A 112,748-nucleotide genomic window follows, 5' to 3' on the forward strand; every position below is an offset into this window, starting at 1 on the left:
GCCGGGGGGCGGTCAGAACCGGCCGGTGGTCAGAACCAGGCACCGCTCAGAACCAGCCGCCGCTCAGAACCAGCCGCCGCTCAGAACCAGGCGTAGCTCGGCAGGGTGTGCAGACCGACGGACGCGCCGACCGCGCGGGCCAGCGGGTTCTCGGCGAGCTCGGCGCGGGTGCCGAAGAGGAGCGAGTCCGGGCCGCGCGCGGACTTGGCGGCGGCCAGACGCTGGTGCGCGTCGGCGATCCCGTGTTCGAAGGCCTGCTCCGCGCCGGCCGTGAGGTCGCCCGGCTCGAACTCACCCTCGGTGCCGACGCCGAGGGCCGCCAGCCGCTCCCGCAGCACCGCCTCCAGCGGCAGCACCGGGCAGAAGCCGAGCAGGAAGTCGAGGACGGCGAAGAACTCGACGGTGTCCATCGCCTCCTCCCGCCAGATCGGCCAGGCCGGTTCCGGCGCGGGCTCGGGCGTGCCGCGGCCCAGGTAGTCGCTGAGCGGCCGGATCCGGAAGCCGCGCCGGAAGGCGGTGTAGACCGCCTCCGCGCCGTCCTCGCCCCCGACGGGCTGGGTGCGGCCGGTCAGGCCGACGAGCGTGGTGTCCGCGCGCAGGACGCCGGTCACGCCGTCCGGGACACGGCCCTGCCAGCCTGGGCCGGTGATCAGGTGGTGCCCGCCCTCACCGCCGGTGCTGCCCGAGCCGACGAAGCCGACGTAGCTGGTGTCGAGGTCGTGCACGGCCACGACGTAGCCGCGCTCGGTGGCCGGGACGGTCAGCACCCACGGCTCCGCCCGCAGGTCCAGCCACGCCCAGGCGGACGGCGGCCCGTCGGGGCCGCTGGGCGCGGTCTCGTGGTGGAACACACCGAAGCCCACCCCGCCCTCGACGGCCTGGCGGTAGAGCACGTGGTAGTTCTCCAGCAGGGCGTAGCCCCAGATCCACCCCTCGGCGGCGGTACGGCGGATCTCCTCGACGGGCGGGAATGCCATGGACGCCCTCTTCTCCTCCCGAGCCGACCCCGTCCCGAGCCGGTCCTCTCCCGAGCGTGGTGGAGCAGAGCCCCTTGCGCCACCCGGACGCGCCGCAAGGGTGGCCCGCGCGCTCCCTGCCCGCGCGGACGGCCCACCGCACGCCCCTACCCCATCGACTGCCGCTCCGTCAGGCAAGAGCTATGTCAGGGAAAGGGCAGGAAAGCGAGCCCGCTGAGCTTGGACCGCCCGGCGTCCGCCCCACGGGTGGGACAGCCGTGAAGGATGCGGTGACGGGACAGACGTCCCCCGAGGAGCGTCGGGAACCGCCGCATCCCACGCCCCGGAGGGGTTCAGCCCCGGGCGGGCAGGACGCGGCCGGAGACCTCGCCGAAGCCGATGACGGAGCCGTCCGGGCCCGGGGCGGTCGCGGTGATGGTGACCTCGTCGCCGTCCTCCAGGAAGGAGCGGGTGGTGCCGTCCGGGAGGGCGACGGGGCGTTCGCCGTTCCAGGTGAGCTCGATCAGCGCGCCCTCGGTGCCACGGTCCGGACCGCTGACCGTGCCGGAGGCGAAAAGGTCGCCGGGGCGGACCGACGCGCCGTTGACCGTCATGTGGGTGAGCTGCTGCGCCGCCGTCCAGTACATCGCCGCGAACGGCGGGCGGGAGACCACGGTGCCGTTGAGGCGGACCTCCAGGGAGAGGTCGAGGCCCCAGGGCTCCTTGGCGTCGCGGTCGTCCAGGTACGGCAGGGGTTCGACGTCACGCGCGGGCGGGGCGACGCGGGCCTGCCGCAGGGCCTCCAGCGGGACCACCCAGGGCGAGACGGAGGTGGCGAAGGACTTGCCGAGGAACGGGCCGAGCGGCACGTACTCCCATGCCTGGATGTCGCGCGCGGACCAGTCGTTGACCAGGCAGACACCGAAGACGTGGTCGGCGAAGCCGTCGAGCGGCACCGAGTCGCCCAGCTCGGTCGGCGCGCCGACGACGAAGCCGACCTCGGCCTCGATGTCGAGACGGCGGCTCGGGCCGAAGTTCGGGACCGCGTCCGCGGGGGCCTTGCGCTGCCCCTGCGGGCGGACGACGGGCGTGCCGGAGACCACGACCGTGCCGGAGCGGCCGTGGTAACCGATCGGCAGGTGCTTCCAGTTGGGCGTCAGCGGCTCGCTGCCGGGGCGGAACAGGCGGCCCAGGTTGGCGGCGTGGTGCTCGGAGGCGTAGAAGTCGACGTAGTCGCCGACCTGGAACGGCAGGTGCAGCGACACGTCCTGACGTGGAGTCAACTCAGGCTCGACGGCGGACCGGAAGGCCGGGTCGGTCAGCCACTCGGTCAGCAGCGCGCGCACCTGCGTCCAGACCGGACGCCCGGCGCCCAGCAGCGGGTTGAGTGTGGTGGCGTCGAGCAGGTCGGTGAGCTCAGGGTCGACGCCGACAGTGTTGGCCACCGCCGCCACGTTCAGGACCTGCTCGCCGACGGCGACGCCGATCCGCGGGCGTGGGTCGTCCGGGGTGGTGAAGACGCCGTAGGGGAGGTTGTGGATCCCGAACAGCGAGTCGGCGGGCAGGTCCAGCCAGGAGGCGGTGGTCACGCGGTGCTCCACGAGGTGGTCGACAGCGGTCGTCGGACGGTGGCGAGTGTCGGGCACCCAGGGTGCCCGACGGTGGGTGGACGGGCGTCAGACGGTGGGCAGCAGCCCGAGGGCGGAGAGGTCCTCCAGCGGTTCCAGCACGCTGCACGTGCCGTAGGCGGTGAACGCACCACGTGCGGCCATGGACTGAGTGAGCGTCAGATCCGCAGCCACGGACGCGAGTCCGTCCGCGCCGTGGTCGCCCAGCACCTGCGACACCGCCTCGACGTCCGCGCCCTGCACCGCGAAGTGCGCGGCCAGCAGGATGTTGAGGAAGCCGTGGTGGGTGAAGCCCGTCGCCGGGTCGGTGTGCCGGACGGCATGGTGCAGCCCGGCCGTGCACTTGAACGCGACCTCGCGCGCCGCGCAGCCGGTGACAAACGCCGCCAGCTCCTCGACGCTCGGGAAGGCGGCCGAATCCAGGCCGCCGGTGCGGTACTTGGCCCGGTACGGCGACGCGGCGACGACGTCCAGGGTGAGTTCGAGACCCGGACCGCGCCGCAGCTCCACCGCGCCCGTGACGTGCTGACCGGGCAACTCCCGGTCCAGCGCGGCGCAGCCGCGTGCGGCGGACTCGGCCGGGGAGCCCTCCGCGTCGGGGCCGAGCTCCACGCCGAGCAGGCGCAGCGCGGGCCACTTCGCCAACTCCGCCATGGCGGCGGGCAACGCGGCCGGTCCGGCGCGGACGACCAGCACGACGTCCAGGGGCTCCTCCCCCGCCGCCGCGCCGACCTCGGCGATCCTGTCCGCGCCGAGCAGGAACGGCCCGACCAGCGGCGCGTACCAGGCCTTGCGGTGGGCGTGGTGCGCCGGGACCGCCTCCTTGACCGGGGCGTCGCCGGGAGGGAAGAGCGCGGCGTCGTCACAGAGGCCGGTGAAGAGCGGCGGGATCGCGTGTGCGGGCCTCACTCCGTCGTCCCCTCGTCCGAGTCACGCTGCCGGTCGTCCGCCGGGCCGCGTCCGCTCCAACTCCATGCGTAACGGCCGTCGTCGGTGGCGCGGGCGCCCTCGGCGAGCTCCAACGGACGGAAGGTGTCGACCATGACGGCGAGCTCGTCGAAGAACTCCGCGCCGATGCTGCGCTCGTACGCGCCCGGCTGCGGGCCGTGGGTATGGCCGCCCGGGTGCAGCGAGACGCTGCCCTGGCCGATGCCGGATCCCTTGCGGGCCTCGTAGTCGCCGCCGCAGTAGAACATGACCTCGTCGCTGTCCACGTTGGCGTGGTAATACGGCACCGGGATCGACAGCGGGTGGTAGTCCACCTTGCGCGGCACGAAGTTGCAGATGACGAAGTTGTTGCCCTCGAACACCTGGTGGGCCGGCGGCGGCTGGTGGATCCGGCCGGTGATCGGCTCGTAGTCGGCGATGTTGAACGCGTACGGGTAGAGGCAGCCGTCCCAGCCGACCACGTCGAAGGGGTGACTCGGCATCACCATCACGGTGCCGCCGACGCCGCCGCCCACGCGGTGCTTGACGTAGACCTCGACATCCCCGTCCGAACCGTCCTCGCCGTCCCCGCCGGAGCCGTCCTCGACCACCAGCGGGCCGACCGGGCCGCGCAGGTCGCGCTCGCAGAACGGCGCGTGCTCCAGCAGCTGGCCGTACTTGGAGAGGTAGCGCTTGGCCGGGGTGATGTGGCTGTTGGCCTCGATCGCGTACAGGCGCAGCGGCGCGTCACCGGTCGGCAGCCAACGGTGCGTGGTGGCGCGCGGGATGACGACGTAGTCGCCCTGGCGCACCTCGATGCTGCCGAAGACGCTCTCCATCACGCCCGCGCCGGACTCGACGTAGACGCACTCGTCCCCTATCCCGTTGCGGTACAGGGGGGACGGCAGCCCGGCGGCGACGTAGGCGATCCGGACGTCCGCGTTGGCCAGCACCACGCGCCGGTCGCGGACCGGGTCGGCCTGACGCCACGACGCGCCCGGGAAGAGCTCGTGCAGCTTGAAGTGGAACGGCTTGAGCGGGTGGTTCGGCTCCGGCTTGCCCTCGTCGGTCCGCCAGACCCGGCTGTCGACCATGGCCGAGGGGATCGCACGGTGGTAGAGCAGCGAGGAGTCGGAGGAGAAGCCCTCCTCCCCCATCAGCTCCTCGTAGTGGAGCGAACCGTCGGCTGCTCGGTGCTGCGTGTGCCGCTTCGGGGGGATCGCCCCCACGCTGCGGTAGTAGGCCACCTTCGTCGCCTCCCGGGCTGCTGTGCCTTCGGCCCCCGGACAGACCCCGTCCGGCGCCCTGACAGGACCAGTATTGACGATCAGCAGTACAGGGCCTAGCTTCGCTCGCTGACAAGATCCGGCGGTCGAGGTAGGCAATCTGCCAAGCTTGATCCGGAGAGGAAGGCCGCCAGATGGAAGTTCAGCGTAGAAAACCCGACCAGCTGGACGTGCTGCTGATCCGCGCGCTCAAGGACCATCCGCGTGCCGGGTTCCTGGAGCTGTCCCGGTTGACGGGCGTGTCGCGGGCGACGGTCCAGGCCCGGATCCAGCGGCTGGAGACGGACGGGGTGATCACCGGCCACGGCCCGGACGTCGACCTGGCCGCCGCCGGGTTCCCGGTGCTGGCCTTCGTCAACCTGGAGATCTCCCAGGGCAGCCTGGGGGAGCTGACGACCGAGCTGTCCAAGGTCCCCGGCGTCCTGGAGGCCCACGGCACCACCGGCTCCAGCGACGTCCAGTGCCGGGTCGCCGCGACCTCCCACGACGGGCTTCAGCAGACCCTGCTGGAGATCAGCCGGATCCCCTGCGTCTCCCGGTCCACCAGCGTGATCGCACTGTCCCAGGTGGTCCCGCCGCGCTACCTGCCGCTGCTGGAGGCGGAGGAACGCCCGCGCCCGAGCCGCGTCCCGACCGCGGTGCGGCAGAAGGACGAGGACTCGGGCGCGTAGCGCACCGCCTGGAGGGAGTAGTCCGGGCGATGACGTGCAGTGATGGCGTTCAGATGAGGCTCAGGAGAGGTGCGGGGGACGGCCGGCAGGCAGGTCGGCCGTCCCCCGGGGTCAGCCGTCAGCCGTTGCCGTTGGGGCGCAGGGTGACGCTGAGGATCGTGCGGTACTCGGCCGGCTGCGCGGCGCCGACCGTGTAGAGCGCGGCCGGGTCGGTGCCGTAGGTGTCGCCGACGCTCGGCAGCGGCTTCGGCGTCGAGTACCCGGCGAAGAGCATGGTCAGCGAGCCGTCGCGGTTCTGCACCACGGTCGGGTCGTAGACGCGGCCGGAGTAGTAGCCGGAGACGCCCAGCTGGCCGCCCTTGGCGTCCAGCTGCTGGAGCGCGGAGAAGGTGTAGTCGGTGCCGATCAGCTTCTGCGGCGCGGACCAGTGGATGCCGTCACGCGAGGACGCGTAGAAGATCTGGTTGAAGGCGTCGCTGTCGCCGTCCGCCGCGTACGCGCCGGAGAGGAAGAGGCCGTAGCTGCCGTCCCGGTTGGTGATGACGGTGCCGCGCGAGCCGACCCAGCGCAGCACGCTGTCGCTGTTGGAGGTCGGGTCGTTCAGGCCGCTGACCTGGCCCAGGTCGGTGAAGTGCAGGCCGTCCGTGGTGTAGGCGGCGCGGGTGACGGTGTAGTCCTCGTTGTTGCCGAAGAGCGTCTTGGGCTTGTTCTTGCCCTCGCCGGTCTTGGACAGCGTCGCGTAGGGGGCGATCGCCGCGCCGGGCGCGCCGACGTCGCTGCCCTTGGCGACGGAGCCGGTGCCGCCGGTGCAGCCGGTCAGGTCGGTGGCGTCCTCACCGGTGCAGGTGACCTGGACGATCCCGGCCGCGGTGCCGAGGCTGACGGTGATCGAGCCGTTCGTCAGCGGCAGCTGCGTGGTGTTGCCGACCGGCACGGTGGCGGCGGGCAGGGTGACCGCGGCCGTGGTGGTGGTCGGCGTGTAGTAGTTGACGATCTTCTCGGTGTAGAGGACGCCGACGCTGCCGCGCGGCGCGCCCGGCAGGTGCGGAACGGTGCTGATGATGCCGTCGGGCGCGATCAGGCCGTCGGTCTGCTGCGCGTCGGCCGGGATCACCGGGCTGGCGGTGACCGCGTCGCCCGCGTTGATCTGCACGCCGGCGCCGTCGCGGGTGGTGCACCCGGTGAAGGCGGTCGCGGTGGCGTTGTTGTCGTTGCAGTCGACGATGTGGCCGTCCACGTTGAAGTGGCCCGGCTGCTCGAAGTTCGCGGTGCTGCCGACGTTGACGGTGACACCGTCGCCGCCCGGCCCGGCCGGGACGGAGACGGCGGCGCTCGCGCTGGTGGCGCCGCCCATGCCGACCGGCTCGGCGGAGGGCAGCCCGGCCAGCGGGTCGCCACCCTTCGGGTGGAGCTGGTGCACGATCAGGTTGACGCCGAGGTTGTCCCCGCTCGGGCGGCTGAGCGTGTAGAGGTACTCGTGGCCGCCGACGTTCAGGGTGAAGGCGTGGCCCTGGCCGTCGTCGTCGGTGTTGCCGTCGGCGCACAGGCCCTGGTTCTGCTCCAGCGCCTCGCCGGTGTAGGTCCAGGTCTTCCCGTGGTCGTGGGAGACGGCGGAGACCACGGCCTCGTCGGTGTCCTTGGGCCGGTAGTCGAACAGGCCGGTCAGCGTGCGACCGCCGTCGCTGCTGGTCACGAAGGGGAAGTAGTACGGCTGCATCGGCAGCGTGGTGCCCTTGGGCTGACGCACCACCGTGCCGGTCTCCGGCGTCGCACCGCCGCTGCTGCAGTAGCCGGGGAGCGGGCCGGGCGTGCCGGTGACACCGCTCTGCGCCGGGACCGTGCCGTTGCCCGCGGCGGGGTCGACGGCCAGGTTCGGGTAGGTGACGCCGCCGACGGTGACCGTCCCGGTGCCGCCCGCCGCGTAGACCGGCAGCGAGGAGCTGTAGGACTGACCGGCCGTCGGGTCGCCCTGGGCGAGCGTCCACGGGCCGCCCTGGACGGTGTCGACGACGGGCGTGCCGACCGAGTAGCTCACCGGGCCGTGGTGACGGTGGTCCGAGTTGGCGGGCTGGGCGTCCGCGGCGAACGCCTGGCCGAGCAGCGCGGCGGTCGTGGCGAGCCCGACCACCGCGATGGCAGAGGCCGTCGTGATCCGACGACGAGGCATAAATGTCCCTTTCAGGGTGCTGGGAGTCGTGCGCGTCTGACGAGACGGCGTGATCCTGACCCATCGCGCGAGACACGCGGGAGGTGTCTCGGGGACTGTTCATCCACCGTTTGCGAACCGTCCGCCGCGCGGTCGCGCTGCTCGCGGCGACCTGGAGTCCCGGTCGAGCGGAGGCCCCGCCGGCTGTGGGGACGCTGAAGAAATGCTGTGCGCCGCGCGTGGCGACGCCGGGGTCAACGCCCGTGGGAACACGCCTCGGAACACTCGTGGGAACCTGGAGTTCACCGACGGAGGGGAACCATCATGACGTTGCGCCTCGGGCTGAGCCTGCCTCAGTTCAAGCAGTACACACCGGGCAAGGACGTCGCGGAGGTGGCGCGCGCCGCCGAGCGGATCGGTTACGACAGCGTCTGGGTGTTCGAACGACTGCTTGTGCCCGAGGAGCCCGTCCAGGGCCTCTTCGGCGTCCCCGGCCTGCCCTGGCCCGACACCTACCGTTCGACCGCCGAGCCGCTGATGACGATGGCGACGGCCGCCGCCGTCACCGAGCGGGTGCGGATCGGCAGCAGCGTGCTGGTCGCGTCGCTCCACGTACCGTTCCAGCTGGCCAAGCAGCTCGCGACGCTGGACGCCGCCAGCGACGGCCGGGTGCTGGCCGGTCTCGGCACGGGCTGGTCCCACGACGAGTACGCGGCGGCCTCGGTCGTGCCCTTCGCCGAACGCGGGCCGCAGCTCGACGAGTTGCTCGACGTCATGGCGGCGGTCTGGGGTCCGGATCCGGTGGGCTACGAGGGCCGGTGGACCACGATCACCCCGGCCGTGGTGGGGCCGAAGCCCGCCCGCCCGATCCCGGTGCTGCTCGCGGGCGCGAGCCGCCCCGCGCTTGCGCGCGTCGCCCGCCGCGGTGACGGCTGGCTGCCGGTCGGGGTGCCGTTCGACAAGCTGCCGGGCATCTGGGCCGGGATCCGCGAGGAGGCCGAGGCGCACGGGCGCGACACCTCCGGCATGGAGCTCATCGGGCGGGCCAACCTCCGGATCACGCCCGACGCCCTGCCCGAGGACGGCCGCCAGCAGTTCACCGGCAGCCGCGCCCAGATCCTGGCCGACGTGGCGGCGACGTCGGCGGCCGGCGTCCACGAACTCCTGCTGGACCTCCAGGGCAGCGCCAAGGACGCCCACCACCTGAGCGACCTGGCGGAGGAGTTCCACCAGGCCGTCCGCGCAGCGGGGTTGTGACGACCGAGGTGCGGCGGCGCGGGGCCCGTCAGCGGCCCTCGCGCCGCCGCAGCTCGGCGGCGATGCCGTCGACGGCCGCCTTCGCCTCGCGCAGTCCGGCCCCGGTCTGCTCCCGGTAGACCTTGATCGCCTGGATCAACTTGCCCGCGCGCACGGCGTCCTCGACGTCGACCAGGCGCGGGTCGCCGCCGAACCCGACGCGGTTCCCCTCGGCGTCGATGCCGAGATGGGCGAGGAGCACGTCGAGCTTCTGCTCGATCGTCTCCAACCGTTGTTCGACCGAAGGCCGGTCCGTCTTCTCAAGATCCATGCCCGCACGATATTCCGGACGCGGCGGCCCTGTCCCCCCTTACGCTGCCCTGCATGCTGCTCACTCGGCCCGACGGACTCGTCCTCGACACCGACCCGACCCGGATCGACCGTGACCGGGTGCACCACTGGCTGTCCACCGACGCGTACTGGGCGATCGGTCGAAGCCACGAAACGATGATGCGATCGCTCGATCACTCGCTCGTTTTCGGTGTCTACCGCGACGACGAGCAGGTGGCCTTCGCTCGAGTGGTCACCGACTACGCGGTCTTCGCCTGGCTCGCCGACGTCTACGTCGCCCGCGAGGTGCGCGGACGCGGCATCGGCACCTGGCTCGCCGAGTCGGTCGTCGCCGAGCTGGCGCCGTACCGGCTCAGGCGGCTGATGCTGGCCACCGATGACGCGCACGGCGTCTACGCCCGGGCGGGATTCGTCCCCGTCCCCGATCCGCAGCGCCTGATGTCCTTCGCTGCGCCGACTGCGCCGAGTCCGGACCCGACGGAGGGGGCGCTTCCGGGGTCTGCCTAGACTCGACGCCGTGACGAAGCTCTTCCTGATCCTCCACATCATCGCCGCGATCATCGCGATCGGTCCGGTCGCGATCGCCGCCAGCATGTTCCCGCCGGTCGCCCGCAAGGTGCTTGCCGCCCCCGACGAAGTCGAGCAGACCGCGACGCTGGGCGTGCTCAACCGGATATGCAAGGTCTACGCCCTGGTCGCCCTCGCCGTGCCGATGTTCGGCTTCGCGGCGGCGGGCGTGATGAAGGTCACCGGCCAGACCTGGGTGGTCGTTTCGATCGTCCTCACCGCGATCGCGGCCGTCGTCCTCGCGGCCCTGGTGCTGCCGCGCCAGACCGAGCTGCTGACCGGCAAGGGCGCCGGTGACCGCGCGGTCACCGTCAAGGACACCAAGCAGTTGGCGATGTTCACCGGGATCTTCAACCTGCTCTGGGTCGCCGTCACCATCATCATGATCGTCCGCCCCGGCTCCACGCTGGGACACTGAGGCATCAAAGCTGCGGAATCAACGCCGCCGGCAGGCCGTTGACATCGGTATGAACGACGACGCGGCCACCCCTGCCGACTCCCCGCTGGTGCCGTTGGTACCGCTGCTCCAGCTCCCCGGTCTGCCGACGCCGACGGGTGGCGACGTCCCCGTGTGCGGCCCGGACGGCTGCGCGGTCCCGCAGCGGGAGCAGCCGGACGAAGCGGCCAGGCTGGACCAGGACTGAGCGCACGACACGACGAAGGGCCCGTCGGGTGAAACGATCACCCGATGGGCCCTTTCGTTCATTCGATCACCGGAATTTCGATCACCGGAAGACGTCCGCCAGCGCGGTGAAGATCAGCGCCGTGGAGGTCGCGCCCGGGTCCTGGTGGCCGATGCTGCGCTCGCCCAGATAGGACGCGCGCCCCTTGCGGGCCTGGAGCGGCACCGTCGCCTTCGCGCCGTCCTCCGCCGCCTGCGCGGCCGCGCGGGCCGCGTCCGCGAAGCCGAGGCCCTTGCCCACCGCGTCGTCGAACGCCGTGACGGCCGGACCGAGGGCGTCGACCATCGTCTTGTCCCCAGCCGCAGCCGCGCCCAAGGCCCGGACGGCGTCGAGCCCGGACCGCAGCGCCAGCGCGAACTGGTCGGCGTCGGCCTCCGGCGTGGCCAACTGCTTGCCCATCGCCCGGAACGCGGAGCCGTAGAGCGGGCCGGACGCTCCACCCACGCTGGAGATCAGCGTCATGCCGACCTTCACCAGCGCCTGCCCGACCGTCTCCGGCGCGAAGTCGCCGCCCAGCGCGGCCTGTACGGCCGTGAACCCACGGTGCAGGTTGGCGCCGTGGTCCGCGTCGCCGATGGCGGCGTCGAGTTCGGTCAGCTCGTCCTTGCGCTCGGCGACGGCGGTGGCCACCGCCTCGATCCAGGCCCGGCACCGGGCCAGGTCCAGCATGTCGGGCTGCTGCGCCGGGCTGCCGTCGGCAGGGCGATCGTCCATGTTCAAACCGGCGTCCCTCTCCAGATCCTGACCGACGATGCTGACGATGCGTCAAACCTCAGCATCGAACGTAAACGTCATACGCCCCAGCGCAACGCGGGGGTGTTCACGGGCGCGTCCCACAGGTCGAGCAGCTCGTCGTCCGCGCGGCACAGCGTCACCATCGCGCCCGCCATGTCCAGGCTGGTCACGTAGTCGCCGACCAGGTTGCGCGCGATCGTGACCCCCCGAGCGTCCAACTGCTCTGCCACCTCACCGAAGAGGATGTAGAGCTCGGAGAGCGGCGTCCCGCCGAGCCCGCTCACCATCGCGATCACCTCGCACGGCTCCGAGCCGCCGGACTCGTCGCCGGTCCGGTCGAAGACCGGTTCGGCCAGGATCGCGTCGAGCGCCAGCGTCGCCACCTCCCGTGCCGAGGCCAGCTTCTGACGGCTCCGACCCGGTTCGCCGTGGATGCCGACGCCGATCTCCATCTCGTCGTCCGGGAGTTGGAAGCCCGGCTTGCCGTTGGCAGGGGTCGTGCACGCGGTCAGCGCGACCGCGAAGGAACGGGAGTTGGCGTTGACGCGCCGTGCGACGTCCGCCACCGAGCCGATCCCCGCCCCGCGTTCGGCCAGCGCGCCCGCGATCTTCTCGACCAGGACCGTCGCCCCCGTGCCGCGCCGCCCGGCGGTCCAGGTGGAGTCGCGCACCGCCACGTCGTCGTCGACCAGCACGGTCTCGACCCGGATCCCGGCGTCCTCGGTGGCCAGTTCGGCCGCCATCCGGAAGTTGAGGACGTCGCCGGTGTAGTTCTTCACGACGAACACCACGCCCGCGCCGCTGTCCACCGCCTGCGCGGCGGCCAGCATCTGACCCGGCACCGGCGACGTGAACACCTCCCCCGGGCAGGCCGCGTCCAGCATCCCCTGGCCCACGAACCCGCTGTGCAGCGGCTCGTGCCCGGATCCGCCGCCGGAGATCAGGGCCACCTTTCCCGGCTTGGTCCGGCTGGCCCGCGTGACGAAGGGCCCGTCCCCGCCCCCGCCCTCACCAGCGGTCACGACGCGCAGCGACGGATGCGCCGCAGCCAGACCGGCGAGTGTGTCCGCCAGAACGGACTCGGGGGTGTTGAGGAACTTCTTCACCGGATCCTCCTCGGTCGCCCACTGCGGTGCTTCGACAATGCTTCGACTTCGGCGAGCCCGAAACTAGCATCGCGGCATGACTGAGAGCAGCAACGCGCCCACCGATCGTGCTGATATGTCGAACGTAGATCCGGTCGAGTCGGTCGGACCGGTCGGGCGGGTCGAGCCGGTCGGGCGGGTCGAACCGGCGGGGGCGGCGGGGCTGGTGGGCCTGGTGCTGGTGTCCCACAGCGCGCGGCTCGCGGACGGCCTGCGGGAGCTGCTCGACCCGCTCGGCGGCGGCCTGGTCCGCGTGGTCCCCGCGGGCGGGACGGACGACGGCAGCCCCGACGGCACGCTGGGCACCAGTTACGACCGGATCGAGGCGGCGGTGGCCGCGGCCGACGGCGGGGCCGGCGTGCTGCTGCTGCCGGACCTGGGCAGCGCCGTACTGACCGCGCGCCTGGTCCTGGCCGAGCTGGGCCGCGACGACGTGGTGCTGGTCGACGCGCCGTTCGTCGAGGGCGGCGTCGCGGCCGTCGTCGCCGCGTCGACCGGCGCGTCGCTCGCGGACGTCACCGCAGCGGCGCGCGAGGCACGCACGGTCCCGAAGTTCTGACGGGCGCACCCCGCACACCTCCTGTACGCGTCCGGACAAGTCACCCACTCGACTGAACTGTGACAATGGATCCGCCGGGACGACCGGCGCCGCAGTGCTGAAGAAATGCGAGGAACCTCGTGGGCAGTCCCGTCGACAGACTGGTGGACCTTCTCGACCTCGAGCAGATCGAGGTCAACATCTTTCGCGGACGCAGCCCCGAGGAATCCCTGCAACGGGTCTTCGGCGGCCAGGTGGCCGGTCAGGCGCTGATCGCCGCCGGGCGCACCGTGGACCGTGAGCGCCCGGTGCACTCGTTGCACGCCTACTTCCTGCGCCCGGGCACGCCGGGCGTCCCGATCGTCTACCAGGTGGACCGCATCCGCGACGGCCGGTCCTTCACCACCCGGCGGGTGCTGGGCGTCCAGCAGGGCAAGACGATCTTCGCGCTGACCGCCGACTTCCACCTGCCGGAGGAGTCCCCCTTCGAGCACCAGGTCGCCATGCCGGACGTCCCGGCGCCCGAGTCGGTCCCGTCCGCACTGGAGGAGGTCGGCTCGGTCCTGGGCGAGCTGCCGCCGTTCATCAGCCGCCGCCAGCCGTTCGACCTGCGGTACGTCGAGCGGCTGCGCTGGACCGAGGACGAGGTCAAGGAGCTCGAACCGCGCAGCGCCGTCTGGCTCCGCACCAACGGCACCCTCCCGGACGACCCGCTGATCCACACCTGCGCGGTCACCTACGCCAGCGACATGACCCTGCTGGACTCGGTCCGCGTCCCGGTCGAGCCGCTGTGGGGCAAGCGCAACTTCGACATGGCCTCGCTGGACCACGCGATGTGGTTCCACCGCCCGTTCCGCGCCGACGAGTGGCTGCTCTACCAGCAGGAGTCCCCGATCGCGGTCGGCGGTCGCGGCCTCGCCCACGGGCAGATCTTCGACCGGAGCGGGCAGTTGGTCGTCTCGGTGATGCAGGAGGGCCTCTTCCGCCGCATCGGCTGACCCGAGACGTCGCCTTCGTCGCCTTCATCGGTTTTGTCGGCGCTTGTCGGCGCTTGTCGGTCGCGAGCAGATCACGGCCCGGGGACCGGCTGCGGCGGCCGTTCGGACGTGGGCGAAGATGCCCCGTGGCCACCGCACAGCAGTCCGATTCCCCTCCGCCCGAACGCACCCCCACTCCCGGCAGCACTCCCGGCACCACTCCTGGTGCCGCCCCCGGCGCCGAGCGGTCCGTCGCGCCGGGGCAACCGCCCGCGCCCGGCCGCCTGCGGCGGCTCGCGGGCAGCGCCCTCGCCGACATCACGCCGCTGCGCGAGCACCCGCACTACCGGCGGCTCTGGCTCGGGCAGTCCGTGTCCAGCGTCGGCCAACAGATGACGGCCTTGGCCGTCTCCGTCCAGGTCTACGCACTGACCCGGTCGCCCCTGGCCACCGGCCTGATCGGGCTCTGCTCGCTGCTCCCGCTGGTCGCGTTCGGCCTGTACGGCGGCGCGATCGCCGACCGGATGGACCGCCGCAAGCTGGGCCTGCTCGGTGCGAGCGGCGCGGCCGTGGTGTCGGTGTTCCTCGCCGTCCAGGCGCTGCTCGACCTGCACACGGTTGGACTGCTCTACGCGGCGGTCGCGCTCCAGGCCGTCTGCTTCGCGCTCAACGCGCCGGCCCGCTCGTCCATGATCCCGCGCCTGGTCCCGGCCGAGCAGCTCCCAGCGGCCAACGCGCTCGGCTCGGTCAGCATGAACCTGGGCCTGACGGTCGGGCCGATGCTGGGCGGCCTCGGCATCGGGCTCTGGGGCTACCAGGCCGCCTACCTGTTCGACGTCGCGGCATTCTCGGCGTCGCTGTACGCGATGTGGCGCCTGCCGTCCATGCTCCCGGACCGGGTCGAGCGGGGTGGCGCGGCCTCCGGCAAGCGCGCCTCCGTCCTGGACGGCCTGCGCTTCCTGCGCGAGCGGCCGAACCTGCGGATGACCTTCCTGGCCGACATCGCCGCCATGGTGTTCGGCATGCCGCGCGCCCTCTACCCCGCCCTCGCGCTGACCCTCTACGGCGGCGGCGCGGGCACCGTCGGCCTGCTCACCGCGGCCCCGGCGGTCGGCGCGCTGATCGGCGCGCTCTTCTCGGGCTGGGTCAGCCGCGTCCACCGCCACGGCCTGGCCACGTCCTGGGCGGTCGCCGCCTGGGGTCTCACCATCGCCGGGTTCGGTCTGGTCCACCAGCTCTGGCTGGGGCTTCTGCTGCTGGCGGGCGCGGGGGCGGCGGACACGGTCTCGATGATCTTCCGCAACACGATGATGCAGGAGGCCGCCCCGGACGACATGCGCGGCCGCCTCCAGGGCGTCTTCATCGTCGTGGTCGCCGGCGGCCCCCGCCTGGGCGACTTCGAGTCCGGCCTGGTCGCCCAGCTCACCTCCCCCACCATCTCCGCCACCTCCGGCGGCATCGCCTGCCTGGCCTCCCTCGTCCTCCTGCTGGCCCGCTACCCGTCCTTCCTCCGCTACGACTCCCGCACGCCGACGCCGTGACGCCATGACCCCGTGACCTGCACGCATCCCCCGGGAAACCCGTGCACAAGCACGGCCCCGGATCCTGTATTGTTCTTCCTGTGCCCGGGAGACCGGGGACAGACCGCAAAGCCGCAAGGCAGCGCAGTCACGGGACGTGGCGCAGCTTGGTAGCGCACTTGACTGGGGGTCAAGGGGTCGCAGGTTCAAATCCTGTCGTCCCGACAGAGATGTCGGAGCCCTCCGATCTGGACGAAAGACCAGATCGGAGGGCTTTTTGCTGCCCAACGACAGCCACCTCGCCGTCCAGCCGAAGGGTCCGGTCAAGTGCGCTACGCCCCTCCCCGGGGACCATTTGGGGACCAGCCTGTTCGGTGAGCGGTTTTTGACGATCGCTCAGAAGAGGCCAATCGGACATTCGAGGCTCTGACCAGCAGGAATCGGACGATCCCCATCCGATTCGGCAGCACAATTTGATGTGACGTGCATCATATAAAAAGGTAACCGTGCGTAATCGCCACTCGGCCACCTGGACCGGAGTGACCAAGTCAGTCCCCCTCACGCACGGCCCGACTGTCCCGCGCGCGTCCTGCGGCCGCATACGCCGCCTGGAGCCGTCCTCCGGGGACTGAGCTGCATAACCGTCACCCCAGTAGGCAGGCGGCGTTCCGAGGTGGGTCAGCGTGCGCTCTCCGAGGTGGAGCCGACCGTGCGGACGCGCACCACACTCTCCTCGTTCGTGTTCATCTTCGGCTTCTCCTGCCTGGGCCTCGGCCTTGGCGCGGACGCGACCCTCTCTTCACCACTTCTGCCGTCTCACAGGTCGAAGGACATGAGTCGGCAGGCAGCGACTCGGCCGGACTACGGGCGGGGCGGCTGGTCCCTGGACCCCAAGGGCTGACCAGCACAACCTGGCGGACACGAGGAAGACCATGCCATCGAGGAGGTCCCTCCGAAAATCTGATGGTCGGTCCGTTGCTGTGGTCGCTAGCGTCGGTGCATGCATATCGAGCGGACGGCGTGGGAGGAACTGCGGACGAGTCGGTCGGTGCGACCTGGTCGGGCCGGGGATACGCCGCCGCGCTGGCAGGTGTTCAGCTCCGCGCTTGAGCAGGCCGAACAGTTCTTCAAGGCTGCTGCCGCCGTGGGGCCCGAGACTCAGCCAGTGCTCGCCTTCTACGGCTTGAGCCAGGCTGGCCGCGCTATAGCCGCTGCGGCCAACGCTCTGGACGGCGTGGACAAGAAGGGTGGCCACCTCTGGCAGCTCAAGGGCCACGGGATCCACACCAGGGATGAGGCGGGGCTCCTGCCGGAAGTTGCTGCTGTCACGGACTCGCCCGGCACTTCTGGCAGCTTCGTCCGGCTCTCTGAGCTGCTGGGTTCCCCGGTCTGGGGAAAGGAGCGGGTGACGCTGCCCGAGCTGTGGGACTGCTTGCCGGACAACTGTCCGTCTCCGCTGGGAGCGGTGCCCGAGGCCCGGCGCATGCCGCTGGTCCTGAAAGGCCCATCATTTGATCGGCCTCGGAGCCAAGTGCGAGGAGGTAGGACCAAAACGACGGTGATCAGCGGGCATGTCGCCGACATTCCCCCGCATGTGGTCGCCGCCGCTGACGGGCTGCAGGCGCTCAAGGACTACATGACGGCCTTCCCGCACGTCCGCGGCTATACGTTCGAGACTCGGACGAGGGCTGACCTGACTCAGGGGCCGCCAGCCTTCTTTGTTCGTGACGACGGTGGAGCCGTGCTTTGGATGGAGTTCCCTGTCCCCGAGGACGTCGATTCCGCCGAGGGCCGTCTGCGGCAAGTGCTGAGCATCGCGCGCCGCTACAGGGGCAGTTCCTACCTCTTCCCCACGGTGGGTGGCTCGGATCTCGGGATTCACCCGCTCATGGCCTGGTGGGCCATCCTGCACACCCTCTCGACCATCGCGCGCTACCAGCCGGCTGAGTGGGCCGGGCACACCGACGTCGACCACAGTCGCTACGCGGTCCCGATCGAGCGGCTGCTCTCTGACGCGGTCCGGGTGGTTCCGGAGCTGATCGCCGAGACACTGCACGACGTCACCTGTTGACCGCTTGGCCAGCAACGGACTTACTCTCGGGCGGCAAGCCCACTAGGTCTCCGTCCAGCGACCAACTACTGCAGGAACTCCTTGAGTGGCACCACGGTCTCCTCGATGCCGGTGATCAGGTCGCTGATGGTCGGGAGGATCGGCTCTCCCTTCACAACCTGGGTGTCGTCGCTGAAGGCGATCTCGAAGGTGAAGGAAGGCTGCCCTGACGGGGCACCGGGTTCCCTGGCCGCCGCCATGACCCGGAAGACCTCCGATCCGTCGGTGAGTGGGTACTGTCGGTCAGCCGGGACTAGCGGCAGCGTGAACGGGTCGCCCGGCCAACCGGGCGGCGCGATCGAGGTGCTGACGCTTTGATGTGCGGCACCTACGGCAAGCAGCAGGTGGTGTTTGTCGGCGATGTCGAGCTTGTGGAGTCTCCAGAAGCGATCGTCGCCGCCGCCGAATGGCCGTAGCTGGCGCACGGCATCGAGAGCTTCCTTGGTCGCCCCGCGAAGGTCGCTGCGGTACTTCGCCATGAAGGTCTGCTCGTCACGCGTGATCGGGAAGTAGGTGCTCGTGCAGGGTGTACTGCCTCCGGCGCGCACCAGCTGCCAAGCCAGGTAGTCGAGGGCCGAGCGCGCGTCGTGCACGGCGTCGCCCAGCGCAAGGCTCAATTCTCGTGGCGGGGCCTCGCGGACTCTGACCCGGTACACCAGATCGCCCTGCTCTTCGGACTCCTCAACGGCGAAGGGCTCGGTGGCCACAAAGCCGGTGATGCCTTCCGAGAGCTGAGCAATGTGTTCATGGGCTCGTTGGAACTTCAACGACACGTCGGCTGCACGATCCACAGCATCATGGTCACTCCGCGCGCGAGGAGCGGCGAGTCCTCAGCCAGTCTCCTAGGGCTCCGTGGAGCCCAGAGATGCCAGTACTACAGGATAATTACGGTTATCCTGTGCCAGGCTGACGCGCCGTCCGAACCGGGCGGAAGCAGCCGCCAGCGGGGAGCACCGAGTGGGTTCGAAGGACAAGGCGATCCGGTTTCGGGCCATCGCCGTCGACGGCCGGCGCTCGACCGTCTGGAAGGTCTTCGCCGGCAACCGGTCGTCGGACATCTACCTGCTGACGCGCCCGCTCGGCGAGCAGGCCAAGACGAGCCTGCACGAATCCGGCAAGTGGCGGACCGCCTTCCTGAACCAGGAGCTCGCCGACCGGTTCCTGGAACCCGGCGCGGACCGCGCCTTCGACAAGTTCTCCGAGCCGACCGAGGAGGTCGCACCCGGCTGGGTCGAGGCCTACACCGTGGTGCTGCCCGACTCCGAGCTCCAGCCCTACGCCCAGGAGACGAGCAAGGGCGCCGTCGTCGACCTGCCCAGCCCCGGCCCCGGCGGCGCTGTCGTGGTCACGCTGCTGCTCGGCAGGGCGGACGCCGAGCCGCCCGCCCTGCAGCCCGGACAGCAGCCAGTCGGCTCCTTCGCGCTCTCCGACCAGCGCACCGCGCGGCTCGTCGCCGAGCCGTCGGTGATGCCGGATCACCTGCGCGAGGCCGTGGCCGGCACCCGGGTCCAGGCGCGCGAGGCCGCGCTCGCGCGGGGCTTGGACCTCGCGGTCGCGCACCCGGTGCACCCGCTCATCTGGGGCGACCCAGCCGGGAACAGGATGGTCGTCGAGACCGCGGCCTGGCCGGTCACGCCTTCTGACGGCGTCGCGCCGTGACTGGAGACGAGCTGGAGCTGCACAGGCCGGCTGCGCTGCCGGACCAGCTCCGGCGCGACCCGCGCGAGGACTGGCCCTCGGCCGCGCGGGACCTGTACCGATTCCTACTCAGCCTCTACGGCGAGAGCGACCCGCTGCCGCTCGCTGCGGCCGGGTGGATCGCGCACCACCGCTCGATGCACACCCAGACCAACTACGCCCGGCACTTCCGGGTATGGGAGCAGTACGTCCGCGAGTGCGCGGTGCACCCGCTGCAGGCGCGGCTGCCGCTGGCCGACGCCTTCGCGAAGCACCTGACCACCACACCCACGCTGGTGTGGCGCGGCGGTGAGCGCGTCGCGGCCGGGCCGCCACGCTCGGACACCGCGCAGGCCGCGGTGCTGTCCGGCTGCTCCTCGTTCTACTCCTACGCACACCGGGCGCAGGTGCCGCTCGCGGCGGGTAACCCGTTCGACGCGGTGCTGCGCCCGGTCATCGACCCGGACTTCTCGCCCACCGAGGGCCTGACTGACGCCGAGTTCGAGCAGCTGCTGGTCGCCGCCCGCGACCTACACCGCCCCCGGCGCACCGCGCACCGCAACTTCACGCTGCTGCTGGTGATGTATGCGCTGATGCTGCGGGTCGGCTCCGCGCTCGCCGCCCGGATCGAGGACCTCGGCTACGACCGGGGACACCACACCCTGAATGTGCGGCTCAAGGGCGGCACGCGGAAGAGGAAGCCGATCCCGCCGCTGGTCTGGGACGCGATCCAGACCCTCATCGGCGACCGCACCGAGGGCTTCGTCTTCACCACGTCGACCGGGAAGCCGCTGGACGAGCCCGCGGTTTGGAGGATGATCCGCTCCGTCGCACGCACCGCCGGCCTGCCCCAGGCCGACCGGATCCACCCGCACATGACGAAGCACCAGGCCGTCTCCGGCGCCCTCGAGAAGCAGATCTCGCTGGCCGACGTCCAGGACGGCGCGGACCACAAGGACCCACGCACCACCCGCCGGTACGACCGGCGTCGGCACCTGCTCGACCGCTCCCCGGCCTACACCCTCGCTGCTGGCCTCGCCGAGCGCCTCACCAAGGACGACTCGGTCGCGGGCAGCCCCCCGGCGGCTGCCGAAGGCTCATATTGAGTGTGGCGCCCGTCACACTCCTCTGACTAAATGTCAACAAATCTACTCGTCGACACGCCGCTCAACTCTCTCTCCTGTTGGAGAGTTGAGTCGACCGCACCCCTTCCGCGCCCTTCCCAACTCCCTTGCAGAGTTGCCGGGAGGACCAAAAGCCTGCATCTCCACGTGCCCGGAAGGCCGTAGGCTTTCACCAGCAGACGAAGTGTCTCCCACGGCGCATCTTCGGGTCCGCCACAGGGCTCCGGTCGGTGAACGGCCGGTAGGGGATGACCGACCCCCAGTCGGTCCTCACGAGGAGACGCTATGCGTCGCTGTGGGCACCGCTTCTGGAAGTGGGTGCTGGCCCGATGGGCCAGCCTCGCGACCGCGTCCGACTCCCCGAAGGGGAGGCTGGTCCGCTGGACCATCGGCACCGTGCTGACCGTCGTCAGCATCGCGGTGACGGTGTACAGCATCAGGGCCGGCCACTCCGTAGAGCAGCCGGCCCTTAGGCGGTGAGCACCGGAAGGTCCTGCGCGATTGGTTGTCGAGGCCGAGCGCAGGGCCTTCCCTCATGTTGTTCACCAGCACCGCCGCCGTCTCCAGCCGCGGGCGCCTGTCAACTCGCCAGCTTCACAAACTGGCGACTACCCGCTAAGCCTACGGCCAGCGCACTGCGGTGTGCATGCACTAGGTAGTGCGGAGCGCATCACAGCCTCCCTGCCACGTCGGATCGAGCAAGCCAAATTGTCTCTAACTGCGAGAGTCTTTGCAGGCAGGACCGCCAGCAGCCACGGTTTTTATGAGGATGGGCAGTCGGAACCCCAGCGCCCAACTTGGCTCTGGAGGATGATGCGGAACGTGGTTTCAACACTGTCTCTGCTGCATGCGGCCCCATCTGAGTTCACCATCGAGCGAGTCCGTGCCCTGGTGCGCCAGGTCGGCCCCGAAGCGCCGACCGTCGAGTACAAGGAGAAGATGGCCGACACCGTCGCCCGAGGAGTCGCGGCGCTCGCCAACACCTACGGCGGTCTCCTTCTGATCGGCGTCACCGACGACACCAGGCTCGTGAAGGGCGTCAAGGAGAAGACGATCGACTCGGTGGCCGACCACTGCCACGCCAAGATCGAGCCCCCTTGGGTCCCTGAGATCATCCCGGTGCCCTTGGGCCAGGGTTCGGACCTGTACGTGCTGGTCCTACGTATCGTCCCTGGCCTTCATCCGCGTCCCCTCCTGGTCGACGGCGTCGCCTACGTCCGCGACCACAGCACCACCCACGCCGCGAACTGGCACACGCTCAAGGAGCTGTTCGCGGAGACCGCCTCGGCACAGGAGCCAGCCTGGAATCTCCACGCCCCCGATCTTCCTCAGAGCCCCCAGGGCGGCCCCGACCCCACGGTCGACTTCGTCATCCGGACCGGCCTGAACTTCCCGGTCTCCGCTGAGGCGCTGTGGCGGCCTCTCTCGGAGCCCACCGTCGACGCGTTCACCGCCAGCCTCAACACGTCTCGGCTCAACAGCGTGCTCCGCGGCCTCAGCATGGGCCCGGCCTGGAACGGTGGCCTCAGTCCCTTCGAACGCTGGGGCTTCAACCGCTCGCGCGACGTGCAGCTTCGGTGGTCTGCAGTTCCTGAGCGCTGGCCAACGGACACCGAGCCCCCAGTTCAGGCCGTCGCACGCCTTCAGATTCCGGGCGCGTACGGACAGCACGACCAACGACTCAAGGTCGAGCTGGACGTCATCGCCAGGACCAGCGACATGACCGACGTGCTGCAGCGCGGTCTTCGCCACATCGAGCCAGCCCGCGAGCGGATCAGCGTTCACCGGCTAGCCGGGGTCGTCGACGCGATGGTGGAGGCGCTGGTTCACCCGAGCATTGTCGAGCCGTTGGCCGAACTCGCGGCCATCGACCCTTTGGCCGTCCCGCAGCCGAGGAACGTCCACATCCGCACAGGGCGCCAGGTCTCCGAAGTTCTCGACACCAGCGCGCTGACGCCCATCCCGAACGCCGGCGGGTCGCAGGGGGCTCACCTACTGGTGGACCCGGCACTCGACCTGGCCGACCCCACCGAGCGGTGGAGGCAGGTGACGCTCTGGATGGAGCAGGCCGCACTCGACGCTGGCCTGCTTGGCATGGAAGCCGTCCTCAAGGGACTCAATCCGCCAGCTGCGGAGGCGTAGACGGGGAGTCCCGAAGCCAGCAGTCCCGCACGTCGACGGAGTGGCAGCTAGGCTGGCGCTCCTTCAGATCAACTCGCCGGGAACAAGGGGGGCGGCCTATGGCCGGAAAAGTGAAAGCAGACGGGACACCTGTGCTGCGGCGGCGAACGGTCCCGGCGGTCGCGCGGGAGCTCCTGGTGTACTCCGGTAACGAGTGCGCCTGGGACGGATGCGGGCAGCGGCTGCTGACGCCGGAGAAGGGCTGGGTGGGCGTGGTGGCCCACATCATCGGGGCAGAGGTCGGCAGCGCGCGGCACGAGCATTGGGACGGCCAGGACCTGGACGCCCTGCGCGCCCCGGGCAACCTGTTCCTGTTGTGCGCCACCCACTCCGTCTTGATCGACAGCCCCGGCTCCCGCAATGAGTTCACGGTCGAGTATCTGCGAGCCCTCAAGTCTCGACACGAAGAGCCGTACCGGTACGGCGTCGACCAGCTGACGCAGCAGATGGAGGCGGAATTCCGTGATGCCGTCGCCTCCAACGACGGGAAGATCCGGCGGCCCACGACGATGCGGCGGTACTTCGGCTGGGCTGGCCAAGGCCTGTCCCCAGTTGAAGAGGCCGAAGAGATCGCCTTGTTCAACAAGCTCGTGGACGAGCTGGCCACCCTCACCCGGAAGGCCACGCAGGTTCTCTCCCTCGTGGTCAAGGACGACGAGCCGGACTGCGACCGGATCGAGCGGCGGCTGAACGTGACCCCGTGGGAACTCGAAAGCATCAGCGAGGAACTGAACGAGATCGAGGCCGCGTTCCTGGACCGCGCCGGACATGGAGACGGCCTTCCCCGCATCCGTCTGCGAGGCGGTGTCCTGAACGGCGTGCCCGAGATCTGGGAGCAATTGCGAGAGTTCGGCAAGGCGCAGAAGCTGAACCTTGACGTGATCTTCGTGGATCTCGACTTCTCCGTACTGGACTGACTGAAGGCTGCCCCGGGCGAGTCGCGGGCCCACCGCGCCCGGCGCGGCGACAACTTCGCCGGGGGCGACGGTCGGCCTGCGGTGCGGAGTGGATCGCCTCCCAGTCGATGCCCCGGTGAGCCGCCAGGGCCCCAACGTCGCCCTGGCGAAACCGCGTTACCTCGGAATGCGACCTGCAGGACTGCCAGCCACACCGCACCCACTGGGTCGGCGCCCCCACTTCGCCCGCGCCACGGAACCGGAATGCTCACCGTACGACGTACAACCTTCGGGGCTGCGGCTCAACGGTGAGCGGGTGCGTGGGGGTACTGGAGACGGCATCGGCACCGTCGTCGGGTGCGCCGCCGCCGTCTGGACGGCTGGCCTGGAGGTGCGCGCTGAGGGCGGCTCCCGCGTCGCGGATGGTGCGAAGGCTGGGGTGGAGGTAGCGCTCGGTGGTGGTGATGTGGCTGTGTCCGGCGATGGCTTTCAGGACGTGGATCTTGATGCCTGCGTCTGCCATCCAGGTGAGTCCGGTGTGGCGCAGGTCGTGGCGTCGAAGGTGCTCCAGGCCGAGGCGGGTGACGACTTCGTCCCAGTGGGTTGCGTCACGCAGGATTGCGGTGGTGATGCGTCCGCCCTTCGGGCCGCGGAAAAGTCGGGCGTCGGGATTGTTGCCGACGGCTGCGAGCCTTGATTTGACCAGGGGGCGGATCTCCTCGATCAGCGGGACGGTCCGGCGTCGCTTGCCCTTGGTGTTCTTGTCGATGACACCCCCGGGGGCAGGAGTGGTCTGACGGCAAACTTCCCACGTCCAGTCGACGGTATTAATGTCCCGGGCCCTTACCCCAGAGACTTCGCCGATCCGTGCGGCGGTGCAGGCTGCGAACCGGACGACGTCGCCCCACCCTCGGTACTGGTCGTAGGAGCGGGTGGCGAGGGCGTCTGCGAGGGTCTCCAAGACCGTCCAGTCGCGCAGGGCGAGGGATCGGGGGTCATCGAGTTCGTCCTCGGTCCGCTTGTACAGGCGCTGCCAGCCTGCCAGGCGGCAGGGGTTGTTCTCGATGAGGCCGTCCCTGACGGCCTGTTCCATGATGCGCACAAGTGCTGCGAGGGTGTTCTTGACCGAGGATCGGCCGACCTCGTCCGCGACCCAGTCACATAGGACGCGGTCGGTGATGCCGTTGGTGATCTCGATGACCTGGAGGTGGCCCATGGCTGGCAGGATGCGCAGTTTCCATCCGGCCCTATATGGGTCCATGGTCTTGGGCTCGAGGCCGCGCATGGCCAGGTCCCAGTTCTGCGTGCCGTACTCCTCCAAGGTGCACTTGAGGCGGTGTGGTGCCAGCCCTCGACGGGCGGCGGCCTCGAACTTGGCGATCCAGTCCCTAGCAGCCTCCTGGTCGGCAAAGGCCCTGGAGAGGGACTGGCGGCCGGTCAGTGGGTCGACCCAGCGCAGGCGTGCCCGGTACGGCGTGCCGCGGTCGGGGCGGAACTCGATGTCGCTGGAGAGGTCGACACCCAGCGGGATGCGAGGCTTCTGGTCGTCCATCAGGCCACCGACTTGGCGGGGTCGGTGCGCTTGGCCCACAGGTACGCCTCGACGTCGGTGGCGTTGTACCGGTAGAGCCTGGGGGCAACCTCGATGAACGGCGGCCCTTGGGGAGGCTGGACCCTGCGCCACCGCCGCAGCGTGGAGGCGTCAACTCCGAGCACGTCGGCGAGCTCGTCCGTGGTGTACCAGACGCCGTGAAGCAGGTCCGGCCCGCTGGCGGCGCTCTGGCTCCCGTCATGCGGCACGGGCTGCAGGGTGGAAGCTGACGCCTCATCGCCGTCGGGGTGTCGCGGGGCGGGGTGGAGCGGGAGGGCATGCGGGGCGTGGGGTGGGGGAAGCAGCCTCAGGTTTGCCATGATGGGGGTGAGCCTTCCGGGCGTGTCGCAGCGAACGGTTGGGTCGTCTCCGAGGCGGCCGGGTGCTTGCCGGCGCTGGCCGTCTCGGAGTGGTTCGTGTTCCCGTTCCGGGCGGGCCGGACCGGTGATGGGATTCGTACCGCGCGGCGTGAGGGTCGCAGTCCTCGTGCGGTGCGCGGTGCGTGCTTAAGTCGGCGTTGCCGCAGCGACCGCTCCGGTACGGGAGGGCTGCTGGAGCGGGCGGTACGGGGCGCGCTCAGTCCTGCGGCGCGCTGGAGTCGATGAAGACCAACGCGGGCGGCAACGACGGGGGCGTGACCCCGGCAGCGCGTAGCCGCCCGCGGATCTCCCGCAGGTGTACGTAGTCCAGGTGGGCCAGGCGCTCCATGTGGGTGGCCGCTTCGGCCATGCGTTCCCGCTGGTCCGGGTCGAGGGCCTCCGCAGCCTGGCGCCGCCTCTGTGCGGACTCGGACTGCGAGCGCGCGGCGGTGAAGACTGCCGTCCGGTGACGGCGGAATTCCTCGTGGAGCGCGCGCAGGGAATCGTCGGCCGGCGGCTGCGCATGTTCCTGCTCCTCGGCGCCGAACCACTGCACGGCATCCCACATGGGCAGTTGCTCGCTGCTGCCGATGCAGGCGCTGTCGCCGCCGTCGAGCGGGAACACCAGGTCGACCGGTGCCACTCCGAGGGACCGGGCAAGAACAAGCACCTCGGCGAGTTCCAGGGTGGATCTGCGCCCAGTCTCGATCTTGCTGATCGCGGCTCGGTCCATCTTCACGCCGCGCTCGGTGCAGGCGTCGGCGAGCACCTGTGCAGTGATTCCGAGGCGGGAGCGCTCCCTGCGGATGGCCGCCCCGGTTCGGACGACCAGCTCCTTCGACCACTCCACTGTTTCCATGAAGTGAGCATAGCCCAGCCAAATGTTTCTTACTAGTGCCATCAGCTCGCAGATGGGCCCATCTGGGCGCCGCAGTGGGACGCTGTGGCGTTGCTCTAGAAACATGGCGGGAATAGGGCGGCGACCGCCGTGATTGTGATCCGTGCACCGGTACTGGCGGGGAGGAGAGCGCGGTGGACGGACTGAGAGTGTTCCGGTTCGGGGAGGGTGGTGCCGAGCGGGTGCCCGGGCTTGCACTGCGCCGGGAGCGGGATCTGCAGCGTGCGGTCGAGATGAGCATGGCTGTCCTGTTGGGGGCTGACTTCGTGGCGTCGGAGTACGCGACGGGTGAGGTGCACCGGGGGCGCATCGACTCGCTGGGCCTGGACCGGGCGACGGGCGCGCCGGTGCTCGTGGAGTACAAGCGCGGTCGTGACCAGAACGTCGTCAACCAGGCGCTGTTCTACCTCTCGTGGTTGGAGGACCACCGAAGTGAGTTCGAGGCGCTGGTCGAGCGGCGTCTCGGGCTCGGTGCTGCGGCCGGGGTGGACTGGTCTTCGCCGCGGGTCGTATGCCTGGCTGCGGATTTCAGCCGGTTCGATCGTGAGGCGGTCCGCTACGTCGGGCGCCGGGTTGAGTTGGTGCGGTTCCACCGGTTCGAGGAGGGGCTGCTCGCGCTGGAGGACGTTGTGGTGGCCGGTCAGGGCCGCTCGGTGGAGCCACCGGTGGACCTGCCGGAGCCTGCGGCCGGGGCGGTACGGCGGCCTGCGGCGGGGCGTTCCTTCGCCGACAAGTTGGGGCGGGCTCCGGTGTCGCTGCTGACGCTGTTCTGGGAGCTGGACGAGTTGCTGCGTGGATGGTCCGGGGTGGAGCGGGAGTCCCTGTTGCACTACGTGGCCTACCGTCGGCAGGGCCGGAACTTCGCGTGCGTGACGGTGCTCCCGGGGATCCACACGCTCGCTGTGTACCTGACGCTGCCCGACCCGGTTTCCGTCGGGGAGGCCGACGGACTTGTGCGCGATGTGCGCGGCGTGGGCCACCTGGGGACCGGGACGGTGGAGGCCCGATTGACCTGCGGCGAGGACCTGGAGTCGGTCACGGGGTTGCTTCACCGCGCCTACGCCGGATAGCACCGCCGCCGCGGCACTCAGCCGTCGGAGGCAGGCCGGTCGACCCGGTACCGGATGCCGGCGGCCAGCCAGGCGGCCTGGTCGAGGGTGATGGCGCAGGCGGGCCAGGCATCTGCGATGCGGGCGTACGGGTCGATATCTCGGAGGCGGCTGAGCAGTCCGGGGATCGGCTGCTGGTCCGTCACTCCCCTGAGGAGCACGGTGATGCCGCCGGAGCAGGGAGCGATCTTGAAGCCGATTCCGGCCGTCGCGAGGGCTTGGGCCAGTTCGTCGGCCTGCGTCCCGGTCAGCTCGGGCGCCAGCTCGGCCATGCGTTCGACCTCGTGCATGCAGCCCACGCTACCGGCTGGGCTCGGAGCGCTGGTGAGCCCGACGTCCTTACCAGCTCACCGGGTGGTGATCCAGGCCGCGTTCAGGTCGTGGACGGTGGGCCAGCGCCGAGCCGGGTCCGGGTCGGTGGCCTTGCGAATCACGTCGAGTTGCTCGGTGGTCCCGCGCCAGGCGGCTTCGTGATCGCCGGCGTCGAGCAGGAGCCGGAGCATGCGGCCGAGCGCGTGGACGGTCGCGCGCTGGTCGATCCGGCCGCTGTGGCGTAGTTCTTCGGGTGCGAGGTAGCGGCTGGAGCCGGGAAGCCGGTCGCCGGGGACGTCGAAGGGTTCCGGTCGGTATTCGTCGAAGTCGATCAGGCGCATCTGGTGTGCGGTGAAGTCGTACATCGTGCAGCCGTCATAGAAGTCGACGGCGATCCATCCGGCGTCGCAGATCCTCTCGTGGGCGTCGAGGACCTGCTGGAGGGCGCCTTGGGCTTGGTGGAGGGGCAGGGCGCGGAAACGTGCCATCGGCTGGCTCGGGTCGGTGCGGTCGGGGCGGGTGCCGACGGTGGGGTGGTACAGGACCTCGCCGCTCTCCCAGGGGTAGATGTTGACCAGACCGTCAGCGCAGGTGAGCCCGTGGACCAGGGGGACGATGGCGGGATGTTGGACGTGCTGGTGGAGTTCCCGGACACGCTGCATCGACGTGTGGGCAGCCTCGGTGGTGGCGAGTTTGACGAACCAGCGCCCTTCGGGAGTTTCGATACCCGCGGACCAGCAGCCGGAGTCCTGGCGGTCGAAGACAGCGAAGACGTTGCCTGCTTCCTCCAGCAGGGTGGTCAGATGGGCATCGCTCTTGGCCTGGTGGAGCAGTCGGCAGTGGGGCATGGGGCGAGCGTGGCACAGGCCCGTCCGCGGCGTGGCGTTTTCGCCGTTGGTTCGCGCTTGCGTGGGGTCCAGAGCCGGGCACGGAAGTCCTTGGCCTGTCCGCACCCGGGAATCCGGGCCTTACCGTGCCGCCGGAGTGGACTGGGGAGACACGTCCGCGGCCCAGGTCGGGTGAGGTCAGTGGCGGAAGCCGCGGGCTGGGTCCCGAGCCTGGTCGGGGTAGAAGGGGGTGAACCAGTCCTTGGGAGCGAGGTTGGCCATACCCAGGGACTGGTTGATGGGGTTTTCGTCGTCCTCGATGCCGTCGAGTTGCTCGTCGAAGAGCATGAGCACGTCGTGGTCTTCGAACAGGGCATCGGAGCAGTACTCCCAGTCGTAGTCGCCGGGGTGGCGTGGGAGGCCTTTGACGGTCTGGTCGACGAGTTTGGGCCGGTTGCGGGTGAGCGTCTTCGCCTGTCGGATGCCGAGGTGGAGCGCCATTTCTTCGGCTGTGCAGCGCGGTCCGATGGTGACCTGGGCGGTGTAGTCGTCGGCGAGGTCGTCGAAGGCGCGTGCCATCTGACGCCGCCAGGCGTCGTTCTGGTGGAGCGTGCAAGGAGGCAGGGAGCCGAACAGGCCGCCTGCTCCGCGCCGCAGGGGCTCGTCGGCGAGGGCCGCCGTCTCCTGCCATGCCTGGTCGGCGAGTTGGCGCAGCGCCAGGGCGAGGACTGCGGTGGTGCGTGGCGTCAGGGCGTCGTCATCACCGCCGTCATCGTCATCCTCGGCATCGTCGTCCCAGGGATTGACGCTGCCGAAGCGGGCGCCGGTGCTCAGCCTGTGCCGGACTTTCTCGGTGGCTTCGCCGACGGCGGCGAAGGCCGTGTCGGTGATCTGCAGTTCGTCGGAGAAGGGCTTGGCAGCCAGCAGGACGCCGGCTTCGGCGAGGAGGTCTCCTGCGGGGCCGGGGACGACGCCGGGCCGCAGGAAGATGACGGCGAAGTAGTTATCGGTGAGCCGGTCGATGACGTCGGCGATCAGCGCGGCGGCGATCAGCGGCTCGTCCCACGGGGATTCGAGTTCGAGGTGGTCGATCACCAGCAGGTTGCCCGCGTTTTCCAGGAAGTCTTCGGTCTTCGAGGTGAACTCGTCGTCGGGCGTCATCAGTTGCCGTGCGACGAGGGCCAGCACCGACTCCTCGTCGGTCATGCGCTGGTACAGGTTGTCGGCGAGCCAGTACATGGCGCGGGTCGCGCGCAGGCGGCCGACGTTCCGGTCACCGTGGGCGACCCGGATGTTCCAGGTCTGCAGGCCTGCGTCAGAGTCGGCCAGCAGCTGGCAGGTGTGCTCGAAGACCAGGGCCAGTTCGGCTGCCTGGGTCAGTGGTGAGGTGGGGGGCTGCACCTGGTTCACGCCTGCCTCGCTGTGTCGGTCCCTGCTGGAGATGGTTTGGAGGGTAGCGGCTGGACAGCAGCCGCGGAGGGCTGCCGGTCACGTTCCCCCCGTTCGTGGGAATGGACGTCACCGACCCGATCGGATCGCCCGAGCAACGATCACTCCCCTCCTGCCCTGCCTGGAGCAGGCCCGAAGTCAGCGTGAACGGCGCGGAACCGCTGTCGTGGGCTGCTGCGCGGCTTGGGGCGACGCTGCGCTCGGAGGCTGGGCGAACCCCTCGGCGTTCTGCACGGTGGATCCCTGGCGGGCCGCGTGGACGCGCAGGACCGCTCCAGGCGCGGGCGGCAGGGCCGCTGGCGGGCTCCAGCGCGGTGCCGATCCGCGCAGGGGCGCCTGCACCCAGGCAGTGCCGGGGTACAGGAAGGGCTGCGGTGGCGAGTTGGATGGCGTGGGGTGCAGGCGGTCGGCCACGGTTCGAACCATAAGGCGGCAGCGACCTGTCAGCCACACCCGGTACCCCTGGGCGTCCTCACCCTACGAATGGGAAGACCAACCCGTCCATGAACGTAGAGCGATCTGTGGATCCCGCCGGTGGACATCCCGCTCGGCTACGGGCAGACCGACTGGCCCCCCTGCGCTGGTCATGGTGTCGGGCTACTCCCGGGTGGTCCGCCGAGCGGTGACTGAATTCAGACCGGGCATCGTACGGCTCCATCCCGCCCGTCGGCGGGTGTTCGCCTCACCGCAGCGTGGTCACTACTGTGGTGCGCGCGAAGGGCATATGCGCTCGCACAGGGGACTCCGCGGATCGGAGAGAGCCTGCCTTCGGCTGGCACGGCTGCGACGGCGGAGGATTGAGCAAGCCCCGTGAGGCACGACGAACACGGCGATCAGGCGGGCGGCAGCCCGATAGGCGGACACCTGGCTCTTTGGCGTGCCCGCCGGGCGGTCAGCGTCGAGGAACTCGCCGCGCGGACCATGATCTCCCCAAGTCGGCTCGCGGACCTCGAGGGCGGCCGTGACTGGGTGGACCGGCGCGGCGAGCTGGCCGTCCTGGCTGGGGCCATGCGGCTGGACGCCGGTGATCTGACCGGACAGCCCTACTCCCCGGCCGACGAGGAGCACGCCACCGTGCGGGCCGTCGCGTTCCAGCTGCGGCGAGAGCTCGCCGAGACTGGCCCGGCGCCTCCGATGGGGTCGGTGGAGGACCTCGATGCCCGAACCGCACGGATTCTGGCAGCCGAGGCCGCCGGGGACGAGCACGCGCTGGCGCTCGCGCTGCCGGGCCTGATCCGCCTTGGCGACGCCGTCGCCCAGACAGCCCCGACTGCCGCTCGGCAGCGGGCGGCCGAGCTGCGAGTGCGCGGGCACGTCGCGGCGGCCGGGCTGCTTCGGCGCGTCGGCTTCCGTGATCTGGCCTGGATGCTGCTGCACCGGGCCCGCCCTGGCGGGCCGGAGCCGGTCTCGGTCCTGGCCGAGGAAGCCCGGCTTCTGATCGACATGGGGCTGCCGGAGTTCGCGCTTTCCCGCACCGAGCGGGCCCGGGACATCGGCGGCGACCCCGACCTGCGGCTACTGGAGGCACTGGCGAACGCGGCAGCCGGACGGCGGGAGGCGGCCGACCGGTTGCTTCGACAGGCGCTCGGGCAGGCCCGGGACGCCCGGGCACGCTCGGCAGTGTCGGCGGCCTACGTCGTGGTCGCGACGGAGACGGCATCCGCGGACGAGGTGGTCGAGCACGCCCGGTCGGCGGATCTGGATGCCTTGGAGGCTGCCGGGAGGTCCCGGGTGCTGGTGACCGCCGCCTCCGCTCACGCGCGGCTCGGCCAGGAGGACATGGCGGCCGGCCTGCTGGTCCAGGCCGAGGCTCTGGCGCCGCTGCGGGTCCGCCTCGACCCGTTCGCCCGCGAGTTGCTGGCCGTCCTGCCCGCCCGCACCGGCGACCCGGCGGCAGCCGAGGCGGTGCGGCGGATCGCGCAGCGGGCCGGAGTGCGCTGACTTCGCCGCCCAGTTCGGGAAAGGCGCTCTGCCCGGCCCTCTGATCGCCCTACGCTACGGCTTGGTCACCAGAACTGCGAGGTGGGGCGCGATGAGCGAAGAGCAGGCCCAACAGATCGGCCAGCAGCTGCGGGCCGCCCGCCGCCAGCGCGGGATGAGCCTGCGGACGCTGGCCGGGTTGTCGGGGCTGTCGGCCGGCTTCCTGTCGATGGTGGAGAACGGCCAGCGGCACCTGGACCGCACCGGGCACATCACCGCGCTGGCCGAGGCTTTGCAGATCGCCCCCTCCGAACTGACCGGTCAGCCCTACGCTCCCGCCGACCCGTCCACCGCGAGCGCGCACGAGGCGATCCCGGCGCTTCGCCTGGCCCTGATGGGCATGAACGTGGGTCTTCCACCCGACCGGCACCCGCCGACCGGTCCGGTCAGCGTGCTGGCCGAGCGGGTCGCCGAGGCCAACCGGCTCTATCACGCCTGCGAGTACGGGCAGGTCGCGCAGATGCTTCCCGACCTGCTCCAGGACTTGCACGCGGCGGTGGACACGGCCACCGGTCCCCGGCGGCAGGTGCTGCTGCGGCTGCTGGCGGACGGCTACCACCCGGCCTGCACGCTGCTGCTGAAGAACCTCGGCTACACCGACCTGGCGTTCATCGCGGTCACCCGGGCGGCCGAGGCGATCGCCGAGCTGGACGACCCGATCTACCACGCGCTGTCGGGGTTCTTCCACACCCACGTGTTCATGGCCGCCGGCAGCCCGACCCAAGCCCTGGCCCGCGCCGGACAGGCCGCCGACCAGGTCGAGCGGCACCTGGCGGGTCCGGCCGCGCACGCCCTGCTGGGCGAGCTGCACCTGATCCAGGCGACCTGCCTGACCCAGGATGTCCGCCGCTCGGGCGCCGAGCGGACTGGCGAGATCAACCAGCACCTGGCGGAGGCCGCCGACCTGGCCGCCCGCACCGGCGAGACCAAAGCCTGGCACCTGAACTTCGGGCCGACCAACGTCGGCATCCACCAGGTGAGCCTGAACACCGACCTCGGCCTGCACGGGAAGGCCGTCGCGGAGGGCGGCGGCGTCCGCCCGCAGGTCCTGGCCGCCCCGGGCCGGGAGGCCGCCTTCCGCGCGGACCTGGGCCGTTCCCTCGCGCACCTGCGTGGCCGGGACGCCGACGCGGTCGCTTCCCTGCTGGCGGCCGAACACGTCGCGCCCCAGCGCATCCACGCCAACGCACTCGTCCGCGACACCGTCTCCGACCTGCTCGACCGTCAGCTGCCCTCGCACGCTGCCCGGGACCTTCGCGGGCTGGCCCACCGCATGGGTTTGCAGCTCTGACCATCGGGCACGTTCGTTCGTCCGTACGTGACTGAGGACGTTGACGAGTACGGGGACACGGCCTTCACCATCGGTGCCTTTCACCAAGTGCCTTGCTCTCGGGGGCTCTTCCGCCAGGAAGAGCCCCCGAGCCGTGTTCGGGGCACTGGGTTCACGGCCGTGAACACCGCAGCGTGTTCCTCCCCTTACCTTCGGTGATCTCAGGTTGCCGAGTCACCCCGGAAGGGAGGGGGCTGTGATGTCCGTCGACGCGATGAGCCACGTCTTCCAGGTCCTGTCGATCGCCGAGCACGTTCCGGTCGCCCGCCGGGAGACGCGGAAGGTCCTCACGGGCTGGGGGCTGGACGAGGCGCTGGTGGACACCGCCTGCCTGATCATCAGCGAGCTGGTCACGAACGTCGCCCTGCACGCGGCCCTACTCTCACCGACCGCCACGGTCGAACTGAGCACTGATGAAGCCGAGTTGACCGCGTCCGTCGCGGACGCCCACCCGTTCCGCCCCAAGGCCCTGCCCGCTCCGCATGGCTCGGGCGGCTGGGGGCTGGCTTTGGTCAAGGGTCTGGTCGAAGAGGCCCACGGCAGCCACGAGGTCGTGGACGACGCCTCCACCGGCGGCAAGGCGGTCGTCGTCCGCCTGCCGCTGGCCCCGGCCGCCGCCTGAAGCCCGACCCGCACCACGCACGACCGCTCCTGCGGATGCTGCCGGTCTGGCCGTGCCCTGCCCGCACACGACTGCGTGAAGGAGAGAACGAGATGCTCGAATCGGTCGCCCACCTGGAGAAGGTGGCCAAGCAGTGGAACGTCAACACTGAGGACGTGCTGCTGATCGCGCTGAACGCCTGCGGCGCCCGTTCGCCGCTGACCAAGCCCCGCATGCGCTTCCAGCTCCGCCTGGATTCCCGCCCCGCCGACCCGCTGTTCCTGATCCTCTCGCTGGGCCGGGAGGACTCACCTTTCGAGCTGGACGAGCACGAGCTGCGGCTGGGCGGGGTTAAGGTCGGCGAGATCGACGGCATCGAGGACGACGACGCCGTGCTCGGCTACTGGCGAAACGGGCACAGGATGCTCACCCTCAACTCCAACGCCCGCTCCCAGTGCACGGGTTGCGTGTTCTGCCCGAACACCCTGGAGGACGCCTCCGACCCGAAGATCAAGGCCCTCGACCTGGCCGGCTACCTCGGAGCGCTCGCCGCGAACTCCGACCTCGCGGACCTGTCTTCGGTGGAGACGGTGACGGTCTGCACCGGGTGCTTCCTCCACGAGCACCTCGCGCTCGACCACCTCGCGGAAGTCCGTAGGGCGATGGGCGCGAACGGATGCACCGGCACCCTGCACTTCCTGTCCTCGGTTCTGACCACCGCCACCGGCCTGGAGGCCGCCGCCGAGCTCGGCCCGTTCCACCTCACCCTGACCGCCGAGTGCTTCACCGAACGCAGGCAGATCCTCAAGGAGTCCAAGGCCAAGCTCACCCCCGAGGAGATGGTCACCGCCCTCGGCCACGCGAAGGACCGCGGGATCACCACCGACTTCACCTACATCGTCGGCCTTGACCCGATCGAGGCGGCCGTCGAGAACCTCAAGCACTTCGTCCCGGTCACCACGACGTTCCCCCGCTTCCAGACCTACCAGGCGCACAACCCATTCATGGACGTATACCGCACGCCCGGCTCGGGCACGATCGAGTGGCACCTGACGATGCGCCGCAGCATCGAGCAGCTGTTCACGGACACCGGGCTGAGGCCGGCGTGGTGGCAGAACTACCGCTCGCCGTGGTGCTTCACCTTCGCCGGTGAAGAGCTGACCGGGGCGAGGATCTGATGGCGGCCACCGAGACGGCACCCCCGGCGGGCCGCCGCGGCGACGGGCCGGTCCGGCAAGCGGGCATGATGATCCGCGAGGTCCAGGCATGGCGCCTGCCCCCGCAGGAGGCGGGCCTGCCCGACGGGCTGCCGAAGGAGATCGCCGCCGTCGCGATTCCCCCTGCCGGCCCCGAGTGGGCCGAGCACCGCGAACGGTTCGCGCTTCTCCTGGTCGCCGACGGCGGCCTGGGCTGGCACGGCCCGGTCAGCGAGCCAGTGATGCAAGTGATCCGCGACGACCACGCGGCCGGACTGATCGGGCACGACGCCGCCCAGCACCGCCGCCTGCCCTACAGGAAGGTCACCGGCCGCCACCGCACGGGCCCGCACGCCCGCCAGGCCGTCTCCGCGGTCGAGCTGGCTTGCTGGGACCTGGCCTCGGCCGCGTCCGGCAAAAGCGTGGTCGACCTGCTCGGCGGACAGGTCCGCCCTCGCGTGCCGGCCTACGCGTCCGCGCTGGGCCTGGACCCGGTCCTGCCGGGCGCCGTCGAGGCGGCCGGGTGGATCGCCGGGGCCGGGTTCTGGGGGCAGAAGTGGCCGCTGACCAAGCAGCTGATCCTGGCCGGGCCCCGGGCGGTCGCCGCCACGCTCGGGCGGCTGCGGGAGGCCGCGGGCGAGGGCCCGCTCATGGTCGACGGTTTGGGCCGCTGCCACCTGGACGAGGCCCTGCGGTTGCTGCCGGTCCTGTCGGACCTGGGCGTCCAGTGGGCGGAGGAACTGGTCCCGGCCGACTCCTTGGGCTGGCAGCGGCTGCGGCTCGCCCCGGCCGAGGTCCCGCTCGCGGCAGGGGAGCACGCGGTCGACGAGGCCGAGCAGACGAGGCTGCTGACCGGCGGGCAGGTGGACGTCTGGCAGGTCGACGTCGGCTGGGCCGGGGGCCTTTCGCGCTCCCTGCACACGATCGAGACGGCCGCGGACCTGGGAATCCCGACCTTCCCGCACGGCGCCCACCTGAACGCCGCCCTCGCGCTGGCCGCCGTCTGCTGCCGCGACAAGGTCCCGGCCCTCGAATACCACCTGACCGTCGAGCCGCTGCGGCAGCAGATCCACGAACACCCGCTGACGGTCGACAGCGGCTGGCTCTCGGCCCGCACGTCGCCGGGACTGGCCGGGCAGCTGCTGACGGTGAGCGACGATCCGCTCTGGTCGGTGGGCCAATGACCGGCCGTCAGATGAGGCCTCGGTTGACCGGGGCCGAGCGCGGTTCGCTCTGGGCCCCGGTCCGCGGGGTCTGCTTCGACCTGGGCGGCACCCTGGTGGTGACCGACACCGAGCCGACCACCGGGCAGGTCGCCCACGTCCTGGGCATCACCTTGCAGGAGGCCAGGGAGGTGATGGAGGCCGGAGCGAAGCGCCGCCGGATCGCCCCCGCCGACCTGGCGGCCCACCTCGCCCGCGACTTCGGCCGCCCGCACGTCTTCGAGCAGCTGCGCCGGGTGCTGGAGGGCGCCCGCACCCGGGCCGGGTCCGCACGGTTGTTCCCCGACGCCTTGGCGGTGCTCCAGCTGCTGCGGGCTAGGGGGTTCGCCCTGTTCGCGATGACCAACTCGCTCGGCTCCTCGATCCCCGCGCAGGAGCCCGGCTTCCATGCGCTGCTGGACGCGGTCGTCTACTCCGCCGACACCGGCTTCTGCAAGCCCGAGCGAGGGGCTTTCGGCGCGGTCGAGTCCCTGTCCGGCCTGGCGCCGCACCAGCTGCTGCACGTCGGTGACTCCGCCCGGGCGGACGCCGCAGGCGCCGTCTCGGCGGGCTGGCACGCGGCCTACCTGCACCGCCCCGAGGACACCCGGCTGCCGCAGATGGCCGAGCCGCCGGCCGTCACGATCCGCACCTTGCGCACGCTCCGCCACCTGCTGCCCGCCCGCAGCTGATCTCACGTCACCGAGGGGGAGGTCCACCGATGGACCAGAGCGCCAACACCACCAAGGACGTGCTCGCCACGTCAGTGCCGCTGTTCGACCCGTCCGCGATGCCGCTTCGCCAGTGGTGCAGCGGTAGCCGGGAGGACCCGCTGACCGGGCTGGTCGCCTTCCCGGACTTCCACACCTCCATCCCCCGCGCGCTGGCCGCCGAGCTGGAAGCGGGCGGCCTGGTCGCCCTGGCGATCGGTGACGTCGACGGGCTGAAGGAGCACGTCGAGCAGACGAACGCCACCGACGCGGCCAGCTTCGGGCACCTGGCCGGGAACCAGGTCATGGCCCGGCTCGGCGCCACCACCCGGACCTGGTTCCGCGACCAGTCGTGGGCGGCGGCCTGCGCGGCCACCTTCGGCGGCGACGAGGTCATCATCGCCGCCGCAGTCGAGGACCCGGCCGCCTTCCACCGGGCCCTGTGCGGCCTGCGCGACCGGCTCACCGAGGTGCTGCCCACCCGGGTGTCCTTCGCGCTCGCCGTCGCCGGTCCCGGCCACCTGCCCGCCGAACGGAAGGGCAACGCCTGGAAACACGAGTTCACCGACCACCTGCTGGCCGCCGTCGACCGCTGCCTGTTCGCCCACAAGGCCGCCCGCCGCACCGCCGGGACCGAGGGCGGCGTCATCGCCGTCACCGAGGCCCCCGGCACCGGGGCGGCCGACGCGCTGCAGCCGCTTCCCGGCCCGGACCAGGTCCTGCACGTGACGGCCCGCCCGGGCCGCCTCGGCGGACGGCCCGTCTTGCTGCTGCCCTGCCAGGGCCCGGCGGGCCTTCGCGGACGGCGCCTTCGGGTCTCCTTCCCCCAGGCGGGCCCCCGGACCCTGGTCGTCGTCTCCGCCGTCGGCCAGGCGGCCCTGCCTGTCGACGAGGGGGCCGATGCCGCGGGCGTCGCGCTCGTCCTGGGCGGCATCCGGGAGGCCGCTCAGCACAGCGTCCCTGACGACCTTTCCGCTGCCCTTGCGGCGGCCGGGGCCGACTGGGCGGTGCTGCCGGAACACGAACGCGCCCAGATGCTCCACCTGATCACCGAGTCCGCCGACCCCCAGGTCCGCGCCGACCGCATGGCCGCGGCCGTCGTCGCCTGCACCCGGAGCCCGAAGTGACCACATCCCTCACCGCCGCCGACCCCGCCGCCGAGGCGGCTGGCTTCCCGGACTGGGGACAGGCCGGCGCGAACGCCGTCGCCGCCGTCCCGGACGAGGCCGTCGACGCCTACTGGCGGGCCCTCAACTACCTGTCCGCCGCACAGCTCTACCTCGCGGACAACGCGCGCATGGCCCGGCCGCTGCGGCACGAGGACCTCAAGGCCAGCCCGCGCGGCCACTGGGGCGTCTGCCCGCCGGTGAACTATCTGCTCGCCCACCTCGGACCGCTCACCGCCCACCGTCCGCCCGGTTCGGAGCTGCTGGTGCTGCACGGCGCCGGACATGCCGGGCCGTCCGCGCTCGCGCACGCCTACCTCAACCAGAACCTGCCCCCGACCGGCAGCGGGACCTGGTCGATCGCCGCTCTGCGAACCCTGGTCGGAGGTTTCCCCGACCCCGGCCGGTTCGGCTCCGAGGTCACCCCGCTGATCCCGGGCGTCCGCCACACCGGCGGGCAGCTCGGCCCCGCGCTCTCCGTTGCCCAGGGCATGGCCCTGGACGCCCCGCACCGGCTGGTCGTCCCGTTGATCGGCGACGGCGAGCTGGAGACCGGAGCCACCGCGGCGGCCTGGCTCGCCCGCCGGGCCCTCCTCGGCACGGGCGAGCACGGGACGGTGCTGCCGGTCGTGCTGGCCAACGGCCTGCGGATGGGCGGCCCCTCCCTGCTGGCAGGCCTGACCGGCGAGGAGATCACGGCCTACTTCACCGGGCTCGGCTACCAGCCACTCATCGCCGACGGCAGCGACCTGCCAGCCTTCCGCCGCCTGCTCGCCGACGCACTCGCCTCCCTGCAGCCGCTCGCCGGGGCGGGCCCGCAGCCGGTGGTGGTGCTGACCATGCCCAAGGGAAAAACAGGGCCCGAACAGGTGGGCGGGCGGCAGATCGCCGGGACACCAGCGGTCCACAAGACGCCGCTGGCGAACCCGCTGGAGAACGACGACGAGTTCGCCGCGCTCGCTACCTGGCTCGCCTCCTACCGGCCGACCGAACTGCTGACCGCCCAGGGACGCCCGTCTGAGCTGGTCCGCCAGGCCCTGCCCGGCCCCGCCGCCGAGCCGCCCGCGGCGGGGCCCGCGGTGATCCGGCAGCGGCAATCCTGGTCGGACGTGAGCGCGGTCGTCCGGGCCCGTGCCGAGCATCCCGGCTTCCGGCTGTTCAGCCCCGACGAGATCGCCTCCAACCGGCTCAGCCTCTCCCCGGACGGGAGCACTCCCGACTGGGCGGTGGAGATCCTCAACGAGGAGATCTGCCACGCTTGGCTGCAGGGCTACACCGAGACCGGCCGGGACGCCCTGCTGGCGACCTACGAGGCGTTCGCCCCGGTCAACACCAGCCTGCTGGTCCAGCACCTCAAGCACCGCAACCTGCGCCACGCGGCCGGGCACGCGAACCTGCCGTCGGTGAACTACCTGATCACCTCGCTCGGCTGGCGCAACACCTACACCCACCAGAACCCGGGGCTGGCCTCGGCGATGCTCGAACTCGAAGACCCGTCGGTGCACATCTACGCCCCCGCCGACGCCACCCGGGCCGCCGCCGTCCTCGCCGCGATGCTCACCAGCCGCGACCGCGTCAACTTCCTGATCACCGACAAGCACAGCGGTGTGAGCTTCCCGCCCGGCCCGTTCCGCGACGAGCTCACCCGCGGGGCCGCCATCTGGCCGCACCTGTCCTTCGGCCGCGGCACCCCGGACCTGGTCCTGGCCTCCGCCGGGGACATCCCGGCCCGTCAACTCGCCGAGACCGCACGCGAGCTCCGCCGCATCCGGGCCGCCACTACGATCCGATACCTGCACATCAACGACCTCACCGTCCTGGGCCCGGCCGGGACCTGGCCGGCCGCCCTGACACGGCAGGCGTTCACCGACCTGTTCGGCGCCGACTGCCCCGTCCTGCTGGCCGTCCCCACCTTCCCCGGCGCCGTCCGCGCGCTGCTCGCGGCCCGTGGCGAGGCAGACCGCTTCCACGTGGTCGGCTACCGCGACCCCGGCCGCCCCACCAGCAACGGGGCCCTGCTCGAACACGCCGGCCTGTCCGTCCCGGTCCTGTCCGCCCGCGCGACCCGACTCATCGAGGAGCACCGCCGATGACCAGCACCATCCCGGTCCCGCCCGACCCGGACGCTCTGGCGGCGTTCGACCGCGACAGCTACCTCATCCTTCGGAACGCAATCAGCCCCGAACTCCGCAAGAGGCTCGCCGAGGCGAGCGTGCGGCTGCTGGCCACGGGCCGCACGGCTGGCCGGGACCGCAGCACCGACGGCAAGGACGGCTTCCGCGGCGTCGTCGCCATGGACGACACGTTCCTGCCGCTGGTCGCCAACCCGGCCGTCCTGCCCACCGTGGTCGGACTGCTCAGCCCGAACCTGCACCTGATGTCCAGCAACCTGATCTACATGCCGTCCATCCCGTCCGGCGGCACACGCACCATCCGCGTCCCCGAACGGCACGGCTGGCACCGCGACATGGCCTCCGCCACCCGCGACCTCGGCCCCGAGAAGGTCCCCCGGCTCGCGATCAAGGCCGCCTACTACCTCAGCGACATCACCCCCGACGCCGGGATCACCATGGTCCTGCCCGGCAGCGGCAACGACCCCGGCCCTGTCACCGTCCCCCAGGGCGCCATCGACCCGCCCCGCGCCATCACCCCCGACCTCGGACCCTGCGATGTCCTGCTGTTCGAGAACCGCACCTGGCACGCTGGCGGCCTCAACACCTCCGGTCACCCCCGCCTAGCCGTGATGATGCAATACGGCTACCGCTGGCTCGCCAGTCTCGACGACGCCGCCCCGCACCTGCGCGAACGCCCGGACCTCGACGACACCGAACGCCAACTGCTGGGCACCCCCGACCGCAACCCGGATGGCTCGGTCACCCACGAAGGCGCCGGAGCCTGGGCCCTCCAGCAGTGGTGGGACGACGTCAACTCCAATCCGCTGCATTCCTCCTGAAGAGCCACAAACTGACTCCGCGTCCGAGACAGACTGGTGACCATGACCGCCTACACGCCCGACGAACTGTTCGCCTCCACCGCCCCCTACTACGCGAAATACCGGCCCGGCTACGACCCGAAGCTCTACAACCTGCTCAAGGAGAAGTTCGAGCTCGACGGCACCCAGCGCGTTCTGGACCTCGGCACCGGCACCGGCGTCCTCGCCCTCCCACTCGCCCGACTGGTCGGCGAGGTCATCGCCGTCGACCCCGAGCCCGGCATGCTCACCGAGGGCCGCAAGCTCGCCAACGAGGCGGGCATCACCAACATCACCTGGCTCCAGGGCGACTCCACCACCCTCCACACCCTGGACCTCGCGCCCGTGCTGCTCACAGTGATGGGCGCCGCGTTCCACTGGACCGACCGCGACCAGCTTCTCAAGGACCTCGACCACCTCATCGCCCCCAGCGGGGCGGTCGTCCTCGCCTCAGGCGGGGCCCCCGGCGACGTCGAACCCGCCCCCTGGCTGGAGGTGATCACCGAGGTCCGCACCCGCTACCTCGGCCCCGAGCGACGGGCCGGCTCCAGCACCTACAGCCACCCCAAGGAACGCCACCAGGACGTCGTCGCCCGTTCCCCGTTCTCGAAGATCGAGATCGCCCGCTGGGACCGCACCCTCACCCGCACCCTGGACGAGGTCATTGGCCTGCAGTTCTCCTACAGCTACAGCAGCCCCGCCCAACTCGGCGGTCAAAAGGACGCATTCGAACGCGACTTGCGCGAAGCCCTCACCGCCTTCAACCCCGAAGGCCGCTTTGACGAGATCGTCCGCACCGAAGCGATCATCGCCAGCCGCCCCTGACCAACGCCAGGAAGCAGAGCGAATGGGATTGGGGGGCGGGGTGAGTCGAGCGCGAGGCGATTTCCACAGTCGCGTCCTGTCCTCGATCGTGCGCTCGGCGATCGAGTCGCTCCGCACCGAGTACCGAAAGGTGTCTCCCAAGGAACTGGCCAAGTACAAGGCCGGGTGACCGCTTGCCCACCTGCTCGTTTGACGTGGCATGACGTGCATCTGCCCTGCCCCCGCTCGTGACTTGTGCCCTGACTGCCTCGGCTGGGGATACCAGCGCGGCACGTCGGGCGAGGACCGGCCAAACTGTCCGCGCTGCCACGGCCACGGCGGGCAGCAGCCGCACGACCTGCAGTGCCCGATGTGGGAGCTGCACCCCGCGCAGTGATGGTCACCGTTCGGCAAAGCGTCGGTGGCCACGCATATGCCTGCGGCAAAGTGAGAGTCGCCCCGTCGCCCCTGGAATCCACACCCCGCGGCGGGGCACGGGCCCGGTGCTGCATGCGCGCCGGGGCCCACTCGCGTTCATGGCCGGACTGTGCCCACCGGGCAGTCGAAAAGGGGTACGGCAGCCCGACCAATAACCGCCGCACCCCCTTTGAGTCCGCGACCGACAGGGAGCAGGCACGGACACCCCGACCCCGCGACCGTCGAAGAGGTGACTGCTGGACGGTCGCGGGCAGATCCGAGGCCGGGCCTTGCGGTGCACACGCGAAGGCCCGGCGAGTCCGTCGTCCTGGAGCCAGAAAGCGGACTCGCGACCAGTGTCGACTCGGGGCTGAATGGATGCCGGGCGGACACGCGGCCATCACCCGAACGCTCAGCGGTAAGTGGGGCGTGACGGTCGAGCACAGATCCGTCACGCCCCATCTGGCTCGCGACCCTGCCCAAGCGCGAGCCTTGTCCACCCGACCCCAGAGGCGAACAGAAACGATTCTGCAAGATCAACTAGCAAGGCAGTCGCAGGCACGCCCGTGATCACCTGAACGGCGCAATCCGACACCCGCGCACAAGAACACAACCAGCGCCTGGCCCACGTCACGGACATCAGGTGCCCCGGTCAGACCAGCGGGTCTCCGCCCAGGCCGTACTTCTCCCGCCGACGCACCCCGCGATGCAGCATCTGGCACCGGCGACACAGTCCGCCGGTGTGGGGCATTTCGTCGATCGGTCGCGTTCGCGCGGCTGGCGCGAGGGGGCTGCCGCACAGGCTCCAGCTGTCCCCCTCGGGAACGATGTGCCAGGTGCGGACAGCCCGGAACTCGTACTCGGCTTTCAGTTCGTGGGTCATCAGGCTCACCTGCCCGGTTCTTGCCTTGAGCTTCCGCCACTGGCTGCGGACAGACTTGGGCCTTTCGATCCTGGTGTCCTGCTGATTGGACCCTCACAACAGCCCAAAGGGCCTCACTCCTGGGACCTACACCGCGCACGCTGAACGTCCGGTCGCCGCGGAGTGTTGGCGGGCGGATCCTGGAACAGCTCGTGCCCCACGCTCCACGAGGGTGACCATGAACCGCCGCCGATACGCCCTTCTTGCCGCGTCCGCCGTCCTCACTCTGCCGGTGGCGTGCTCCTCGTCGACCAACGCCCAGATGAGCACCTCGTCGCCGCCGACGGCCTCGGCCAGCCCGACCACCATGAGCGGGAACGCGATCGGCGTCGGCCAGACCGCGACGTTCCAGTCTCAGTTTGCGGGCGAGCAGGGCACCACGATGCGGCTCGCCGTGACCAAGGTGGCGTACGTGTCCAGCGTGATGGACCTCGGCACGCCGCAGCCTGCGACGCGGGGCGTGCTGGTCCGGGTGACCATGACGGCAACGAACATCGGCTCCAACCCGGGCGTGTTCGACTCCGCGAACTTCCAGTGGGTCTCCCCCAGCGGCCAGGTCATCCCGAACGTCGACACGGCGGGAAGCGCACCGGACGCCATCCCCACGGTCACACTGCAGCCCGGCCAGCACGCATCAGGCGTTGCCACGTACGACGTCTCCGCGAAGGGCGGCCGGCTGGAGTATGTGATCTACACGGGGCAGTCGCCGCTCATCACGATCGACCTGCCACCTTCCTGACCGACCCTGTCACACCCACCAGGTAGCGCGGCGAGCATGCGCCCGGATCGCTTCACCCAGCTCTTGCTCACCGCCGCCCGCTCGCTGCCGGACACCACGGCCGAGGGCGTGGACGGGCGCGCGCTGGTCGATCTGGCCGCCGTGTCGTAGTTCCTCGGGGGCAAGGTAGCGGCTGGACCCGGGGAGTCGGTCGCCCGGGACGGTGACAGCGTCGCGTCGGACTCGGTCTGCAGGAATAGGTCGCATCCGGTCATGGCGCGAGAATGGCAGAGCCCGCCCACGCTGGGTGGCGGTTCACCGGCTCTTCGCCTCGTTCGCGTGGCCGTGGCCGCACTGGCCCAACCAGCCTCCGTGGCTCTCCAGTCCGTGGCGGTCCAGGTTCTGCTGCGATGTCAGCGCTTCCTTCGGGCCGGACTCGTCCCGTGTCCGTCGTGGTGAACCGTCGGCGCGGCTGGCCCGGGGGCAGAGCACAGGGAGGTGAAGGTGCGGGCCGCATGGGTACGGAGGAGCATTCCGGGTGCCGGTGGGAGTGCTGCCGGAGGTGTCCAGCGCGGCGCATGACCGCGCAGCGGAACCTGCACCCAGGCCGTCCCCTCGCTCAGGGCCGGCGGCGTTGGAGGGTTGCTCGGCTCTGGGACGAGCCGGTTGGCCGCGGCACGGAGGAGTTGGGCGACGCGGGTGGTCCAGCGGTGGTTTTGGCGACGGCGTGGCGCCGCCGCCTCGGGGGCCTGGCTGGTGAGGCGCTGGCCGGGGAGCGGGTGGTGGATTGCGGGGCTGACCGTGGCGGGGACGTGGTGGGCGCCGAGATAGTCGGCCAGTTCGGTGGCGGCGGCCAGGGCCTGATCATGGGGTATGTCGAAGGGGAGGACGTACAGGCTGTGGCTGGGCAGGTAGTGGAAGCCGGAGCGTGTGATCAGCCGGTGGGTGTCGCCGTGGCCGGGGTCGGCGGTGGTGGCGGTGATGCCGAGCACCGGGTGGCGGGTGATCACGACCGTCGGGTCGCCGCGCAGCGGTTCCGGGCCGGGGGTCTGATCGGGCGGCCTGTCCGGGTCAGGGACGAGAGCGGGCATTGCGGCGACTTCGTAGCCTGCTTCGGTCAGGAGCCGGGCGCAGGTGGTGGCGACGTCGCTGCGTTGACCGGGGCTGACGTCGAGGAGGTGGAGGCGCTGGCCGCGCGGGCGGGTGAAGCCGAGCAGGACCAGGGCGTGGTCGGCGGCGGGGCTGGGCTGGTCGGGGGCGGCGGTGAGGTGGCCGTGGTCGTCAAGGCCAAGGGTGATCGTCAGGTCCGGGTTCGTGGTGGCTCCCGTGGTCAGCGGTGGCGGCAGTTCCGCGCGCCGGTGGGTGGCGATGTGGTGGTGGCTCACGCTTCGTCTTAGGCGGCCGGCCTGACTGCGGTCAGGGCAGGCGCAGGTCGCGGCCGGGGGGCGGATGATGGCTCGCCCGGACGGTGCGCGCGAGCCGTTCGAGGTTTCCTCCGAGGTGGCGCCAGCGGTGGGCAGTTCGGAGGCTGCTGGGCGGCTGGGTGCGAGTCTGGGTGCAGTTGTCTGCGGACGGACGGATGATCAGGGCGTGTGCGGGATCGATTGTTTGCCCCTGGGTAGGGCGGTCCGCCAGACCACAGCGGACCGGCGGGCGGACCAGCCCCGCCGCGTCCGCTGAGGGGAAGGTCGGCGCATGCTGCGCTCCGATGGACAGCGGACGGGCATACCGGGGGGCTCGTGCGGACGCTGTCTTCCCTGCTGCCTGCGGCCATTGTGGGGACGCGGATAGCGCTCTCCTCATCCGAACACCAGGAGTGCGCCGGCCTGCGGATGTCCGGCGCGCACTGTCTGCGCACCTCAAGACAGAATCGGCGGACAGGATTCCGGTTTGATGCCCCTCTGCCAGCGCACGGAGGACCGCCTCCCTGGCCATCCAGCCGGGCGTGACCCAGTGTTGGCGGACGGACGCGTTGTTTCCCCGTCCAGTCGTCCGGAGGGAGCATCGCTGCGTTGTCCGGGACGGACGGGGGATCTCGGAGTGTCAGTGCGACCGTACCTGCACGCGGCCGGTGCCGCGCGCGGACGGCCGTGCGTGCTGTGCACCGGCCACGAGTGCGGTTCGCCGCCAGATCCGACCGGTCCGGTCCTCGTGGAGGGCGGGGGTTTGCTCCCAGGCGGCAGCGGTGCCGAGCTGCTCCCAGCGGCGCAGATCGTCGTGGTAGCCGGGGAGTATGCGCCGGGCGATGAGCCGGGCGGCACGTGCTGGATCTGCGGGCACGGTGATGCCGTTGGCGGTGCGAGGAGGGTGGGCGAGTTCGACCGCCCACGACGGGACCAGAGCGGACACGACGTTGGGTGCGCGGCGGTGCGCGGCGAGGGGTCGGCGCAGGAGGAGGAGTTGCTGGTCGCTTGGGCCGCGTAGCACGTGGGCGCCGTCGCGTTGGACGAAGTCGTACAGGGCCTGCTCGGCGATGCCGTGGTCCAGGAGCCTTTCGATGACGTCGATGCGAATGCCGTGGTGGTCGAGGTCGAGGTGGGTGCTCGTCCACGCGCCAGGCAGGCGTTGTGCGATGGCGGTCGCCAGCGCCCCGAGCTGTGCGCCGGGGCCCGGCTGCCTCGGCGGTAGGAAGTCAGAGGGATGCATGGTCAGCGGCGCCTCCCCGGGCGAGGTGTCGACGCGGCGCGTGCTGGTCAACGGGCTGCGGGTTTGCGGCTGATGAACTGGGCGGCCGTGGCGGGGGCGGGTGGGGCTACTCGGGGCGGCCGGGCCAGGCGGGTGGGTGGGGGCGTGGTCGGCCGCCAGCGGTGGAATGCGGTTTCGCTGATGGGCTGGTGGAGGTTGGTGTCCCAGGGCAGGACGGGGCCGCGTAGGTCGTCCCTGTCGCGCCGGGTGCTGATGACCTCCAGGCCCTCGGGCCGGAGCACGTAGATCCATTCGATGTGGTCGGTGCCGCGGACGTCGTCGTCGGTGGCGAGCGGCTCCGGGGCGCCGCCGTCCCAGTCGTGGCAGTAGCACGAGCCCTCTCCGAGCTCGGCGAACATGCTCGCGAGGTCGGGGGTCGGGTCGATCAGTTCGTCGCCCAGGTACTCCCAGCCGCCTTCGTGGCTGAGCAGGTGGGCGGCCAGCGCATCCTGGTCGCCGGCGAAGCGGCACCGCTGCGCGGCGATCAGGACGGGGACCATGAAGTCGGGGTTGCCGTCGCTGTGGACGTATCGTCCTTCCCAGCCTCCGTCCGGACAGGGTCGGGCCACGAGGCTCCGTGTCGACAACGGTCAGCTCCTTCTTCCAGGATGATGCGGGGTCGAGGGTGCTTGCGGGTCAGCGGCGTGCTGCGCCTCGGCCGACTCCGGCCGCGTAGGAGGCGGCGGGCGCGGAGGCGAGGTCGCTGAACCGCACGCTCGGCACCGCTCCCCCAGCGCGCGAGGCGGCGAGCAGGCGGCTGGTCCGGGCCGCCGCCCGCTGGACCGGTGCCGCCTGCTGCGTGTGGCGGTGGGCCCACTGGTGGGCGGCGGTGTAGACGGGCGGCAGGTCACGGGCGGCTGCGGTGAGGGTGTAGGGGGCGCGGTACTGCGGTCCGGCGCGTTCGACCAGGCCGTCGTCCTGCATGCGGCGCAGTCGGAGCAGGGTGAGTTGCTCGGACTGGTCGAGCGCCTTCGCCAGCTCGGTCAGGTGCGTGTCCCCGTGCTGGGTCAGGAGTTGCACCATCGTGGTGGTGCCGGTGAGCGCGAGGCGGTGCAGTGCCTGTTCGACCCGCTCGGTGTTCGCCATCGGGGTGGCGGTGTCCTGATGCACGCCCGCCCACACGCACACGGCCGTGTACAGGGAGCCGAGGGCTTCTCCCTCGTCAGTGAGCCGCATCGGCGCGCGTTGGCTCGCACGGGATCGTTCGATCAGGCCCCGGTCGCGCAGTTGGCCCAGGCGCAGGTCCAACGACGATGTGGGGATGAACGGCAGCGCGTCTTCCAGTTCGTGACGCTGCATCGGACGGCCGGAGTACAGCAGGGTGCTGGTGATCCACATGGTCCAGCGCGGTGCGAGGGCGCGCAGGGTGTCTTCGACGCCGGACAGGTCGGCGGCGGTGGTCAGGACGGCAGGGGTCAACGGGTCTCCCAGGGGTTCGGGTGCGGTGCGAAGGGGTCAGCGGCCGGGTCGGCGTTCGCCCGGTGTGGTGCGGGTCGGGGCGACATGGTTGCTGCTGGGCTGCGGGGTTGCCTGGTCGGCGAGGCGGGCGGTCTGGTCGAGGCACACGAGGTGTTCGGTCATCGTGTGCGGGGCGGGGCCTGGCCGGAGCGTGGCGCCGTAGTGCTGCGCGAAGGCGGCCAGGGCGGGCAGCGGGTCGCTGTTCCGGTCGATCTCCTGGCGCAGGTGGTCGCTCCCGTGCAGGACGACGGTGTCGCCGCCGACGTAGGTGGCGACCGCGACCGGGGTGTCGCCGTCGAAGGCGTGGGCGTGCACGAGCAGGCGGCCGGAGCGGATGTCCTCGAAGATCTCCTGTGCCTTGGCGCTGACCTTGAGGACCTCTTCGCGGCTCAGCCACGGCATCGGGTAGTCCGCCCACTGCTGGTCGTCCTCGCTGAAGTCCTGCTCGGGGTCCAGGTGTGGTTCCGCGGTGACGGTGAACCCGGCCTCGCGCAGGGCGCGGACGGCCTTCGCGGCGTAGTGCTCCTCCTCGCCGTCGACGCGGATCAGTCGCACCGCCTGGCCTGCGGGGCGGAAGCCGCACGAGATCAGGACGGCACGGGCGAGCCCGGCGTCCGGCCCGTCGTGGTCCGCGTGGACGGCTCCGGTCACCCCCTGCGTCACCTGCACGCGCGTCGCGGACGGGGCCGCCTCAAACGCCGAGGGTCGGGCGGGTTCGACGGGGTGGCCGAGATCGAGGTCGAGGACGACCTCGTCGCCTGCCTCCGCGATCGTCGACGCGAGCGGGCCCGCCAGCTTGTGCTGGTGGTCACGTGGCATCCAGGCGGGAAAGGTCCATCGGCTGCGCCGGGTCGGGTCCTGCTGCAGCCCGTATCGCTCCAGCAGGAAGTCCCAGTGGTCGCGTCGGTCATCGGCGGGATCGGTCTCGACGATGACGCCGTGGTCAGGGGTGTCCAGGAAGCGGACCGTCAACAGCGCTCCAGGCTAAGGCGGGTGGGCAGGTCAGCGGGCTCGGCCGCGGGCTTGCGCAGGGGACGTGGTCGTGGTCCAGGCAAGGCGCACGGCAGACGCGGGGCCGATCGCCTGTGGTGTGGGGGCGGAAGGGCGGGGCCGGGGTCGGGCGAGGTCGGCAGGGGTGGGCACGCGGGTGACGGTGGCGTGGAGCCGGGCGAGGGTGGACAGTTCACCGGTCCAGCGCCGCACCGGGTCCGGCGAGACCATCGCCCTCGCCGCGGCGGTGACCACGGTCACGGGGGTGCCGCTGGAGAACCTGCCGTACCAGCCCAGATGCCTCCCGTGGCTGGCGCCGAGGTACCAGCGGCCGTCCTGCCCCACCTGTTCGGCCCACTCCGGTTCCAGTGGGCGTCGCTGCCAGGACGCGTGGGCGAACCCATCACGGGACGCCGCGGTCCAGGCATGGTCCGCACGGCCGGTTCGCCAGCCGCGGCCCCACAGGACGTCGAGCGGGCCGTCGTCCCCATAGGCGGGCTCGTCGAGGGTGGCGGCGTCCAGCTCCATGTCCGTCGGCAGGGTGCGGATCGCGTCGGCGAGCGCGTGGGTGACGGCGGTGACGATCTCGGTGGGGGTGTCGGTGCTGAAGTTGGCGCACCACAGGGGCGGGTCGAACGGGCTCGCGCCGTCGGCGGCGCTGCGGACCGCGATCTTCCACAGGGTGTCCCAGTCCTGCTCGGGCTCGTAGGCGATACGGACGCGTCCGCATCGGGTGCGCAGGCTCAGGTTGCCGAGGTCGTCACGCTCGCGGACGGGGTTGAGGTCGAGGATCGGCTGCAGACCCGGGTCGCCGATCGCGGTGCTCCCCGCCAGGTAGAGGGGGCTGACCAGCACCTCGTGGAGGTCATGGTCAGGCATGGGCTCCCCCGGGCTTCTCGACCGCATCCGTGCGCGAGGCGCCTGCGGCCTCCCCGGGATCCTGTGTGGTGGGGCGCAGGACGGGGTCGTTGTCGAGGATGTGGTTGACCAGGTGGGCGGCGAAGTGGGCCGGGGTGTTGCGGCTCAGGCTCAGGCACCACAGCATCCGGTCCGGGGCGGTGGCGGCGACCGCGAGCCATTTCGGGTCGCCGCTGCTGTCGCCGGGTCGGTCCGGGATCGCGTGCGCGGACACCGCCACGGTCCCGTCAGACGACAGCAGCGCGAACGTGAAGTCGTCCCCCGGGGCGGGGCTGCGCACCTCCCAGGCCTCCGGCTCGTAAGAGAGGGAGAGGTCGGCTTCGCCCTCCCCCACGCCGTAGATCAGCGCGTCGGGGTCGCGGACCAACTCGTGCTGCAGGGAGGCGATCAGCGCTGTCAGGAGTTCCGCCGGCGCGTGACCGGCGACGCGCGCGTGCCAGCGCTCAGCACCCTTGCGGCTGGCGCGGACGGAGGCCAGGACCATCGGCTCGCCCGACTCGCTTCCCTTCGGCTCGTAGCCGATTCCGATACGTCGGCACCGGCTGAGCAGGACGAGGGTGCCCTGGCTGCTGGTCACCGTCCATCCCCCGGCCACCGCCATCAGACCCAGCGCGCGGACGTGCTCGTCAGGGCCGCTGGCGGCGAGGTTCCGCGGCGCCAGCAACTGGAAGCCGCGCCCTGCTTCAGGCATCGGGGCGGCCGTCATCGCCCGCCCCCTGCCTGGGCGGCGTGCTCACCTGGGATAGGGCCGCTCGGGTTCGGGAGGGCGGTGGGTTGAATCAGGCAGGCAGGCACGGTGACGCTCCACTGGCGGGGGAGGAACAGAGGAAGGGGGGAGGCGGGTCAGCGGCGGCGCGCCAGCCGGGCCGACGGGCTCGTGGTCGCTGCCGGCGCCGGTGTGCCGCGCGGGGCCGGTTCGGTGCCGTGCCCGGCCTCGTGGCTCGGGTTGGGGACGGTTCCGGCGCGCTGGCAGGAGCGGCACAGTGATTCGACGCGCGCGTGCAGGTCGCTGATCCGGGCGGCGAGAATGTCGATCTCGACTCCCCGCTGTTGGAGGATCCCGGAGGACAGGTTCCGGACGTCGCGGTGGCCTGCGCCGTAGCGGGCCAGGTCGGTTGCCGCCCATGCGGCGCGGTTGCGGAAGAGTTCGACGAGGTCGACCAAACGCTCCGCTGCCGCGGCGGTCTGGCGGGCGAGCTCACCGTGGGCGGTACCACCGGGATGCAGGGAGACCAGTTCCATGACGCCCACATCGAGGGTCTGGCGGATGAGGTCGGCCCCGGGTGTGGCGTGCTGCGGCCCTGTGGGTGTGCTCACCTCGCTCCCCCGCATGGAACCGCGGCGCGGGGAAGGTCCACGGCCATGGTGGTGACGGTGCGGTCCGTGTCGGTGTGCTCGGTGGTGTGGAAGCCGTGGGCGCCAAGGGTGGTGTGGAGGTGCCGGGCGGTCGCGGGGGTGGTCGCCGTGACCTGGCGGAGTTGGTGGCGCTCGGCGTGACACAGGGCCAGACGCAGCAAGGTGCTGCCCAGTCCCCGCCGCTGCCAGGGGTCTTCGACCATCACGGCTAGGTCGGCTGTGGTGTCGTCCGCGGTGTGGCGTATCAGGTTGGCCATGGCGACCACGTGGCCGGGGTGGGCGGGCTCGGTGACCAGCCAGCACACGGCGCGGACCGGATGGTTCAGGCGGGTCCAGTCGTCGTCGGTGAGACGGGACTTGGCCGCGTGGTAGCGGCCGTGGCGGGTGACAAGGGAGCAGCGCCGGTGCAGGTTCTGGACCGCGTCCAGATCTGCCGGGACCGCGGTGCGCACGCGCACCAGGCTCTGGTCGGGCAGCAGCGCCAGGACGGCGGGCGGCCGGTTCCAGCGTCGTCGCCCCGGCCGCGCCCGGAACACGGGCGCGGGCGGGGACGGTTGGGCGGGGGCCAGGTGGTGCACCGGCGTGCTCTCCTTCATCACTCACGGGTTGGGACGGGGTGTTGGCGGTCAGTCGTGTCCGGTGCGCAGTTCGGCTTCGGTCTCGGCCAGGCGTCGGGCGGCGTTGCGGTAGTTGCGGCGGGCCATCTCCACGCCGATGAAGTCCCGGCCTTCGAGCAGGGCGGCGACCCCGGTGGAGCCGGATCCCGCGAACGGGTCCAGCACGGTCCCGCCCGGGACGCAGATCTTGACCAGGTCGCGCATCACCGAGACGGGCTTCTGGGTGATGTGGACGCGTTCGCGGCCCGACGGTTGGGAGGCGGAGTACAGGCCCGGGAGGTGGACCGGGTTGCGGGAGCCGTCGATGGCGCCCTTGCTGGCCCAGTACACGAACTCGCAGTTCTGGGTGAACCCGCCGGTCCTGGGCCGGGCTTGGGGCTTGTGCCACGGGACGATGCCGCGCCACAGCCAGCCGCCCGCCTGCAGGGCGTCCTCGGTCACCCCGGACTGGCGCCAGTCGGTGAAGACCAGCAGCATGCCCCCCTCCCGGCACACCCGGTAGGCCTCGGTGAGCAGCAGGGTCATCCAGAACCCGTAGGAGCGCTGGTCCTTGTTCTCGCCGGGGAAGTCGGGCAGGTCGTGCTTGGCGTCGCCGGAGGTGTACTTCTGCTTCGCGGTACGGGAGGTGCGTTCCTTCGCGGTGCGTCCGCCGGAGTTGTAGGGCGGGTCGGTGATGACAGCGTCGACGCTGTCGTCCGGGAGCTGAGCCAGGACGGACAGGGCGTCGCCTCGGTGCAGGGTGTAGGTCAAGGGCAGACCTCCAAGAGCCCGCCAGGGCGGGCGAATCGGTGGGCGAGGGTGGGCCGTGCGGCATCGCACGGCACGGGCGGAAGATTCCGGCACGGCGCGGCAATTCCCCTCACGGAAATGCGCGAGCGTCTTGTCGGAAGCCTCAGACCCTAAGCACACCCACTCCTGACGCGCAAACAATTCCATTTAATTTTCATTTTCTTGCCAGGCCCGGATCGGGCTGTCTATGGTCGACGACATCGCAGGCCGGGGCCATGAGACCCCGACTCGATGATCCGGTCTTCCGGGCACCCGGCCCGCACTCGACCTCTTCAGAAGGGCTCCCTGGTGGAATTCCGAAGATTACGCCCGCAGCCTTCGGCTGCCCTCCGCCACCTGACCGCACTCCGGCGGTGATTCGCACCCTTCCCTGGAACGGGCGCGGATTCCCGCCGGGGGTGCCGGGCCCGCCCTCGCCTTTGGGGTCGGGCCCGGCACGCGGCCCCGTCGCGAACCCGAGGGAGAACCGTGCCCCCAAGCACCCGCTCCAGTTCCACTTGTTCAACCCGCTTGCCCGCACCGCCCGTTGACGTGGGCCGCCTGTGAGGAAGGCCGTCGCCTCCTTCACCGCCGCTCTGCTGCTGTCCCCACTGGCGCTCGGCCTGTCCGTCGCCGTCATCTCCAGCAGCGCCACCGCCGCCACGGCATGCACCCCCGCCACCGGGCAGGTCGACCCGTCCGCGGTCGCCGCCGCCGTCAAGGCGGTCCTGGCCAAACTGCCCACCACGGTGCAGGTTCCAGGACTGGACGCCCCGGCCGTGCAGGTGCCAGGCGCCCAGGTCATCGTGGCCACCGGCATCACGCTCAAGGTCCCGGCCCGCGGCCAGGTCGTGGCGCTCGCGACCGCGTTGCAGGAGTCGGGGCTGCGCAACCTCGCCTACGGCGACCGTGATTCGCTGGGGCTGTTCCAGCAGCGTCCCTCGCAGGGCTGGGGCACCCCGGCGCAGATCATGGACCCGGTATACGCGTCCACCCAGTTCTACGAGCACCTGCTCAAGGTGCCCGGCTGGCAGGACCTCCCGGTCACCGTCGCCGCCCAGCAGGTGCAGCAGTCCGGCTTCCCGGACGCGTACGCGAAGTGGGAGCCGCTGGCCACCGCCCTGCAGCAGGCCCTCACCCCCACGCAGGCCTCCGGGCCCACACCCGGACCCGGCACGCCGAGCGGCACCACCGTGCCGAGCGGTGCCACTGGCTGCGGTGCGGGGGGCGGGGTGTCGTTCGGGCCGATCCCGCCCGGTACGGTGCCGGCGGGCTACCAGATCCCCGCCATCGCCTCCCCCACGGCGCGCACCGCGATCCGGTGGGCGATGGGCCAGCTCGGCACCCCCTACCAGTGGGGCGGCTCCTGCCAGAACGCCCACGGCGCCGATCCGATGGGCCGCTGCGACTGCTCCTCACTGGTCCAGCAGTCCTACAAGGCGGCCGGGATCCCGCTCCCGCGCACCACCTACGACCAGGTCAACCAGGGCACGCCCACCACGGTGGCCCACCTGGTCCCGGGCGACCTGCTGTTCACCGAGGGCCCGCCGTCCGCGCCCGGTCACGTCGGGATCTACATGGGCGACGGCTTGATCATCAACGCCCCGCACACCGGCGCGGTCGTCGACATCAACACCCTCGCATCGTGGCTGCCCCAGATCGTGGCGGCCCGTCACATCACCGGCTGACAACCGGGATCCGCCCCGGATTCCCCAGGCCGTCTCGTCGGTCGGACTTCCCTTCGCATGCATTGTCCCGCGTCCGCGTGCCCGCGGTCCATCCCCCGCCCGGATGACACCCCCTCCCTTTCCTCGCTCTTCCCGCTGCCTCACGTTCCTGATCCTGGAGTGCCCTTGTCGCTGCGTTCCCTCGCCCATCCGCTGGCCCAGGTCGCTTTCGACCCCGGCGTGCAGCCCGCCGCCGGGGGCCTGCCCGGACTGGACGTCCTGAAGAAGGTCGTCGACTCCGTCAACCTCTTCGGCATCATCGCGGTCGTCGGCGCGCTGTGCGTCTCCGGCGTGGTGTGGGCCTGGGGCCACCACTCCGGCTCCCACGGCGCCGAGGCCAAGGGCAAGCAGGGGGCGCTGGTCTCCGCCGGGTGCGCGCTGCTGCTCGGCGCGGCGAACGGGATCGTGCTGTTCGCCTCGACGCTCGGGGCGCAGGTCCACTGATGCCCCGACGCCCCCTGCTCTCCCTGCTGCCGCCCGGCCGCATGAGGTTGTTGGCTGCTGCCGCCGCCATCGCGGTCCTCGCAGCCCTCGGCGTGCTCGGCGCCCGCCTCACCCACGGCCAGGCCACCCCGCACCCCGTCGCCCATCCGTCCGTCTCCCCGACGATCGAGGCGGTTCCCGCCCCGGCTGGCCCGGTGTCGCGGGGGTCGGTGGCGGCGCCGCCGGTGACGACGGACCCGGTGGTGTTCGCCAAGGCGTTCACGCGGACGCTGTGGAGCTACGACACCCGCACCAACAGCCAGTCCCAGCAGTTGGACGGGCTGAGGGCGTGGGTGCGAGCGGATCCCGCCTACACCGACTGGGACTCGGTCGCCCAGCAGGTCCCCACCGCCGCGCTGTGGCAGGACCTCGCCGGCCAGCAGCAGCACGCCACCGCGCAGATCACCGAGGGCCACATCCCGTCCGCGTTCACCGCCGCGGTCGCCAAGGACCCCTCGCAGCTGACCGCCGCCTACGTCTACCCGGTCACCGTCACCGGCACCGTCCAGATCGCCTGGAAGGGCGGCTCGGGCAGCGAGCAGCGGGCGATCACCGTCGCTGTCCAGTGCCGCCCCGGCACCAGCTGCACCCTCGCGGCCATCGCCCCCACCACCAGCCCCTAACCGCGGGCAGAGAGGACACCTGCCTTCATGGGCTTCTGCGACATACCCGGCATGGGCGTGCTGTGCGGGCCGATCACCGACGGGCTCACCAGCTCGGTCACCGGCAGCATCGGCAACTGGATCGCGTCCAGCATCGGCGATCTGGCCACCAGCGGCGTCGACCTGGCCACCAAGGGCATCAACGCCACCACCGCCATCGACCTCAACTCCGACTGGTTCCGGCACAACTACGAGCTGCTGCTACCGATCGGGCTGACCGTCACCGTGCTGACGTTCATCCTCCAGCTCATCCGGGCCGCCTGGCGCAGGGACGGCAACGCCCTCGCCCAAGCCGTCACCGGGACGTTCTCCGGGGTGCTGTTCGCGTTCGCCGCGATCGCACTCACCTCCGTCGCCATCACAGTCACCGACGCGCTCTCCGACGGCCTGTTCCAGGCAGCCGGGACCTCCGTCGACGACTCGATCCGACGCCTGGTCAAGGTCAGCGAGATCAGCTCCACTTCCGGACTGGGCTGGGTGGTGGCAGCGGTGGTCGCGGCCGGATGCGCGATCGGCACGTTCCTGTACTGGGGCATGATGATGCTCCGCAAGGTCACCGTCCTGGTCCTGGTGGCGCTGGCCGTGTTCGCCGGAGCGGGCGGAGGCTGGGAGGCGGCGCAGCGCTGGCGGCGCGGCTGGATCGAAGCCACCGCCACCGTCGTCTTCTCCAAGCTGCTCATCACGATCGTCTTCCTGATCGGCGTCTCCGCCATCGGCCAGTCCAAGACGACCGACGGAGTCGGCGCGCTCTCGGACATGCTCGCCGGACTCACCGTCATGGCCCTGGTCCTGATGTGCCCGTTCGCGATCTACCGGTTCGTGCACTGGGCCGGAGACCCGCAGCACGCCGACCTGCACCAGTCGACCGCGATGGGACTGTCCAACGCCGCCGGCAAGGCCCAGAAGGCGTACGGCACCGCCCGCACCGCCGCGACCGGCGCCACCGGAGCGGGAGCCGCCGCGGCGGGCGCTGCCGCGGGCAGCGGCTCGGCGGCGGGAGACACCGCCGGAAACCTGCAAGGTCCCGAGGGCGAGAACGCCGAGCAGGAACCGTCCTCCGCCAAGGCCGCCTCGTTCCGGTTCAACTCCCGCACCGGCGCGGGCGGGGACGGCGGCCGGTCGCTCTACGCCGGCCGACCGGGCGACGGCGGCACCCCGCTGTTCACCCGCCCCGGCCACACCCCGGCCCCCGCCGCCGCAGACGGCGCGGAGCCAGGCAGCAGCCCTGCCAACGCCAGCGTCGCTTTGGGAACCGGAGAGGCTGACGCGGCGCCGCCCGGACGGCTCGTGGTGTTCCCGGGCCCCGCACCGCAGGGAAGCACCGGGTCGGCCACCGCCTCGACCGCACCACCTGGGGTGGCTCCGGTCCCAGCCGGACCCACTGCACCCGCAGGCCCGCCCCCGGCCTCGGTGCTGCCGCCGCCCGAGCCGCCGACTGGCCGCTGACCCCGCCGCGCCCGCCCCTGTCTCCGCCCTTGTCCGGCCCGGACCCGCGCTTAGGAAGCCTCTCTCGTGTCTGCACCCATCCTCGAATCGGCCGCCACGGTCAAGTTCCCGCACCGCCCCCGCCGCGGGGTCCTGCTCGGGCTGAGCGCGGCGCAGCTGCTGCTCGCCTCGCTGTCGCTGCTGCTCCTGCTCGCCGTGCTCACCACCGGCGGGGTGCCGGTCGCGCTCGAACTCACCCCGGTGTGGGCCGGTTTGGCCGCGCTGGTGCTCGTGCGGCGCGGCGGGCGCCCGCTCGCGGACTGGGCCCCCATCACCGGCCGCTACCTGCTGCGGCGCTGGCGCGGCCAGCTGGTCTGGCTCGCCCGGCCCGGCCGCCGCCCCGCCCGGCAGGGCCTGCTGCACCTGCCCGGCACCGCCGCGTCGCTGCGCGCCTTCACCTCCCCCGACGGCCATCTCGCCGCGGTCCACGATCCGCACCAGCAGACCCTGACCGCGGTCCTGCGCGTCACCTCCCGTGCGTTCGCCCTGCTCGACCCGGGCACCCAGGACGCCCACGTCACCGGCTGGGGCCGGGCGCTCGCGGCGCTGGCCCGCACCGGGCACGTCGCCCGCCTACAGGTCATCGAGCGCACCGTCCCCGACAGCGGCGACGCCCTGCACCGCTACTGGCAGCAGCACCAAGGCGGCGCCGCCCCGGACGCCTCCCGCCTCTACAGCGAACTGCTGGACGCCGCAGGCCCGGCAGCCGCACCGCACGAGGCGTACCTGTCGGTCGCCCTCGACATGAAGGCCGCCAAGCGCCTGGCGAACCAGGCCGGAGGCGGCCTGGCCGGGGCCCTCACCGTCCTTGCCCAGCTCGCCTCCGCGACCGAGCAGGCCGTACGCGGAGCGGGGCTCGCCCCGGCCGGATGGCTCACCTCGCAGCAGATCGCCGCCGTGGTCCGCACCGCCTACGACCCCACCGCCCTCCCGGCCTTGGACCGCTGGTCCACCAGTGGCCGCCCGCAGGCGGACCTGGCCGCCGCCGGGCCGGTGGTGGTGGTCGAGCACGAGGACCGGTTGCGCACCGACAGCGCCTGGCACGCCGTGTACTGGGTCGAGAACTGGCCCCGCACCGAGACCAGCCCCGGGTTCCTGCACCAGCTGGTCTTCGCCGCCGGCGTGCGCCGCACCCTCTCGCTCACCTACGAGCCGCAGGAGATGAACGCCGCCTTCCGCGACGTGCGCCGCCGCAAGGCCACCGTCATCGCGGACGCCGCCGAACGTGCCCGGCGCGGCCAGGTCGACTCCGAGGAGGACTCGGTCGAGTACGCCGACATCAAGGCCCGCGAGCGCCAGCTCATCGCCGGCCACGCCGATGTCGCCCTCACCGGCCTGCTCACCGTCTCCGCCGAGACCCGCCAGCAGCTCGACCACGCCTGCGCGCTGGTCGAAACCGCGGCGGTCACCGCCCAACTCGACCTGCGCCGCCTGGACTTCCAGCAGGCCGAAGCCTTCACCAAGGCCGCCCTGCCCCTCGCCCGCCCCTGACGCCGAAAGCAGACGTGATGTCCGACCCGGATCTGCTCCACTACGCCACCGCCGCTCTCGACGTGCACCACCACACCGCGCTCCCCGAACCCCTCCGCGCGGCAGACCGGGTCGAACTCGACGCCCTGCACGCCCACGCCACCGCGCTCTACGAGCTGCTGGACACCCACACCCACGGCACCCACGGCCCGAATCCGGTAGGCGGCGACCACCTGCACGCCGCCCGCACCCGCGCCTGGCAGCTCGCCGAGCACCTCCACGACGCCTTCCACACCGCCCCGCGCGACGACGGCACCACCCCCACACGGGAGCAGTGCGCGGCCCGACACCCCGAGGGCGCACCACGCCTGTCGATCTGCCGCCGCCACGTGGCCACCGCCGTCCGGGTCCGCCGCCATACCACCCCGGCCGAGCTGCGCGCCGCCTTCACCGGCCTGGTCCGCCACTAGCCACCCGTGACAAGGGAGTTGTTCCAGATGCGTGCCAGCGCCAGCCCGCTGTTCACCCCCCGCGCCGCCGACCGGCACGCGCGCCGCACCGCCCGCAAGGCCCTCGCCGAGGCCCGCCGCACCGCTCGCGACCAGCGCCCCAACCGGCGCGCAGACAAGCAGCGTGACGGCCAGGGCGAGCGGCTGCGGGCCGTCTACGCGACCTCCGGGCGGCCGGGTGCGGCGTCGGCGCGCGGCGGAAACGTGAAACTGGCCCCGCACCGGATGACCACCGCAATCGCCTCGGGCGCTTACCCGTTCCTCGCCGAAGGGGGCCTCGGCGCCCACGGCATCTACATCGGCCGCGACGTCCACGCCGAAGGCAGCTTCTGCTTCGACCCGTTCGAGCTCTACGGCAAGCTGGACGGCTTCACCAACCCGAACATCCTGCTCGCCGGGGTCATCGGCATGGGCAAGAGCGCGCTCGCGAAGTCCCTCGCCCTGCGGGCCATCGCGCACGGCTACCGCATCTACGTGCCCTGCGACCCCAAGGGCGAATGGACCCAGGTCTCCTCGGCCCTCGGCGGCCAGACCATCGCGCTCGGCCCCGGCCTGCCCGGCCGCCTCAACCCCCTCGACGCCCCCGCACGCCCTCACGGCTTCAACCCGCAGGACTGGGCGGGCGAGGTCCGCAAGCGCCGCCTCATGCTGGTCGGCTCCCTCGCCCGCACCGTGCTGGGCCGCGACCTGCACCCGATGGAGCACACCGCCCTCGACGTCGCCCTCGACCACACCACCGCCGACCAGCAGCGCACCCCGCTGCTCGGCGACATCGCCCAGCTCCTCGGCAACCAGGACGAGCTGAACCGCGCCGCGGGCGACCACACCGGCCAGCTCGGCTCGGCGGCCCGCGACCTCGCGCACGCCCTGCGCCGCCTCATCCACGGCGACCTCGCGGGCATGTTCGACGCACCCTCCACGGTCGCGTTCGACCCGACCGCGCCGATGCTCTCCATCGACCTGTCCCGCCTCGGCTCCGCCGGCGACGACACCGGCCTGGTGCTCGCCATGACCTGCGCGTCGGCGTGGATGGAGGCCGCCCTCGCCGACCCGACCGGAGGCAGGCGCTGGGTCGTCTACGACGAGGCCTGGCGCGTCCTGCGGCACACCGCCCTGCTGGAGCGCATGCAGTCCCAGTGGAAGCTCGCCCGCGGTCTCGGCATCGCGAACCTCATGGTGATCCACCGCCTCTCCGACCTGCTCGCCGCAGGCGACGCCGGATCCCGCGGACGGGCGCTCGCGGAGGGCCTGCTCACGGACTGCTCCACCCGGATCATCTACCGGCAGGAAGCCGACCAGCTCGCCGCCACCGCCCACCTCCTCGGCCTGACCGGCGTCGAGACCGCCGCCGTCTCCCAACTCCCGCGCGGGCGCGGCCTGTGGAAGGTCGCGGGCAGGTCATTCGTGACCCACCACGTCCTGCACCCCGCCGAGCTGCAGCTGTTCGACACCGACGCCCGGATGGGGCCGAAAATCCGCGATTTCGCGACGGCAACGACCACCCGCCCGGCCGCGCGCGGGGAGGCGGCATGAGCAGCACCGTGATGCCCGATCCGCGGATGACGCCCGGCCCGCACCCCGACCACCTGCGCCCGTGGGAGCAGGCCGACACCGGACCGGACACCCTGCCCGCGCACATGGCGGAGGCACGCGCCCAGTCAGAAGCGTTGCACCGGGCCGTCGCCGACGGCACCTGGATCGTGGACTGGCACTACGTCACCCACGAACACGGCTACCTGCTCGCCGGTGTCACCAACCCGACCTCCGGGGTCTCCCTGCACATCGTGCACGAGGACACCTCCGCGTCCGTTCAGAAGGTCTTCCCCTCCAGGGTCCGGGCCATGGCGGCGGCGCCCCGCTACATCGAGGGGTTCGAGCCGATGGCGGACGCGCCCGAGCGCTACCGCGAACACGCAGCCCGCGCCACTGCACGACGCGCGCGACCCGGGGACGACCACACGGTGACCGTGGGATACCGCGAGGACCTGGACGTGCTCGTCGCCTTCCCGCCCGACCGCCTGGCCGCGTTCTGGCTCTTCCACGCCGGATTCGTCCGCGACAACGCCCTGGACCTGTACCGGCCGCGTCGTGGCACCTCCCCGCAGACCGCCGAACGCCAGCTGCGGGACGCCTGCCGATACCTGGCGGTCTCCGGCTACAGCGTCACCCGCGTCTACAGCGACATCGAGCAGCAGGTGCTGGCCGACCAGCAGCCCGTGCCCGCGTGGTATCTGCCGTCACCGCCCCGCACCGCTGGCGATCCGAGCCCGCTGGCGGCCGATGTCGCCGCCGACCTGTCCAACCAGCACCTGGTCATGCTCGCGCACCACGAATCCCCCGAGGGCGACTTCGACTTCCTCGGCCGCTACCGCGCCGACAACCAGGCCGCGATCTTCTCCACCGCGCCCGGCGGCCGGTACACCGTCAGCCTCCACCCGGACCTGGACGCCGCCGAGGCCGCGTGGACCGCCCTGGGCCGCGCCGCCAAGCTCCCCGCAGCAGGCCCGCGCGCCGCTCGGGGACACGGTTCCCGTGCGGCACCGGCGATCCCGCCCTCCGCGCAGCCCCGGCTCTCGTCGGGCCGACGCCGGGGCATCCGATGACCCGCCCATCCGCACACGTTCGGAGTTCCGTCATCGTCGACATCCATCCCGAGCTCGCAGCGATTCCCGCGCCGAGCCAGGACGAACTCGACTCGCTGATCCGCAGCATCAGCGAAGTGGGGTTGCTCAGTCCGATCGTGCGTGACCCGCAGGGACGGATCCTGGACGGCCGGGCCCGTCTGGCGGCCTGTGAATCCCTCGGCATCGAGCCGGAGTACACGACCCGCCAGGAAGGCAACGCGGGTCACTACGCCGTCACGGTCAATTTGGAGCAGCGGTCCCTGACCCAGGGCCAGAAGGCCATGATCTACGCGAAGGCCGAGCTTTTCCCGGAAAATCCGGACGACTTTCGCGCTGAAACCGACTCCGGATTTTCCCAGGAAATCACCGGCCAGGACCTGAGCCGGCAGGCCGGGGTGTCCCCCTCGCGCATGAGCAATGCTTACACGGTGCTGGCTTGGGCGCCGGAACTGGCCGATCTCGTCGTCGCGGGCGGTGTGAGCCTGTCGGCCGCCTACCAGACCGCACGCGCCCGAAAGCTCGCCTCGAACTCGGACGAGAAGAAGCTCGAAGAACTTCATGCGCTGGAACCGGAGTTGGCGCAGCAGGTGGCAGACGGCGACCTCAGTCTCAACGCCGCGGTCACCGAGATGCGAGATCGGGCCGAGAAGTCCGCCGACGAGCGCCGCCGGGCCACCGCGCAGCTGTGCGGCCTGGTGCCCACTCTCGCCCAGCACAAGGGCGGCGAGTCTTTCGGGCTCTACGACACCACGTTCGCCTTGTCCGGACGGGAGATCAACCGGCAGGTGATCGCCTCGGCGATCACCGCGCTCAAGCAAATGGACGCCGTGTGGCAGAAGCGAGGATGGCAGTGAGGATCAACGACCCGTACCTGCAGCAGTTGATCGAGGACTGCTGCGCGGCCGTCACCGCGCCCGACGGGCGATTCGCCCAGGGCGACGCGATCGAGGAGCTGAGTCGGCGCCTTCACAGCACCGATCTCACTCCCGGCCAGCGCGCCCTACTCGAACAGCACCAAAGCCACGCCCTCGTGTCGAGCTTCGCCGACCAGCGCAACCCCCGGCGCTTGGCCAGCGGCTCCTGGTACCACCCGCAGTTCATGCTGAAGCTCGGGCAGGGCGAGCGGATCTGGATGGCCCTGGCTCTGCGCAACGACGTGTCCGACTGGCTGAACCTGTCCGCCAAGAACGCGGCGGGCGTCCTCGCGTCCGAAGGCCTCAAGCAGGCGTGGGGAAACAAGCGCATCGCCGCGTACGACAGCCTCCCGGGCATCCGTTACCTGGACGAGCTCGAGCGCGTCCACTTCGGCTACGTGGACACCGACGAGGACCCCACCACCTTGTTCTGACACGGCACGGCCCGCGTCCCGCCACTGCTTGGAGACCCGTGATCGAGTTCCACCCCGCCACCGCCGATGTCCCGCTCATGGACGACGCCGCCCTTGAGGCCCTGGTCCGCAGCATCCAGGCCGTCGGGCTGCTGCACCCGATCGTGCGGGACCGGCGGGGCCTCGTCCTGGACGGCCGCAGCCGCCTGCGGGCCTGCGAGATCGCCGGCATCAAGCCGCAGTTCACCACCTACGACGGCGACGACTGCGCGGCATACGTGCGGGCCGTCAACCGGCAGCGGCGCGGTCTGAGCAAGGGCCAACAGGCCGTGATCGCCGTCAAGTCGGCTGCGCTGTCCGGTCTCCCGCGGCGCACGAACAGCGAGATCAGCGTCGCAACCGGTGTCAGCCGCAGCCACATCAGCAAAGCCGCAACGGTCTGGCGCCACGACACCGTTCTTGCCGACCGGGTCATCGACGGCCGCATCAGCCTGACCGACGCCTACGACGTCGCCCGGCAGCAGCCCACCACCTGGCCAGGGCCCGAGCCGCGCCCGCTGCGGCTAGCCCCCCGCGCAGCCGGGCAGCCGGTTCCCGGTCACCGGGTAGCTACCGCGGCCGGTGTGGTCCGTGCCCTGTCGCACACGGGCGACCGCAGCGCGCCGACCCAGCGGCGGCGATTGAACAGCGCCGCCCGGACGCTGCTGCGCAGGTGGCTGTGAACAGCAGCGACAGGCCCGATCCCCCGCCCGCTCCGCACCCGCCCGCCGGAGCCACCAGCGCGGCGAGCGCCACCTCATCTATCCGACCGTGGAGGTCCGCTTGACTCCAGTCCCCGCGCCCAACCCCTCCGCCCCGCAGAGTCCCGGGCGGGGCGACGACGTGGACGTCGCGTTCGCCCGCGACCGCAGTCTCGGGCTCGTCGCCGCCACCAGTGACGACTCCGATACCGGGCTCGCCGCGACGGTGCTGCGACATTTCGGCTTCGCCCTCGACCCTGACAAGGGCATCTGGCGGCTCCCCGCACGAATGCTGTGGGTCGACCAGGTCCTGGCCGCGGCCCAGGCCAGCACCCTGCTCTCCGGTCTCGGCCACACCGTGGTCGCCGACGAGGAGACCCGCACCACCGCCCTGGCGCTCGCCGCCCAGCAGCCGCCGCCCACGTCGATCGTCGGCGCGACCTTGGTGCAGCTGCCCGCGCACCGCACCCCGGCACCCTCCGCGTCCGCCCCACAGCGTCGCTGACCCTCTCTCCCGTTCTGCCTGTCCTGGTCTGGAGGCCGCCATCCCCGAATCCCCCCAGCTCTCCTCTTCCTCCCCTGTCTCCTTGTTCGACGTCGCGGTCGCCCGCGACCCCCACTTCGGCGTGACCGCCCAGACCGGCGAGCACAGCCCGGCCAGCGAGACCATCGCGCAGGTCCTCACGGACTTCGGGTTCGCCCGGCGTACCCCGGACTCCCCGTGGGCGCTCGGCCCCGTCGAGGGCAGTGTCTTCCTGCACCTGCGCGAACTGGTCGCCCAACTGCGCCGGTTGGGTCTGCGGGTGAACGCGGACCCCGCCTTCGACTACCTCGCCGCCCAGAGCGACGACCCGTCCCAAGACCGGGCACTCGACGGTGCCGCGCGCGCCCTGGACGCCGTCGACCGTCCCCGGATCCACGCGGCGATCGGCTCCCACCCTGAACACGGCCCCGTCGTCCGGCTCCTGGACGGCCAGATGGCCGCCCGGCACCTGCTCCAGCAGGCCAGGTTCGCCCCGGTCCCCGGCAGCCGCCTGCACGCCTACACCGGACCCGCGGAGCAGCGCCTGGCCGCCTCCCGCGGCGTGCTGACCCAGTTGCGCGCCGCCGGACTGACCGTCGCGTCCGATCTCGCCTACGAGCCGCAGCCCGCCGCCGATGCGCGGCTCACCGAGGTCGCGGCCCGTGCCCGCGCCGCGCGGGCCACCTCACCCCACGCCCCCGGCGCCCGCACCCCCGCCGCGCTCCGGCCCGCCGTCGGCGCGGACCCGCGGCACGCCTGGTCCCGCGCCCGCTGACCCGAACCTTGAGGAAGGGAGCCACCTGATGGCAGTCAAGCTCATCTGGCCCGTCGAGCACTCCTGCGGCCACGTACAGGAGGTCGACCTGTCCGACCGTCCGGCCGACCGGCGTGCCGGGCACGCCCGCTGGCTGGCCCAGCGCCCGTGCCGCGACTGCTGGCAGACCGAGCACCGGCGCGACGCCGAGCAGACCGCGGCCTGGCTCGTCGCGCGCCGCGCCGAGGAGCGCGCTCAGGCGGCCGAGTGGGCCGAGCAGTTCCAGATGCCACCCCTGGACGGCCCGGAGCGGGCCCTGGCCTGGGGCGAAACGATTCGCCACAAGCTCGTCACGGCCGCCTACACCGTACTGGTCGAGGAACAGGGCATCGACGAGGAGGCGTGGGCCGCCGTCGAGGACCAGGTGAGGACCGTCACCCGCGCCGGCTGGTGGATCGACCAACGCGAGGCCGAGCCCGCCGACCTGTCCGAGCTCCTCGACGCCGCCACCGATGCCGACCGCGGCACCGAGAACCCCTTCTAGAAGGTGCCTCTGATGCCCCGTCACGCCGCACCCCGCACCGTCTCGCTCGCCGAACGGCTCACCGCGTCCTCGCACGCCGAGGCGAGCGAGATCCTGGATCGGGTCGCCGACCTCGACAGCGGCCCGCTGCAGGATCTCCTCGACCTGATGTGCGCCGCGGCCGTCTCCACGCGCCGCAACCGCCCCGCCTGGGACCGGTGCATGGACGCGGTCACCGCCGTGCAGGACCTTGCCGTCCTGATCGGCGACGCCTCCATCGCCCTCGCGGCGCTCCCCGCCCCGCAGCCCGCCGACGCGGCCCGTTGATCGGTTCGATCACACGCCTGTGGGATCCCGCCGAGGCCGTCGCCCACGCCCTTGCTCCCGGCGACGACCCGCAGCCGCGAGCGGTGGCAGGCTCCCCGGACGTCCTGCCCGCCCACTGCGGTGCTGGGCGGGCCGCTGACCTCGCCGGGGCGCTCGCCCAGCCCTTGCTGGACAGTGCCCGCCGACCGGCGCCGTCGGACCGGCTGGTGTGGTCGTGCACCGTCCAGCAAAGTCCAGGCGAGGCAGCGCTTACCGACGAGCAGTGGGCGCGGGTGGCCCTGCGGGTCCTCGCGGCAGCGGGTCTGCTCACCAGGACCGACCCGTCCACCGGGTGTCCGTGGGTGGCGATCCGCACCCGCGACCCGCACCGCCTGGTGGTCCTGGCCACCTTGATCCGCCCCGACGGCAGCCGACCGGACCTCGACCACACAGCGACCCGCGTCCGCGCCGTCCTGCAGCTGCTCACCTTCTCACCGCAGCTGACCCGCGCCGCCGCCCCCTCGGCGCCTCCTGCCTGGGCACGCACGGGCACCCGCCGCAGCCGCTGACCCAGCGCCGGGCCAACTTCCCTCTCCTTGACCGCTCTTGAAAGGTCTCCCCCTTCATGCACGTCCTCGTCGCCAGCACCGGCAACCCTGTCCTGGAAACCGCGCTGCTGGACTCCGGACACCAGGTGTCGCTGCTCGTCCCCACCCGGCAGGTCGACGCCCGCCGCGCCGACACCCCGCGCGCCACCACGGTGCTGGGCATCGACCGGTGGCACGACCCGGCCAGCGTCGACCAGGTCCTGGCGACCATCCCAGGCGGGGTCTTCGACCGGGTCGCCACCATCGACGAACAGGCCGTCGTCACCTGCGCCCGCCTGCGCGAACACCTCAACCTGCCAGGGCTCGGAGTGCAGGCGGCGCTCGCCCACACCGACAAGCACGTCGCCAAGACCGCGCTGGAGGCCGCGGGCGTGCCGGTGGCGCGGCACCGCGTGGTCCGCCACGGCCGCCAGGTCGCCGCCGTGGCCGAGGAGTTCGGGTGGCCGGTCGTGGTCAAGCCCGCCCGCGCCGCGGGCACCGTCAGCACCACCGTCGTGAACAGCCGCACGGACCTGGACGAGCTCCTGACAAGCGGGTTCTTCAACAAGACGGTCGACGACCCGACGGGCCGGTTCGGCGCGGGTGAGTTCCTGGTGCCGCTGCACCAGGCCAAGGGCGGCTTCCTCGTGGAGGAGTTCCTCGCGCCCGAGCAGGAGTGGTTCTGCGACCTCTACCTGCACGAGGGCGAGGTGGTCGCCGCGTTCCCCGGCCGCTACAGCGCGCCGCTGCTGGCCACCCTCGGCGGCGACCACCACGTCTCCCTCGTTCCGGCGTCCCACCCTGACGCCGTCGAGGTGATCAAGCTGGCCGCTCAGGCGTGCCGCGTGCTGGGGTCGGACACCGGCGTCGTGCACTGCGAGGTGATGCTCACCGAGCGCGGCTGGGTGTTCGGGGAGGCAGGTCACCGGCCCGGCGGCGGAGGCATCACCGCCCTGTACGCGCACCAGCACGGCGTCGACGTCCCGAGCGTCCTCGCGCAGTTCGCCGTCGGCGAGCGACCCGACATCCCCATGGAGCCCGACGCGGGGGTGCTGTCCCACCTGTGGCTGTGCCCGCCCGCAGGGGTGGTCACCCACGTCGCCGACCCGGAGCAGCTGCGCGGCCTGCCCGGGGTGGTGGAGGTCGACCTCCACCTGCGCACGGGAGAGCCGGTGCCGACGGGTTTCGGCACCATGTCGCTGGCCGGACACATCACCTTCGCGTCCGCCACGCTGGAGACCGCCTCCTTCGACGCCGCCCGCCTGCAGCACACCCTGGCCCTGCGCGTCGCCACCCGCGCCGCGGGCCCGGTGGAGGGGTGCGTGCGATGACCAGCCCTCACCTGATCTGGCACGAGGACACCGAAGCTCTCCCCCCGGTGGCGGAGCCCGAGCAGCCGTTCCACACCCCGGGCTGGGCGCGCGCCTGGGAGAAGGCTTGCCCGGAGCAGGTCCTGTCCCAACACCACCTGGTCGTCGAGCATCAGGGCGTGCGGCAGTACGCCCCGTTCCAGCTCACCGCGGCGTCGCCGTTCTGGGCCCGCATGGAGCACGACGCCGGCATGAGCGTCGCCTGGCCGGGGCCGATGCTGTTCGCCGGGAGCCTGTACGCCGAGTACGGCGGCGCGGCCACCTCAACCGACGCGTCGCTCGCCGCCACCGTGGACGCCGGACTCGGTCTGGCCCGCGAGCTCGGGGCCGCGGCGCTCCTCGTGCCGAACCTCACCCCGGTCCTCGCCGCACGGTTCCAGTGGGCGAGGCCCGCGGACGCGGTCGTCTTTACCGACCTGGCGTTCAGCACCAGGGCGCAGGGCGGCATCGAGGGCTTCGCGCATCGGGCGGGAAAGCGGCGGGTGATGCGCGATCTGCTGCGCCAGCACCGGCGCGGCACCGACGCAGGTCTCACCCTCCAGGTGCTCCACGGCCACGAGATGGACCCCTACATGGAGCGCTTCGCGGCCCTGGCCGGGGCGAGCGCCGAGCGGCACGGCACCGCGCTCTATACGGTGGACATGTTCGCGCACCTCGCCGCCGTGCCCGGCGCGGTGCTGCTGGCGGCCCTGCACGAGGGTCAACTCGCAGGCGGGTTCCTCGGGTTTGTCCACAAGGACCGCGTGCACCTGTGGGCAGCGGGGGTCGACCGCGCGCTCCAGCGTGACCTGCGCACCTACACCTGGTTGATCGCCGAGGCCCTCAGCTGGGCGGACGCCAACGGCGTCCAGACGGTGGACATCGGCCGCGGCAACACTGCGTGGAAGCGCCGGCACGGCTTCCTCGCGACCGAGCTGCACACTCTGGTCCACCTCACCTGTCCCGCACCGCAGTTCACCGCCCAGGTGACAGAACTCGGCTCCCGCATCCGCGACTTCGCCACCGCCGGTGCGCCCTGATGACCGACACCGAGGAGCGGGACTCGCCGCGGGGATGGCTGGAGGACCGGGAGCTCCGGGAGAAGCTGCGCGCGGCGACCGTCCTGATGCTGGACGCGATGGCCGACGTCATCGAGGACGAGGGCCTGACCCTGTCCGCCGTCTTGCAGAGCGGTGCCGAGTTCGCCTGCAGCCACGCCGATCTGCCCGACCGGTACGCGCCGCTCGTGGAGGCCGAGGCGGTCGGGTATCTCGCCCGGACCCTCGCCCGGGTGCCGCAATCGCTGTTCACCGGTCAGCTGATGGTCTACGTGCGGAAGATCGACTCCCTCGCGCAGCCGCAGCAGGTCAAGCTGCTGCGCCGCGCAGCCGCCGCCTACACCCGGCGCCTGCCGGCGAGCGCCGCCGCCCCCGAGCCCGCCGACGCGCCCACCGTCCCCTACGTGGTCGGCCGGTACCAGGGCGGACCCTACGTCGCGTTCGCCGCGCTCACCCGCCACCCCGCCGCACGCCGCCCGGCCCGCTGACACCGCCCCGAACGGCATGCCGCCGCCCTTGCAACGGTGCCTCACCGTCCGACCCGATTCTGGGAGCCCCTTGTTGTTCGTGATGAGGATCGCCGACACCGCCGACGGGCGGATCACCGCAGAAGGAGGCGATCCGCAGGCACACGCCCTGCTGCGCCACGCCGGGTTCGTCCCCCACCCCGACGGCAGCCTGCGCCAGATCCTGCCCGACCACCTGTCTCGCGCGGCACAACTGCGCACCGTCCGCGCTGCGGCCTCGCTGCTGGACGCGGCCGGACACGAGGTCTCCCTCGAACTCGACACCTCACCCCGCCTGCTGGAGCCCGCCCCGGTGGAGCGCGCCGCGGAACCGGTGCGGGGCCTGCTGCCGGCGCTGCGGGCCACCTTCGAGGAGGCCCTGGACCGCGCCGCCGCCGAGTCGGGAACCGCCGGGGCCCTCGGCCCGGACGCCCGGGAGCGCCTGGTCGAGCTGATGGCGCGGCAGGCGGCCGCGTTCGTGGCGCCCGAGGAGGTCCCCGCCCTGTTCGCGGTTCTCGCCCGGCTTCAGGTCCCGCGCATCGCGCGGCACCTGCCCCCGCCCGCACCCGCCGCCGAGCAGGTCCGGGGCCGCTCCGGGCGGCAGCGTTGACCGCCGGCCACCCGGCCCCGGGGCCGGAGGAGCGCGAGAGCGTCGAGCAGCCGATCGAGATCAGCCCTCGGGCGGGCGGTCCGGTCACCGCGCGCAGCCCGCAGCAGTGGAAGGGGTCGCACACCCTGTCCGCCGAGCTCCTGCAGGTGATCGGCTTCGTCCCGGTCACCGACCGGCGCACCACCGTGATGGTCCTACCCACCCACCTGCCGCACGCAGACCAGCGGCGCAAGGCGGCGACCGCCGCGGCGACACTGCGGGCGATCGGTCACCCCGTGCGCCTGGCCCGGCAACTGGAAGACCCGCAGGCCGAACCCGAGTTGAGCCTGCCGTTGCTCGGGCGGGCCCTGCGCGAGCGCTTCGCGCACCTGGGCGGCGACGCGCACAGCGACGAGGTGGCCCGCACGCTCCTGGAGCTGTCCGCGCCAGCCAACGGGATCCTCACCGTCGTCGCCGACGCCCTCCACGCGGCCGAATGGTGGTGGTCGGGAGCCGAGCACCCCGTCGACCACATGCCCGCGACCCAGCGCCTGACCCAGCTCGCCGACCAGCTTCGGGACATCGCGCAGGAAGTGTCCCGGCTGCGCGCGGACCTGGCGCTGATGGACCGGCACCGCGACATCACCAGCGAGTGGCCGCCACACCGCAACCCCGCTATCGCGGCCACCGCACAAGCCGCCCTGCACACAGCAGCCCGCCGCCCCGCCCGCCACCGGTGACCAACCTCGCCGCCTCCCTTCTTCTCCTTGGAAGGACACCGCTGTTGAGCAGCCCCTCCTCCCCGTCCGACCCTGTCGCCGCCGCCCCCATCTACTTGGCCGGGCCCGGCCAGGTACCGGTGCTGTCCGCCGCACTGCACGTCCACGGCTGGGAGCTTGAGGACCTGCGCCCGAAGCGGGCGTGGGTGATCGCGCACAGCCCGTGCCGCCGCGTGGAGGCCGCCTTCCAGGGCGGACGCGTCACCGACTGCTGGCGCATCACCGTCCGCCCCAAGCCCGGTGCTCCCGCGGCGTGGGAGGCGAGGTTCGCGGACACGACCCCCGGCGAGATCGTCGCCGCCCTGGTCCAGGTCCTCGCCGTCGACCTCCACCAAGGCCGCCAGGTGTGCGGAGGCGAGGAGACCGCCTCGACCACCACGACGTGGCGCCCGCTGCTCGCCGCCGGATGGCAGCCGCACGAGCAGCACGGCCGGACCCGGCTCACCTCGCCCGACACCACCGCCTACCTGGCCGCAGGACCCGCCGGCACGCCGACCACGGTCGGCGCCGGGGTCGATGTCACCGACACCTGGCTCGCGGACCTGTCCGCCGACACGCCGGTCCGCTACCTGCACTACCTCGCCCGCGCCCTCGCCGACCCACGCCCGGTCCTGCGCGACCGCACGGAGCTGCCCGCAGCGCACCTGCTCCACCTGCGCCTTCGCCCGGCAGCCACACTCCCCGGCCACCACCCCGCCTTCGACTACCTCGCCGCCCTCCTCAACCCCGACTACCGCCCGCCCCACCGCCCCCATCCCCACCGCTGAAAGAGGAACCGCCCTTGCGTATCTCCCGCACCCGCGCCGCCGTCATCGCCGCCACCCTCACCGCCGCGACCGCCCTCGGCGTCGTGCCCGCCAGCGCCGCCGCCAACTCGACCGTCTCCGGCTGCTTCGCCGCCGACTGGAACCCGGGCTGGCTCACCACCACCGTCTTCTGGCACAACCGCTGCTCCACCCGCCACAAGCTCGAAGTCATCTGGGACGGCCCCGGCTACTCCAACACCGTCCGCCTGGTCAATGGCTACGCCAAGGGCTCGACCTGGACCACCTCCGACAACGTCATCGCCGTCTACGACCTCGGCCGCGCCTAACCCCACCCCGCTCCCCAACTACCGCTCCCGCGAAGGGATCCCGCCGCCATGACCTGCAGAAGAACCCGTCCACTCCCGCCCCCATCCGCCGCTGCCCCGGCGCGCGCCCACGCGCCGCCGGGGCCCCGGACCCGTGGACCGCCCTTGCCCAACACCACCTCCGCCCCCGCCTCCTCTTCTTCTGCGTCGCCGGGCACCGACCTGGCCCTCGCCCTCCTCCTCGGCGCCACCGCCCTAATGGCCGCCTTCGGGACGCTCGCCTGGGCGCTCGGCAACGCCGCCACCTGGCTCACCCACACCGGCCCCGCCGCCGCGTTCGCCCCGATCACCGCCGTCCTGCACCCCGAGCAGCTGTGGCCGCACCTGCCCACCAGTTGGCTGCTGGCCGCCACCCGCATCACCCCCGCAGTCCTTCTCGGCGCCCTGGCCGCCCTGGTCCTTACGCTGTGGCTGCGCCACCGCTCCCGCCGCGCCGGCAAGGGACTCGCGGGCGCGAGCGAACTGTCCACGCTGCTGGCGAAGGACACCGCCGCCAAAGCGAAGGGCCTGCGGCCAAGCCTCGCCCTGGTCAAGCCCGCCCAACTCGACCCCGACGACACCGGGTTGCTGGTCGGCACCCTCCCCACCGGCCAGGACGTGCGCGCCTCCTGGGAGGACGTCCTCCTCGCGATCATGGCCCCGCGCTCCGGCAAGACCTCGGGGTTGGCGATCCCGGCGATCCTGCGTGCCCCCGGCGCGGTCCTGCTCACCTCCAACAAAGCAGGCGGCGACGCCTACACCGCCACCCTCGACGCCCGCGCCCGCCTCGGCCGCGTCTGGACGCTCGACCCGCAGCAGATCGCCCACGCGAAGCGCGAAATGTGGTGGGACGTGCTCGCGGACGCCCGCGACCTGGGCGGCGCCCGCCGCCTCGCCGGGCACTTCGTCGCCGCGTCCGTGGACGAGAACAACCAGGGCGACTTCTGGTCCACCGCCGCCGCCAACACCCTCACCGCCCTGTTCCTGGCCGCCGCACGGAACAACCGGCCGATCACCGACGTCCTCGCCTGGCTCGCCTCACCCTCGGACCGCACCCCGATCGACCTGCTGCGCGACGCCGGATTCCCCGCCGTGGCCTCCCAGTTGCAAGGAACCGTCGCAGGCGCCGTCGAGACCCGTGACGGCATCTACGAGACCGCCCGCCAGTACGCGGCCTGCCTGCTCGACCCCGACATCGCCGCCTGGGTCACCCCCCAGAACGACCTGCCGCAGTTCCGCCCCGAGCAGTTCGTCCACGCCAAGGACACCCTGTACCTGCTGTCCAAGGACGGCGGCGGCTCCGCGTCCGCGCTGATCGCCGCAGCCGCCGACGCCGTCATGCGCGCAGCCGTCCGCGCAGCCGAACTCGCCGGAGGACGCCTGGATCCGCCGCTGCTGGCGATCCTGGACGAGGCCGCCAACGTCTGCAAGATCTCCGACCTCCCCGACCTGTACTCCCACTTGGGGTCGCGCGGCGTCATCCCGATCACGATCCTGCAGTCCTACAGGCAGGGCGTGCGCGTGTGGGGCGAGTCCGGCATGGACGCCCTGTGGTCCGCCGCGACCGTCAAGGTCATCGGATCCGGCATCGACGACGCCGACTTCGCCGACCGCCTCTCCCGCCTGGTGGGCGAACACGATGTGGAGACCGTCTCCGTCTCCGTCAGCGACGGCTCCCGCTCCACCTCCACCTCCATGCGCCAGGAGCGGATCCTGGCCCCCGACCAGATCCGCGCCCTGCCCAAGGGCAAGGCCCTGCTGCTGGCCACCGGGATCCGCGCCGCCCTGCTCGACCTGCGCCCCTGGTACCGCGAACCGGACGCCGCACCACTGGCCAAGGCCTCCTCGGAGGCGACCGCCGCGATCACCACCCGGGCACTGGCCAAGGTCACCGGGGGTGAGGCGTGAGTCTGCACCTGGTCCCGGTCCGCTCCCGAACCGCCAAGGCGTTCGTCACCGAGCACCACCGCCACCACGCTCCCCCGCAAGGTCAGGTCTTCGCCGTCGGCGCCGCCGACCACACCGGCCAGCTGCGCGCGGTCGCGATCGTCGGCCGCCCCGTCGCCCGGCACCTCGACGACGGCACCACCTTGGAGGTCACCCGCACCTGCGCCGACGGCGTCCGCAACGCCAACTCCCTGCTCTACGCGGCAGCGTGGCGCGCGGCCAAAGCCCTCGGCTACCGGCGTTTGGTCACCTACACCCAGGCCGGGGAGTCCGGGGCGAGCCTGCGCGGAGCCGGATGGCACGTCCTGGCCCACCGCCGTCCCCGGCCCGGATGGAACAGCCCCACCCGGGCGCGCGCCGAGCTCGGCACCGAGCACACCGCCCGGACCCTGTGGCAGGCGCCGTGACCACCACGACGAACGCCGAGCCCGCGTTCCGGTGCCTGTCGCTCGGCGCAGGTGTCCAAAGTTCGCTCCTGCTGATCCTCGCGGCCCAAGGCCACCTTCCCAAGATCGACTATGCCCTGTTCAGCGACACCGGGTGGGAACCCCAAGCCGTGTACACCCACCTGGACCGGCTGGAGCGGGAAGTCGCCGCACCGGCGAGGATCAAGGTCTTCAAGGTGTCCTCCGGGAACATCCGCAACGACGCCCTCGACCCCGGCCACCGGTTCGCGAGCATGCCGCTGTTCATCAAGAACCCCGACGGCGGCAACGGCATGACGCGCCGTCAATGCACCGGCGAATACAAGATCAAACCACTGAAGGCGAAGGTCAGGGAGCTGCTCGGCTACCCGTATCCGGCGCGGATCCCGGCCGGGGTGTTCGTCGAGCAGTGGATCGGCATCAGCCGGGACGAATTCCACCGCGCCAAGGACGCAGACGTGCGCTACATGCGCAACCGCTTCCCGCTCCTGGACCTCGACCTCACCCGCGAGGACTGTTTGCGGATCCTCGCGGAGAACGGCTTCGAGAACACCCCGAAGTCCTCCTGCCTGGGGTGTCCGTTCCATTCCGACCGGCAGTGGCGCCAGATCCGCGACGAAAGCCCTGCGGAGTGGGCGGACGTCGTCGCGTTCGACGCCGCGATCCGCGCCGGCAGCGCCCGCGCGAACGCGACCGGCTCGCCGCTGCTCGGCAGCGCCTACCTGCACCGCTCCCGCGTCCCTCTCGACCAGGCCCCCATCGACCGTCCCTCGCGGGCCGAGCGGTGTGGGCAGCAGCCGGACGTCCTCCACCTCGCCGACGAAGAGAACCAGGAAAAGACGGGTTGCTCGCCCTGGGCCTGCCGCGGCGACGCCGCCTGACCCAACACCCCACCTCTGCCTCGACCTTCAAGGAGCCGACACCATCAGCAACCCGGACTTCCAGCCGTACGACAGCACCGGCCCCGCAGCCGGGCGGACCCACTCGTATGGCAACGACGGACCGCCGCGCGACGACGTGCTGCGCCTGGGGCACGAGCGTGTCCGAGGTCGCCGAGCGCGCCGCGGTGAACTTCCGGTGCCGGGCGCGTCCGTCACCGCGTGGACCGATGCCCTGGCCGACTGCCGCGACGCGGGGGAACTCGCCGCCCTCGTGCACCACGTCGGCTACGCCGATGTCGGTGCCCTGGCCCGCCTGCACCAGTTCCTCCTGGAGGCCGCCGAGCGCGCCCGGCACATCCCCCAGGCCGAGCACGTCGTCGCCGCGCTGGACGCCCAGGCGGACGCCCTCGACCAGCTCGGCGGATGGCTCGACGACATCGTCACCGACCTGGCAGACCAGGCATTCGACACGCCGCCGCCTGATCTCGAGGACGCCCGCACGCAGGCCGCCCAGTCCCTCTCCCCTGGCATCGAACAGCCCGGCCCGCACACGCCCTGCGGTGATGCCGCCCGCCCTGCGCCCGCCGCAGCGCCTGCACCCCAGCGCCGGGGTCCGCACTGACCAGGCGGCACTCCGCCCCGGACCTCACCCGCGCTGGCGAACCGTCCCGATGAGATCCCCGCCGTCACGGCCGCCGATCCTCCAGAAGCACGGTCGACGAAGGAGACACCGCAGATCACCCGCGAAGCCGACACCCTCATCCACATCTCACCGCGCCACCTGGCCGGCACCGAGGGCCCAACACCGGTCCTGGAAGCCCTCACCGAGGACGGCTGGCTGCGCCACGACGTCGCCCACCCCGACCAGACCTTCCTCGCCACCCCCGACCACCGCTTCCGACTCGGGCTCGGACAGCTCGACCCAGGAGCCTGGTGGCGCCTGGCCGCCGCCCGCGAACCCCTCGCGGCACCGCAGTGGCAGGCCGGCTTCTCCAGGGACACCCCGCCCGAGCTGATCTGCGCCGTCACCGAGCAACTGCGCTACCACGGACACCAGATCGACTGGACCGGCGAGGCCCATCCCGCCCTCGCCGACGACCCGCTCGACCAGCACGCGATCCTGGCCGTCCTCCTCGACGCCGGGTGGTGGATGCAGCATGGTGCCGGAGCCGGGATCGCTGAGGCGGAGTCCCCGGACCGCCTGGCCCGCGCCGCGCTGCGGCCCACCGCGGACCCTCTGGACCTGATGGGCCACCCCGCACTCGCCATCGAGGCCGGGCCCCGCGACGCCGGAATCCCGTACTGGCAGGCCCTGTTCACCACGACCACGCCCACCGCGGTCGCCCTCGCCTTCACCCAGGCGCTCACCGACCCGACGCCGCTGCCCCGGGATCCGGACTGGCTCGACGAACGCCTCCTTACCCACCTCACCTCCCAGCAGGTCGTTCAGCCTCACGCCGCCGCCCCGGCCCGGCCGGCCGTCGCGTCGCCGCAGGGGCGCCGGGGGCACAGGTGACCTGGCGCGATCCGCACAGGTTCTGGCCCCCGGAGGAGCTGGTGCCTCGCCTGTCCACGGCGGGCGACCTCAACTGGCCCGCCGACGGGCAGCGGCAGATGGGCCCGTGGAACCTCGACGAGCTGACCGCCCTGGCCCACCCGTGGCCGGTCGAGTGGCTGTTCCCGCCACGCAAGGGCGACCCGCCCCGGATCGTCAACCTCTTCGCCGGGGCCGGAGGCTGGGAACAGTCCCTGTCCCTGCTGGACGGTCAGTTCGACGTGGTGGGCGTCGAGATCGGCTTCGACGCGGCAGCCACCGCGGTCGCGGCCGGTCGCCGCCGGATCGTCGCCGACGTCCGCACCCTCGACCCCACACACCCAGCCCTGGCATGGGTGCAGGGCCTGATCGTGTCCGCGCCCTGCCAGGTGTGGACACCGGCCGGGAAGAGGCAAGGTCACCAGGCGCGCAACATCGAACTGCTCATGGACGTCTTCACCCTCGCGTTCGAGGCGACGTTCGGGCACTGGCACGACGCCGGACCCTGCGACGACCCCGACACCTGCGGGGTCTGCTCCGCCCCGGCCTGGGACGGGTTCGCCGGCTTCACCGGCTCGCTTCTGACCCTGGACGAGGCCCGCTCGCCCATCGCGCAGATGACGGACGAGCGGATCGGATTGATCGCCGAGACGCTGATCTGGTCCCTCGCGCTCACCGCGCGCTACGACCAGCTGGACTGGCTGGCGATGGAGCAGTCCAGCGCCCTGCCCGAAGAGGTCCTACAGGCGCTGGCAGAAGAACTGCTTTGCGCGGACTGGTGCGACGTGCGCTGGCAGACGCTGGACGCCGTCGACTTCGGCCTCGCCTCGCGGCGCAAGCGCACCTTCCTGACCGGCGGGCGGCACATGAAGATCGACCTCGCAGCGATGGTGCCGAGTTCGCCTGTAGAGCCGATGACCGCGGCCCGCGCGCTGGGCTGGCCCGCGGGTATCCGGGTCAACACCCGCGGCAACAGGAAGACCAGCGGCGGCAACGAGTGGCCCGCTGACAGGCCCGCCATCGCCATCACCTCGAAGATGCGCGGCTGGTACCCGGCGGACGACCCCACGCATCGCTTCCCCGTGCCGCAGGGCGCCCTGCTGGTCGGGATGCCCGCCACCTACCCCTGGACCGGGTCCCGGTCCAGCGCCTACCAGCAGCTGGGCGACCTGGTCACCCCGCCCGTCGGCGCCGCCGTCCTCGGCCCGCTGGTCGGCCGCCAGTGGGAGGCCGCGGTCGCCGACTACCTGGCCGACCTGTACGGACCGCACAGCCGGGCACTGGCCGCCACCACCGCCCAACCGGCCGCGCCCGTCCCGGTCCAGCGGCGCCGAGCGGCAGCCGCAGCCACATCAGCCGCCTCGCCAATGCTTCCCGGACTGGACGCCTGGTGCCCGGCCGCCTCCCCCATGCTGCCCGGCCTCGACCACTGGGCCCCCGTCAAGGCGCCTGCCGGCCAACGCCCGGCGCATCGTTCCCGCTGAACCTGGGCCCGCACGGCAATCCGTCGTTCTCCCCGTCCTTCTCACCTTGGAGGTCCGTTTCGATGCGTGTCGACCACGCTCTGGTCCTGTCCCGTCTCGACCCGCTCGGCCAAGGCTCCGTCACCGGCCGCCAGCAGACCCTGCACCTTCCCGATGCGAAGGTCACGGTGATCGCCGAGCTGTCCCAGTCGATCGTCGCGGAGCACTACCACGGCGTCCGCGTCCGTATCGTCTCCCTCGACCACGGGCCGTTGGATGCCAACTGGTTCGGCTTCACCGAACACGACACCTTCACCGGCGCAGAGAAGTCCCTGGCCCACAGCGGGCGCGCGCAGGCCATCGACTCCTACAACCAGGACCGGGCCTTCCAGCCCGGCCGGTTCCACCCCGAGCAACTGCGCGCCGCCGTCCGCACCTACATCACCGCCTGCACCGGCATCGACCCCACCCCGGGCTGCGCCCCGAACCGCCGCAACGGCCAGGACAGGGCCGCCGCACCGGGCGCGCGCCCTGTCGCCAAGTCCGCTGCGCGCCCGCGCCGATGACCACCCCGAACGGCGACGGAGGTCCCCCGGTCACACCCACCCCCACCCCCCGACCGCCGGCCCTGGCGTCAGGCCGGACCGGCTTCCCCTTCGAGGTCGCGGCCCGGCTGGACGGCTGGAGCGTCCACACCACGCCCACCGCAGAACTGCTGCGCGGCCCGCACGGGGTCGACCTGGCCATGACGCCGCTGACGCGCCGACCCGGCTGGCGCGTCCACCCCGTCTTCTCCCAGCCTGCTCTCGGCCGCGTCGCCGCCCGCCCGGCACTCCCGCCGGCGATCCACGTCGAAGACCGCGACCCCGCGCGCGCCGCCTCCCGGATCGCCCGCAGGCTCCTGCCGCACGCCGAACTGGCCGTCTACGTGCGGCGGCTGGACCTGCTGCTCGACGCCGTCACGCAGGCCGCGGCCCGCTCCCGACGGGCCCACGAGACCGATGGCCCCACCCAGCGCGCGGGGGGCGAGGGCTACGCCGCGGCGTGGCCGTACCTGGAGTACGTCCTCGACCATCTCGCCCCGGTGCTCGACCGCATCCGACTGCTCGGTCCCGAGGCGGCCATGCGCGATCCGCGGCTCTGGATGGCGTTCCCGGCCCTGCACGACATGCGTGACCTTCTGATGGCAGGTCGGGCATTGCGGCACCGCTTCGAGGCTGTCGACACTGCGCTCCTGCCCGACCACCCGCGCACCCCGGAGGTCCGCGAGCGGGCCCGCCTCAGGCGTGCCCAGGACGCCGTCCCGCTGCTGGACCGTCTCCATGCCGACGCCGAGGATTTCGCCCGCCTCGCCCGCGCCGTCGCCATCCCGAGCGAGCACACGCATTGCGGCCTGCACACACCCCACACGCTTGGCTGGGAGTGGCTCCTCGCCCAGGGACCGCAGGCCCCCTTCAGCGACCATCACGTCGCGGACCTGCTCAGCCGCCGGGCCCCGTTGACCGTGCTGGCCACCGCGCCCACCCCGCCCGGATGGGACGGCGGGCTACCCGGGACCGCGATCGTCGCCCGCACCGAGACCGGCGAGCATCTCGCCCTCCACGTGCGACCCGACCACTCGGGTGAGACCGCGCTGTGGCACGCCACAAACCGCACCCTCGACTCGGCCGCCCGCGTCCTCCACCAGCGTTTCGACGCCGACCATCACCTGCTCGCGGACCAAGCCCGCGACGCCGGCGCCCGGCTCGCCCGCCCCGGCCTGACCCCCCTCCCTGCCCGGCGCGCTCCCCGCCTCGTCATCACCGCCACGCCGCCCATCACGCGGTCGGGGAGGCGCCGTTGACCCCCACTCCGGATGACACCGGCCGGGTCGAGACGGGCCAACTGCCGGTGCGGCGCCTCGGCGACCAGTGGGTGCTCCTCGGCCGAACCGGCCATCTGCCGGTCACCGACCCCGGCACCGCACGGGAGTTGGACGCGCTCACCGCAGCGCTGGCCGCGGCCGACCGCGCCATCGCTGCGAAGCAGAACTCGAAGTCGCGGCGGTCGGCGCGATGACCGGCGCCCGCCAGAACGCCCCGGCTCAGCAGGTGGTGGAGGGGCCGGATCCGGTGGTGCTGGCCGAGCAGGCGCTGCTCGGCGCGCTGCTGCTCGACCCGCACCAGACCGGCCAGGTGCACCAGTGGCTGGCCGCCCGCCACTTCTACCGCGACGCCCACCGGGCGCTCTACCAGGCGCTGGTGGACCAGTACCGGGCCGGCCACCCGGCACTCGGCCACCAGCCCAGCAAGCAAGACGCGCTGGCATGGCTGACCGACGCCACCGCCGAGGCGCAACGGGCGGCGCGGGGAATCACCCCTTCCTACCCGCACACCCTGGCCGCCGCCTGCCCCCGAAGCGACCACGCCGCAGTGTACGGGCGGATGGTGGTCGAGGCCGCCCTGCAGCGCACCGTCGCGGAGCACGCCACCCGCATGCTCGAAAGCGCCCGCGCGGCGCTCCACTCCGGCGGTGAGACCCGGACCCTGCTCACCCACCTGGACATCCTCACCGACGTCCTGGACCAGCTCGCCCGCCTCACCGGCACTCCCGGCACCAGCCAGCCCTGCGGTCCCGCAGCCGCCGATCCCCTCCCCTCGCCCGCCGACGGCGTGGCGGACCAGTTGGGGCAGGACGTGCTCGCAGAAGAGGAGCTGCTGGTCGCCTCGCTGCTGCAAACACCGCAGGTGATCGGCGAGATGGCGGTGTGGCTGCGTCCCGCCGACTTCGCGGACACCGCACTCGGTGCCGTGTTCGCTGTTCTGGTCGGCCTGCACCGACGCGGCGACGCGATCGACCCGGTGACGCTGCTGTGGGAGGCCCGAAGGCGCGGACTGCTCGCCGACCAGGTGGTCACCGCGGAGCGGATCCTGCGTCTCGCGCCCGGGCCCGGTGACCCGCTGTTCGGCGGCGAGATCGTCGCCCGCCGCGCCCTGGCACGGACCGCCGCCGGGGCCGCGCGGCAGGTCCGCGACCTCACGGTGACGCTGCCGCCGAACCGGCTCGTCCCCCGCGCGCTCGCACTGCTCGCCCCGGTCCAACAGGCCCGCCAGCGCTGGCAGCAGGCCACCGCACCCCCGACCGAGACCGTGCGGTCCTTCCGCGCCCGCCGCTGACCGCTGCCCGCCCGCACCCGTCCCGACACCCCGCTGGGAGACCCACCTACCCGTGCCCCGCCCCGAACGCACCTTTCCCTTCCACCAGTTGGACCGGCTCGAACCCGCCGACCAGGAGTCCGCCGACGCCTTCGACCGGCTCACCTGGATCTCGGACTGCCTCGCTGTCCTCGCCCACCGCGAGCAGACGATCCGGCAGCCGGCACCTGGGCCCGAGCAGCCGGTCCTCTTCGACAGCACCACCGTCGAGGTCCCCGTCACACTGACGGCAGCGATCCTCTACGACACCAGCGCGATCTACGGCGGTCCCGGCGTCGCCGACCTGGTGGCCGCCCACCTGCACCGGAACCCGAGCGCAGGGACTTTCCGGCTGCGCGCCGAGCGGGTGCCGACGCCGGCACTCGCCAAGCGGTGGCTCGCAGGGCAGGGCGTGGACCCGACCGCCCTCACCGAGGTGACCAGGCGACGGCGCGTCACCGACCGGGCCAGCCTCGCCGCCGAGCAGCGCATCGCAGGCGACCTCAGTGGCCGCTACGAGGTGATCGACCACTACACGCACGAGAACGGCCCCGTCTACGTCCTCTACCGTGACCGCCAGCCCGGAGTCTTGGCGCCCTACCTCCCGCACGCCGAGATCCCCGAGCCCGCCGACTCCCCACTCGACTACCGCGTCCGCGAGGCACGATTCGACACCCCGGCCGATGCCGCCAGGTGGCACCTGGACGACTTCCCGTCGACCGCGGCCGTCGTCACCGTCCACCCCGCCGCGACCAGCGCGAGGTCCGGGACGGCCCCGGCGCGGCGCCGGCCGCGTCGCTGAACTCCGCACCGTCGAAGGGACCTCACGCTTGACCGTCACCCCCGCGAACACACCCCCAGCCGAACCCCCGGAGCACGGGCGCCGCTACCTCGTGGCGCCCCGCTATCTGGCCGGACACGGCGACCAGCCCGAGCAGGCCCTCGCGCCCCTGCTGGAGGCGGGCTGGACACCGGTCAGTGACATCGCCCTGGACGGGCTGACGCTGCTGTCCCCGGACCTGAACACCCTGATGCGGTATCGGCCCGAGGACCGGATCTTCCCCGCCTGGACCGTCTACGACTTCGCCCCGACCAGGGCGGGCGGTCCGGTGTGGACGGCCACATTCACCTGGGACACCCCGACCGAGATCCTCACCGGCTTCACCACCGCACTTGCCCGCCCCCAGGACACACCCGAGCCGCCGAGCGAGGATCCGTTCGCGGCATTCGGCGAGGCGGGCTGGACCTTGCACCGCGGCCTGCTCGGCACCCTCTACACCGACTACCGCTTCCTCGCCGACGCCCACCGGCGCCACCGCGTCGACGAGGAACGGGAGATGGCCCACCTGGACGAGACCTGGCTGGTCACCGCGCCTGGCGCCCACGGCTCGTGGTTCGCCACCGCGACCCGCGCCACCCCGGTGAGGTTGCTGTCTGCTCTCGCAGCCGCGACGCTCGACCCCCGCCCCGCCCTCCGCACCAGCCTCACCGGCGTCGCCCACCAAGCCCAGATCACCGCCCTGCCCCACACCCGCGTCCCGCCCAAGCCTCCGGCCAGCAACGTCCGAGGCCACGGGGCGGCGCGGCGCACGGGCCGCCGCTGACCGCCAGCCCCACCGATGCCCGGGAGTCGAACCTGCCCGCAACCGATCCAGTCTTGCTCGCACTGGGCAGTCGCGTGGCCGACGCCGCCGACCTGCCCAGCTTGCGGCTGCGCCCTGTCCTTGATCTGCCCACCGTGACCGCGGACCTGGCCGTCGTTCTCGACCTCGCCGGGCGCGCTGGCGATGCCGTCATCGAACTCACCAGGCGCATCCCCTCCACCCCCGCGCTCCCCCAGCTCCTTACGGCCATCGCCACCGGTGCGCACGTCACCGAACTACTCACCACGGCCGGAGCCCACCTCAGCCGCGTCGCCGCCACCTTCGCCACTCCCGCCCGCGAGCGGTCCGAGGACGACACGCCCGTCGGCGTGCATACGGCCCTCGCCCGCGACTGCCTTCAGGACTGCGCCACGCTCCTGACCATCCAGCACGACCGACCAACCGCCCCGGACCGGCAGCAATCGAGCGCCGCCGTCCGGCGCTCCCCCGCTCTGCCGCCCACCTCCGTCCACTACCAGTCCGCTACGGCTGCCGTCTCGGAGCGCTCCGCCGCGGTGCTGCCGTTCCGCCGCCGCCCCTGACACCACCCCACCAGGAGGAACCCTGACGGACACCGAGGAAGAAGAGGCCCACGTTCTTGGCGTGCTCGCCGACTGGGCCGACGACTGCAACCGCGACCTGACGGCCATGTCGCACCGCACCGCCGACCCCAGTACGCGGTGGCCGGACCCGGGCAGCCTGACCGCATACGCAATGGCGATGCAGCACATCACCGAGCTGGTCACCGCCGTCGCCGCCCACCGGCGGCACGAGACCACCGTCGTCGCCGCCAAGCGCTCCACGGCATGTCTGCACCTCGGCCACGCCGGCACCTCTCTGGCCTGGGGGCTGCGCAAGCTCGCCCCCATCTTCCCCACCCCGCAGCAATCGGCGGCCGTCATCGAAGCCCCGGCAGCCATGCGACTGCGCCTCATCACCGCCGAAGCCCTGCGCACCGCTGCCCGCCACCTCGCCGACGCCGCCACCCAACTGCGCACCGCCCAACACACCCTGCACGCCTCCCCTACCATCCCGGGGCCGAGGTCACGGCAGCCAGCACGCACACCCGCCGGGCCCGCGCGGCCGAACAGCCCCAAGCGCACGGCACGTTGACCACACCGCCCCACATGCATCCACCCGTTCCGAAGTGTTGGAGTCGCCCTTGACATCACCCGACCGCTCCGTCCGCCTGCTGACCTCGGTGCACGTGCAGGTCGAAGCCGCCCGCCGCGCCCTGCTCGCGCTCCGCCTCGACCCGGTCCCGGACGTCGCCGACTACCTGTGGCACACCGAGCAGGTCGCCGACCTGTTCAAGCTGTGCGGGGAGCACACAGCGCTGCTCACCCAACTCCCACAAGACCGCGACACGGTGCAGGTCCTGGCCGTTCTCGGCCGCGCGGCGGGATGCCTCGGCCAGGCCGCCGCCCACCTCGGCTTCGGACTCGAACACCTCGCTTGGGCCCGGCGCGAACCCACTGCCCAGGGGGAGAGTGCCGACCAGGTCCAGTCGCGTCTGGCCACGCAGGTCCACCAGGCACGCACCGAACTGTTCGTCGCTCACAGCGTCCTGTACTGCGAGATCCACGGCCGCCGCACCGACCACGCCGCCTCCGCGCCCGAGCCGGTCGAGCGGGCCAGGGCGGCGCCGGTCCAGTCCGGCATGCGTGCCAAGCAGACCACGGCGGCCAGCTCCCGTACGGGGGCGCGACGGTGATCAAGATCCCAGGAAACCTCACGCCTCGCCTCGTGGCAGCCGTGATCCACCAGCTGCTCGACGAGACCCTCCCCGCGGCAGCCGATGGCGCTCAGGCGCCTGTCAGTGCGGAGCAGTTCCGACGTCTGCGTGACACCGTCGAGGCGCTGGCCAGGCGGCTCGCCCAGCAGACGCACTTCCGGGCCATGGACCCGGTCGGCACCGCCCCGGGTACGCAGCGCGCGCTGACCACCGGTCACCTGCGCCTTCAGGCAGCGCTGGAGGGCCTCGACGCGATGCGTCGCCTGGTTCGCGACGACGATCGGCACGCTGAGGAGGTCGCCCGCCGCACCGCTCCGGTCCGCCAGCACCTGCAGGAGACCGCCGCCAATTTGGTTCGTGACGGCGCCGAAGCCGTCGAGGAAGCCGCCGCCCAACCCCCGTCCGCCATTTCGGGTGCGCCGATCGGCCGGGAGGCCGTTCGAGTCGCCGAGGACACCGCGCGGCGCCTGGCCGTCGTCCTGCGCCAACTCCCCCGTCCCGGGGAGAACCACGTAGGGCGGCTGGAGCTGGCGTACCAGTCCTCCTCCCCCATCGCCGTCGCCGCGGCGCTGGCCGCTCACACCCGCTACCACGCCGTTCCCGCCGACCCGGTGCAGGTGGAGGCGTACGCCGCCTTCGCCACCGCCCTCGGCCGTATCGGTCACTGCATCGCGGCGCTCAGCGACGCCGCCACCCACCAGGCGGCACTCGCCCACGCCCACCGCGGCCACGACCACGTGGTGCAGGCGCGCCTGGCCGACAGCCTCGATGACGCGTACGTCGCTGTTCACCAGGCCGTCGCCGTCCTTCGCCAACTGGCCGACGCCACCACCGTCGGCGGCACTTCGCCGACACCGCAGGTCCGGAACACGTCCCTGGGATCTGGTGTGCCGCAGCAGCGCAGGCGCCGATGACTTCCTGCCAGCAGCCGGACGGGCTGCGGATCGGCAGCATGTGCTCCGGCTACGGAGGCCTGGACCTGGCCGCCCTCAACGTGTTCGGCGGGCAGCTTGCTTGGCACGCGGAGATCAACCCCGACGCCGCCCGGATCCTCGAACGCCACTGGCCGGGCGTCCCGAACCTGGGCGACCTCACCCAGGTGGACTGGGCCGCGGTCGAGCCCGTGGACGTCCTGGTCGCGGGCTTCCCGTGTCAAAGACCTCTCCGTCGCCGGTAAGCGCGCGGGTCTGGCCGGAGCCCGCTCCGGCTTGTGGCACACCATCGCCGACGCCATATCCGTCCTTCAACCCCAGTTGGTGGTGATCGAGAACGTCCGAGGAATCCTCTCCGCCGACGCGGCCGTCCACCCGGCCGACGGCGATCTGGAACCGTGCCCGTGGTGTGTGGGAGACGCTGGAGGCGAGCCTGCTTTGCGGGCACTGGGTGCCGTACTCGGTGACCTGGCCGACCTCGGGTTCGATGCATGCTGGACGTGCGTACGAGCGTCCGACGTCGGCGCGCCCCACCGCCGCGAGCGGATCTTCCTCGCCGCCTGGGCTTCCCACCCCGAAGGCGCGCGACGCGAAGGGTCCGGACCCGGGGCGCGAGGACCTGGGCCATGTCGTGACGCTGCTCAAGACCCCGACCAGCAACCTCGGTTCGAACGGCGGCTCGCAGCACCCGGACAAGCGCCGTTCGGGCGGCCACGGCCCGAACCTGCAGGACGAGGTGGAGCACCTGCTGCCGACGCCACGGGCCAGCGACGGGACGCACGCGGGCCCCAACCAGCGCGGCAGCAAGGGGGACCTCACGTTGGCATCGGCCACGGCGCGGTTGCTGCCGACACCGCGTGCCAGCGACAGTGGGACGCCGGGCCGACGGGCCGGGGAGGGCTTCCGGCCGCCCCTGTCCCAGGTGGTCCTGCCGCTGTGGAACCCGCAGGGCCAGGAACCGGCACCGGAGGAGCAGCCGGGGTGAGTCAGTGGGGTCCGTACGCCGAAGCCGTGGCGCGCTGGGAGCAGGCCACCCGGCCCGCTCCCGCTCCCACCGACGAACGCGGGCGTCTCGCACCCGAGTTCGTCGAGTGGATCATGGGGCTTCCGGCGGGTTGGGTCACCGCGACGCCGGGGCTGTCCCGGCCCGCCCAGCTGACCGCGCTCGGCAACGGCGTCGTCCCGCAGCAGGCGGCGCACGCCCTGCGGCTGCTGGATCCGCCGCTGCCCCTGCGCGGTCATCCTCCAGCGTCCCGCGAGCGGTGACTGGGCCTGCTGGGTGATGCTCCGGCCGTCGGTCGGCGGCGGCCGGACCCGCTGCCCGACGGCCGGGAGCACGCCGGATAACCTGCGCGTATGCGCCCCGACCGGTTCCAGCCGCTCCTCATCTCCGCCGCCCAGTCCATCCCTGGCGTCACCGCCACCACTCTCGCCGACGCGGGGAACACCACGTACCCGTACGGCGTGAGCATCCAGTCCGGCGGCAAGGCCAGCCGGTGGCAGATCGTCGCCACCTCAGCCCCCGGGGACCGGTTCGACCAGCCCGAGCCCGAGCCGGTCCTCGGCGACAAGCCCGCCGCGCCCGGGCAGGCGACCGCCACCGAGGGCACACCCGCGCACCTGAAAGCCGCACTCGCCGAGGCGGTCCTTGCCGCGGACCCGGGCGAGATCGCGGCCGTCGACCTGTACTCGCGCCGCGCCGAGCCCCCGAAGACCGGCCATGGCATGACGCTGGTCTTCCACGACGCTTCGAAGATCTACCTCAACCACGTCTGAACCGGTGTCGGGGCCCAGGCGGATTGACGGTGGGGCCGGTCGGCCGGATCTGGCTCAAGTGTCGTTTCCTGAAAGCCTATCGGGCCAGCAGTGTCAGTGGCGGGTGGTGGGATAGCCGCACAGTCACTGCTGCTGTTACAGGAGCCGCCCGATGAGCGAACGCGTCGTCCTCCCGTCCCCGCCCGTACCGGCACCGGTACGGGCCAGGCATCGCGCGCTGCTCGCCCGAATCGAAGCAGAACAGATGGCGGCCGGACTGCGTCGTGGGTATGTCCGGTGCGGTCGGCCGTTGAGCGATGGTGTGCGCCGGTGCAAGTCGTGGCCTCTGCCGGGCCTTGCCGGATGCGCCCGCCACCTCGACGACGAGGAGTGGCAGGACACCGTCGACTACCCGCGCGCGTACTTCCGCGACGATTTCGGCGGCTGCGTCCGCATGACGGTCGAGGCGCAGGTCGAGCAGAGGCTGCGCGAGGCTCTGCCTCCGGCGTGCCATTTCTGGCCGTATCTACGAGCGGTGCCGCTGCCCGATCAGGACCCGGTCGAGTTGCTCGTCGAATGGCAGGCGGGCCGCTGCGCGGCGTGCGGACACCCGCACCACCAGGACGTGGTGGTCGACCATGCGCACGAGTCGGGCCTTGTCCGCGGCCTGCTGTGCGCTGTGTGCAACAACGCGGAGGGGATCGCGCCGCCGCGGCACCCCCGGTGGTTCCGGTACCGCACCCTCCCACCAACGGTGATCCTCGGCATCCAGATCACCTACGGGAAGGCGGTACGCAAGCGCCTCGACCAGCTCCTCGCTGACGCCCAACAGCCTTCAGCCCCACGGTAGTCCGGAGAACTCAGTCCGGCCGTCGGTGTCCAGTCCGGGGGCGAGCCCGGCACGTCGGTCTGAGACCTGGATCCGACCGCCTTCGCGAGTCGTCCGCCCGCAGCGGGCGCGGACCTTAGCACAAGAGTTGCGGACGTCCATCCGCAACTGATCTCCGAGGGTCGAAGCACGACACCGTGCTCACCTCGGAGGCCCACCCGTGACCCACGCCACCAACGCCAGCCCCGACCGGACTCCCGCCCCCGCAGTTGACCGCCCGATTGCGGTGCCCGCCGATGACCTGGACCGGATCTGGCGCGCGCTGGCGCAGATGCCGACCGCGATCGCCCAACTCGCCGCCTCCACCAGCGCCCAGACCCGTATGACGGCGCAGCTTGTCGAGCACCTCGCCTCCACCGCCCCCGGCGGTGCGGCCACGGGCGGCGGGATGGGGCTGCCTGGGCAGGCCGGGGAGTTGTCGATCGACGCCTTCGATCCCGACGCGTACGCGGCCGAGGTCGAGGCGATGACCCTGTGGGTCGACGAGATCCTGCTGGGCGTCTTCGGCGCCGAGGTCACCGCGACCCGGCCCTGGTGCACCCGGTGGCCCGAGCACCGGGACGCGGTGGCCATGCTGCACATGTTGTGGCTGGGCTGGCAGCAGCTCACCGCCGGCGATGCCGGACTGCTGGGCCCGGTGACCTGGCTGCGGGACGTCTTCTTCCCCGTCATGGACCGGCTGCGTGCCCCTGACGGGCCGTTCGCCGCGTGCACCACCGATCCCTCCCGGCCCACCCACCGCGTGCTCGCGCCACCGGAGACGACCGACCGCGACGCCCTGCCCGTCGCTCCGCCACGCCCTCAGCTCCGGCCGCGCCCGCGACTCGGCGAAACCGCCTGAGCGCCGGGGCCCGCCATGACCACCCCCTCTCCGATGCGCCTGTTCACGCCCGCTCCCGACCAGCACCCGGGCGCGCCCCGGCTCGCGTTCGCCGCGCACCCGGACGCCGTGGAGGACCTGTACGACCTTCCCGCCGACGTCCTGGACCGCGCCGTGGAGATCCTGCGCGGCCTGGTCTGGGGCGACTTCGCCGGACAGGCGCTGCACCAGCACGGCGAGTTGGACCTGCGGGGCTGCCGCAAGCTCTACCTGCGCGGCGGGGACGGCGGCTGGCGCATGGTCTACACCGAGCGCCCCGCTTCCAGGCAGTCCTCCTACACGCGGGAGGTCTTCCTCCTCGCCGCCGGCCCCCGCCTGGACCTTGAGGTCTACCGCCGTGCCGCAGCACGCCTCGACGCCATGAAGGCCGCGCCAGGTCCCACACCAGCCCGGGCGCGGGCGGCCCGCGCCACCTCGCCGAACCTCCCCACCCGACACGCCCAGCCCCACCCCGCGCCCTCCACGCCGGCGCCGGGCACCCGAGCGAGCAGCGCCCCGCACCGCTGACCGCGTGCCGCCCCCTCTCTACCTCCCGTTCATGCCATAGGAGTTCTGCCGTGCCCAACACCGCCACCGTCCTCGCCGACTTCCCCCATCACAGCCCGGTGCTCCCCGCCTCCCCGGACGCGGTCCACGAAGCGCTGCGCCTGCTGGCACCGACCATGACCGCGCGGGTCATCCACCAGCTCCAAAGCGGCTCGGCCGGGAAGCGGCAGCTGCTCGACCGCATCGAGGAGTGCAACCCCAGCACCCTCAACGGCCGCCTGGACATGATGCGGGACACCGGCCTGGTCGAGAGTTCACTCGGCCGAGGCGCCGCCTGGCGACTGACCGCCGCCGGCCGCGCGGCCCTGCCGGTGCTCCGCGCCGTCGACGAGTGGGCGCGCCACCGCGCCGACGGGCCCTCTGACGCCAACCCGGTGCTGGACGTCGAGGCGGCACTGAAGCTGCTCAGCTCCGCCCACACCACCCGCATCGTCACTGGCCTCGCTCACGGGCCGCTCACCGTCAAGCAGTTGCGCCCGGCGCTGCCCTCGCACGTCAGCGAGTACAACCTGCGCATGCGTCTGCGCGACCTGGTCGGCGAACGCATCCTCGCGCAGGACAAGGCCGGACCGCGACTGCGCTTCCACCTGACCCTGGACGGGCTGCGGACCGCAAAGATCCACCAACGGGCCGACGCGTTCGCCGCCGCACGCGCCACCGTCAGCAACCGCACGCCGACGCGCTCGACCGCGCCCACGCTGGTGTTCTCCCACCCAGAACGCCGCGGGTGAGGTCCGGCCCACCCGACGAGCACCGCCACGGCCCCTTCCCGACGCTCGGGGAGGGGCCTCACCTCGTCCCTGAGCCGCCTGGTCGGAGGCCCGCTGCCAGGCAGCACCGTGGTGGCGCTGCCGCTGCCTCCGTCGGACACGGTCACTTCCAGGCACCGCGGATGGGGCCCCGCACGGCTTCGCCGGTTCGCCCACGGCAGACAAGCCCGAACACCGCTACGACAACCGGGCAAGAGCATGCCAACGTACGGATGCCTCATGAAACCGCAGGTCAACGAAGGGATCTCCCACCGTGACGACGTCCACGACCGCACTCGTTCCCGCCCCGTACACCGCCTCCGACCGGCAGGACCCACTGCTGACCGACCACGAGGCCACCGCCGTCCTCGACCTGATCACCCGTCGCGGCTGGGCCGTCGTCGCCACCCCGGACGGCAACGTCCACGGCACCAGCCCCGACGGACGCATCTACCTCGCCTGGCTCCCCGAAGACCCGTCGGCCTGGAGCCGCGGCATCATCTGGGACCTCCACGTCCGCCCCGAGCACGGCCCCGGCTGGCGGCAGGAGTTCGGCCCCGACACCCCGAGTACGGCCGTCGCTGCCTTCCTCGCTGCACTCCTCGCACCCGTCGCCTGACCGACCACCACCCCCTGCCGACCGGCCCACCCCGAAAGGCTCCAACGTGCACCAGACCACCGTGTACCGCTCCGTCCGTCTGATCGACACCGCCACATACGGCGCCTCCGCAGTCAGCCTCGCCCTCGCCCTCGCCAGCCCCTCAATCCCGGCGGTCCTCGCCGCGACGCTCGCCATCGGCACGACCGGCCTCTACCAGCACCGCGCGAACCAGGCCAACCTCCGCGTCCTCGCTTTCCTCGCCGGCCATCCCGCCACCCGCTACGAGGTCGTCCGCGACGCCCTCGAACTCGACGACCCCGCCACGCGTGACGCCTTCTCCCGGCTTCTCGACGTCGGACTCATCGACGAGACGCGCGTCGATGACCACCCCACCTACGCAGTGCGATGACCTTCCACGCGCCCATCGACGCGCGCGGACGATGCCCTGCCAGAAAGGCTTGTCGTGTCCCTCCCACCGGTCCTTTCGCCCACCCGGCGCTTTCCGCTCTCCACCGTCTGCCACGACCCCATGCCGCCCACGGTCTCCGGAGCACTGGTCCGGGCCACGGCGGACGGGCTCGAGGCCGTCTGGCTGCCCAACGAGCCTCAGCCCCTGTCTCCAGGCATGATTGCCCTCGCCTGGACCCTCCACGGCCAAGAAGTCGAGGTGTCCGCCCGTATCGGGTACCCCACCGGTGACGCGCTCCTGGCCACCTGGCCGCGTCTGGACTTGAACTGGCCGAGCATGGTGCACGCCACCATCCGCGAGACCCAGGGACTGGCCGAAGCCCTCGCCGCCACGAGGGCCATCCTGGAAGCCGTCCTCGACGCCTGACCCCCACGGCCCTGCGGCAGTTGCCGGTGGCGGACTGCAGCGCGCCGGCCACGTCGCAGGCGTGGATGGCCACGAGAGCCTGGAAGCCCCAAGCGAATATCGTCCTGATGCGGTGCAGTCGAATTCGGCTGTGCCGCATCGCGGCGAACGGCCTGGGCGGTGCACGGAGCTGATGACGGCAAGCTGCGGGAGCGGGCCTACGCCACCGTGCGCGCGTGCTCGGCGAAGTCCTCGAAGAGCTGGTCGTCGGTCCGGCCGGTGACCGGAATGTCGGGGAGTTCGTCTTCCATCCCCTGACGGGTATTCGCCGTCAGTGTCTTTCCCCCGCTGACCAACTCGTCGCGCATCCATGCCGCGAACTCGACGGCCTCGGCGACGGTGGCGTCCTGGATGGACGCCCCCTCGTTGTCTGTGCTGGCGATGCCTTCGATGGGCTGGCCGTCCAAGGTGATGCTGAAGCTCATCGTGGTGTCCTCCGCTGCTCCGTCCGCGGGGTCGTCCCACGCGCTGGTGAACGGCTCGGGCTCGCGAGCCGTGAGTGCTTCTGCGAAGCGGCTCAAGGTGAGCCCGATGTCCTCGCCGTCTGGGCCCGTGAAGATCCACATCAGGCGGAGTTCGTCGAGGGGGTCGGTGGAGCTGGCGGGCACGGCTGGGACCTTTCGTCGCGGCTTAGGGGACGTAGCGGGCGTAGCCCTTGACACCGTACGCGGCCATCATGGTGCGCCAGTAGGCGATGGAGGGCTGGTTGTTGGTGTCGATCTCCACGCCGCGGATCTGGCCCTGGTTGCGCGGGTCGGCGATCGCGGCGGCGTACTTCTTGAGTTCCAGCCTGTCGTCGAGGAACAGGAAGTTCTTCTTGCCGGTGGCGTGGTTCTTGATGAGCTCGTCCAGGGTGCGGTAGCAGCTGTTCTGGTTCTTGACGTACTTCGCCTCCACCGCCATTCCGTCGGTGGACCGGAGCCCGTCGACCATGAGCGTGTTGGACTTCGACAGCCCTGCCGGGATCGGCACCTCGTACTCCGGGTAGCCGGAGGTGCGGAGTTGGTACGCCTGCTCGGCCGCGTTGCCACCCGAGTAGTCCCCGGTCCGCAGGCCGGAGACCCAGCCGTCGAACGTGAGGCGTTGTGACGGGCTGAGTGCGGGGAACCGCGGGTCCGGTGGGATCGGCGGACCGATCGGCGGGACGATGTTGCTTCCCGGTGGCACGGGCCGGTAGACGGCGGGGATGAGGACCGGTAGCGGCTCCGGAACGGGGCCGGGCAGGGGTGGGAGCGGTCCGGGGCCGGGCGGGCCGGGCTCCGGTGTGGGAACGGGCACGACGCTCTGGCTTCCGTCGAGTATGTGGGCGAGGGCTGCCAGCGCGTGGATGTCCGGGTCCGCGACGACCGCGTCGTGGAGGCCGCCGTCCTGGCCGTTGCCGCCCAACGCCGGGTTGTCCCAGAACGGTTCCGGGTCCAGCAGCGGGTTTGGCGGCGGCACCTTGGCTGCGGCGTCGATGTGGTCGGCGTACGCTTCGCATGCCGCGGCCAGGGCCTGGCAGGCGGCCGGCAGGTTGGCCATCAGGGTAGCCCCTTCGTAGGGGCGTGGCGGATACGGGTCCTTGCCAACGAAGCGCTGGAAGTACGTGTTGACGCCGTCCGCGGTGGTGCCGGTGAACTCGGCGGTGGCTGTGCTCCAGCTGAGTTGGGCGTCCGAGAGCGTTCCGGCGGTCACCGTTGCCACCTTGCGCCACGTGTCCGCCACCGTCCGCAGCTTGCCGCTGTCGCCGCGGAACCGTTCGCCGAGGAGGTACTGGTCCACGAAGCTGGTTCCGCCACGGGCGTCGGCCAGGGTGGCGCCGATGCCGCGCGGGTCCTGGGCGCACTGGTCCGCGTAGGACCACGGCTGCGCCAGTTGGCTGCCGTCTCCACCGGTCGCCGCGAGGAGCTCGGCGGCGGTCTGCGACTCGGCCGCGAGGTAGTTGTTCGCCGTGGTCAGGATCGAAGAGGCACCCTGGCCAGTGATGTAGCAGCTGTTGGCGATCTGATTGATCGTCGTAGTCGCTGCCGGTGTGTAGACGGAAGCGAACACGGAACCCGCGTCGTCAGCGCCGACCATGCCCTGCTGCTCGCTGAGCTCGCCGACGGCCGAGTTGACGGCGGACAGCAGCGTCTCCGAGATGTCCTGCATCCCCCAGGAGGCGTTGACGAGATCCCCGACCACTACCTGATACCCCGTCAATGCACCAACCCCATCGCCCCGTACATGCCATCATCAACACGGAAGAGGATGGCATACGGCACTGACGAGAGCCGAGCATCGAGGCGCTTGCCGACGCCTATGGCAGGTACGTTCCTGAGAAGGTCCCGTCGAATCCCATCGCTTGGATGATGTCCTCGGCGTTGTCGAACTCTAGCTCGGGGTGGATGTACATGGCCTCGAAGGTCTCCAGGTCGAACTCCGGGTCGATCCATTGGTGGGCGCAACGGCATCTGATGAAGGCTGCCCGGGTGTTCGGCCGGTGGATCAGGAGCCAGTTCCTGTCCGCCGCACAGACTGGACACGTGATGGCGAATCCGCGCGGTCTCAGCGGAGCGGCGTGGTAGATCATCCGCACCGGCGGCTGCCTTGGAGTGGCCGGGGTCGGGTCGGGATCGGTCATGTCGTCGGGCCTCTCGCCTTCGGGGTCCGCTCCGCGGATGCTGATAGGGAGCACACATACTGCCGTCCTCACCGGCGGAGTCAAGGCGTTTCAGCTCGGCGAGAAGTGCAGGTGAGGGCCCGTTCGAAGGCGGTGCTGCCGGGCCTTGTGCATGCCCGGCAGCGCCCCTGGTCCGCAGGCCGCCCGGAGAGTTCGGGTGAGCGGATCATGCCGCGTCGCGGTCCTCGAATGCCGTGGACGGTGAAGCGGACGGCGCGCTCGCGGGGAGCGGCTCGGGGCTTTCGTCGAGCGCGGCTCGGTGGCGGGCCAGGCCGGTGAAGCAGGCGCCCGCGACCAGCGCCTGCGCTCCGGCTGCCGCGATGACCACGAGTTGGAGGTGCGGGGCTGCAATGCTGGCGACCAGGGCTCCGGCGATCGGGAGCGGGATGAGGATCATCGCCACCGTGGCGGACAAGGTGGCGCTGAACCCGGCGGCGGGAATGAGGCGGGCGCGGCCGGTCCGCAGGACGACGAGGAGGGCGCCTTCGGCGGCCATCATCAAGGTCACGGCGGCGGCGTAGAGGGAGAAGGTGGGCGCGGCTCCGGCTCCCAGGGCGGTGATGGACGCGATGGTGGCGGCGACCGCGCCGGTGCGGAACAGTCCGAGCCGGGTGACGGCGCGTCGGGCCACGGACACGGCGAGGAGCGAGGCGAGGGCGCTGGCGGTCCAGATGCCGGTGGTGGCCTCGGGGGTGTGGTGGAAGCGTTGCGTGGTGAGGATCGGGGTGGCGACCTGGAGGACGCCGGAGACGAGGTTGCCGGCGGCCAGGGCGGCGAGCAGCCAGGCCAGCGCCGGGATGCGGGCGACGGTGCGGGTGCCCGCTGCGAGCTGGCGCACGAGGTTCGGGGTGGGCTGGTCGGTGACCAGGCGCAGCCGCGGGCGCGGGTGAGCGTCGGTGAGCAGCAGGGTCTGGAGGGCGGTCATCGCGCACAGCACGGTGACGGCGGTCAGCAGGACCGTTGGTGAGCACCACAGGAGCAGGCCCGCAAGCACGGGGCCTGCGAGTTGGGTGGCTTGGTCGATGGCCGTGGTGGTGGCCTGGATCTTGTGTCCGTCGGGTCCGGCGTGGCGGGTGGCCTCGCTGGTGAGGGACTCGGTGGCCAGGTATCCGGCCTGGGTGAGGATGCCGCCGATCACGGCGTAGGCGAGTACGGCTGGGGCTCCCGCTCCGAGGGCTACGGCGATGACGGTGGTGGCGGTGGCGATGGTGCGCAGGGCGGCTGCGGTGAACGCGGTGGTCTGCGGGGTGTGGCGGTCGATGAGCGGTCCGGCGCCCAGGATCGCCGCGATGCGGGGCAGCCATTCGATGCCGAACGCGGTGCCGGTCAGCGCGGCGGAGCCGGTGAGTTGTAGGACGATCAGCGGGACGGCGTAGGCCATGACCGCGCTGGCCAGTGCGTCCGTGGTGCGCAGCAGGTAGCAGTCGAGCAGCCACCGTCGCCCTTGGGATGCCGAAGTCTTGCCTGTTCGACGCGGGCGGCTGGCGATGGTGGGGGTTGGGCGGACGTGTCGGGGCACGCGGACTCTCCGTCGGGTGGGTGGGCGAAACGTGTGGTGCGCCGCGGGTCGTGACGCGGTCAGGGTTCAGCGCTGGCGGCCGGGGCCGTCCTGGGCCTGGGCGCGGTCGCCGCCGTGCTCGGGGCGCTCGGGGCGGCGCGCTTCGGGGGTCGGCGCGGGGAGGTCGACGAGATTGCGGATGCGCCAGACCAGCACGGCGGTGACGTCCTGGGCGCTGTCCAGTTCTCGGCTGGCGGTGGCGCGGCGCAGGAGTTCGGCGGGGTCGTGGCCGTGTTGTTCGGCCTGGTGGAGGGTGTAGGCGAGGGCGTCGAACATCCCCTCGTCTACCTGCTGGGCCTGGTGCGGGTGGTAGCGCAGCGCGGTGGTGCGGTGGCGCTGGCGTGCGGGTCCAGGTAGGCGTCGTCCTTCCCGGTGCAGCGCGGCGAGCTGCTGTCCGGCGGTCTGCTGGTAGGCGCGGCGTAGGTGTTGGGCGCTCTCGCGGGCGGCGGCGGCCTGCTGGTGGTGGCCGCGCTGGCTGTGCCAGTTGGCTACGGCGAAGACCGCCAGGACGAGGGCGGACAGCAGCCAGGCGCTGGCGCCGCCGTCCTTGCTGCTGCGCAGCAGGTAGCCGGAGCGCATCAGCTCGTCCGCGGCACGGCGAAGCGCCCGGTCCTGGGTGCGGGCGGCGCGGACGTGGGAGCGGGCGGCGCGGTCGTAGGCGCGCGCCGCCGCCACGAGCTCGCTGCGCTGCACGGTCGGCGTGGTCTGGGCGAGCGCGTCGAGGACTTCGGTCAAGTCGCTGATCTCGCCTGCGGCGAGCTCGGGTTCGGCGCTCACCACCACGGTGGTCGCGTGCTCCACCGTCGCGGCGGCGGCGCGTCGTGCCGCGATCGGCCGCTCCCCCGCCGCTTCCGCTCCGGCGGTGCCGGTGGCCGGCTCGGGCTGAGCCTGGTCGCGGAGGACGGGCTCGGTGTGTTCGGTCTCGTCGAAGCGGGCGCGGATCTTGGGCAGGGACAGGTCGGCGGCCAGCTTGCGCCCCGCGAACCAGACCGGCACACCTTGGGCGTTGGTGTCGCCGAGGACGGCGACGCTGTACCCGCCGATGTCCCCGGAGGGCAGACGGCGCAGGTTGACGAGCACGCCCTGGTCCTCCAGTCGGGCGAAAAACTCCTCCTCGCTGCCTGATCCGATCAGGGCCGCTCGGGCAGCACGGCGAAGCGCGTCGCGGGAGGCCTCGGGGCGGCCCTGGCGGGCAGCCTTGGCGATCTCGCCCCGCGAGGGGGCCTTGGCCGCGGTCCCGTCGCCGGGGTTGAGCTGCCGAAGTCCCCACTCACGTTCGATCGTGCGGCACTCGGTCTGGGCACGGCCGGCGTCGTTGTGGTGGCGGGGACGGCGGCCGTCCTGCCTCACGAGCGTGGCGACGATGTGGATGTGGTCCTCCGCGTGGCGCACGACCGCCCACCGCACCGCCCGGTCATCGCCCTGCGGCGCCAGACCGGTGGCGTGCAGGATCCGGCGCGCGGCGGTCGCCCACTCTTCGTCGGACAGGATCCGGTCACCGGGGTCGTTGCGTACCGAGCAGTGCCATACCCACCGCTTCGGCCGCTGCTGTTCCTCCAGCGCGTTGACCGGCAGGTCGAGGTGGCGGGCCAGGTCCCGCATCCGGGCGGTGTGCTCGCCGCTGCCGAAGACGAACTGACCAGGTTCCGCGGTCAGCATCGGGTTCCAACTGGTCACCAGGTGCTGGTCGGTGTGCTCGTTGGCCTCCCCCGGCCCGAACAGGTAACGCAGCAGGCCGTAGGTGTTGCGGCCCCAGCGCTTCTGGTCCTTCTTCCTCCTGATGATGTTGGGGACCACCGCTCAGCCTCCGGTGAAGCGTTCGGCCGCCTGTTCCATGCGGGCGACTGCCGAGACCAGCCGTGCGAGGACGGCGTCGATGTCCGCGGTGGGCTCGCCACCGGAGTTGTACGCCTTCGCGATCTGATTGAGGTTGTTTCCGGCGCGGGCGAACTGGGCGCTCGCGTACATCAGCTCGTTGATCGCGGCACGGGCGTCCACGATCCCGGCACGGGCGGCTTCCTCGTCCTGGGCGGCAGCGACCGCGGCGGTCGCGGCGAAGCCCATCGGCCGCAACCTGGTCCAGCCTGCCGCGCGCCGGATCATCGCGAACTCGGCGTCGCTGAAACGGATTCGGTACGCGCGGCGCTGCCCAGACCGGCTGTAGGGGCGCTTCCGCCCCGGCCCCGCAGCACCGGCCGCCGGGCCCGCCGCAGCATGCGGAGGCGGGCCCGGCGCGGCAGCGATCGAGGGCCCGGCCGTCGGGCCCTCTTCGTCCAGCGCCCCCCGGTGCTGGACGCCCTCCTCCAGCGCGCCCCCCGGTGCGCTGGAGGCAAGCTCCTTGGTGGCTCCAAGCCCGGCAGCGCCCGGGTTGGAGCCACCAAGGATATAGCTTGCTCCCGCCTCGTCGGGGTTCTGACCTGCGGCGATACGCAGCCGGCCGTCACCGGCAGGGGCGGTCACGCGACCGCCTTCGGGGTGTCAAGGGGTCCGTAGGCGAGGCTGAGGACGGCGACGGCGTAGTCGAGTGCAGCCGCGGTGTCCGGAAGCGTGAGGACGGGCGTGGTGTCGCTGACGCGGATGCTCCAACTGCCGTTCTCTATAAGGCGGACAGCGCGCAGGTAGCCGAACTTGAGGAGGTGGCGCATGAGCGCGACCGCCTCGTCTCCGGCGCTCGGCCGCTCACAGGGCTCGGATACGGGCCCGGGCGTCGCGGGGACGGCTGGGGTTATGGACATGGATGGGCTCCCAAGTGGGCTGGCAGGTCAAGATTTTGGTCAGGTCAGTGCCACGTTTCGAGCGTGGCGCGGAGGAGACGGGCACGTTCTGCCTTGTCTTCGGCTCGCTGCTTCGCCAGGAGCTGGTCGGTCAGGGCGGACTGCTCCAGGAAGACCCGGCGGGCGCCGAGGGCGATCCAGTAACCGGTGGGTCGCAGCCAGGAGGGGACGTGGAAGCGGGACACGGGGGGCCTTTCAACGGTGGTCGTGCTGGCGGAAGTTCGAGTGCGCGGGGCGGCCCGCCGACCGCGCGGTGGCGGGCCGCAGGTCAGCGGCGGTGTCTGCCCGGAGGTTTGGCGGGCGGGTTCGTCGACGGGTTGCGTAGGGCCCTCATCACCTCGGTGACCCGCTCGTTGCTGATCCGGTAGCCCGAGGCGCGGATCCCGTCCGCGACCACGGCTCGGTTCAACCGCCCTGCCTCGGCTGCGGCGTTGCGTGCGATCGGGAGCAGGTGGTCGAGGTCTGCGGCAGGGTCCGTCCGTGCGGTCAGGGCCGGTCGGCGCATCACCTCCGCACGGGCGCTGCTGCGCCAGGTCGTGGACGTCGCCGCATCCGTGCGGTCGGCCCGGCGGTCAGTGCTCGGACTGACCGCGTCCCCGCCGGCCGTCGCCGATTCAGCGTTGTCCGCTGGTTCGACCAGGACGCCCTGGGACGCGCGGGCGTTATCGTCTCCGGTCAGCGCTGGCGTGGCGGACGGCGTCGCGGGGCCTGTCTGCGGCGGGGTCGCTTCCGGCGGAGCGCTGTCGGGGCTGACCGGTGTCCGGTTGCCCTGCGTATCGGCCAGTTGGGCGGGGCGGTGTGTGCGTGCCTGCTTGTCGGTCAGCCGTCGGGCGGCGCGGAAGGCCAGAGCCGGGTCAACGTGTCGCGCGGGCGTCTGGGTCGCGGCTGACCGGCTTTCTGCCCGGTCGCCCTTGACCGTGTCGTGGCTGACCGCGAGGTCGCTGTCGTCCTCCGCGCTGTGGTGGCGGGCGATGACGATGTACAGGTGCACGGCTCCGCCGAGCGCGAGCGGCGCGAGGGTGCTCAGGATCCCGACGGTCAGGTTGCTCAACCGCAGTCCGTCGGTCGAATCGTGTTGTGCAGCTTGGTTGTTGAGCGTGACGGCGTGCAGCGCGTTGGCCCAGACGCTCGCTGCGGTCGCGGCGGAGAAGAGCGACCAGGCGTAGGCGCGGGCGTGGAGGGCGGCGCGGCGCAGCAGCACCACGGCCCGGACCCCGTAGGCGATAAATCCGTCGAGCAGCAAGGGGAACAGGTAGGTCAGCTGGGGGCGGATGTGGATGGCCGCCGCCATCTGGCGCAGGGCGTCGTAGGACAGGGCGCTACCTGCGGCGCCCAGCGCGAGGATGGCGGCCAGGTCCCAGCCGGACAGGCGGCGGCGCGGGCGAGACTTGGTCACGCCGCCCCCAGCTGGCTGATGCAGGGCTGGTCGGGGTCGGTGGCCGCGTCGTGGAGGCGTGCCTTGCGTTCTTCGGAGATCTTCTCCCGGGCGTACTTGGGAGTGACGCGCAGCGCGCTGGCCAGACGCTCGGCGGACAGGCCCAGGTCGACGGCACGCACGACGGCGAGGTCGCGCTCTGCTGCGGACAGGACTCCTCGGATGCCTCCGAGGACGCGGTCGACGTGCTCCTGGTCGCAGCGCCACATGCGCTGCAGGCGCAGGTGCTTGCGCTGGTTGGTGGTGGTGCCGGCACGGATGCCCAGGTCGTCGACCTTGGCCAGGTTCAGCGCGTCGTTCAGGCACGGGTCGTTGACCGGGCAGGTGCGGCAGACCATGCGGGCGGAGCGGACTCGGTCAACGTCCTGGATGTCGGCGAAGAACACGTCGGGGTCGCCGATGTAGGCGCAGGCGGCGTCTAGACGCCAGGCGTCGATGTCTTGGCTGGAGGGCAGTGCGGGAGCATGCTGAAGGTGCGTGTGGTTCACGGGGGGGTCTCCGATGGCCTGCGTGCCGCTTCACACGGGGTGAGCGCGGGGCAGGAGATGAGGGCGGGTCAGGCCAGGGCGAGTGCGAGCGGGTTGCTGCCGCGCAGGGCAGCGCGCGCTCGTGCGGCTCCGTGCGCGGTTGCGGCTTCGCCGCTGCCGATGCCCGTGCGTCGGCGCTCGCCGAGCCCGGCGCAGGGGCGGCACACTTCGCCGGGGCGCAGCGGGTCGAAGCAGGTCGGGCACTCGGTCCAGCCCGGTGCCGCGGCACGTGGCGGAGCCGTGGGGGCGGCGGGCGGCATCTTGCGGTGAAGCCGGTCGCGCAGCAGGGCGAGCGGGTGGTGGATCCGGGACGGCAGGCACGGCAGCAGCGCGGCGGCGAGGTGCTTCTCACTGGAACGTTCCAGCCAGGTGGTCACCATCGGCGCCAGTGTCAGGGCCTCGACCATGCCGATCCGCAGGCGCGGTTCGGCGCGGATCACCCGATGCAGGGCGGCGACCGCTTCCTTTGTCTGCGGGTCGCTCGCCTCGACAGGTCTCGCTTCGCCGGTCTTCGCGGGGGCTTCGCCCTCCGCCCGTGAGGCCTGATCCTCCTCGGGCGCTTCACGTCCCTCGCGGGGCGCGGGGAGGGTGGGTACTTTCCCTTCGTCCTTTACGGGGTTGGTTCCAGCATGATCGGCGGCCCGGTAACCGGAGTCCGGAAGGACGGCACTCGGCTCCAGCCCCGGCTTCTGGGGCGTGTCGTAGACGTGGGTGACCGACAGGAACCGGCCATCGTCCAGGCGGACGGTCTCCACCAGGTAGTAGCCGAACTCGCGAAGCTCACGCAGGGCATTGCGTATCGCGGTGCGGCCCTGGGGGCTGGTGTCCGCCATCTGCCGCCCGTCCTCGGCCCAGCCGTCAGGGCGGGACAGCAGGTCCGCCAGCAGGCCACGCGCGGTGTAGGACAGGCGGCGGTCCTGGGCGATCTGGTTGGGCAGCACGAGATAGGAGCGGACGTGCTCCTCGCGGTGGACGCGCATCTCAGACCCCCGCCGGTGCAGCGGGGCCCAGCGGGGCGTCGATCCAGGGTTGAATAAGTCCGGTGGCGAGATCCAGACCGAGTTCCGCGTCCCAGGCTGCGTCCGGGTAGTCGGCGCTGATCCACCGCAGCATCGCCTCGCAGGCCGCCTCGGTCAGCGGCACGAGGGTGCCGTCGGTGCGGAATGCCGTGACCTGCTCGCGCGGTTGTGGAGCGTCGGCACGCAGGCGCAGCCAGGCGGCGCCGTGCGCGAGGGGGCGTAGGGCCATGGCAAGGTGGCCAGGTACGGCGAGGCCGCCAGCGGGAACGCGGCAGGACGACGCGGACGCGGTCGGGAGCTGATGGTGAGCCGCGTCTGGGCAGGCCGAGGTGTCGCTCGGCATAGCGAGCATGGGATACTCCGTTGTTCGTAGGAGCGCGGCGCGGCGTTCTCGTCCAAAAGGCACGCCACTCGCGCGATGTGTAATGCGACTTCCGGTCCAGGCTGGGAGTCGGCCCGGCGTCTTGGAGTTGGTAGCTCCTGGACGCCGGTCTCATTTCCGCTGCCCGGCTACTGGCAGTACGTGGTGTCGATTCCCCTTCCGCTGCCTTCCTTGATCGTCGGGAGCAGCACCATACGAGCGCCCGCTCCAGCAGTCCAGCGCTTCCTCATACGCGCGGACGCAAGGCAGAAGGCCCCCCGAACAGGCGTTACCACTGCCGTGGTTTATGTGCGGGATGAAAGTACACCGCAGTGGCACTGCCGCGTCAACCACAGCTGTGGTTCGGCATGCAGCCGGGTGGATGCCTGCACACCACAGCTGTGGCTAGACTTGAGGGGAGAACTCGACGAGCGGAGGGAAGGCGATGGGCATGACCAGGCGGGACAGCGAAGGACCTGAGGTGTCTTTCGCCGAGCGGCTGGACGCGCTCTTCCACCAGAAGCTCAGCCCCACCGGCTCGCCTTACACGAACGCCCAGGTGGCCGAGGGGGTGCAGCGCGAGTTCGGCGTCAAGCTCTCAACCAACACGGTCCAGTCGTTGCGCACCGGGGCACGGGAGAACCCCAAGCAGCAGACGATCAAGGCCCTGGCCGACTGGTTCGGGGTGCCGGTGGGCTACTTCTTCGGCGACTTCTCCGACCCAGACCAGGCCACGAGCCAGAGACCGGAGCCAGACGCCGCGACTGCAATCGCCGCAGCGGCCGAGAATGCGGGCGTCCTGAGTGTGGCACTGCGCGCCGATGGCCTGTCCGAGGAAGGCCTGCGGCTGCTCACCCAAGTGATAGACCAGGTTCGCCGCGCCGAAGGCCTTCCTGCGGTCGCGGGCCATCCCGCCGTCGACGCACCGGCCGGCCTCGACCTCAGCAACTGAGCACGGCGCGGGCAGCCACTGAAAGTTCACTCGCCGCCAACGTCAGTCGTCGGCGGCCATGAGCACAATGAAGCGCATTGCCGGGTTGCGCAGCGGCGCCAGGGCCATGATGTGGACCGGCACTTCCTTGGAGCCGTGGTAGGGCAGGCGGAGCCGTCGCTCGTCGCCGTCGGGATGCACCTGCACCTCGTGCGAGTCCCAGATCTTCCGTGCCTCCGGGTTGCCCTCGCGAATGTCGGCGACGAGCTTGTGCAGGTCCTCGTTATCGGGGTGCTCGGCGAGGGCGTAGTGGATCTGCGCGAGAAAGGGCCTGGCCCAGTCGTCCCTCCAGTTGACCAGCTGCTCACGGGCCTCGGGATACAGAAATGCCCAGCGCATGAGGTTCGGCTCATAGGGGACCCAGGGGAACCAGTCGGTCTGCGGCGCATTGGATCCGATGATGTTCCACGCGGTGTCGGACAGGTAGGCGGGGTGCGGCAGCTGTACATCCAGGAGTTTCTGCATCGGGGCGTCCAGCGCCGCGAGCGCCGCGGTATCGGTCGTCCCTTTGGGCTGCGGGGCCTTATGGGACGCCATCAGATACAGGGCCCGCTGCTCCGGCTCTGAGAGCCTGAGGGTGAGCGCGAGGCGCTCCAGATGGGATGTGCTGAATAGTCGGCGCCCGGATTCCAGCTCCTGGTACCAGCGCGTAGTCACCCCGATGAGGCGAGCCACTTCGTCCTGGTTCAGCCCCTGCTTGCGGCGGTCCGAGGCGTCGAGGCCCGGGATGCGACGCGGATCGACCCGACTGCGCCAGTATTTCAGCCACTCCTGGAGGGTGCCGGGGGACACGTCTTGGGCGGGCAAGGCCTCAGTCATGCATTCGCCCCCGTTCCACGGGCATTCCCCCGTCAGCCCGAGATGTGATGCTCACCACGTTCACGACTCAGGACCCCGCCCTCTCAACCTTGGTCCACTACAACGCGTACGCACTCCCCTACGCTATTTGCCGATCTTGGAATATGCATTTTGAAAGTGCCGAAGCCGCTGCCCGTCGGGCCGATCGGGTGATGTGCAATCAGCAAGCGCCCGGACCGCAGGCCATTTCGCCCCTCTGCCAGCACCTCGTAGGACGACGCTGCGTAACCGGAAGTCTGGCTTCGTGAACTCTTGCTTCGGCTTATCGCAAGGCATGGTGAAGGTCCCCGGAGGCGAGGAGGACACGAGCCGTGCCGGGGCCAGACACCAAAGGGAGAGCAAGCATGTCGCGTTCGGTATTGGTCATCGGGGGAAATCGCGGTATCGGGCTCGCGGTTGCCAATCAGCTTGCCGCCGGCGGTGACCGAGTGGCCGTCACATCTCGCGGTGGGGACGGTCCTGATCAGTTCCTCTGCGTGCCCTGCGACGTCACCGACCCCGCCCAGATCGACGCCGCTTTCGACACGGTGGAGGCCGAGCACGGGCCGGTCGAGGTGCTCGTCGTGAACGCCGGGATCACGCGGGATCGGCTTCTGCTGCGGATGTCCGAGGAAGACTTCACGGCCACGCTCGAGACCAACCTCATCGGCGCCTTCCGGGCGGCCAAGCGCGCGGCGCGCGGCATGCTGCGCCTGCGCCGGGGGCGGCTCGTGTTCATCAGCAGCGCCGTCGCTCTCGCCGGCGAGGCGGGGCAGTCGAACTACGCGGCCTCCAAGGCCGGGCTTATCGGCTTCGCCCGCTCGCTCGCACGCGAACTGGGATCGCGCGGCATCACGGTCAACGTGGTGGCACCCGGACTCACCGAAACCGACATGACCTCGGCACTGCCCGCCGAGAGGCATGAGGCGATCATTGCGCAGGTCCCCCTGGGCCGAATAGCGCAGCCGAACGAGATTGCGGCAGCGGTCCGATTCGTCGCCAGCCCCGAGGCCGCATACATCACCGGGGCGGTGATCCCCGTAGACGGCGGGGTCGCCATGGGCCACTGATCGCCCAGCACTCCGGCTCGGCCCCGTAAGGCCGCTGCTCACCCCCGTGCTCGCACCGGAGGGCCAAAGGCTCTGATCGGACGTTCGTCCCTGCAAGGAACCACGCCCATGGACACCGACTCGCTCCGTCGACGCTGCGAACAGCGACTCGCCGAGCTCCAACTCCCTCCCCGTTTCGGCACAGGAGAGCTGTGCACCGCGCTGGCTGCCCGGCGAGGCAAGCGCATCATCCTTCGGCCGCTCACATCCGGAGCAGCCCTTGGCACTCCGTGCGGGATCCGCCTGGAAACGCCCACCGCGGAGATCCTGATGTACGAGGAGGAGACCGCCCCGCTGCACCAGATGCACATCCTGGCGCACGAACTCGCCCACATCATCTGCGGTCACCCGGGATCACTCGCCCTCGGCCGGGCCGGCTACGACGCTCCCGATGAACGGGAAGCGGAACTGATGGCCACGCTGATTCGCCAACGCATCCATCTCGAACGCATCCACCCTCCAGCCCGCCTCGCCACCCCGGGCGACCGGTGGGATGCCCTGTTCGCCTGACTCCCCCACCACAGCCATGAGCCTGATCACCACAGCACTCGTCCTCATCCTGCTTGCAGCTGCCGCCTATTGGGCCCTGCGCCGACGCTCCAGACGCCGACCGGGAGCGTTCAGCCTCGCGCTCCTCCTGGCCTCCTTCGCCGTCGCGCTCAGCACCTACCAGCCGGCGATCCGCTCAGCAGAAGAAGCCGTCACTCCGGACCTCTCGAAGCTGATCTGCGACATCGCGACCCTCTACGCCGCGTACTCCGTGTCGTCCCTGCTGCTCCACCTCAACTACGAGGCCGCCGAAGCCCGACGCCGACTGCGCACGCGTGCCAAACCGCTGCTTCTCGCACTCCTGGTGATGCTCGGCTCCTTCTTCACCACGCCCTCGTCACGGCTCTGGAGCTCCGCGTACGTCACCGCGCACTGGACCAAGGCCCCGCTGACCCTCCACCTGTACGACGCGGCCTTCGTCTCCTACATCGGCTACGCGGTCTACGACTGCCTCAGCCACACGTGGAGCCGTGCCCGCGCAGCTGAACGAGCCAGTCAGCGATTCGGGTTGCGGATGACCGCGATCGGCTGCGGATTCGCCCTCCTCTACGCCACCTACAAGATCATCGACACGGTCGTACCAGTCTTCGGCTGGGATCCGTTCCCCGGCTCGGTGTGCACCAGTCCCGTGACGCCGACGCGATGCGCTTTCAGCGACACAGCACCGGTCATCAGCATCTTGCTGATCACCGGCGGGCTCACCCTGCCGGCAGTGCTCTGGCCACTCACCGAGTGGCGCCGACGGCGCTGGGAGCGTTCCTCCATCGCCGAACTCGAGCCTCTGTGGAGCGACATCACCAACGTGCTTCCGGGGCTGAGGCTCCCCTCGGACGGAACAGCCGACGACATGAACTTCGTCCTCCACCGCAGGGCTGTTGAAATCTGGGACGGGATCCGCGCCCTGCGCCCCTACCGATCGCTCGCCGTTCAGGAGGAGGCGACCCGCGCGATCGCCGCACATGAGAATGCGGACTCCGAGTCCGCCAAGGCCTGCATCGAAGCTGCCGTCCTCGCGGACGCCCTTCAGGCGCACCGCGCCGGGAAAGTGCTCCTGTCCGAGCTCGCGCCCTATTCGGGCCCGGACGCCGGAGCGGGAAACCTGCACGCCAACATCACGTGGCTACGATCAGTAGCGCGCGCCTACCGAACTGCTCGAACCTCTGTCGACCCGCTGGCGCTGAGCGGCAACTGACCCGGGACCAGGAACGCCCATGACGAATCTTCTGCAGGACCCTGCCTTCTACCGGGACCGGTATCCGGTGTACGCCGCTCTGCGCGGAAGAGCTCCGGTGCTCCCGGTCCCCATGGGAAACGGCCTGGAGGCGTACGTCGTCACCGGATACGCCGAGACCCGCCAGGCCTTCACGCACCCGGACATCTCCAAGGACACGGCGCGCTTCTTCGGCGACATGCCCAACGAGCGCAACCTGCATCCAGCGGTCGCCCAGAGCATGCTGACCACCGATCCGCCGCAGCACACGCGGCTGCGCCGCCTCGTGGCAAAGGCGTTCACCACGGGGGCCGTCGAACGACTGCGCCCCTTCATCGCCGGTCTCACCGACGACTTGTTGAGCACGTGGGAATCCGGGCAGGACGTCGACCTGATTGCTGACCTAGCTGCACCGCTCCCGGTCACCGTCATCTCCGAACTCCTCGGCGTGCCCTCCGACGACCGGGGCCGCGTAGCGCAGTGGTCCACAGCACTGTTCGCAACCGGACAGCACGAACAGATCGACGCCGCCTCCCAGGCTCTCGGCGACTACATGACCGCGCTGGTTGCCGACAAGAGCCGTCACGCTGACGGGAGCATCCTTTCCCAGCTCGTCGCTGCCCGCGATGAGGGTGACCAACTCAGCCAGGAGGAACTCGTCTCCCTAGCTGTCCTCCTCCTCGTGGCCGGCCACGAGACGACTACGGCAGCGATTGGCAACTCGGTGCTCGCCTTGCTCTGCAACCCCGACGCCATGAACCGTCTGCGCAACGAGCCGTCCAGCATCACCAGCGCCGTGGACGAGCTTCTCAGATACGACTCTCCCGTCTCGATCGCCACCTTCCGTTGGACGACCTCCGACCTCCACATCGAGACGGAGGCTCTGACGGCCAAACGGCCGGTGTTCCTGTCCCCCGGTGCGGCGAACCGCGACCCCCAGCGATTCACGGACCCGGACCGACTAGACCTCGATCGTGATGCCACCGGACATCTGGCGTTCGGCCACGGCATCCACCGATGCCTCGGTGCGCCGCTTGCCAGAGCCGAGATCGAGATCGCCTTGAGCGCCCTCCTGACGAAATTCCCCCTCCTCAAGCTAGCTGTGCCCAGCGAAGAGCTGCCCTGGAGACAGGCCCGGATGGTTCGCGGACTCGAATCGCTCCCCATTGTTCTCTAGGCGGCCACGCAGCGCGTGACCTCCCTCCGCGGGAGGTCGATCGCGGGCATCTGATCTCACTTGGCGTTGGGCCTATGGCACGGGGCTCCATGACCAGGGACGAGGTCCGTGCAGCCCTTGGAGACATTCCAGCCGGTAGACCGCCTGAGCGTGGGCAGTTGGGTGCTGGACTGCGGTCTGGGCCGCGAAGCAGACCAGCCGTAGCTCGCGAGCCCCGCGCAGCGTTGGGTAGCCAGGCCAGTCGGTGACGTCGAGCCCGTAGGCGCGGCAGTAGCTTCGGTATCGGTCAGCACTGACGGTGCCCGAGGTCTGGAAGGCGACCGCAATGCTGGCAAGGTCCCACTCCCTGGGGCCGATGGCGGTCCGCTCGAAATCCAGCAGGAAGGCGTTGCCGTCGGGAGTGACAGCGACGTTACCGGCCCAAGCGTCGCCGTGAACGACCACTTCGGGCGAAGCGCTCGGTAGCTCATCCCAGGCTTGGCGTAGTTCCGCCAGCCGTTCATGCAGCCAAGCTTGCTGGCCTGCGTCGAGGTCAGTTTGACCGATCCGCTCGTCCAAGCGGACGAACGGATCTGTATGCCCGAGGCTGAGACCGTCAGGAACGGGGAGTGCGTGGAGTCGTCGCAGCAGGGCTGCCAGTTCGGCTACGGTGTCTGGGCGGTGTTGCCCAAGGTCGTGCCACCAGGTCACGGCTCGGCCGCTGACCTCCAAGGCCTGTTCGAGGTCTTCGGCGGGCTTCACCGCGGGGATGCCGTTGACCGCGAGCCATGAGGCGACCCTCACCTCGCGGGCGGCTGCGCTTTGCTGCCCGTCCCTCGCAATCCGGGCAACGAGGCCCCGGGAGGGAAGGCGCCACATCGCGTTCTCACCAAGCCTTATCAGTTCAGCCCGGTCAGATTGCCCGAGCAGGCCGACCGCTTCGCATGCCTCACGAAGGTGTTCCCGGCTAGCGTCCACCGCCGTGATCGCTGGGGCCATCACCGGCCAACCGCCGCTGCAATCCGTTCGCGGATGACGGCGGTGCCGGGGGCCCTGCGCTGAGCCGCCAAATCTGCGAATTCACTGAGGTCCGCTGCTGCGCGCCGACTGCGCACCTGGCCGACATCATCGAGGGCTTGGTGGGCCACGGTCATCGCCTCCTGCGGATCGCCGGTCACCAGCAGGAGGGTAGCGAGTCGGCTGATCGACATGGCGCGGCTCCGCCGGTAAGCGTCGGCATGCCCGGCCACCGCTGTACGCAGGCGGTCAGCGGCACGGTCCGGCGGCAACATGCCGGCGATGGCGAGATCCCGAAGGGCGTGGCCGGTATCTCCGTGGTGCTGCGGCGCGTCGTAGTAGGCGAGCCATGCAGGCTCGTCCTGGCCCCAGGCTGACTCGAAGAGGCGGTCGGAGGCATCCACGGCAGCAAGAGCCGGCTTGGCTTGGCCGAGGAGAGCGTAGGCCCGCGCTCGGCAGTTTTGGAGGGCAGCCTGGGCGCGGGGCGGAATACGGTCGGGCCGAACCAGGCCCATTTCGGCGAAGGTGAGGCCCTGATCGGGTCGGCCAAGCCAAATTGCCTGGCGCGCACGCCAGTTCAAGACGCTGGCCCGTAGCGTCCAGTCGTCAGCCTCTTCGGAACAGGCCGTGGCCAGGGCAAAGAGTGTCTTGGCTTGCTCGTGGTGGAATCCGTCGAAACGGTTGGATCCCAACGTCAGTGCCAGGCGGCCCGCAGCAGCGAGTAGCTGTGGCCGGATTCGGGCGGAACAGTCGCCTGCGCGCTCCACACTCTGCTGGAGAACGTCAAGGGCGGAGGTCTGGAAGATTGCTCCGGAACTTCCGTACAGGTTGCCCCACTCGCGTAGATGTGTCGCCGTCTCATCGACGCGCCGGACGTCCGCCGCACTGATCCTCGCCCCAAAGCCCTGCTCCTCGCCGAGCGAGGCGAGCCCCGCGACGAGGCCGAGGGTGCCTGGCGCGACCGGCGTGCGGCGGTGCACAGGGGGTGGCTCCTTGACCGATCGGCTCATGGCCAGGATGCCACCCCCTGCCGCGGGGGCGACTCGCGAGGACTGGTTGTCCGCTTGGCGTCGTCGCCTGTCCCCTTCAGCCTTGGCAAAGGGCTGAAATCGGCTCAGGACGCCGCCGGTATTGAGGAGCTTGTCCATGAGGCCTGCGTGCTCGGCAGAGCAGAGCCGGTCGCCCTTCTCGATCTTCTCAACCGCATCCGTACTGAGCCCGACGTTGCGCCCCAGATCGGCCGCGCTTAGCCCCCGCGCTTCACGCCAATGCCGGATCTCCGCGCCGAGCCAGTCTGTGGCTGATCTCGTCGGTTGCAGTGGTCTCCGTGGATACGGCACGGTCTCCTCCTCCCGGGCACTGCTGTCCCCGTCGGCGGCGAAGCTGTGCTCTGTCCATTACATCGCGTCAAGTTCGGTGCGACGCCCGCTTTTCAGATTCACTGGCTCGTTGGTCAACTTCCTGGGCGGCAGGCACCTCACTGAACCGGTAGAGGCAGGCCCGCCTGTCGTTGACGGCCGTCGGTGACCGTGAACGAGCGGACGCCTTCGGCTATGTCGAGGAAGTCGCTCCAGGTAGCCAAGGCCGCGTCTGTGTCGTGGCGGCGGAGGTGAACCTGGCCGAGATCGGCGAGGACGACCGCGCAGGTCCGGCGCCGGTCCAGCCCGTGGATTGCGAGCGCGTGGTGGAGGTGCCCTGGGCTGAGTCCGGGTCTCCGAGCTGCGCCAGGATCATGCCGGTCTCGTGCGCCCTGCAGCCCGTCCCACGCCGGCGTACAGCGATTCACCAGGCTGCCCGGAAAGCACGCTGGACCGTTCGTTTGCCCATAGCCGTGCTGGCCTTGGCCGCCCAAGCTACCTGACCACCGCACTCCCACCCCCGCTCCGGCCTTGCAGACGCGCTCGACGCAGGCGCCCCAGACCCCGTCCGCACTGCGCGTGCCAGGGAAGCCGCGCGCAGCAGGCTTCTTCGTCGACGTCACCCCATCGAATGGTCTGTCCGCTTCAAGTCGGTCGGTGTCCGCTTACGACTGCGGACTTCGCTCCTCTCCGCTGGTGCCGGCGCCGTATTGGGGCGGCTCAAGCGGACACCGGAAGCGGTCCGCTTCGATGCCGGACGCCTTTCGTTTGTGTGGTTGCTTAATGAAACGCAGACGTCGAAGCCAAGCCAGCACAGCAGTTCTCGAACGACCCACAAGCAGCGATCCCCGGAAGGTCTGACAATGTGCCAGCACACCCCCTCGTGCCCCAGCCCCGACAGTGCCGACCGTCAGGCCGCCGCTGTCGTCGCCAGCCACCCCGCCCAAGGGTGGGCCGGGTTGTGTATCGGCATCCTCGTCTTCGAGGACACCGGCGAGGTGCTGCCGGACGGGAAGGCCGTCGCGCCCCACCGTCCACCTACAGCCGCAGCGGCCTGACCGTCCGCGCGATTCCGGTCGCCCATCAATCAATCACCAAGCGCAGACCGTCCCGAGGAGCGCGTCCAGAAGGTCGTGACCCGGTCACTGGCCAGCGGAAAGTCACCGTCCTGATCCCACCACCCCGGATGCGCAGGGAGTCCTGAACAGTCACTCCGCGGGCTTCAACCTCCCGCTGCATCCCTACAGCCCGCTGCCCGGCCTTGCCTCCCCCGTCGGGGCCGGGCAGCGGCACCACCCAACGTCCTCCTGAACCGAACCGGAGACCGCTCGTGACCACGCCCGGCAATCAGCGACCTCGCAGCGATGCCGCTGTCGCCGATCCGTCTTCCCTGTCGTCGGCTCGGCTATTCGATTCCCGCGCGGTCTGGACGACTGGCCTGGCCGACCCGGCTCGCCCGACCTCTCGGGAGCTGCACACCGACCGACCGCACTCCGCTCGGGTCTACAACTACTGGCTGGGCGGCAAGGACAACTTCCCGGCGGACCGCGAGGTTGCCGAGCGGGTTGCGGCCGCGTGGCCCGGTGTGCGGACCTCAGCTCGGGAGAACCGGGACTTCCTTCACCGAGCGGTGCGTGGGCTAGTTGAACGCGGGGTTCGTCAGTTCCTGGACGTGGGCACCGGCCTGCCGTTGGCCCCCAATACGCACGAGATCGCCCAGAGCGTCGATCCGGAGGCCCGAGTGGTCTACCTCGACAACGACCCCATGGTCTTGGCCCACGCGCGGGCACTGCTCACCGGCGCCGGGGGCGGCAGGATCCGGTACGTCGAGGAGGACCTGCTCCATCCGGAGAAGATCCTCGCCTCGGCGGCCGACACCCTGGACCTCGGCCAGCCTGTGGCCGTACTGCTGCTGGCGGTTCTCCACTTCGTCCCCGACCCGCGGCAGGCTCGGGCGCTGGTGTCCAGGTATCTGGAGCCGTTGCCGAGTGGCAGCGCGGTCGTGATCTCTCACGGCTGTCCGGAGAGTCTCGCGCCGGAGACTGCGCAGACGATCGCGCAGGTGTACGGGCAGAGCATTCAGGGGTCGTGGGCGAGCGCCCGGGAGATCGGCGAACTGTTCGGGCCGGTCGAGTTGCTGGACCCCGGTGTGGTTCCGGTCTCGCGGTGGCGGCGGCCGGGTGACTTCTGCCCGCCGGACACTGACATCGCGTTGTACGGCGGTGTCGGGATCAAGCCGTAGCCCCACCCGCCTAACGCGGCAGGCCAGATCCGAGCAGCGCCGTCCCGGCCGACCGCCGCGCTCGCCAGGCCGGGCTGCCGTTCGTGCGCGGATCCGGCGTTGCCAGCTGGTGCCTTT

Annotated in this window: 124 protein-coding genes, 1 tRNA gene and 1 pseudogene; 85 read left to right on the forward strand and 41 right to left on the reverse strand. The window is 71.4% G+C overall.

The features are described 5' to 3' along the window. Positions 1-80: 80 nt before the first annotated feature. The 4 genes from I2501_RS27170 to I2501_RS27185 all read right to left on the reverse strand — a co-directional run bounded on the left by I2501_RS27170 (position 81) and on the right by I2501_RS27185 (position 4,758). Positions 81-977, reverse strand: a complete 897-nt coding sequence (locus tag I2501_RS27170) for a DUF1254 domain-containing protein (RefSeq protein ID WP_196196888.1) — start codon at positions 975-977, stop codon at positions 81-83. Between the two features lie 332 nt (positions 978-1,309). Then, positions 1,310-2,545 (reverse strand): fumarylacetoacetase, encoded by a 1,236-nt coding sequence (gene fahA, locus I2501_RS27175; protein WP_196196889.1) that lies wholly within the window; start codon positions 2,543-2,545, stop codon positions 1,310-1,312. Positions 2,546-2,632: 87 nt separating this feature from the next. Beyond that, positions 2,633-3,493 (reverse strand): hypothetical protein, encoded by an 861-nt coding sequence (locus I2501_RS27180; RefSeq protein WP_196196890.1) that lies wholly within the window; start codon positions 3,491-3,493, stop codon positions 2,633-2,635. Beyond that, entirely contained in the window at positions 3,490-4,758 is a 1,269-nt protein-coding gene (locus I2501_RS27185) for a homogentisate 1,2-dioxygenase (protein ID WP_196196891.1), read from the reverse strand. Before I2501_RS27185 ends, I2501_RS27180 begins: the two co-directional genes overlap by 4 nt. A gap of 173 nt (positions 4,759-4,931) precedes the next feature. On the opposite strand from I2501_RS27185, the gene I2501_RS27190 reads away from it, so the two are divergent. After that, positions 4,932-5,468 (forward strand): Lrp/AsnC family transcriptional regulator, encoded by a 537-nt coding sequence (locus I2501_RS27190; RefSeq protein WP_196196892.1) that lies wholly within the window; start codon positions 4,932-4,934, stop codon positions 5,466-5,468. Between the two features lie 118 nt (positions 5,469-5,586). Here I2501_RS27190 and I2501_RS27195 read toward each other — a convergent pair whose 3' ends face one another. Beyond that, positions 5,587-7,635 carry a hypothetical protein gene (locus tag I2501_RS27195; protein ID WP_196196893.1) on the reverse strand — a complete coding sequence of 683 codons (2,049 nt, stop codon included), beginning with the start codon at positions 7,633-7,635 and terminating at the stop codon, positions 5,587-5,589. Between the two features lie 303 nt (positions 7,636-7,938). On the opposite strand from I2501_RS27195, the gene I2501_RS27200 reads away from it, so the two are divergent. After that, positions 7,939-8,871: an LLM class F420-dependent oxidoreductase gene (locus tag I2501_RS27200; RefSeq protein ID WP_196196894.1), complete on the forward strand. Its 933-nt coding sequence runs from the start codon at positions 7,939-7,941 to the stop codon at positions 8,869-8,871. 28 nt (positions 8,872-8,899) lie between these two features. On the opposite strand, the gene I2501_RS27205 is transcribed toward I2501_RS27200, so the two are convergent. After that, complete coding sequence (locus tag I2501_RS27205; protein WP_196196895.1) at positions 8,900-9,181, reverse strand: ribosomal L7/L12 family protein; 282 nt, start codon at positions 9,179-9,181, stop codon at positions 8,900-8,902. Between the two features lie 53 nt (positions 9,182-9,234). Between I2501_RS27205 and I2501_RS27210 the strand changes: the two genes are divergently transcribed. Genes I2501_RS27210 through I2501_RS27220 form a run of 3 tightly spaced genes read left to right on the forward strand, consistent with a single transcriptional unit; the run spans position 9,235 to position 10,412 of the window. Continuing rightward, positions 9,235-9,708, forward strand: a complete 474-nt coding sequence (locus tag I2501_RS27210; RefSeq protein WP_196196896.1) for a GNAT family N-acetyltransferase — start codon at positions 9,235-9,237, stop codon at positions 9,706-9,708. A 10-nt stretch (positions 9,709-9,718) separates the two neighbouring features. Beyond that, positions 9,719-10,186, forward strand: coding sequence for a hypothetical protein (locus tag I2501_RS27215; RefSeq protein WP_196196897.1), 468 nt, complete (start codon positions 9,719-9,721; stop codon positions 10,184-10,186). Between the two features lie 49 nt (positions 10,187-10,235). Beyond that, entirely contained in the window at positions 10,236-10,412 is a 177-nt protein-coding gene (locus tag I2501_RS27220) for a hypothetical protein (protein WP_196196898.1), read from the forward strand. Positions 10,413-10,493: 81 nt separating this feature from the next. Here the strand turns inward: I2501_RS27220 and dhaL are convergent, their stop codons facing one another. Further along, positions 10,494-11,120 carry a dihydroxyacetone kinase subunit DhaL gene (dhaL, locus tag I2501_RS27225; RefSeq protein ID WP_196197074.1) on the reverse strand — a complete coding sequence of 209 codons (627 nt, stop codon included), beginning with the start codon at positions 11,118-11,120 and terminating at the stop codon, positions 10,494-10,496. A gap of 122 nt (positions 11,121-11,242) precedes the next feature. Beyond that, positions 11,243-12,292 carry a dihydroxyacetone kinase subunit DhaK gene (gene dhaK, locus I2501_RS27230; protein WP_196196899.1) on the reverse strand — a complete coding sequence of 350 codons (1,050 nt, stop codon included), beginning with the start codon at positions 12,290-12,292 and terminating at the stop codon, positions 11,243-11,245. Between the two features lie 115 nt (positions 12,293-12,407). On the opposite strand from dhaK, the gene I2501_RS27235 reads away from it, so the two are divergent. The 5 genes from I2501_RS27235 to I2501_RS27255 all read left to right on the forward strand — a co-directional run bounded on the left by I2501_RS27235 (position 12,408) and on the right by I2501_RS27255 (position 17,437). Beyond that, complete coding sequence (locus I2501_RS27235) at positions 12,408-12,890, forward strand: PTS-dependent dihydroxyacetone kinase phosphotransferase subunit DhaM (RefSeq protein ID WP_196196900.1); 483 nt, start codon at positions 12,408-12,410, stop codon at positions 12,888-12,890. 119 nt (positions 12,891-13,009) lie between these two features. Then, positions 13,010-13,867 carry an acyl-CoA thioesterase II gene (tesB, locus tag I2501_RS27240; protein WP_196196901.1) on the forward strand — a complete coding sequence of 286 codons (858 nt, stop codon included), beginning with the start codon at positions 13,010-13,012 and terminating at the stop codon, positions 13,865-13,867. A 263-nt stretch (positions 13,868-14,130) separates the two neighbouring features. After that, positions 14,131-15,387: an MFS transporter gene (locus I2501_RS27245; RefSeq protein WP_215910075.1), complete on the forward strand. Its 1,257-nt coding sequence runs from the start codon at positions 14,131-14,133 to the stop codon at positions 15,385-15,387. A 130-nt stretch (positions 15,388-15,517) separates the two neighbouring features. Next, positions 15,518-15,591: transfer RNA gene (locus I2501_RS27250), tRNA-Pro, on the forward strand. A 775-nt stretch (positions 15,592-16,366) separates the two neighbouring features. Further along, the gene (locus I2501_RS27255) at positions 16,367-17,437 is read left to right on the forward strand and encodes a YaaC family protein (protein WP_196196902.1); all 1,071 of its coding nucleotides are present in this window, start codon (positions 16,367-16,369) and stop codon (positions 17,435-17,437) included. A gap of 65 nt (positions 17,438-17,502) precedes the next feature. Here I2501_RS27255 and I2501_RS27260 read toward each other — a convergent pair whose 3' ends face one another. After that, positions 17,503-18,267, reverse strand: a complete 765-nt coding sequence (locus I2501_RS27260; RefSeq protein WP_196196903.1) for a hypothetical protein — start codon at positions 18,265-18,267, stop codon at positions 17,503-17,505. Positions 18,268-18,433: 166 nt separating this feature from the next. On the opposite strand from I2501_RS27260, the gene I2501_RS27265 reads away from it, so the two are divergent. The 5 genes from I2501_RS27265 to I2501_RS27285 all read left to right on the forward strand — a co-directional run bounded on the left by I2501_RS27265 (position 18,434) and on the right by I2501_RS27285 (position 23,375). Beyond that, positions 18,434-19,135, forward strand: a complete 702-nt coding sequence (locus I2501_RS27265) for a hypothetical protein (protein ID WP_196196904.1) — start codon at positions 18,434-18,436, stop codon at positions 19,133-19,135. Then, positions 19,132-20,259, forward strand: coding sequence for a tyrosine-type recombinase/integrase (locus I2501_RS27270; protein ID WP_196196905.1), 1,128 nt, complete (start codon positions 19,132-19,134; stop codon positions 20,257-20,259). The genes I2501_RS27265 and I2501_RS27270 overlap by 4 nt, the downstream gene beginning before the upstream one ends. Before the next feature lie 303 nt (positions 20,260-20,562). Next, positions 20,563-20,757 (forward strand): hypothetical protein, encoded by a 195-nt coding sequence (locus I2501_RS27275; protein WP_196196906.1) that lies wholly within the window; start codon positions 20,563-20,565, stop codon positions 20,755-20,757. A gap of 330 nt (positions 20,758-21,087) precedes the next feature. Beyond that, the gene (locus I2501_RS27280; RefSeq protein WP_196196907.1) at positions 21,088-22,419 is read left to right on the forward strand and encodes an AlbA family DNA-binding domain-containing protein; all 1,332 of its coding nucleotides are present in this window, start codon (positions 21,088-21,090) and stop codon (positions 22,417-22,419) included. 98 nt (positions 22,420-22,517) lie between these two features. Continuing rightward, positions 22,518-23,375 carry a hypothetical protein gene (locus tag I2501_RS27285; RefSeq protein ID WP_196196908.1) on the forward strand — a complete coding sequence of 286 codons (858 nt, stop codon included), beginning with the start codon at positions 22,518-22,520 and terminating at the stop codon, positions 23,373-23,375. Between the two features lie 247 nt (positions 23,376-23,622). Here I2501_RS27285 and I2501_RS27290 read toward each other — a convergent pair whose 3' ends face one another. From I2501_RS27290 to I2501_RS27300, 3 genes are all read right to left on the reverse strand, one after another. Next, on the reverse strand, positions 23,623-24,906 hold the full coding sequence (locus tag I2501_RS27290; protein WP_196196909.1) for a tyrosine-type recombinase/integrase: 1,284 nt from the start codon (positions 24,904-24,906) through the stop codon (positions 23,623-23,625). Continuing rightward, positions 24,906-25,154 (reverse strand): helix-turn-helix domain-containing protein, encoded by a 249-nt coding sequence (locus tag I2501_RS39720; protein ID WP_328806668.1) that lies wholly within the window; start codon positions 25,152-25,154, stop codon positions 24,906-24,908. Before I2501_RS39720 ends, I2501_RS27290 begins: the two co-directional genes overlap by 1 nt. 367 nt (positions 25,155-25,521) lie before the next feature. Then, positions 25,522-26,163, reverse strand: a complete 642-nt coding sequence (locus tag I2501_RS27300) for a helix-turn-helix domain-containing protein (RefSeq protein ID WP_196196911.1) — start codon at positions 26,161-26,163, stop codon at positions 25,522-25,524. 173 nt (positions 26,164-26,336) lie between these two features. Here I2501_RS27300 and I2501_RS27305 point away from each other — a divergent pair, with 173 nt between their 5' ends. Continuing rightward, positions 26,337-27,272, forward strand: coding sequence for a transporter (locus I2501_RS27305; RefSeq protein ID WP_196196912.1), 936 nt, complete (start codon positions 26,337-26,339; stop codon positions 27,270-27,272). Positions 27,273-27,289: 17 nt separating this feature from the next. Here the strand turns inward: I2501_RS27305 and I2501_RS27310 are convergent, their stop codons facing one another. The 3 genes from I2501_RS27310 to I2501_RS27320 all read right to left on the reverse strand — a co-directional run bounded on the left by I2501_RS27310 (position 27,290) and on the right by I2501_RS27320 (position 29,851). Continuing rightward, positions 27,290-27,601, reverse strand: coding sequence for a hypothetical protein (locus tag I2501_RS27310; protein WP_196196913.1), 312 nt, complete (start codon positions 27,599-27,601; stop codon positions 27,290-27,292). Positions 27,602-27,658: 57 nt separating this feature from the next. Then, a complete protein-coding gene (locus I2501_RS27315; protein WP_215910060.1) occupies positions 27,659-28,471 on the reverse strand; it encodes a serine/threonine protein kinase in 813 nt (270 codons plus the stop codon). Between the two features lie 177 nt (positions 28,472-28,648). Next, positions 28,649-29,851 (reverse strand): hypothetical protein, encoded by a 1,203-nt coding sequence (locus I2501_RS27320; RefSeq protein ID WP_328806669.1) that lies wholly within the window; start codon positions 29,849-29,851, stop codon positions 28,649-28,651. A gap of 858 nt (positions 29,852-30,709) precedes the next feature. Between I2501_RS27320 and I2501_RS27325 the strand changes: the two genes are divergently transcribed. The 10 genes from I2501_RS27325 (at position 30,710) to I2501_RS27370 (ending at position 41,880) form a co-directional block, all read left to right on the forward strand. Next, a complete protein-coding gene (locus tag I2501_RS27325) occupies positions 30,710-31,840 on the forward strand; it encodes a helix-turn-helix domain-containing protein (RefSeq protein ID WP_196196914.1) in 1,131 nt (376 codons plus the stop codon). Positions 31,841-31,931: 91 nt separating this feature from the next. Then, on the forward strand, positions 31,932-33,170 hold the full coding sequence (locus I2501_RS27330; protein ID WP_196196915.1) for a helix-turn-helix domain-containing protein: 1,239 nt from the start codon (positions 31,932-31,934) through the stop codon (positions 33,168-33,170). 238 nt (positions 33,171-33,408) lie between these two features. Continuing rightward, positions 33,409-33,831 (forward strand): ATP-binding protein, encoded by a 423-nt coding sequence (locus tag I2501_RS27335; RefSeq protein WP_196196916.1) that lies wholly within the window; start codon positions 33,409-33,411, stop codon positions 33,829-33,831. Between the two features lie 92 nt (positions 33,832-33,923). Then, on the forward strand, positions 33,924-34,988 hold the full coding sequence (locus I2501_RS27340) for a radical SAM family protein (protein WP_196196917.1): 1,065 nt from the start codon (positions 33,924-33,926) through the stop codon (positions 34,986-34,988). Next, positions 34,988-36,190: an enolase C-terminal domain-like protein gene (locus I2501_RS27345; RefSeq protein ID WP_196196918.1), complete on the forward strand. Its 1,203-nt coding sequence runs from the start codon at positions 34,988-34,990 to the stop codon at positions 36,188-36,190. The genes I2501_RS27340 and I2501_RS27345 overlap by 1 nt, the downstream gene beginning before the upstream one ends. A gap of 23 nt (positions 36,191-36,213) precedes the next feature. Beyond that, positions 36,214-36,900: an HAD family hydrolase gene (locus I2501_RS27350; protein WP_196196919.1), complete on the forward strand. Its 687-nt coding sequence runs from the start codon at positions 36,214-36,216 to the stop codon at positions 36,898-36,900. Positions 36,901-36,929: 29 nt separating this feature from the next. Further along, positions 36,930-38,045: a nucleotidyl cyclase domain-containing protein gene (locus I2501_RS27355; RefSeq protein WP_196196920.1), complete on the forward strand. Its 1,116-nt coding sequence runs from the start codon at positions 36,930-36,932 to the stop codon at positions 38,043-38,045. After that, positions 38,042-40,177 (forward strand): phosphoketolase family protein, encoded by a 2,136-nt coding sequence (locus I2501_RS27360; RefSeq protein WP_196196921.1) that lies wholly within the window; start codon positions 38,042-38,044, stop codon positions 40,175-40,177. The genes I2501_RS27355 and I2501_RS27360 overlap by 4 nt, the downstream gene beginning before the upstream one ends. Continuing rightward, a complete protein-coding gene (locus I2501_RS27365; protein ID WP_196196922.1) occupies positions 40,174-41,037 on the forward strand; it encodes a phytanoyl-CoA dioxygenase family protein in 864 nt (287 codons plus the stop codon). Before I2501_RS27360 ends, I2501_RS27365 begins: the two co-directional genes overlap by 4 nt. 42 nt (positions 41,038-41,079) lie before the next feature. Then, positions 41,080-41,880, forward strand: coding sequence for a class I SAM-dependent methyltransferase (locus I2501_RS27370; RefSeq protein ID WP_196196923.1), 801 nt, complete (start codon positions 41,080-41,082; stop codon positions 41,878-41,880). A gap of 1,048 nt (positions 41,881-42,928) precedes the next feature. Here the strand turns inward: I2501_RS27370 and I2501_RS27375 are convergent. Further along, on the reverse strand, positions 42,929-43,159 hold the full coding sequence (locus tag I2501_RS27375; protein ID WP_196196924.1) for a hypothetical protein: 231 nt from the start codon (positions 43,157-43,159) through the stop codon (positions 42,929-42,931). A 217-nt stretch (positions 43,160-43,376) separates the two neighbouring features. Between I2501_RS27375 and I2501_RS27380 the strand changes: the two genes are divergently transcribed. Continuing rightward, positions 43,377-43,937, forward strand: coding sequence for a DUF4352 domain-containing protein (locus I2501_RS27380; protein ID WP_196196925.1), 561 nt, complete (start codon positions 43,377-43,379; stop codon positions 43,935-43,937). Positions 43,938-44,329: 392 nt separating this feature from the next. On the opposite strand, the gene I2501_RS27385 is transcribed toward I2501_RS27380, so the two are convergent. The 10 genes from I2501_RS27385 to I2501_RS27430 all read right to left on the reverse strand — a co-directional run bounded on the left by I2501_RS27385 (position 44,330) and on the right by I2501_RS27430 (position 52,690). Continuing rightward, on the reverse strand, positions 44,330-45,301 hold the full coding sequence (locus tag I2501_RS27385) for a hypothetical protein (protein WP_196196926.1): 972 nt from the start codon (positions 45,299-45,301) through the stop codon (positions 44,330-44,332). A 658-nt stretch (positions 45,302-45,959) separates the two neighbouring features. After that, entirely contained in the window at positions 45,960-46,562 is a 603-nt protein-coding gene (locus I2501_RS27390) for a hypothetical protein (RefSeq protein ID WP_196196927.1), read from the reverse strand. Between the two features lie 47 nt (positions 46,563-46,609). Beyond that, positions 46,610-47,188 carry a hypothetical protein gene (locus I2501_RS27395; protein WP_196196928.1) on the reverse strand — a complete coding sequence of 193 codons (579 nt, stop codon included), beginning with the start codon at positions 47,186-47,188 and terminating at the stop codon, positions 46,610-46,612. A 49-nt stretch (positions 47,189-47,237) separates the two neighbouring features. Then, positions 47,238-48,020, reverse strand: a complete 783-nt coding sequence (locus I2501_RS27400) for a winged helix-turn-helix transcriptional regulator (RefSeq protein WP_196196929.1) — start codon at positions 48,018-48,020, stop codon at positions 47,238-47,240. Between the two features lie 36 nt (positions 48,021-48,056). Continuing rightward, the gene (locus I2501_RS27405) at positions 48,057-49,031 is read right to left on the reverse strand and encodes a hypothetical protein (RefSeq protein ID WP_196196930.1); all 975 of its coding nucleotides are present in this window, start codon (positions 49,029-49,031) and stop codon (positions 48,057-48,059) included. Positions 49,032-49,061: 30 nt separating this feature from the next. Beyond that, positions 49,062-49,928 (reverse strand): DUF317 domain-containing protein, encoded by an 867-nt coding sequence (locus I2501_RS27410; protein ID WP_196196931.1) that lies wholly within the window; start codon positions 49,926-49,928, stop codon positions 49,062-49,064. Next, positions 49,921-50,658: a DUF317 domain-containing protein gene (locus I2501_RS27415; protein ID WP_196196932.1), complete on the reverse strand. Its 738-nt coding sequence runs from the start codon at positions 50,656-50,658 to the stop codon at positions 49,921-49,923. The genes I2501_RS27410 and I2501_RS27415 overlap by 8 nt, the downstream gene beginning before the upstream one ends. 152 nt (positions 50,659-50,810) lie before the next feature. Next, positions 50,811-51,284 carry a hypothetical protein gene (locus I2501_RS27420; RefSeq protein WP_196196933.1) on the reverse strand — a complete coding sequence of 158 codons (474 nt, stop codon included), beginning with the start codon at positions 51,282-51,284 and terminating at the stop codon, positions 50,811-50,813. Then, positions 51,281-51,919: a GNAT family N-acetyltransferase gene (locus I2501_RS27425; protein WP_196196934.1), complete on the reverse strand. Its 639-nt coding sequence runs from the start codon at positions 51,917-51,919 to the stop codon at positions 51,281-51,283. Before I2501_RS27425 ends, I2501_RS27420 begins: the two co-directional genes overlap by 4 nt. 30 nt (positions 51,920-51,949) lie before the next feature. After that, complete coding sequence (locus I2501_RS27430) at positions 51,950-52,690, reverse strand: DNA-methyltransferase (protein WP_196196935.1); 741 nt, start codon at positions 52,688-52,690, stop codon at positions 51,950-51,952. A 581-nt stretch (positions 52,691-53,271) separates the two neighbouring features. Between I2501_RS27430 and I2501_RS27435 the strand changes: the two genes are divergently transcribed. The 51 genes and pseudogenes from I2501_RS27435 (at position 53,272) to I2501_RS27675 (ending at position 91,808) form a co-directional block, all read left to right on the forward strand. Continuing rightward, positions 53,272-54,396: a C40 family peptidase gene (locus I2501_RS27435; protein ID WP_196196936.1), complete on the forward strand. Its 1,125-nt coding sequence runs from the start codon at positions 53,272-53,274 to the stop codon at positions 54,394-54,396. A gap of 165 nt (positions 54,397-54,561) precedes the next feature. Further along, the gene (locus I2501_RS27440; protein WP_196196937.1) at positions 54,562-54,879 is read left to right on the forward strand and encodes a DUF6112 family protein; all 318 of its coding nucleotides are present in this window, start codon (positions 54,562-54,564) and stop codon (positions 54,877-54,879) included. Beyond that, on the forward strand, positions 54,879-55,541 hold the full coding sequence (locus tag I2501_RS27445; RefSeq protein ID WP_196196938.1) for a hypothetical protein: 663 nt from the start codon (positions 54,879-54,881) through the stop codon (positions 55,539-55,541). Before I2501_RS27440 ends, I2501_RS27445 begins: the two co-directional genes overlap by 1 nt. 27 nt (positions 55,542-55,568) lie before the next feature. After that, entirely contained in the window at positions 55,569-57,026 is a 1,458-nt protein-coding gene (locus I2501_RS27450; RefSeq protein ID WP_196196939.1) for an SCO6881 family protein, read from the forward strand. 66 nt (positions 57,027-57,092) lie between these two features. Continuing rightward, entirely contained in the window at positions 57,093-58,556 is a 1,464-nt protein-coding gene (locus I2501_RS27455) for an SCO6880 family protein (protein ID WP_328806671.1), read from the forward strand. 17 nt (positions 58,557-58,573) lie between these two features. Beyond that, positions 58,574-59,005: a DUF6238 family protein gene (locus I2501_RS27460; RefSeq protein ID WP_196196940.1), complete on the forward strand. Its 432-nt coding sequence runs from the start codon at positions 58,574-58,576 to the stop codon at positions 59,003-59,005. A gap of 27 nt (positions 59,006-59,032) precedes the next feature. Continuing rightward, a complete protein-coding gene (locus I2501_RS27465) occupies positions 59,033-60,577 on the forward strand; it encodes an ATP-binding protein (protein WP_236047299.1) in 1,545 nt (514 codons plus the stop codon). Continuing rightward, a complete protein-coding gene (locus tag I2501_RS27470; RefSeq protein WP_196196941.1) occupies positions 60,574-61,647 on the forward strand; it encodes a hypothetical protein in 1,074 nt (357 codons plus the stop codon). Before I2501_RS27465 ends, I2501_RS27470 begins: the two co-directional genes overlap by 4 nt. Beyond that, a complete protein-coding gene (locus I2501_RS27475) occupies positions 61,644-62,522 on the forward strand; it encodes a ParB/RepB/Spo0J family partition protein (RefSeq protein ID WP_196196942.1) in 879 nt (292 codons plus the stop codon). The genes I2501_RS27470 and I2501_RS27475 overlap by 4 nt, the downstream gene beginning before the upstream one ends. Beyond that, positions 62,513-63,016, forward strand: coding sequence for a hypothetical protein (locus I2501_RS27480; RefSeq protein WP_196196943.1), 504 nt, complete (start codon positions 62,513-62,515; stop codon positions 63,014-63,016). The genes I2501_RS27475 and I2501_RS27480 overlap by 10 nt, the downstream gene beginning before the upstream one ends. Positions 63,017-63,054: 38 nt before the next feature. Beyond that, positions 63,055-63,717 carry a ParB/RepB/Spo0J family partition protein gene (locus I2501_RS27485; RefSeq protein ID WP_196196944.1) on the forward strand — a complete coding sequence of 221 codons (663 nt, stop codon included), beginning with the start codon at positions 63,055-63,057 and terminating at the stop codon, positions 63,715-63,717. Between the two features lie 100 nt (positions 63,718-63,817). After that, positions 63,818-64,240 (forward strand): hypothetical protein, encoded by a 423-nt coding sequence (locus tag I2501_RS27490; RefSeq protein WP_196196945.1) that lies wholly within the window; start codon positions 63,818-63,820, stop codon positions 64,238-64,240. 82 nt (positions 64,241-64,322) lie between these two features. Continuing rightward, complete coding sequence (locus tag I2501_RS27495; protein ID WP_196196946.1) at positions 64,323-65,033, forward strand: hypothetical protein; 711 nt, start codon at positions 64,323-64,325, stop codon at positions 65,031-65,033. Positions 65,034-65,061: 28 nt separating this feature from the next. Further along, entirely contained in the window at positions 65,062-65,556 is a 495-nt protein-coding gene (locus tag I2501_RS27500; RefSeq protein WP_196196947.1) for a hypothetical protein, read from the forward strand. 12 nt (positions 65,557-65,568) lie between these two features. Next, positions 65,569-65,862, forward strand: coding sequence for a hypothetical protein (locus tag I2501_RS27505; RefSeq protein ID WP_196196948.1), 294 nt, complete (start codon positions 65,569-65,571; stop codon positions 65,860-65,862). A gap of 83 nt (positions 65,863-65,945) precedes the next feature. Then, a complete protein-coding gene (locus tag I2501_RS27510) occupies positions 65,946-66,410 on the forward strand; it encodes a hypothetical protein (protein WP_196196949.1) in 465 nt (154 codons plus the stop codon). A gap of 56 nt (positions 66,411-66,466) precedes the next feature. Beyond that, positions 66,467-67,759: an ATP-binding protein gene (locus I2501_RS27515; RefSeq protein ID WP_196196950.1), complete on the forward strand. Its 1,293-nt coding sequence runs from the start codon at positions 66,467-66,469 to the stop codon at positions 67,757-67,759. Continuing rightward, positions 67,756-68,817: a GNAT family N-acetyltransferase gene (locus I2501_RS27520; protein WP_196196951.1), complete on the forward strand. Its 1,062-nt coding sequence runs from the start codon at positions 67,756-67,758 to the stop codon at positions 68,815-68,817. Before I2501_RS27515 ends, I2501_RS27520 begins: the two co-directional genes overlap by 4 nt. Further along, positions 68,817-69,323: a hypothetical protein gene (locus tag I2501_RS27525; protein ID WP_196196952.1), complete on the forward strand. Its 507-nt coding sequence runs from the start codon at positions 68,817-68,819 to the stop codon at positions 69,321-69,323. Before I2501_RS27520 ends, I2501_RS27525 begins: the two co-directional genes overlap by 1 nt. Before the next feature lie 82 nt (positions 69,324-69,405). After that, positions 69,406-69,951, forward strand: coding sequence for a hypothetical protein (locus tag I2501_RS27530; protein WP_196196953.1), 546 nt, complete (start codon positions 69,406-69,408; stop codon positions 69,949-69,951). Continuing rightward, on the forward strand, positions 69,948-70,670 hold the full coding sequence (locus tag I2501_RS27535) for a hypothetical protein (RefSeq protein WP_196196954.1): 723 nt from the start codon (positions 69,948-69,950) through the stop codon (positions 70,668-70,670). The genes I2501_RS27530 and I2501_RS27535 overlap by 4 nt, the downstream gene beginning before the upstream one ends. A 44-nt stretch (positions 70,671-70,714) precedes the next feature. Then, positions 70,715-71,476, forward strand: a complete 762-nt coding sequence (locus tag I2501_RS27540) for a DUF317 domain-containing protein (RefSeq protein WP_196196955.1) — start codon at positions 70,715-70,717, stop codon at positions 71,474-71,476. A 14-nt stretch (positions 71,477-71,490) separates the two neighbouring features. After that, positions 71,491-71,802 carry a hypothetical protein gene (locus tag I2501_RS27545; RefSeq protein ID WP_196196956.1) on the forward strand — a complete coding sequence of 104 codons (312 nt, stop codon included), beginning with the start codon at positions 71,491-71,493 and terminating at the stop codon, positions 71,800-71,802. 237 nt (positions 71,803-72,039) lie between these two features. After that, positions 72,040-73,728 (forward strand): type IV secretory system conjugative DNA transfer family protein, encoded by a 1,689-nt coding sequence (locus tag I2501_RS27550; protein ID WP_196197080.1) that lies wholly within the window; start codon positions 72,040-72,042, stop codon positions 73,726-73,728. Continuing rightward, positions 73,725-74,174 carry an XF1762 family protein gene (locus I2501_RS27555; RefSeq protein WP_196196957.1) on the forward strand — a complete coding sequence of 150 codons (450 nt, stop codon included), beginning with the start codon at positions 73,725-73,727 and terminating at the stop codon, positions 74,172-74,174. Before I2501_RS27550 ends, I2501_RS27555 begins: the two co-directional genes overlap by 4 nt. Positions 74,175-74,242: 68 nt before the next feature. After that, a complete protein-coding gene (locus I2501_RS27560) occupies positions 74,243-75,073 on the forward strand; it encodes an adenine nucleotide alpha hydrolase family protein (protein WP_196197081.1) in 831 nt (276 codons plus the stop codon). Between the two features lie 196 nt (positions 75,074-75,269). Beyond that, entirely contained in the window at positions 75,270-75,695 is a 426-nt protein-coding gene (locus I2501_RS27565; RefSeq protein ID WP_196196958.1) for a hypothetical protein, read from the forward strand. A gap of 528 nt (positions 75,696-76,223) precedes the next feature. Further along, positions 76,224-76,589: a DUF317 domain-containing protein gene (locus tag I2501_RS27575; protein WP_196196959.1), complete on the forward strand. Its 366-nt coding sequence runs from the start codon at positions 76,224-76,226 to the stop codon at positions 76,587-76,589. Between the two features lie 41 nt (positions 76,590-76,630). Beyond that, positions 76,631-78,091: a DNA cytosine methyltransferase gene (locus I2501_RS27580; protein ID WP_196196960.1), complete on the forward strand. Its 1,461-nt coding sequence runs from the start codon at positions 76,631-76,633 to the stop codon at positions 78,089-78,091. 62 nt (positions 78,092-78,153) lie between these two features. Continuing rightward, on the forward strand, positions 78,154-78,636 hold the full coding sequence (locus I2501_RS27585; protein WP_196196961.1) for a hypothetical protein: 483 nt from the start codon (positions 78,154-78,156) through the stop codon (positions 78,634-78,636). Next, on the forward strand, positions 78,633-79,913 hold the full coding sequence (locus I2501_RS27590) for a hypothetical protein (RefSeq protein ID WP_196196962.1): 1,281 nt from the start codon (positions 78,633-78,635) through the stop codon (positions 79,911-79,913). The genes I2501_RS27585 and I2501_RS27590 overlap by 4 nt, the downstream gene beginning before the upstream one ends. Beyond that, a complete protein-coding gene (locus I2501_RS27595; RefSeq protein ID WP_196196963.1) occupies positions 79,910-80,128 on the forward strand; it encodes a hypothetical protein in 219 nt (72 codons plus the stop codon). Before I2501_RS27590 ends, I2501_RS27595 begins: the two co-directional genes overlap by 4 nt. Then, positions 80,125-81,225 carry a DnaB-like helicase N-terminal domain-containing protein gene (locus I2501_RS27600; protein ID WP_196196964.1) on the forward strand — a complete coding sequence of 367 codons (1,101 nt, stop codon included), beginning with the start codon at positions 80,125-80,127 and terminating at the stop codon, positions 81,223-81,225. The genes I2501_RS27595 and I2501_RS27600 overlap by 4 nt, the downstream gene beginning before the upstream one ends. 52 nt (positions 81,226-81,277) lie before the next feature. Continuing rightward, positions 81,278-82,045 (forward strand): hypothetical protein, encoded by a 768-nt coding sequence (locus I2501_RS27605; protein WP_196196965.1) that lies wholly within the window; start codon positions 81,278-81,280, stop codon positions 82,043-82,045. 28 nt (positions 82,046-82,073) lie between these two features. Beyond that, complete coding sequence (locus I2501_RS27610) at positions 82,074-82,847, forward strand: DUF317 domain-containing protein (protein ID WP_196196966.1); 774 nt, start codon at positions 82,074-82,076, stop codon at positions 82,845-82,847. 53 nt (positions 82,848-82,900) lie between these two features. Next, positions 82,901-83,428 (forward strand): hypothetical protein, encoded by a 528-nt coding sequence (locus I2501_RS27615; RefSeq protein WP_196196967.1) that lies wholly within the window; start codon positions 82,901-82,903, stop codon positions 83,426-83,428. Positions 83,429-83,489: 61 nt separating this feature from the next. Next, positions 83,490-83,999, forward strand: coding sequence for a hypothetical protein (locus tag I2501_RS27620; protein WP_196196968.1), 510 nt, complete (start codon positions 83,490-83,492; stop codon positions 83,997-83,999). Between the two features lie 49 nt (positions 84,000-84,048). Next, the gene (locus I2501_RS27625; protein ID WP_196196969.1) at positions 84,049-84,600 is read left to right on the forward strand and encodes a hypothetical protein; all 552 of its coding nucleotides are present in this window, start codon (positions 84,049-84,051) and stop codon (positions 84,598-84,600) included. Positions 84,601-84,632: 32 nt separating this feature from the next. Next, positions 84,633-85,535 (forward strand): hypothetical protein, encoded by a 903-nt coding sequence (locus I2501_RS27630; RefSeq protein WP_196196970.1) that lies wholly within the window; start codon positions 84,633-84,635, stop codon positions 85,533-85,535. Then, positions 85,532-85,798, forward strand: coding sequence for a DNA cytosine methyltransferase (locus tag I2501_RS40355; RefSeq protein WP_268926995.1), 267 nt, complete (start codon positions 85,532-85,534; stop codon positions 85,796-85,798). The genes I2501_RS27630 and I2501_RS40355 overlap by 4 nt, the downstream gene beginning before the upstream one ends. A 31-nt stretch (positions 85,799-85,829) precedes the next feature. Then, positions 85,830-86,054: pseudogene (locus tag I2501_RS40360) on the forward strand (DNA cytosine methyltransferase); the annotation flags it as partial. Further along, complete coding sequence (locus tag I2501_RS39740; RefSeq protein WP_236047303.1) at positions 86,041-86,538, forward strand: hypothetical protein; 498 nt, start codon at positions 86,041-86,043, stop codon at positions 86,536-86,538. The pseudogene I2501_RS40360 and the gene I2501_RS39740, both read left to right, overlap by 14 nt. Further along, the gene (locus tag I2501_RS39745) at positions 86,535-86,819 is read left to right on the forward strand and encodes a hypothetical protein (protein ID WP_236047389.1); all 285 of its coding nucleotides are present in this window, start codon (positions 86,535-86,537) and stop codon (positions 86,817-86,819) included. The genes I2501_RS39740 and I2501_RS39745 overlap by 4 nt, the downstream gene beginning before the upstream one ends. Before the next feature lie 90 nt (positions 86,820-86,909). Beyond that, entirely contained in the window at positions 86,910-87,329 is a 420-nt protein-coding gene (locus I2501_RS27640; RefSeq protein ID WP_196196971.1) for a hypothetical protein, read from the forward strand. A 289-nt stretch (positions 87,330-87,618) separates the two neighbouring features. Beyond that, entirely contained in the window at positions 87,619-88,158 is a 540-nt protein-coding gene (locus tag I2501_RS27645; RefSeq protein WP_236047305.1) for an endonuclease domain-containing protein, read from the forward strand. 199 nt (positions 88,159-88,357) lie between these two features. Continuing rightward, entirely contained in the window at positions 88,358-89,038 is a 681-nt protein-coding gene (locus I2501_RS27650) for a DUF4913 domain-containing protein (RefSeq protein ID WP_328806673.1), read from the forward strand. 15 nt (positions 89,039-89,053) lie between these two features. Beyond that, positions 89,054-89,584, forward strand: a complete 531-nt coding sequence (locus I2501_RS27655) for a hypothetical protein (RefSeq protein WP_196196972.1) — start codon at positions 89,054-89,056, stop codon at positions 89,582-89,584. A 50-nt stretch (positions 89,585-89,634) separates the two neighbouring features. Continuing rightward, complete coding sequence (locus tag I2501_RS27660; protein ID WP_196196973.1) at positions 89,635-90,354, forward strand: hypothetical protein; 720 nt, start codon at positions 89,635-89,637, stop codon at positions 90,352-90,354. A 292-nt stretch (positions 90,355-90,646) separates the two neighbouring features. Beyond that, complete coding sequence (locus tag I2501_RS27665) at positions 90,647-90,991, forward strand: DUF317 domain-containing protein (RefSeq protein WP_328806675.1); 345 nt, start codon at positions 90,647-90,649, stop codon at positions 90,989-90,991. Between the two features lie 46 nt (positions 90,992-91,037). After that, entirely contained in the window at positions 91,038-91,382 is a 345-nt protein-coding gene (locus I2501_RS27670) for a hypothetical protein (RefSeq protein ID WP_196196974.1), read from the forward strand. Between the two features lie 54 nt (positions 91,383-91,436). Then, positions 91,437-91,808 (forward strand): hypothetical protein, encoded by a 372-nt coding sequence (locus tag I2501_RS27675; protein WP_196196975.1) that lies wholly within the window; start codon positions 91,437-91,439, stop codon positions 91,806-91,808. Between the two features lie 197 nt (positions 91,809-92,005). Here the strand turns inward: I2501_RS27675 and I2501_RS27680 are convergent, their stop codons facing one another. The 12 genes from I2501_RS27680 to I2501_RS27735 form a co-directional block, all read right to left on the reverse strand. Continuing rightward, on the reverse strand, positions 92,006-92,455 hold the full coding sequence (locus tag I2501_RS27680) for a hypothetical protein (RefSeq protein ID WP_196196976.1): 450 nt from the start codon (positions 92,453-92,455) through the stop codon (positions 92,006-92,008). Positions 92,456-92,477: 22 nt separating this feature from the next. Continuing rightward, entirely contained in the window at positions 92,478-94,010 is a 1,533-nt protein-coding gene (locus I2501_RS40755) for a restriction endonuclease fold toxin-2 domain-containing protein (RefSeq protein WP_328806676.1), read from the reverse strand. Between the two features lie 115 nt (positions 94,011-94,125). Further along, the gene (locus I2501_RS27690; protein ID WP_196196977.1) at positions 94,126-94,449 is read right to left on the reverse strand and encodes a hypothetical protein; all 324 of its coding nucleotides are present in this window, start codon (positions 94,447-94,449) and stop codon (positions 94,126-94,128) included. Between the two features lie 205 nt (positions 94,450-94,654). Next, complete coding sequence (locus tag I2501_RS40365) at positions 94,655-96,007, reverse strand: MFS transporter (RefSeq protein WP_196196978.1); 1,353 nt, start codon at positions 96,005-96,007, stop codon at positions 94,655-94,657. A 66-nt stretch (positions 96,008-96,073) separates the two neighbouring features. Continuing rightward, a complete protein-coding gene (locus I2501_RS27700; protein ID WP_196196979.1) occupies positions 96,074-97,843 on the reverse strand; it encodes a relaxase/mobilization nuclease domain-containing protein in 1,770 nt (589 codons plus the stop codon). 3 nt (positions 97,844-97,846) lie between these two features. Continuing rightward, entirely contained in the window at positions 97,847-98,506 is a 660-nt protein-coding gene (locus I2501_RS40760; protein ID WP_196196980.1) for a MobC family plasmid mobilization relaxosome protein, read from the reverse strand. Further along, entirely contained in the window at positions 98,503-98,781 is a 279-nt protein-coding gene (locus I2501_RS27710; RefSeq protein ID WP_196196981.1) for a hypothetical protein, read from the reverse strand. The genes I2501_RS40760 and I2501_RS27710 overlap by 4 nt, the downstream gene beginning before the upstream one ends. Positions 98,782-98,825: 44 nt before the next feature. Continuing rightward, positions 98,826-99,005: a hypothetical protein gene (locus tag I2501_RS27715; protein WP_196196982.1), complete on the reverse strand. Its 180-nt coding sequence runs from the start codon at positions 99,003-99,005 to the stop codon at positions 98,826-98,828. Between the two features lie 83 nt (positions 99,006-99,088). Next, on the reverse strand, positions 99,089-100,216 hold the full coding sequence (locus I2501_RS27720) for a DUF2637 domain-containing protein (RefSeq protein WP_196196983.1): 1,128 nt from the start codon (positions 100,214-100,216) through the stop codon (positions 99,089-99,091). Further along, positions 100,213-100,743, reverse strand: a complete 531-nt coding sequence (locus tag I2501_RS27725) for a WhiB family transcriptional regulator (RefSeq protein ID WP_196196984.1) — start codon at positions 100,741-100,743, stop codon at positions 100,213-100,215. The genes I2501_RS27720 and I2501_RS27725 overlap by 4 nt, the downstream gene beginning before the upstream one ends. 68 nt (positions 100,744-100,811) lie before the next feature. Then, positions 100,812-101,762 carry a hypothetical protein gene (locus tag I2501_RS27730; RefSeq protein WP_196196985.1) on the reverse strand — a complete coding sequence of 317 codons (951 nt, stop codon included), beginning with the start codon at positions 101,760-101,762 and terminating at the stop codon, positions 100,812-100,814. Between the two features lies 1 nt (position 101,763). After that, the gene (locus tag I2501_RS27735) at positions 101,764-102,030 is read right to left on the reverse strand and encodes a hypothetical protein (RefSeq protein ID WP_196196986.1); all 267 of its coding nucleotides are present in this window, start codon (positions 102,028-102,030) and stop codon (positions 101,764-101,766) included. 613 nt (positions 102,031-102,643) lie between these two features. Here I2501_RS27735 and I2501_RS27740 point away from each other — a divergent pair. Beyond that, a complete protein-coding gene (locus I2501_RS27740) occupies positions 102,644-103,114 on the forward strand; it encodes a helix-turn-helix domain-containing protein (protein WP_196196987.1) in 471 nt (156 codons plus the stop codon). 42 nt (positions 103,115-103,156) lie between these two features. Here I2501_RS27740 and I2501_RS27745 read toward each other — a convergent pair whose 3' ends face one another. Further along, entirely contained in the window at positions 103,157-103,972 is an 816-nt protein-coding gene (locus I2501_RS27745; protein ID WP_196196988.1) for a helix-turn-helix transcriptional regulator, read from the reverse strand. A 383-nt stretch (positions 103,973-104,355) separates the two neighbouring features. On the opposite strand from I2501_RS27745, the gene fabG reads away from it, so the two are divergent. The 4 genes from fabG (at position 104,356) to I2501_RS27765 (ending at position 108,035) form a co-directional block, all read left to right on the forward strand. Further along, complete coding sequence (fabG, locus tag I2501_RS27750; RefSeq protein ID WP_196196989.1) at positions 104,356-105,060, forward strand: 3-oxoacyl-ACP reductase FabG; 705 nt, start codon at positions 104,356-104,358, stop codon at positions 105,058-105,060. A gap of 108 nt (positions 105,061-105,168) precedes the next feature. Continuing rightward, a complete protein-coding gene (locus I2501_RS27755) occupies positions 105,169-105,609 on the forward strand; it encodes an ImmA/IrrE family metallo-endopeptidase (RefSeq protein WP_196196990.1) in 441 nt (146 codons plus the stop codon). Between the two features lie 16 nt (positions 105,610-105,625). Then, positions 105,626-106,840, forward strand: coding sequence for an MAB_1171c family putative transporter (locus tag I2501_RS27760; RefSeq protein ID WP_196196991.1), 1,215 nt, complete (start codon positions 105,626-105,628; stop codon positions 106,838-106,840). A 19-nt stretch (positions 106,841-106,859) separates the two neighbouring features. Further along, complete coding sequence (locus tag I2501_RS27765) at positions 106,860-108,035, forward strand: cytochrome P450 family protein (RefSeq protein WP_196196992.1); 1,176 nt, start codon at positions 106,860-106,862, stop codon at positions 108,033-108,035. Between the two features lie 72 nt (positions 108,036-108,107). Here the strand turns inward: I2501_RS27765 and I2501_RS27770 are convergent, their stop codons facing one another. Next, positions 108,108-109,013, reverse strand: a complete 906-nt coding sequence (locus I2501_RS27770; protein WP_215910061.1) for a phosphotransferase enzyme family protein — start codon at positions 109,011-109,013, stop codon at positions 108,108-108,110. Beyond that, on the reverse strand, positions 109,013-110,371 hold the full coding sequence (locus I2501_RS27775) for a helix-turn-helix domain-containing protein (RefSeq protein ID WP_196196993.1): 1,359 nt from the start codon (positions 110,369-110,371) through the stop codon (positions 109,013-109,015). The genes I2501_RS27770 and I2501_RS27775 overlap by 1 nt, the downstream gene beginning before the upstream one ends. An 881-nt stretch (positions 110,372-111,252) precedes the next feature. On the opposite strand from I2501_RS27775, the gene I2501_RS27780 reads away from it, so the two are divergent. Beyond that, positions 111,253-111,447 (forward strand): DUF5999 family protein, encoded by a 195-nt coding sequence (locus tag I2501_RS27780; protein WP_196196994.1) that lies wholly within the window; start codon positions 111,253-111,255, stop codon positions 111,445-111,447. A gap of 272 nt (positions 111,448-111,719) precedes the next feature. Then, the gene (locus I2501_RS27785) at positions 111,720-112,631 is read left to right on the forward strand and encodes an SAM-dependent methyltransferase (RefSeq protein ID WP_328806678.1); all 912 of its coding nucleotides are present in this window, start codon (positions 111,720-111,722) and stop codon (positions 112,629-112,631) included. Positions 112,632-112,748 lie beyond the last annotated feature (117 nt).

The organism is Streptacidiphilus fuscans (assembly GCF_015690355.1).
Lineage (GTDB): Bacteria > Actinomycetota > Actinomycetes > Streptomycetales > Streptomycetaceae > Streptacidiphilus > Streptacidiphilus fuscans.

Bases quoted from the DNA above. Each gene is read 5' to 3' on its own strand.
- I2501_RS27170 (WP_196196888.1), bottom strand. From the start codon at position 977: ATGGCATTCCCGCCCGTCGAGGAGATCCGCCGTACCGCCGCCGAGGGG.
- I2501_RS27190 (WP_196196892.1), top strand. From the start codon at position 4,932: ATGGAAGTTCAGCGTAGAAAACCCGACCAGCTGGACGTGCTGCTGATC.
- I2501_RS27195 (WP_196196893.1), bottom strand. From the start codon at position 7,635: ATGCCTCGTCGTCGGATCACGACGGCCTCTGCCATCGCGGTGGTCGGG.
- I2501_RS27200 (WP_196196894.1), top strand. From the start codon at position 7,939: ATGACGTTGCGCCTCGGGCTGAGCCTGCCTCAGTTCAAGCAGTACACA.
- I2501_RS27205 (WP_196196895.1), bottom strand. From the start codon at position 9,181: ATGGATCTTGAGAAGACGGACCGGCCTTCGGTCGAACAACGGTTGGAG.
- I2501_RS27210 (WP_196196896.1), top strand. From the start codon at position 9,235: ATGCTGCTCACTCGGCCCGACGGACTCGTCCTCGACACCGACCCGACC.
- I2501_RS27220 (WP_196196898.1), top strand. From the start codon at position 10,236: ATGAACGACGACGCGGCCACCCCTGCCGACTCCCCGCTGGTGCCGTTG.
- dhaL (WP_196197074.1), bottom strand. From the start codon at position 11,120: ATGCTGGACCTGGCCCGGTGCCGGGCCTGGATCGAGGCGGTGGCCACC.
- I2501_RS27235 (WP_196196900.1), top strand. From the start codon at position 12,408: ATGTCGAACGTAGATCCGGTCGAGTCGGTCGGACCGGTCGGGCGGGTC.
- I2501_RS27255 (WP_196196902.1), top strand. From the start codon at position 16,367: ATGCATATCGAGCGGACGGCGTGGGAGGAACTGCGGACGAGTCGGTCG.
- I2501_RS27275 (WP_196196906.1), top strand. From the start codon at position 20,563: ATGCGTCGCTGTGGGCACCGCTTCTGGAAGTGGGTGCTGGCCCGATGG.
- I2501_RS27280 (WP_196196907.1), top strand. From the start codon at position 21,088: ATGATGCGGAACGTGGTTTCAACACTGTCTCTGCTGCATGCGGCCCCA.
- I2501_RS27285 (WP_196196908.1), top strand. From the start codon at position 22,518: ATGGCCGGAAAAGTGAAAGCAGACGGGACACCTGTGCTGCGGCGGCGA.
- I2501_RS27290 (WP_196196909.1), bottom strand. From the start codon at position 24,906: ATGGACGACCAGAAGCCTCGCATCCCGCTGGGTGTCGACCTCTCCAGC.
- I2501_RS27300 (WP_196196911.1), bottom strand. From the start codon at position 26,163: ATGGAAACAGTGGAGTGGTCGAAGGAGCTGGTCGTCCGAACCGGGGCG.
- I2501_RS27310 (WP_196196913.1), bottom strand. From the start codon at position 27,601: ATGCACGAGGTCGAACGCATGGCCGAGCTGGCGCCCGAGCTGACCGGG.
- I2501_RS27315 (WP_215910060.1), bottom strand. From the start codon at position 28,471: ATGCCCCACTGCCGACTGCTCCACCAGGCCAAGAGCGATGCCCATCTG.
- I2501_RS27330 (WP_196196915.1), top strand. From the start codon at position 31,932: ATGAGCGAAGAGCAGGCCCAACAGATCGGCCAGCAGCTGCGGGCCGCC.
- I2501_RS27335 (WP_196196916.1), top strand. From the start codon at position 33,409: ATGTCCGTCGACGCGATGAGCCACGTCTTCCAGGTCCTGTCGATCGCC.
- I2501_RS27340 (WP_196196917.1), top strand. From the start codon at position 33,924: ATGCTCGAATCGGTCGCCCACCTGGAGAAGGTGGCCAAGCAGTGGAAC.
- I2501_RS27345 (WP_196196918.1), top strand. From the start codon at position 34,988: ATGGCGGCCACCGAGACGGCACCCCCGGCGGGCCGCCGCGGCGACGGG.
- I2501_RS27355 (WP_196196920.1), top strand. From the start codon at position 36,930: ATGGACCAGAGCGCCAACACCACCAAGGACGTGCTCGCCACGTCAGTG.
- I2501_RS27365 (WP_196196922.1), top strand. From the start codon at position 40,174: ATGACCAGCACCATCCCGGTCCCGCCCGACCCGGACGCTCTGGCGGCG.
- I2501_RS27370 (WP_196196923.1), top strand. From the start codon at position 41,080: ATGACCGCCTACACGCCCGACGAACTGTTCGCCTCCACCGCCCCCTAC.
- I2501_RS27375 (WP_196196924.1), bottom strand. From the start codon at position 43,159: ATGACCCACGAACTGAAAGCCGAGTACGAGTTCCGGGCTGTCCGCACC.
- I2501_RS27380 (WP_196196925.1), top strand. From the start codon at position 43,377: ATGAACCGCCGCCGATACGCCCTTCTTGCCGCGTCCGCCGTCCTCACT.
- I2501_RS27390 (WP_196196927.1), bottom strand. From the start codon at position 46,562: ATGCATCCCTCTGACTTCCTACCGCCGAGGCAGCCGGGCCCCGGCGCA.
- I2501_RS27410 (WP_196196931.1), bottom strand. From the start codon at position 49,928: ATGCCTGACCATGACCTCCACGAGGTGCTGGTCAGCCCCCTCTACCTG.
- I2501_RS27415 (WP_196196932.1), bottom strand. From the start codon at position 50,658: ATGCCTGAAGCAGGGCGCGGCTTCCAGTTGCTGGCGCCGCGGAACCTC.
- I2501_RS27425 (WP_196196934.1), bottom strand. From the start codon at position 51,919: ATGAAGGAGAGCACGCCGGTGCACCACCTGGCCCCCGCCCAACCGTCC.
- I2501_RS27445 (WP_196196938.1), top strand. From the start codon at position 54,879: ATGCCCCGACGCCCCCTGCTCTCCCTGCTGCCGCCCGGCCGCATGAGG.
- I2501_RS27450 (WP_196196939.1), top strand. From the start codon at position 55,569: ATGGGCTTCTGCGACATACCCGGCATGGGCGTGCTGTGCGGGCCGATC.
- I2501_RS27460 (WP_196196940.1), top strand. From the start codon at position 58,574: ATGTCCGACCCGGATCTGCTCCACTACGCCACCGCCGCTCTCGACGTG.
- I2501_RS27465 (WP_236047299.1), top strand. From the start codon at position 59,033: ATGCGTGCCAGCGCCAGCCCGCTGTTCACCCCCCGCGCCGCCGACCGG.
- I2501_RS27470 (WP_196196941.1), top strand. From the start codon at position 60,574: ATGAGCAGCACCGTGATGCCCGATCCGCGGATGACGCCCGGCCCGCAC.
- I2501_RS27475 (WP_196196942.1), top strand. From the start codon at position 61,644: ATGACCCGCCCATCCGCACACGTTCGGAGTTCCGTCATCGTCGACATC.
- I2501_RS27480 (WP_196196943.1), top strand. From the start codon at position 62,513: ATGGCAGTGAGGATCAACGACCCGTACCTGCAGCAGTTGATCGAGGAC.
- I2501_RS27500 (WP_196196947.1), top strand. From the start codon at position 65,062: ATGGCAGTCAAGCTCATCTGGCCCGTCGAGCACTCCTGCGGCCACGTA.
- I2501_RS27505 (WP_196196948.1), top strand. From the start codon at position 65,569: ATGCCCCGTCACGCCGCACCCCGCACCGTCTCGCTCGCCGAACGGCTC.
- I2501_RS27515 (WP_196196950.1), top strand. From the start codon at position 66,467: ATGCACGTCCTCGTCGCCAGCACCGGCAACCCTGTCCTGGAAACCGCG.
- I2501_RS27520 (WP_196196951.1), top strand. From the start codon at position 67,756: ATGACCAGCCCTCACCTGATCTGGCACGAGGACACCGAAGCTCTCCCC.
- I2501_RS27525 (WP_196196952.1), top strand. From the start codon at position 68,817: ATGACCGACACCGAGGAGCGGGACTCGCCGCGGGGATGGCTGGAGGAC.
- I2501_RS27530 (WP_196196953.1), top strand. From the start codon at position 69,406: ATGAGGATCGCCGACACCGCCGACGGGCGGATCACCGCAGAAGGAGGC.
- I2501_RS27550 (WP_196197080.1), top strand. From the start codon at position 72,040: ATGGCCGCCTTCGGGACGCTCGCCTGGGCGCTCGGCAACGCCGCCACC.
- I2501_RS27575 (WP_196196959.1), top strand. From the start codon at position 76,224: ATGCAGCATGGTGCCGGAGCCGGGATCGCTGAGGCGGAGTCCCCGGAC.
- I2501_RS27585 (WP_196196961.1), top strand. From the start codon at position 78,154: ATGCGTGTCGACCACGCTCTGGTCCTGTCCCGTCTCGACCCGCTCGGC.
- I2501_RS27590 (WP_196196962.1), top strand. From the start codon at position 78,633: ATGACCACCCCGAACGGCGACGGAGGTCCCCCGGTCACACCCACCCCC.
- I2501_RS27600 (WP_196196964.1), top strand. From the start codon at position 80,125: ATGACCGGCGCCCGCCAGAACGCCCCGGCTCAGCAGGTGGTGGAGGGG.
- I2501_RS40355 (WP_268926995.1), top strand. From the start codon at position 85,532: ATGACTTCCTGCCAGCAGCCGGACGGGCTGCGGATCGGCAGCATGTGC.
- I2501_RS39740 (WP_236047303.1), top strand. From the start codon at position 86,041: ATGCATGCTGGACGTGCGTACGAGCGTCCGACGTCGGCGCGCCCCACC.
- I2501_RS27640 (WP_196196971.1), top strand. From the start codon at position 86,910: ATGCGCCCCGACCGGTTCCAGCCGCTCCTCATCTCCGCCGCCCAGTCC.
- I2501_RS27655 (WP_196196972.1), top strand. From the start codon at position 89,054: ATGACCACCCCCTCTCCGATGCGCCTGTTCACGCCCGCTCCCGACCAG.
- I2501_RS27690 (WP_196196977.1), bottom strand. From the start codon at position 94,449: ATGACCGATCCCGACCCGACCCCGGCCACTCCAAGGCAGCCGCCGGTG.
- I2501_RS27710 (WP_196196981.1), bottom strand. From the start codon at position 98,781: ATGTCCATAACCCCAGCCGTCCCCGCGACGCCCGGGCCCGTATCCGAG.
- I2501_RS27730 (WP_196196985.1), bottom strand. From the start codon at position 101,762: ATGCGCGTCCACCGCGAGGAGCACGTCCGCTCCTATCTCGTGCTGCCC.
- I2501_RS27735 (WP_196196986.1), bottom strand. From the start codon at position 102,030: ATGGCCCTACGCCCCCTCGCGCACGGCGCCGCCTGGCTGCGCCTGCGT.
- I2501_RS27745 (WP_196196988.1), bottom strand. From the start codon at position 103,972: ATGACTGAGGCCTTGCCCGCCCAAGACGTGTCCCCCGGCACCCTCCAG.
- fabG (WP_196196989.1), top strand. From the start codon at position 104,356: ATGTCGCGTTCGGTATTGGTCATCGGGGGAAATCGCGGTATCGGGCTC.
- I2501_RS27755 (WP_196196990.1), top strand. From the start codon at position 105,169: ATGGACACCGACTCGCTCCGTCGACGCTGCGAACAGCGACTCGCCGAG.
- I2501_RS27760 (WP_196196991.1), top strand. From the start codon at position 105,626: ATGAGCCTGATCACCACAGCACTCGTCCTCATCCTGCTTGCAGCTGCC.
- I2501_RS27765 (WP_196196992.1), top strand. From the start codon at position 106,860: ATGACGAATCTTCTGCAGGACCCTGCCTTCTACCGGGACCGGTATCCG.
- I2501_RS27770 (WP_215910061.1), bottom strand. From the start codon at position 109,013: ATGGCCCCAGCGATCACGGCGGTGGACGCTAGCCGGGAACACCTTCGT.
- I2501_RS27780 (WP_196196994.1), top strand. From the start codon at position 111,253: ATGTGCCAGCACACCCCCTCGTGCCCCAGCCCCGACAGTGCCGACCGT.